Origin of the sequence: Paracoccus sp. (in: a-proteobacteria), assembly GCF_030538495.1 — a bacterium.
Lineage (GTDB): Bacteria > Pseudomonadota > Alphaproteobacteria > Rhodobacterales > Rhodobacteraceae > Paracoccus.
In genome coordinates, this window is the sequence record NZ_JAUNTW010000001.1 from 139,135 (window position 1) to 250,630 (window position 111,496).

General features: G+C 63.0%; 111 protein-coding genes, 4 tRNA genes and 1 other RNA gene (2 of these 116 running past the window's edge). 47 read left to right on the forward strand and 69 right to left on the reverse strand.

All coding sequences use genetic code 11. The annotated features are described in order from the left end of the window. A tRNA-Leu gene (locus Q4G20_RS00650) sits at positions 1-57 on the forward strand (it extends 28 nt beyond the left edge of the window). Positions 58-62: 5 nt separating this feature from the next. Here the strand turns inward: Q4G20_RS00650 and Q4G20_RS00655 are convergent. From Q4G20_RS00655 to Q4G20_RS00670, 4 genes are all read right to left on the reverse strand, one after another. Continuing rightward, positions 63-1,592, reverse strand: a complete 1,530-nt coding sequence (locus tag Q4G20_RS00655; protein WP_303341107.1) for a Ppx/GppA family phosphatase — start codon at positions 1,590-1,592, stop codon at positions 63-65. A gap of 64 nt (positions 1,593-1,656) precedes the next feature. Beyond that, positions 1,657-3,822 (reverse strand): RNA degradosome polyphosphate kinase, encoded by a 2,166-nt coding sequence (locus Q4G20_RS00660; protein ID WP_303341109.1) that lies wholly within the window; start codon positions 3,820-3,822, stop codon positions 1,657-1,659. Between the two features lie 29 nt (positions 3,823-3,851). Further along, positions 3,852-4,553, reverse strand: coding sequence for a chromosomal replication initiator DnaA (locus Q4G20_RS00665; protein WP_303341110.1), 702 nt, complete (start codon positions 4,551-4,553; stop codon positions 3,852-3,854). Continuing rightward, positions 4,550-5,734: an AI-2E family transporter gene (locus Q4G20_RS00670; RefSeq protein WP_303341111.1), complete on the reverse strand. Its 1,185-nt coding sequence runs from the start codon at positions 5,732-5,734 to the stop codon at positions 4,550-4,552. Before Q4G20_RS00670 ends, Q4G20_RS00665 begins: the two co-directional genes overlap by 4 nt. Positions 5,735-5,857: 123 nt before the next feature. Between Q4G20_RS00670 and proS the strand changes: the two genes are divergently transcribed. The 6 genes from proS to Q4G20_RS00700 all read left to right on the forward strand — a co-directional run bounded on the left by proS (position 5,858) and on the right by Q4G20_RS00700 (position 12,682). Next, a complete protein-coding gene (proS, locus tag Q4G20_RS00675; protein WP_303341112.1) occupies positions 5,858-7,210 on the forward strand; it encodes a proline--tRNA ligase in 1,353 nt (450 codons plus the stop codon). A gap of 209 nt (positions 7,211-7,419) precedes the next feature. Further along, on the forward strand, positions 7,420-8,604 hold the full coding sequence (locus Q4G20_RS00680) for an ABC transporter substrate-binding protein (RefSeq protein WP_303341113.1): 1,185 nt from the start codon (positions 7,420-7,422) through the stop codon (positions 8,602-8,604). Between the two features lie 112 nt (positions 8,605-8,716). Continuing rightward, the gene (locus Q4G20_RS00685; protein WP_303341116.1) at positions 8,717-9,499 is read left to right on the forward strand and encodes an ABC transporter ATP-binding protein; all 783 of its coding nucleotides are present in this window, start codon (positions 8,717-8,719) and stop codon (positions 9,497-9,499) included. Further along, positions 9,496-10,329, forward strand: coding sequence for an ABC transporter ATP-binding protein (locus tag Q4G20_RS00690; protein ID WP_303341118.1), 834 nt, complete (start codon positions 9,496-9,498; stop codon positions 10,327-10,329). Before Q4G20_RS00685 ends, Q4G20_RS00690 begins: the two co-directional genes overlap by 4 nt. Positions 10,330-10,332: 3 nt before the next feature. Beyond that, positions 10,333-11,340 carry a branched-chain amino acid ABC transporter permease gene (locus tag Q4G20_RS00695; RefSeq protein ID WP_303341122.1) on the forward strand — a complete coding sequence of 336 codons (1,008 nt, stop codon included), beginning with the start codon at positions 10,333-10,335 and terminating at the stop codon, positions 11,338-11,340. Positions 11,341-11,350: 10 nt separating this feature from the next. Further along, a complete protein-coding gene (locus Q4G20_RS00700; RefSeq protein ID WP_303341124.1) occupies positions 11,351-12,682 on the forward strand; it encodes a branched-chain amino acid ABC transporter permease in 1,332 nt (443 codons plus the stop codon). A gap of 36 nt (positions 12,683-12,718) precedes the next feature. Here Q4G20_RS00700 and Q4G20_RS00705 read toward each other — a convergent pair whose 3' ends face one another. Then, complete coding sequence (locus tag Q4G20_RS00705; protein ID WP_303341126.1) at positions 12,719-13,234, reverse strand: CAP domain-containing protein; 516 nt, start codon at positions 13,232-13,234, stop codon at positions 12,719-12,721. Between the two features lie 98 nt (positions 13,235-13,332). Between Q4G20_RS00705 and guaA the strand changes: the two genes are divergently transcribed. Genes guaA through Q4G20_RS00720 form a run of 3 tightly spaced genes read left to right on the forward strand, consistent with a single transcriptional unit; the run spans position 13,333 to position 16,238 of the window. Further along, positions 13,333-14,892, forward strand: coding sequence for a glutamine-hydrolyzing GMP synthase (gene guaA, locus Q4G20_RS00710; protein WP_303341127.1), 1,560 nt, complete (start codon positions 13,333-13,335; stop codon positions 14,890-14,892). 42 nt (positions 14,893-14,934) lie between these two features. Next, a complete protein-coding gene (locus tag Q4G20_RS00715) occupies positions 14,935-15,432 on the forward strand; it encodes a hypothetical protein (protein WP_303341129.1) in 498 nt (165 codons plus the stop codon). Beyond that, positions 15,429-16,238 (forward strand): GNAT family N-acetyltransferase, encoded by an 810-nt coding sequence (locus tag Q4G20_RS00720; RefSeq protein ID WP_303341131.1) that lies wholly within the window; start codon positions 15,429-15,431, stop codon positions 16,236-16,238. The genes Q4G20_RS00715 and Q4G20_RS00720 overlap by 4 nt, the downstream gene beginning before the upstream one ends. A 77-nt stretch (positions 16,239-16,315) precedes the next feature. Here the strand turns inward: Q4G20_RS00720 and Q4G20_RS00725 are convergent, their stop codons facing one another. The 13 genes from Q4G20_RS00725 to Q4G20_RS00785 all read right to left on the reverse strand — a co-directional run bounded on the left by Q4G20_RS00725 (position 16,316) and on the right by Q4G20_RS00785 (position 28,101). After that, positions 16,316-17,098, reverse strand: a complete 783-nt coding sequence (locus Q4G20_RS00725; RefSeq protein ID WP_303341133.1) for a crotonase/enoyl-CoA hydratase family protein — start codon at positions 17,096-17,098, stop codon at positions 16,316-16,318. Then, complete coding sequence (locus Q4G20_RS00730) at positions 17,091-17,951, reverse strand: hydroxymethylglutaryl-CoA lyase (RefSeq protein WP_303341134.1); 861 nt, start codon at positions 17,949-17,951, stop codon at positions 17,091-17,093. Before Q4G20_RS00730 ends, Q4G20_RS00725 begins: the two co-directional genes overlap by 8 nt. Before the next feature lie 12 nt (positions 17,952-17,963). After that, positions 17,964-18,611, reverse strand: coding sequence for a glutathione S-transferase family protein (locus Q4G20_RS00735; RefSeq protein ID WP_303341136.1), 648 nt, complete (start codon positions 18,609-18,611; stop codon positions 17,964-17,966). 2 nt (positions 18,612-18,613) lie between these two features. Further along, positions 18,614-20,539, reverse strand: coding sequence for an acetyl/propionyl/methylcrotonyl-CoA carboxylase subunit alpha (locus Q4G20_RS00740; RefSeq protein WP_303341138.1), 1,926 nt, complete (start codon positions 20,537-20,539; stop codon positions 18,614-18,616). A 70-nt stretch (positions 20,540-20,609) separates the two neighbouring features. Continuing rightward, complete coding sequence (locus tag Q4G20_RS00745; RefSeq protein ID WP_303341140.1) at positions 20,610-21,575, reverse strand: glycosyltransferase family 2 protein; 966 nt, start codon at positions 21,573-21,575, stop codon at positions 20,610-20,612. Then, complete coding sequence (locus Q4G20_RS00750; RefSeq protein ID WP_303341142.1) at positions 21,559-22,536, reverse strand: glycosyltransferase family 2 protein; 978 nt, start codon at positions 22,534-22,536, stop codon at positions 21,559-21,561. The genes Q4G20_RS00745 and Q4G20_RS00750 overlap by 17 nt, the downstream gene beginning before the upstream one ends. Continuing rightward, positions 22,533-22,910 (reverse strand): ASCH domain-containing protein, encoded by a 378-nt coding sequence (locus tag Q4G20_RS00755; RefSeq protein WP_303341144.1) that lies wholly within the window; start codon positions 22,908-22,910, stop codon positions 22,533-22,535. The genes Q4G20_RS00750 and Q4G20_RS00755 overlap by 4 nt, the downstream gene beginning before the upstream one ends. A 20-nt stretch (positions 22,911-22,930) precedes the next feature. After that, positions 22,931-24,535, reverse strand: a complete 1,605-nt coding sequence (locus tag Q4G20_RS00760; protein ID WP_303341146.1) for a carboxyl transferase domain-containing protein — start codon at positions 24,533-24,535, stop codon at positions 22,931-22,933. Further along, positions 24,532-25,317, reverse strand: a complete 786-nt coding sequence (locus tag Q4G20_RS00765; RefSeq protein ID WP_303341148.1) for a hypothetical protein — start codon at positions 25,315-25,317, stop codon at positions 24,532-24,534. Before Q4G20_RS00765 ends, Q4G20_RS00760 begins: the two co-directional genes overlap by 4 nt. Continuing rightward, positions 25,317-25,754 carry a lysozyme inhibitor LprI family protein gene (locus Q4G20_RS00770; protein WP_303341150.1) on the reverse strand — a complete coding sequence of 146 codons (438 nt, stop codon included), beginning with the start codon at positions 25,752-25,754 and terminating at the stop codon, positions 25,317-25,319. Before Q4G20_RS00770 ends, Q4G20_RS00765 begins: the two co-directional genes overlap by 1 nt. After that, on the reverse strand, positions 25,751-26,377 hold the full coding sequence (locus Q4G20_RS00775; protein ID WP_303341152.1) for a lysozyme inhibitor LprI family protein: 627 nt from the start codon (positions 26,375-26,377) through the stop codon (positions 25,751-25,753). The genes Q4G20_RS00770 and Q4G20_RS00775 overlap by 4 nt, the downstream gene beginning before the upstream one ends. Then, positions 26,374-26,844, reverse strand: a complete 471-nt coding sequence (locus tag Q4G20_RS00780) for a lysozyme inhibitor LprI family protein (RefSeq protein WP_303341153.1) — start codon at positions 26,842-26,844, stop codon at positions 26,374-26,376. Before Q4G20_RS00780 ends, Q4G20_RS00775 begins: the two co-directional genes overlap by 4 nt. Before the next feature lie 96 nt (positions 26,845-26,940). Then, positions 26,941-28,101 carry an isovaleryl-CoA dehydrogenase gene (locus Q4G20_RS00785; protein WP_303341154.1) on the reverse strand — a complete coding sequence of 387 codons (1,161 nt, stop codon included), beginning with the start codon at positions 28,099-28,101 and terminating at the stop codon, positions 26,941-26,943. 160 nt (positions 28,102-28,261) lie between these two features. Between Q4G20_RS00785 and Q4G20_RS00790 the strand changes: the two genes are divergently transcribed. Both Q4G20_RS00790 and cbiB read left to right on the forward strand, forming a co-directional pair. After that, a complete protein-coding gene (locus tag Q4G20_RS00790) occupies positions 28,262-28,807 on the forward strand; it encodes a histidine phosphatase family protein (protein ID WP_303341156.1) in 546 nt (181 codons plus the stop codon). Then, a complete protein-coding gene (cbiB, locus tag Q4G20_RS00795; protein WP_303341158.1) occupies positions 28,804-29,706 on the forward strand; it encodes an adenosylcobinamide-phosphate synthase CbiB in 903 nt (300 codons plus the stop codon). Before Q4G20_RS00790 ends, cbiB begins: the two co-directional genes overlap by 4 nt. Before the next feature lie 305 nt (positions 29,707-30,011). Here the strand turns inward: cbiB and Q4G20_RS00800 are convergent, their stop codons facing one another. The 6 genes from Q4G20_RS00800 to Q4G20_RS00825 all read right to left on the reverse strand — a co-directional run bounded on the left by Q4G20_RS00800 (position 30,012) and on the right by Q4G20_RS00825 (position 34,481). Beyond that, a complete protein-coding gene (locus Q4G20_RS00800) occupies positions 30,012-30,896 on the reverse strand; it encodes a YdiY family protein (RefSeq protein ID WP_303341160.1) in 885 nt (294 codons plus the stop codon). A gap of 409 nt (positions 30,897-31,305) precedes the next feature. Then, entirely contained in the window at positions 31,306-31,623 is a 318-nt protein-coding gene (locus Q4G20_RS00805; protein ID WP_303341162.1) for a hypothetical protein, read from the reverse strand. A 72-nt stretch (positions 31,624-31,695) separates the two neighbouring features. Continuing rightward, positions 31,696-32,175 carry a transcription antitermination factor NusB gene (gene nusB / locus Q4G20_RS00810; RefSeq protein WP_303341164.1) on the reverse strand — a complete coding sequence of 160 codons (480 nt, stop codon included), beginning with the start codon at positions 32,173-32,175 and terminating at the stop codon, positions 31,696-31,698. Further along, positions 32,172-32,717: a 6,7-dimethyl-8-ribityllumazine synthase gene (locus Q4G20_RS00815; protein ID WP_303341166.1), complete on the reverse strand. Its 546-nt coding sequence runs from the start codon at positions 32,715-32,717 to the stop codon at positions 32,172-32,174. The genes nusB and Q4G20_RS00815 overlap by 4 nt, the downstream gene beginning before the upstream one ends. Before the next feature lie 3 nt (positions 32,718-32,720). Next, positions 32,721-33,839, reverse strand: coding sequence for a 3,4-dihydroxy-2-butanone-4-phosphate synthase (gene ribB, locus Q4G20_RS00820; protein WP_303341167.1), 1,119 nt, complete (start codon positions 33,837-33,839; stop codon positions 32,721-32,723). 48 nt (positions 33,840-33,887) lie between these two features. Further along, complete coding sequence (locus tag Q4G20_RS00825; RefSeq protein ID WP_303341168.1) at positions 33,888-34,481, reverse strand: riboflavin synthase; 594 nt, start codon at positions 34,479-34,481, stop codon at positions 33,888-33,890. A 116-nt stretch (positions 34,482-34,597) separates the two neighbouring features. Here Q4G20_RS00825 and Q4G20_RS00830 point away from each other — a divergent pair, with 116 nt between their 5' ends. The 3 genes from Q4G20_RS00830 (at position 34,598) to Q4G20_RS00840 (ending at position 39,065) form a co-directional block, all read left to right on the forward strand. Then, complete coding sequence (locus tag Q4G20_RS00830) at positions 34,598-35,908, forward strand: capsule biosynthesis protein (RefSeq protein WP_303341170.1); 1,311 nt, start codon at positions 34,598-34,600, stop codon at positions 35,906-35,908. A 128-nt stretch (positions 35,909-36,036) separates the two neighbouring features. Next, positions 36,037-37,116 carry a polysaccharide biosynthesis/export family protein gene (locus Q4G20_RS00835; protein ID WP_303341420.1) on the forward strand — a complete coding sequence of 360 codons (1,080 nt, stop codon included), beginning with the start codon at positions 36,037-36,039 and terminating at the stop codon, positions 37,114-37,116. Between the two features lie 35 nt (positions 37,117-37,151). Next, positions 37,152-39,065, forward strand: a complete 1,914-nt coding sequence (locus Q4G20_RS00840) for a capsular polysaccharide biosynthesis protein (RefSeq protein WP_303341172.1) — start codon at positions 37,152-37,154, stop codon at positions 39,063-39,065. Here the strand turns inward: Q4G20_RS00840 and Q4G20_RS00845 are convergent. Genes Q4G20_RS00845 through Q4G20_RS00860 form a run of 4 tightly spaced genes read right to left on the reverse strand, consistent with a single transcriptional unit; the run spans position 39,062 to position 43,665 of the window. Further along, positions 39,062-39,808, reverse strand: a complete 747-nt coding sequence (locus Q4G20_RS00845) for an RlmE family RNA methyltransferase (RefSeq protein WP_303341422.1) — start codon at positions 39,806-39,808, stop codon at positions 39,062-39,064. The two genes, Q4G20_RS00840 and Q4G20_RS00845, sit on opposite strands and share 4 nt — an antisense overlap. Beyond that, the gene (locus tag Q4G20_RS00850; protein ID WP_303341174.1) at positions 39,808-40,929 is read right to left on the reverse strand and encodes a Ppx/GppA phosphatase family protein; all 1,122 of its coding nucleotides are present in this window, start codon (positions 40,927-40,929) and stop codon (positions 39,808-39,810) included. Before Q4G20_RS00850 ends, Q4G20_RS00845 begins: the two co-directional genes overlap by 1 nt. Before the next feature lie 57 nt (positions 40,930-40,986). Next, on the reverse strand, positions 40,987-42,756 hold the full coding sequence (locus tag Q4G20_RS00855) for a SulP family inorganic anion transporter (protein ID WP_303341176.1): 1,770 nt from the start codon (positions 42,754-42,756) through the stop codon (positions 40,987-40,989). A gap of 24 nt (positions 42,757-42,780) precedes the next feature. Next, complete coding sequence (locus tag Q4G20_RS00860) at positions 42,781-43,665, reverse strand: MBL fold metallo-hydrolase (protein WP_303341177.1); 885 nt, start codon at positions 43,663-43,665, stop codon at positions 42,781-42,783. 98 nt (positions 43,666-43,763) lie between these two features. Here Q4G20_RS00860 and Q4G20_RS00865 point away from each other — a divergent pair, with 98 nt between their 5' ends. Beyond that, a complete protein-coding gene (locus Q4G20_RS00865) occupies positions 43,764-45,215 on the forward strand; it encodes a TrkH family potassium uptake protein (RefSeq protein WP_303341179.1) in 1,452 nt (483 codons plus the stop codon). Here the strand turns inward: Q4G20_RS00865 and Q4G20_RS00870 are convergent. After that, positions 45,212-46,351, reverse strand: a complete 1,140-nt coding sequence (locus tag Q4G20_RS00870; RefSeq protein ID WP_303341181.1) for an MFS transporter — start codon at positions 46,349-46,351, stop codon at positions 45,212-45,214. The genes Q4G20_RS00865 and Q4G20_RS00870 overlap by 4 nt on opposite strands. Positions 46,352-46,361: 10 nt before the next feature. Next, entirely contained in the window at positions 46,362-47,366 is a 1,005-nt protein-coding gene (locus tag Q4G20_RS00875; protein ID WP_303341183.1) for a D-glycerate dehydrogenase, read from the reverse strand. A gap of 203 nt (positions 47,367-47,569) precedes the next feature. Between Q4G20_RS00875 and Q4G20_RS00880 the strand changes: the two genes are divergently transcribed. Beyond that, positions 47,570-48,046 (forward strand): SH3 domain-containing protein, encoded by a 477-nt coding sequence (locus Q4G20_RS00880; RefSeq protein ID WP_303341424.1) that lies wholly within the window; start codon positions 47,570-47,572, stop codon positions 48,044-48,046. Positions 48,047-48,066: 20 nt separating this feature from the next. On the opposite strand, the gene Q4G20_RS00885 is transcribed toward Q4G20_RS00880, so the two are convergent. The 4 genes from Q4G20_RS00885 to infC all read right to left on the reverse strand — a co-directional run bounded on the left by Q4G20_RS00885 (position 48,067) and on the right by infC (position 52,185). Next, complete coding sequence (locus tag Q4G20_RS00885) at positions 48,067-50,091, reverse strand: M3 family metallopeptidase (protein WP_303341185.1); 2,025 nt, start codon at positions 50,089-50,091, stop codon at positions 48,067-48,069. Beyond that, a complete protein-coding gene (locus Q4G20_RS00890) occupies positions 50,088-51,125 on the reverse strand; it encodes a HesA/MoeB/ThiF family protein (RefSeq protein ID WP_303341187.1) in 1,038 nt (345 codons plus the stop codon). The genes Q4G20_RS00885 and Q4G20_RS00890 overlap by 4 nt, the downstream gene beginning before the upstream one ends. Continuing rightward, complete coding sequence (dut, locus tag Q4G20_RS00895) at positions 51,125-51,580, reverse strand: dUTP diphosphatase (RefSeq protein ID WP_303341189.1); 456 nt, start codon at positions 51,578-51,580, stop codon at positions 51,125-51,127. The genes Q4G20_RS00890 and dut overlap by 1 nt, the downstream gene beginning before the upstream one ends. Before the next feature lie 65 nt (positions 51,581-51,645). Further along, a complete protein-coding gene (infC, locus tag Q4G20_RS00900; RefSeq protein WP_303341426.1) occupies positions 51,646-52,185 on the reverse strand; it encodes a translation initiation factor IF-3 in 540 nt (179 codons plus the stop codon). Positions 52,186-52,375: 190 nt separating this feature from the next. Between infC and Q4G20_RS00905 the strand changes: the two genes are divergently transcribed. The 6 genes from Q4G20_RS00905 to Q4G20_RS00930 all read left to right on the forward strand — a co-directional run bounded on the left by Q4G20_RS00905 (position 52,376) and on the right by Q4G20_RS00930 (position 56,870). Beyond that, positions 52,376-53,074, forward strand: coding sequence for a hypothetical protein (locus Q4G20_RS00905; protein WP_303341191.1), 699 nt, complete (start codon positions 52,376-52,378; stop codon positions 53,072-53,074). Beyond that, a complete protein-coding gene (locus tag Q4G20_RS00910) occupies positions 53,074-53,937 on the forward strand; it encodes a glycosyltransferase family 2 protein (RefSeq protein ID WP_303341193.1) in 864 nt (287 codons plus the stop codon). Before Q4G20_RS00905 ends, Q4G20_RS00910 begins: the two co-directional genes overlap by 1 nt. Positions 53,938-54,031: 94 nt before the next feature. Beyond that, positions 54,032-54,541 (forward strand): bifunctional 3-hydroxydecanoyl-ACP dehydratase/trans-2-decenoyl-ACP isomerase, encoded by a 510-nt coding sequence (fabA, locus tag Q4G20_RS00915; RefSeq protein WP_303341195.1) that lies wholly within the window; start codon positions 54,032-54,034, stop codon positions 54,539-54,541. Positions 54,542-54,544: 3 nt separating this feature from the next. Beyond that, positions 54,545-54,772, forward strand: a complete 228-nt coding sequence (locus Q4G20_RS00920; RefSeq protein ID WP_303341197.1) for a hypothetical protein — start codon at positions 54,545-54,547, stop codon at positions 54,770-54,772. A gap of 69 nt (positions 54,773-54,841) precedes the next feature. After that, positions 54,842-56,071, forward strand: coding sequence for a beta-ketoacyl-ACP synthase I (gene fabB / locus Q4G20_RS00925; protein WP_303341199.1), 1,230 nt, complete (start codon positions 54,842-54,844; stop codon positions 56,069-56,071). Between the two features lie 10 nt (positions 56,072-56,081). Next, complete coding sequence (locus tag Q4G20_RS00930; RefSeq protein ID WP_303341201.1) at positions 56,082-56,870, forward strand: enoyl-ACP reductase; 789 nt, start codon at positions 56,082-56,084, stop codon at positions 56,868-56,870. A gap of 13 nt (positions 56,871-56,883) precedes the next feature. On the opposite strand, the gene Q4G20_RS00935 is transcribed toward Q4G20_RS00930, so the two are convergent. The 4 genes from Q4G20_RS00935 to Q4G20_RS00950 are packed head-to-tail and all read right to left on the reverse strand — an operon-like array spanning position 56,884 to position 62,635. Then, a complete protein-coding gene (locus Q4G20_RS00935) occupies positions 56,884-57,525 on the reverse strand; it encodes an aminotransferase class IV family protein (protein ID WP_368660766.1) in 642 nt (213 codons plus the stop codon). Beyond that, positions 57,477-58,574: an aminodeoxychorismate synthase component I gene (locus tag Q4G20_RS00940; protein ID WP_368660767.1), complete on the reverse strand. Its 1,098-nt coding sequence runs from the start codon at positions 58,572-58,574 to the stop codon at positions 57,477-57,479. The genes Q4G20_RS00935 and Q4G20_RS00940 overlap by 49 nt, the downstream gene beginning before the upstream one ends. Next, the gene (gene mfd, locus Q4G20_RS00945) at positions 58,571-62,023 is read right to left on the reverse strand and encodes a transcription-repair coupling factor (protein ID WP_303341205.1); all 3,453 of its coding nucleotides are present in this window, start codon (positions 62,021-62,023) and stop codon (positions 58,571-58,573) included. Before mfd ends, Q4G20_RS00940 begins: the two co-directional genes overlap by 4 nt. Before the next feature lie 39 nt (positions 62,024-62,062). Then, on the reverse strand, positions 62,063-62,635 hold the full coding sequence (locus Q4G20_RS00950) for a hypothetical protein (RefSeq protein ID WP_303341208.1): 573 nt from the start codon (positions 62,633-62,635) through the stop codon (positions 62,063-62,065). Between the two features lie 71 nt (positions 62,636-62,706). On the opposite strand from Q4G20_RS00950, the gene hemB reads away from it, so the two are divergent. The 3 genes from hemB to Q4G20_RS00965 all read left to right on the forward strand — a co-directional run bounded on the left by hemB (position 62,707) and on the right by Q4G20_RS00965 (position 65,265). Beyond that, positions 62,707-63,708 (forward strand): porphobilinogen synthase, encoded by a 1,002-nt coding sequence (hemB, locus tag Q4G20_RS00955; protein ID WP_303341209.1) that lies wholly within the window; start codon positions 62,707-62,709, stop codon positions 63,706-63,708. Between the two features lie 87 nt (positions 63,709-63,795). Beyond that, positions 63,796-64,377, forward strand: coding sequence for a YSC84-related protein (locus tag Q4G20_RS00960; protein ID WP_303341210.1), 582 nt, complete (start codon positions 63,796-63,798; stop codon positions 64,375-64,377). 405 nt (positions 64,378-64,782) lie between these two features. Next, complete coding sequence (locus Q4G20_RS00965; protein WP_303341212.1) at positions 64,783-65,265, forward strand: hypothetical protein; 483 nt, start codon at positions 64,783-64,785, stop codon at positions 65,263-65,265. Positions 65,266-65,300: 35 nt separating this feature from the next. Here the strand turns inward: Q4G20_RS00965 and mltG are convergent, their stop codons facing one another. Beyond that, a complete protein-coding gene (gene mltG / locus Q4G20_RS00970) occupies positions 65,301-66,482 on the reverse strand; it encodes an endolytic transglycosylase MltG (protein WP_303341214.1) in 1,182 nt (393 codons plus the stop codon). Beyond that, positions 66,479-67,741: a beta-ketoacyl-ACP synthase II gene (gene fabF, locus Q4G20_RS00975; protein WP_303341217.1), complete on the reverse strand. Its 1,263-nt coding sequence runs from the start codon at positions 67,739-67,741 to the stop codon at positions 66,479-66,481. The genes mltG and fabF overlap by 4 nt, the downstream gene beginning before the upstream one ends. Positions 67,742-67,910: 169 nt before the next feature. On the opposite strand from fabF, the gene Q4G20_RS00980 reads away from it, so the two are divergent. The 3 genes from Q4G20_RS00980 to phnE are packed head-to-tail and all read left to right on the forward strand — an operon-like array spanning position 67,911 to position 70,307. Beyond that, the gene (locus Q4G20_RS00980; RefSeq protein ID WP_303341219.1) at positions 67,911-68,765 is read left to right on the forward strand and encodes a phosphate/phosphite/phosphonate ABC transporter substrate-binding protein; all 855 of its coding nucleotides are present in this window, start codon (positions 67,911-67,913) and stop codon (positions 68,763-68,765) included. 4 nt (positions 68,766-68,769) lie between these two features. After that, positions 68,770-69,531, forward strand: coding sequence for a phosphonate ABC transporter ATP-binding protein (gene phnC / locus Q4G20_RS00985; RefSeq protein ID WP_303341221.1), 762 nt, complete (start codon positions 68,770-68,772; stop codon positions 69,529-69,531). Continuing rightward, positions 69,528-70,307, forward strand: coding sequence for a phosphonate ABC transporter, permease protein PhnE (gene phnE, locus Q4G20_RS00990; protein ID WP_303341223.1), 780 nt, complete (start codon positions 69,528-69,530; stop codon positions 70,305-70,307). Before phnC ends, phnE begins: the two co-directional genes overlap by 4 nt. Positions 70,308-70,331: 24 nt before the next feature. Here phnE and Q4G20_RS00995 read toward each other — a convergent pair. Next, positions 70,332-70,415, reverse strand: a tRNA-Leu gene (locus Q4G20_RS00995). Between the two features lie 120 nt (positions 70,416-70,535). Continuing rightward, complete coding sequence (lipA, locus tag Q4G20_RS01000; RefSeq protein WP_303341225.1) at positions 70,536-71,486, reverse strand: lipoyl synthase; 951 nt, start codon at positions 71,484-71,486, stop codon at positions 70,536-70,538. A 146-nt stretch (positions 71,487-71,632) separates the two neighbouring features. Between lipA and Q4G20_RS01005 the strand changes: the two genes are divergently transcribed. Beyond that, complete coding sequence (locus tag Q4G20_RS01005) at positions 71,633-72,181, forward strand: peroxiredoxin (RefSeq protein WP_303341227.1); 549 nt, start codon at positions 71,633-71,635, stop codon at positions 72,179-72,181. On the opposite strand, the gene Q4G20_RS01010 is transcribed toward Q4G20_RS01005, so the two are convergent. Together Q4G20_RS01010 and Q4G20_RS01015 are read right to left on the reverse strand one after the other, a co-directional pair. Continuing rightward, positions 72,178-73,098, reverse strand: coding sequence for a hydrogen peroxide-inducible genes activator (locus tag Q4G20_RS01010; protein ID WP_303341229.1), 921 nt, complete (start codon positions 73,096-73,098; stop codon positions 72,178-72,180). The two genes, Q4G20_RS01005 and Q4G20_RS01010, sit on opposite strands and share 4 nt — an antisense overlap. A 57-nt stretch (positions 73,099-73,155) precedes the next feature. Next, positions 73,156-74,166, reverse strand: a complete 1,011-nt coding sequence (locus tag Q4G20_RS01015; RefSeq protein ID WP_303341430.1) for a DUF6456 domain-containing protein — start codon at positions 74,164-74,166, stop codon at positions 73,156-73,158. A 283-nt stretch (positions 74,167-74,449) separates the two neighbouring features. Here Q4G20_RS01015 and Q4G20_RS01020 point away from each other — a divergent pair, with 283 nt between their 5' ends. After that, positions 74,450-74,776, forward strand: a complete 327-nt coding sequence (locus tag Q4G20_RS01020) for a DUF6477 family protein (RefSeq protein WP_303341231.1) — start codon at positions 74,450-74,452, stop codon at positions 74,774-74,776. Here Q4G20_RS01020 and Q4G20_RS01025 read toward each other — a convergent pair. Then, positions 74,773-76,335, reverse strand: coding sequence for a helicase HerA-like domain-containing protein (locus Q4G20_RS01025; RefSeq protein WP_303341233.1), 1,563 nt, complete (start codon positions 76,333-76,335; stop codon positions 74,773-74,775). The two genes, Q4G20_RS01020 and Q4G20_RS01025, sit on opposite strands and share 4 nt — an antisense overlap. A 493-nt stretch (positions 76,336-76,828) precedes the next feature. Here Q4G20_RS01025 and Q4G20_RS01030 point away from each other — a divergent pair, with 493 nt between their 5' ends. Continuing rightward, a complete protein-coding gene (locus Q4G20_RS01030; protein WP_303341234.1) occupies positions 76,829-77,509 on the forward strand; it encodes an invasion associated locus B family protein in 681 nt (226 codons plus the stop codon). Positions 77,510-77,558: 49 nt separating this feature from the next. Here Q4G20_RS01030 and Q4G20_RS01035 read toward each other — a convergent pair whose 3' ends face one another. From Q4G20_RS01035 to Q4G20_RS01050, 4 genes are all read right to left on the reverse strand, one after another. After that, positions 77,559-78,767, reverse strand: a complete 1,209-nt coding sequence (locus Q4G20_RS01035) for a beta-ketoacyl synthase (RefSeq protein WP_303341433.1) — start codon at positions 78,765-78,767, stop codon at positions 77,559-77,561. 137 nt (positions 78,768-78,904) lie between these two features. Then, complete coding sequence (locus Q4G20_RS01040; protein WP_303341236.1) at positions 78,905-79,168, reverse strand: acyl carrier protein; 264 nt, start codon at positions 79,166-79,168, stop codon at positions 78,905-78,907. A gap of 13 nt (positions 79,169-79,181) precedes the next feature. Then, on the reverse strand, positions 79,182-80,282 hold the full coding sequence (locus tag Q4G20_RS01045; protein WP_303341238.1) for a UDP-3-O-(3-hydroxymyristoyl)glucosamine N-acyltransferase: 1,101 nt from the start codon (positions 80,280-80,282) through the stop codon (positions 79,182-79,184). Positions 80,283-80,344: 62 nt separating this feature from the next. After that, positions 80,345-81,910: a murein L,D-transpeptidase gene (locus tag Q4G20_RS01050; protein ID WP_303341240.1), complete on the reverse strand. Its 1,566-nt coding sequence runs from the start codon at positions 81,908-81,910 to the stop codon at positions 80,345-80,347. Between the two features lie 300 nt (positions 81,911-82,210). On the opposite strand from Q4G20_RS01050, the gene Q4G20_RS01055 reads away from it, so the two are divergent. The 3 genes from Q4G20_RS01055 (at position 82,211) to Q4G20_RS01065 (ending at position 84,862) form a co-directional block, all read left to right on the forward strand. Continuing rightward, complete coding sequence (locus Q4G20_RS01055) at positions 82,211-82,768, forward strand: DUF882 domain-containing protein (RefSeq protein WP_303341242.1); 558 nt, start codon at positions 82,211-82,213, stop codon at positions 82,766-82,768. 141 nt (positions 82,769-82,909) lie between these two features. Further along, positions 82,910-83,491: a TetR/AcrR family transcriptional regulator gene (locus Q4G20_RS01060; RefSeq protein ID WP_303341244.1), complete on the forward strand. Its 582-nt coding sequence runs from the start codon at positions 82,910-82,912 to the stop codon at positions 83,489-83,491. Positions 83,492-83,542: 51 nt separating this feature from the next. After that, positions 83,543-84,862 (forward strand): aspartate aminotransferase family protein, encoded by a 1,320-nt coding sequence (locus Q4G20_RS01065; protein WP_303341246.1) that lies wholly within the window; start codon positions 83,543-83,545, stop codon positions 84,860-84,862. Here Q4G20_RS01065 and Q4G20_RS01070 read toward each other — a convergent pair. The 7 genes from Q4G20_RS01070 to Q4G20_RS01100 form a co-directional block, all read right to left on the reverse strand. After that, positions 84,827-87,961, reverse strand: a complete 3,135-nt coding sequence (locus Q4G20_RS01070; protein WP_303341247.1) for an efflux RND transporter permease subunit — start codon at positions 87,959-87,961, stop codon at positions 84,827-84,829. The genes Q4G20_RS01065 and Q4G20_RS01070 overlap by 36 nt on opposite strands. Before the next feature lie 10 nt (positions 87,962-87,971). After that, positions 87,972-89,087, reverse strand: a complete 1,116-nt coding sequence (locus Q4G20_RS01075; protein WP_303341249.1) for an efflux RND transporter periplasmic adaptor subunit — start codon at positions 89,085-89,087, stop codon at positions 87,972-87,974. A 111-nt stretch (positions 89,088-89,198) separates the two neighbouring features. Beyond that, positions 89,199-89,273: transfer RNA gene (locus tag Q4G20_RS01080), tRNA-Val, on the reverse strand. Between the two features lie 52 nt (positions 89,274-89,325). Beyond that, a complete protein-coding gene (locus Q4G20_RS01085) occupies positions 89,326-89,877 on the reverse strand; it encodes a histidine phosphatase family protein (protein WP_303341250.1) in 552 nt (183 codons plus the stop codon). Between the two features lie 34 nt (positions 89,878-89,911). Continuing rightward, positions 89,912-89,986, reverse strand: a tRNA-Val gene (locus tag Q4G20_RS01090). Between the two features lie 66 nt (positions 89,987-90,052). Continuing rightward, positions 90,053-91,315, reverse strand: coding sequence for an ATP-dependent Clp protease ATP-binding subunit ClpX (gene clpX, locus Q4G20_RS01095; protein ID WP_303341251.1), 1,263 nt, complete (start codon positions 91,313-91,315; stop codon positions 90,053-90,055). A 112-nt stretch (positions 91,316-91,427) separates the two neighbouring features. Continuing rightward, positions 91,428-92,060 (reverse strand): ATP-dependent Clp protease proteolytic subunit, encoded by a 633-nt coding sequence (locus Q4G20_RS01100; protein ID WP_303341252.1) that lies wholly within the window; start codon positions 92,058-92,060, stop codon positions 91,428-91,430. A 147-nt stretch (positions 92,061-92,207) separates the two neighbouring features. Here Q4G20_RS01100 and pth point away from each other — a divergent pair, with 147 nt between their 5' ends. From pth to Q4G20_RS01115, 3 genes are all read left to right on the forward strand, one after another. Further along, on the forward strand, positions 92,208-92,897 hold the full coding sequence (gene pth, locus Q4G20_RS01105) for an aminoacyl-tRNA hydrolase (protein WP_303341253.1): 690 nt from the start codon (positions 92,208-92,210) through the stop codon (positions 92,895-92,897). A gap of 61 nt (positions 92,898-92,958) precedes the next feature. Further along, the gene (locus tag Q4G20_RS01110; RefSeq protein ID WP_303341254.1) at positions 92,959-93,330 is read left to right on the forward strand and encodes a DUF2237 family protein; all 372 of its coding nucleotides are present in this window, start codon (positions 92,959-92,961) and stop codon (positions 93,328-93,330) included. Next, entirely contained in the window at positions 93,317-93,928 is a 612-nt protein-coding gene (locus Q4G20_RS01115) for a DUF4893 domain-containing protein (RefSeq protein WP_303341255.1), read from the forward strand. The genes Q4G20_RS01110 and Q4G20_RS01115 overlap by 14 nt, the downstream gene beginning before the upstream one ends. Here the strand turns inward: Q4G20_RS01115 and trpB are convergent. From trpB to pdxH, 10 genes are all read right to left on the reverse strand, one after another. After that, complete coding sequence (gene trpB, locus Q4G20_RS01120; RefSeq protein WP_303341257.1) at positions 93,925-95,151, reverse strand: tryptophan synthase subunit beta; 1,227 nt, start codon at positions 95,149-95,151, stop codon at positions 93,925-93,927. The two genes, Q4G20_RS01115 and trpB, sit on opposite strands and share 4 nt — an antisense overlap. A gap of 69 nt (positions 95,152-95,220) precedes the next feature. After that, positions 95,221-95,871, reverse strand: a complete 651-nt coding sequence (locus Q4G20_RS01125) for a phosphoribosylanthranilate isomerase (RefSeq protein WP_303341259.1) — start codon at positions 95,869-95,871, stop codon at positions 95,221-95,223. A gap of 1 nt (position 95,872) precedes the next feature. Then, positions 95,873-96,271: a LapA family protein gene (locus Q4G20_RS01130; RefSeq protein ID WP_303341261.1), complete on the reverse strand. Its 399-nt coding sequence runs from the start codon at positions 96,269-96,271 to the stop codon at positions 95,873-95,875. Positions 96,272-96,280: 9 nt separating this feature from the next. Continuing rightward, a complete protein-coding gene (ihfB, locus tag Q4G20_RS01135) occupies positions 96,281-96,565 on the reverse strand; it encodes an integration host factor subunit beta (RefSeq protein WP_303341263.1) in 285 nt (94 codons plus the stop codon). A 208-nt stretch (positions 96,566-96,773) separates the two neighbouring features. Next, the gene (gene rpsA, locus Q4G20_RS01140; protein ID WP_303341266.1) at positions 96,774-98,453 is read right to left on the reverse strand and encodes a 30S ribosomal protein S1; all 1,680 of its coding nucleotides are present in this window, start codon (positions 98,451-98,453) and stop codon (positions 96,774-96,776) included. 250 nt (positions 98,454-98,703) lie between these two features. Continuing rightward, positions 98,704-98,871, reverse strand: coding sequence for a 50S ribosomal protein L33 (gene rpmG / locus Q4G20_RS01145; protein WP_022707377.1), 168 nt, complete (start codon positions 98,869-98,871; stop codon positions 98,704-98,706). A 110-nt stretch (positions 98,872-98,981) separates the two neighbouring features. Continuing rightward, positions 98,982-99,352: RNase P RNA component class A (gene rnpB / locus Q4G20_RS01150), an RNA gene on the reverse strand. 32 nt (positions 99,353-99,384) lie between these two features. Continuing rightward, on the reverse strand, positions 99,385-99,885 hold the full coding sequence (locus tag Q4G20_RS01155; protein WP_303341279.1) for a DUF192 domain-containing protein: 501 nt from the start codon (positions 99,883-99,885) through the stop codon (positions 99,385-99,387). After that, positions 99,866-100,444: a cold-shock protein gene (locus tag Q4G20_RS01160; protein WP_303341280.1), complete on the reverse strand. Its 579-nt coding sequence runs from the start codon at positions 100,442-100,444 to the stop codon at positions 99,866-99,868. Before Q4G20_RS01160 ends, Q4G20_RS01155 begins: the two co-directional genes overlap by 20 nt. Before the next feature lie 147 nt (positions 100,445-100,591). Next, entirely contained in the window at positions 100,592-101,206 is a 615-nt protein-coding gene (gene pdxH / locus Q4G20_RS01165) for a pyridoxamine 5'-phosphate oxidase (protein WP_303341281.1), read from the reverse strand. A gap of 74 nt (positions 101,207-101,280) precedes the next feature. On the opposite strand from pdxH, the gene fabI reads away from it, so the two are divergent. The 5 genes from fabI to Q4G20_RS01190 all read left to right on the forward strand — a co-directional run bounded on the left by fabI (position 101,281) and on the right by Q4G20_RS01190 (position 104,484). Beyond that, positions 101,281-102,108 (forward strand): enoyl-ACP reductase FabI, encoded by an 828-nt coding sequence (fabI, locus tag Q4G20_RS01170; RefSeq protein ID WP_303341282.1) that lies wholly within the window; start codon positions 101,281-101,283, stop codon positions 102,106-102,108. A gap of 43 nt (positions 102,109-102,151) precedes the next feature. Then, a complete protein-coding gene (locus Q4G20_RS01175; protein ID WP_303341283.1) occupies positions 102,152-102,766 on the forward strand; it encodes a LysE family translocator in 615 nt (204 codons plus the stop codon). 11 nt (positions 102,767-102,777) lie between these two features. Next, positions 102,778-103,278 (forward strand): xanthine phosphoribosyltransferase, encoded by a 501-nt coding sequence (gene gpt, locus Q4G20_RS01180; RefSeq protein WP_303341284.1) that lies wholly within the window; start codon positions 102,778-102,780, stop codon positions 103,276-103,278. Next, entirely contained in the window at positions 103,278-103,796 is a 519-nt protein-coding gene (locus Q4G20_RS01185; protein ID WP_303341285.1) for a DUF2127 domain-containing protein, read from the forward strand. Before gpt ends, Q4G20_RS01185 begins: the two co-directional genes overlap by 1 nt. A 64-nt stretch (positions 103,797-103,860) precedes the next feature. After that, positions 103,861-104,484 carry a PRC-barrel domain-containing protein gene (locus Q4G20_RS01190; RefSeq protein WP_303341287.1) on the forward strand — a complete coding sequence of 208 codons (624 nt, stop codon included), beginning with the start codon at positions 103,861-103,863 and terminating at the stop codon, positions 104,482-104,484. A gap of 35 nt (positions 104,485-104,519) precedes the next feature. Here the strand turns inward: Q4G20_RS01190 and trpE are convergent, their stop codons facing one another. The 3 genes from trpE to Q4G20_RS01205 all read right to left on the reverse strand — a co-directional run bounded on the left by trpE (position 104,520) and on the right by Q4G20_RS01205 (position 108,839). Beyond that, positions 104,520-106,022: an anthranilate synthase component I gene (trpE, locus tag Q4G20_RS01195; RefSeq protein ID WP_303341289.1), complete on the reverse strand. Its 1,503-nt coding sequence runs from the start codon at positions 106,020-106,022 to the stop codon at positions 104,520-104,522. After that, positions 106,022-107,905, reverse strand: coding sequence for a SurA N-terminal domain-containing protein (locus tag Q4G20_RS01200; protein ID WP_303341291.1), 1,884 nt, complete (start codon positions 107,903-107,905; stop codon positions 106,022-106,024). Before Q4G20_RS01200 ends, trpE begins: the two co-directional genes overlap by 1 nt. Positions 107,906-108,047: 142 nt before the next feature. Further along, positions 108,048-108,839: a hypothetical protein gene (locus tag Q4G20_RS01205; protein WP_303341293.1), complete on the reverse strand. Its 792-nt coding sequence runs from the start codon at positions 108,837-108,839 to the stop codon at positions 108,048-108,050. 111 nt (positions 108,840-108,950) lie between these two features. Between Q4G20_RS01205 and Q4G20_RS01210 the strand changes: the two genes are divergently transcribed. The 4 genes in view from Q4G20_RS01210 to trpC are tightly spaced (at most 9 nt apart) and all read left to right on the forward strand, a layout consistent with a single transcriptional unit that may run on beyond the window. Then, positions 108,951-109,547: an aminodeoxychorismate/anthranilate synthase component II gene (locus Q4G20_RS01210; protein WP_303341295.1), complete on the forward strand. Its 597-nt coding sequence runs from the start codon at positions 108,951-108,953 to the stop codon at positions 109,545-109,547. Then, positions 109,544-110,563 (forward strand): anthranilate phosphoribosyltransferase, encoded by a 1,020-nt coding sequence (trpD, locus tag Q4G20_RS01215; RefSeq protein WP_303341297.1) that lies wholly within the window; start codon positions 109,544-109,546, stop codon positions 110,561-110,563. The genes Q4G20_RS01210 and trpD overlap by 4 nt, the downstream gene beginning before the upstream one ends. Continuing rightward, positions 110,560-111,225, forward strand: coding sequence for a uracil-DNA glycosylase (locus Q4G20_RS01220; RefSeq protein WP_303341298.1), 666 nt, complete (start codon positions 110,560-110,562; stop codon positions 111,223-111,225). Before trpD ends, Q4G20_RS01220 begins: the two co-directional genes overlap by 4 nt. 9 nt (positions 111,226-111,234) lie before the next feature. Next, on the forward strand, positions 111,235-111,496 hold the 5' portion of the coding sequence (trpC, locus tag Q4G20_RS01225; RefSeq protein WP_303341299.1) for an indole-3-glycerol phosphate synthase TrpC. The gene runs 539 nt beyond the window's last position; only the first 262 of its 801 coding nucleotides appear in the window; the start codon lies at positions 111,235-111,237; its stop codon lies off the right edge, out of view.

The window sequence follows — 111,496 nt, forward strand, 5'->3', positions numbered from 1 at the left end:
CAGATTTAGGTTCTGGCGCCGCAAGGCGTGGGGGTTCAAGTCCCTCCACCCGCACCAATCCCTTAACTGACCTCGGGCGTGACGCTGAGCGAGCCGCACAGCGACCGGAACCGGTTCATCGCCACCTCACCCATCAGCGCGCGGCCGGTTGGGGTCAGGCGCAGTTCCAGACGTTTGCCGGGTTCATAGACCAGCTCGGCGGCGTCGGCGGGGTCTTCGATCGCGAACATGGCGCCGAACCGCATGGCTTTGCCCAGAATTTCCGCATCGCGAATCTCATCCGCGGTCAGCAGGTCGAACAGGGAGGCCATGGGCGAATTGGCGCGGCTGTTGCGGTAACGATGCAGCAGCGCCAGCCCCAGAAACACCCGTTCGGGATGCGACAGCGCGGCCATATTGGCGCGGGTGACCTTATCAAACACAGCCTCGGCGCGGTAATCGGGATGCGCGCGCCATGCGGTGTCGTGCAGCAGGCAGGCCGCTTCGATCAGGCGCTGACGTTCGGGACCGGTGCCGGGGAACAGAGGCGTCAGAAACTGACACAGCTTTTTGCCAAAACCCGGCATCCGCGACATCTGCCGTTCGGTGAAACGCGCGGCTTCGATCAGCGGGTCGCGTTTGCGCAGGCTGTGCGACATATGTTCATACAGCAGCCCTTCGCGGATGCCATAGCTGGACACCGACAAAAATTGTGGCGTGAATGTTTCGACCATCTGCGCCAGAACCTGCATCGCCAGCGGGATCAGGTCCATGCGCGACGACGACACGCCGCTGCGGCTGCGCAGATCGCTGGCGTCGTTTTTGCCAATCCATTCAACCGTCTGGCGAATATCGTCGGGCGTCATGCGGTATTCGTGCAGCACCGTCATGGGATAGCCGCGCCGTTCCATATCCAGCCGAGCAAAGGCCCGCCACGACCCGCCGACCAGATAGATCTGGTCATGCTTGGTCCCCATTTCGGCGGCCAGCCCTTCAACCGTTTTGCGGATGTGTTTCTTCAGCCCGCCTTTTTCATCGGCAACCATTTGCAGCCGGAACGGTCCCAATTGCGACGTGGTGCAGCGGCCCACGCGGCCATCGGCCAGCTCCGCCAGCTCCATCGAGTTGCCGCCAATGTCGCAGACCAGACCGCGCGCCTCGGGCCAGCCCAGCAGCACGCCTTGGGCGGACAGGCGCGCCTCTTCGGGGCCGTCGATGACCCACAGCTTTAGCCCGGTTTCGCGTTCGACACGGGCCTGAAATTCGGGGCCGTCTTCGGCGTCACGAACAGCCGCCGTCGCCACGCAGGTCAGCGGTTCAATATCCATCCCGCGCGCAAGGGCCGCGAATCGCGACAGCGCCGCAAAGCCGCGTTCAACGCCTGCGGGGTTCAGCCGACCGGTGCGGGCCATATCCTGCCCCAGACCGGCCATGACCTTTTCGTTATAAAAATAGGCGGGCGACCGCGCCGCGCCGTCAAACACCACCAACCGGATCGAGTTCGACCCCACATCCACAACCCCCACGCGCGACAGGGCGCGTTTGGGCAATTTGTGGAATTTGCTGCCGAAGGCTTCGACTTTTTTGCCGGTTGTTGTTGTCAGGCCCTTCATGGCGCCCCCCATTCTTCACGCTTGCGTGTTCTGACCCAAAGCTGCCCCGCAGGTCAACCGCGCTTTATTCCGTCTGATGCGTCAGGGCCGGAACGTCGCGCGCGCCTGCGGTTCCACGGCCCGATAACGACGGGTTATCCATGAAAAAGCGGTGACAGTTGAACAGGTCATCGCGGCCTTCGGGCAGGTAACGGACGAATCGGCCATCGGGTTGCAGCAGCCAGCTTTGCGCCTCATCGGCCATGTTGGCGGCCATGATCTGGCTGACGATCTGCGCCTTAACCGTGTCGTTCACACATTCGACCAGCGTTTCGACGCGGCGGTTCAGGTTGCGGTCCATCCAATCGGCCGAGCTGATAAACACCCGCGCCTTTTTCGACGGCAGGCCGTGGCCATTGCCGAAACACACGATTCGCGAATGTTCCAGATACCGCCCGACGATGGATTTCACGCGGATATTTTCCGACAGCCCCCGGATGCCGGGGCGGATGCCGCAGATGCCGCGCACAACCAGACTGATTTTCACGCCCGCCGCACTTGCGTCATAGAGGGCGTCAATCACCTCGCCTTCGATCAGCGAATTCATTTTTGCCCAAATCTCAGCGGGGCGACCCTGACGTGCGAATTCGGCTTCGCGGCGGATCATGTCGATCAGGCTGGATTTCATATTGATCGGGCTGATCGCCAGATTTTCCAAGCCCACCGGCTGCACATAGCCCGACAGATAATTGAACACCTTGGTCGCGTCGCGGCCCAGCGCGGCGTCACAGGTGAACAGCGACAAATCAGTGTAAATCCGCGCTGTGATCGGGTGATAATTGCCCGTGCCGTAATGGGTATAAGTGACCAGATTGTCGCCTTCGCGGCGCACCACGGTGCTGATTTTGGCGTGGGTTTTGTAATTGACGAACCCGTAAACCACATGCGCGCCCGACCGTTCCAGACGGCGGGACTGGCGGATATTCGCGGCCTCATCGAACCGCGCCTTCAGTTCGACAAGCGCGGTGACGGATTTCCCCGCCTCGGCCGCTTCGCACAGGGCGTCCACGATCGGGCTGTCGCGGCTGGTGCGATACAGCGTTTGTTTGATTGCCAGAACATCGGGATCACGCGCGGCCTGATGCAGGAATCGCACAACCATATCAAAGGTTTCATAGGGGTGGTGCAGCAGCATGTCTTTTTGCCGGATCGCGGCGAACATATCGCCGTGGTGATCCTGCACCCGTTCGGGAACGCGCGGCGTAAAGGACGGCCACAACAGTTCACGGCGGCTGTCCAGCACCAGTTCTTTCAGGTCGGCGACACCCAGCAGACCTTCGACCTCGATCACCTCATCGGGGCCGACATCCAGTTCGTCCATGATGACGCTGCGCAGGCGGTCGGGGGCGCCTGCGGTGATTTTCAACCGGATCACGCTGCCACGGCGGCGGCGTTTCAGCGCGGTTTCAAATTCGCGGACCAGATCTTCGGCCTCTTCCTCGACCTCCAGGTCGCTGTCGCGCAGAACGCGGAACGCGCAATGCCCGGTGCTGCGATAGCCGGGGAACAGGCTGGACAGATGCATCAGCAGCAAATCTTCCAGCCGCAGGAAACGGTCGCCTCCGGGCAGCGCGATGAATCGGTTCAACTGCGCCGGGATCGGCAACAGCGCCTGCATTTTCTGGGCATCGCTTTCGCGCGACAGTTCCAGTGCCAGACAGAAGCCCGTATTCGGGATGAACGGGAACGGATGCGCCGGGTCGATGGCCAGAGGCGACAGGACCGGAAACACCTTGGTTTCGAAATAATCGCGCAGATATTCTTCTTCGGCGCGGGTCAGGCGCTGACGGGACAGAATGACGATCCCCGCCTGTTCCATTTCGCGGCGGATGCGGTTCCACACGGCCTGTTGCGCGCCCATCAGACGGCGCGCATCGGCGTTGATCAGCGTCAGCTGTTCATCCGGGGCCAGCCCGTCGCCGGACGGAGCGGTCACGCCTTCGCGCACCAATTCACGCAGACCCGCCACGCGGACGGTATAAAATTCATCCAGATTGGTGGCGCTGATCGACACAAAGCGCAGCCGTTCCAGCAACGGCACGCGGGGGTTGCGCGCCTCGTCCAGAACGCGCCAGTTAAAGGACAGCCACGACAATTCACGGTTAAAATAGCGCGCCCCCCCGACCGGAGGACCATCCGGCAAATCTTTGGGTTCGGGGAACGGATGTTTAAGAAAGTCAGCCTGAGTCATGGTATCCAAGAAACGCAATTACGCGCGGATCATGCCAAATTTGGTTGCAGTTTGTCCAGCAGATCGGCGGCGATACGGCGTGTGATCGGGCTTTTGTCGGCCATGGCGGCGCGGTCCATGGCCGCCACCAGACGCCGCGCCAGCCCCAGATCGCGATCCATGCGCAGCACCAGCCAGTCGATCAGCCCCGCAGGCACCGTTAACTGACGGTCGGCAAACAGTTTCACCAGAACCGCCGCCAACAGCGTTTCATCGGGCGGCAACAGGCGCATCTGCGGCATGGCGTCCATGCGCGACCGCAGATCGGGCAGCACCAGCCCCCAATCGCGCGGCGCAGTGCGCGCGGTCAGCAGCAACAGACAGTCGCGCGGTCCGCACAGATTCCACAGGTGAAACAGCGCCTGTTCCGCACCGGCGGCGTGACCGGCATGGTCGGCATCTTCGACCACCACGGCGCCGCCTTGGGTCGCCAGATGATCGGCCATATCGGGACGCAGAGACGCCGCGCTGACCCGGCGCGCGCCGTTTTCAGCGGCCCAGAACGCGGCCAGATGGGTTTTGCCCGACCCTTCGGGACCGACCAGCAGCAACCGCCCCTGCGGCCAGTCCTGCGGACGGTCCAGCATCGCCAAGGCATCCACATTCGCCGCCGCGGGCAGGAAATCGGCGCGCGCATGGGCGGGCGGCGTGGTCAGGTCCAGCGTCAGTTGACGCGATAAGGGCAAGCTCATTCCCGGCCCTGCGCGATCTCTTGGGCCGCGCGCAGATTCTGGGCGTTGCGGCGCGCGCGTTCCAGATCGCGTTCCACGGTGCCGCGCGGCACCACCTCGACCAGCAGGGGCTGCGCGGGTTCCTGGGGTTCGCCCTGCCCGGTATAGAGCGCGCTCTGCCGATACCGCGCCATCAGGAACCGCACCAACACGCCCAAAGCCGCCGCCATCGGCACCGCCAGAACCAGACCCACAAACCCAAACAGCGACCCAAAGACCGACAGCGCCAGCAACAGCCAGACCGGATGCAGCCCGACATGCGCGCCCACGATTTTGGGTTGCAGATAATTGCCTTCGACCACCTGCCCGATGGCGAAAATGACGATGACCGCGCCAATCCAGATCGGCGCGCCCCAGAAACTGAACAGCGCCACACCGATCGCCGTCGCTCCGCCAATCAGCACCCCGACATAGGGGATGAACGACAGCACCGCCGCCATGATTCCGATAAAGAACCCGAAAGGCAGCCCCACCAGCATCAGCCCGAACGCATACCATGTTCCCAAAATCAAAATGACGACCGCCTGACCGCGCAGAAACCCCGACAGCGCGTCGTCAATTTCACCCGCGATAATGCGGATGGTGGGGGCGTGTTCGCGCGGCAAATGCTGATCCACGCTGGCGATCAGCTTGTCCCAATCCAAGAGCAGATAAAACGCCACCACCGGCACGATCACCAGCAGCGCGACCGCGGACACAACGCCGCGCACCGACCCCAGCACTTTGCCCGCCAGATTGCCCGCCTGATCGCGCAGGGCCGTGGTGATGTCGGTGATGGTCTGGCTGGCCACGACCTCATCCGGCAGCAGATCGGGAAAGCGGGTTTCGACAAACAACCGCGCCTGTTCAAACATCTGCGGCGCGGTTTCGATCAGCGCCGTGGCCTGCCGCACCAGCAGCGGCACCACCAGCAGCATCGCCGCGACAAAGGCCAGCACGACCACAAACGTAATCAGCACCACGGCCATGGTGCGCGACAGGCCCAGCCGTTCCAGCCGGTCGGCCACCGGGTCCAAGAGATAAGCGATGCCCGCGCCGATGATGAACGGCAACACCGCCTGACCCAACAGCCACAGCGTCAACAGAAACGCCGCCGCCGCAACGCCCCACCACACAGCCTGTTTGCGAATGGGAATACGCATCGCTTTGCCCCTTTGATCCTTGCCCGCTTTGTGGCGACGAACGCGCCCGGTTGCAAGCGCCAAGCCTTGCCCCGCCGCGCCGCCTGCCCTAAACCAAGGGCACATTAACAAAGGCCCTGCCCCATGCGTCTGTCACGCTATTTCCTGCCCGTTCTGAAAGAAAACCCCGCCGAGGCGCAGATCGTCAGCCACCGGCTGATGCTGCGCGCGGGGATGATGAAACAGCAATCCGCCGGGATTTATTCCTGGCTGCCGCTGGGCCTTAAGGTGCTGCGCCGGATCGAACAGATCGTTCACGAAGAACAGGCCCGCGCCGGTCACATCCCCGTTCTGATGCCCACGATGCAATCGGCCGATCTGTGGCGCGAAAGCGGGCGTTATGATGACTATGGTCAGGAAATGCTGCGCATCAAGGACCGTCACGACCGCGACATGCTGTTCGGCCCCACGAACGAAGAAATGATCACCGACATCTTCCGCGCGCATGTGAACAGCTACAAAGATTTGCCGCTGACGCTGTATCAAATCCAGTGGAAATTCCGCGATGAGGTGCGCCCCCGGTTCGGCGTCATGCGTGGCCGCGAATTTCTGATGAAAGACGGCTATAACTTTGACCTGACGATGGAGGACGCGCTGCACGCCTATAACCGGCATCTGGTCAGCTATCTGCGGACCTATGAACGCATGGGGTTGCAGGCGATTCCGATGCGCGCGGATGGTGGCCCGATTGGCGGCGACTACACCCACGAATTTCTGGTTCTGGCCGAAACCGGCGAATCCGAAGTGTTCTATGACAGCGACATCACCGATCTGAAATTCGGGGATCGCGCCATTGATTACGACAACGCCGCCGAATGTCAGGCCGTGCTGGAGGAGTTCACCAGCCGCTATGCCCGGACCGATGAAACGCATGATCCGGCGCTGTTTGACCAAATCCCCGAGGAACGCCGCCGGTCGGCCCGCGGGATCGAGGTTGGCCAGATTTTCTATTTCGGCACCAAATATTCCGAATCCATGGGTGCCACCGTTGTGACCCCGGACGGGTCGCGCGTGCCGGTCCATATGGGATCGCATGGCATCGGCGTGTCCCGCCTGCTTGGCGCGATCATCGAGGCCAGCCACGACGACAAAGGCATCATCTGGCCCGAAGGTGTCACCCCCTTCCACGCCGGAATCGTCAATCTGAAACAAGGCGATGCGTCCACCGACAGCGCGTGTCAGGCGCTTTATGACGAATTGCGGGCGCGCGGTCTGGACCCGCTCTATGATGACCGCGACGAACGCGCGGGCGCGAAATTCGCGACCATGGACCTGATCGGGTTGCCGTGGCGGATCACCGTTGGCCCGCGCGGGCTGGCCAATAACATGGTGGAACTGACCAACCGCCGCACCGGCCAATCCGACGAAATGTCGCCGACGGATGCCGTGGAACGTCTGGTGCAGATTTATCAGCCGGTTCTGGACGCGGGCAGATAACGCGCCTTTTGGCATGAACACTGAAACGCCGCAGGGGGGATTCCTGCGGCGTTTTTGATGGTCTGGCCGTCAAATTGCCGAAACTGCATAAATATTGCTGCAAATCTGACCTAAAACTTGGCAGATTCTTGCCGATTAAATGCTTCCCATTTGGGAATCAAACTTTTACCTTAGGGAACAGGACCAGGGTCCAATTGGGAGTGTAAATAATGAAAAAACTGCTTCTCGCGTCCGCAGTGGGCGCGCTGATGGCGGGTGCCGCCGGCGCCGAAGAAATCAAAATCGGTATCTCGCTGGGCTTTACCGGCCCGCTGGAATCCATGTCGCCGGCCATGGCGCAGGGTGCCGAACTGGCCATGAAAGAGGTCAGCGATTCGGGCCTGCTGCTGGGTGGCGCAACGATCACGCCGATCCGTGGCGATTCGACCTGTATTGACGCCGCCGCAGCGACCGCGACCGTCGAACGCCTGATCACCGCTGAACATGTCAAAGGCATCATCGGCGGCATGTGTTCGGGTGAAACCATTGCCTCGCTGGAAAACGTGGCCAAGGCGAACGGCGTTGTCATGATCTCGGCCTCGGCGACCGCACCGGCGCTGACCACGATCGAAGATGACGGCCTGTTCTTCCGCACCGCGCCGTCGGATGCCCGTCAGGGCGAAGTGATGGCCGACATCGTATCCGAAAACGGCATCACATCGGTGGCCATTTCCTATACCAACAACGATTATGGCAAAGGTCTGGCCGACAGCTTTGCCGAAGCGTTCCGCGCCAAGGGCGGCACCGTCACCACCAACAGCCCGCATGACGACGGCAAAGCCGACTATTCGGCCGAAGTCGCGGCTCTGGCCGCTGCGGGTGGTGACGCATTGGTCGTTGCCGGTTACGTCGATCAGGGCGGCTCGGGCATTGTGCGCGGCGCATTGGACACCGGCGCGTTTGAAACCTTTGTGTTCCCCGACGGCATGGTCGGGCAGCAGCTGGTTGACAATTTCGGCAGCGAAATCGACGGCAGCTTTGGCCAGAACCCGGCTGGCGAAGGTGACGGCAACGCCCGTTACGTCGAAATCGCGCAGGCCGCAGGCTTTGACGGCACCGGCGCATTCTCGGGCGAGGCATATGACGCCGCCGCTCTGATGCTGCTGGCCATGGCAAAAGCGGGGTCCAGCGACCCGGCGCAATACAAAAACTTTGTCATGGATGTGGCCAACGAACCCGGCGAAGTGATTCTGCCCGGCGAACTGGCCAAGGCTTTGGAAATCATCAATGCCGGTGGCGATGTTGACTATGCCGGCGCAACCAACGTCACCATGGTTGATCCCGGTGAATCGGCTGGCACCTTCCGCCACGTCAAATTCGACGGCGGCCAGATGGAGGTCGTCGGCTATCGCTGATCCGACCTGACACGACCCGCCCGGCGCCCCACGGCGCCGGGTTTTGTGTAACAATAACAACCGCTTTGCGGCCATACTTCACCCGAATTGTGAAGACAGGGATGACACAAAAATGATTAAGGTCGAAAACCTTCACCGGCATTTCGGCGGATTTCGCGCTGTTGACGGTGCCAGCCTGACGATCGAGAAAGGCTCGATCACCGGGCTGATCGGTCCCAACGGCGCCGGGAAATCAACGCTGTTCAACGTGATTGCGGGCGTTTTGCCGCCCACTTCGGGCAAGGTCACGATGGACGGCGAAGACATCACCGGCCTGCCCCCGCACGAATTATTCCACAAAGGATTGCTGCGCACATTCCAGTTGGCGCATGAATTTTCATCCATGACTGTGCGCGAAAACCTGATGATGGTTCCCGGCGGTCAGTCCGGCGAAACCATCTGGAAAACATGGTTCCAGCGTGGCCGCATCGACCGGGAAGAGGCCGAACTGCGCCGCAAAGCCGACGAGGTTCTGGATTTCCTGACCATCAGCCATGTGGCCGATGAAAAGGCCGGAAACCTGTCCGGCGGCCAGAAAAAGCTGCTGGAACTGGGCCGCACGATGATGGTTGACGCCAAAATCGTGTTCCTGGACGAAGTCGGCGCGGGCGTGAACCGCACGCTTTTGATGACCATTGCCGACGCGATCATCCGCCTGAACAAGGAACGCGGTTACACCTTCTGCGTCATCGAACATGACATGGATTTCATCGGCAAGCTGTGTGACCCGGTGATCGTGATGGCCGCTGGCAAAAAACTGGCCCAGGGCAGCGCCGCCGACATCATGCAGAACGAAGACGTGATCGAGGCTTACTTGGGCACCGGCCTGAAAAACAAAGACATGGTAGGCGCATGAGCGATATTAACAACACATTCGGCAATCGCGGCAATCGCGATGCGTCGATCGTCAACCCAAAAGGGATGGGGACGATTGACGGCGAACGCCGCAGCGGTCCGGTGGGTCCGGGCCATGCGGGCGATCCGTTCCTGATCGGGGAAAACATGACCGGCGGTTACGGCTCTGGCCCCGATATTCTGCACAATTGCACGATTTCCGTGGAAAAGGGCGAAATTGCCGTGATCGTCGGGCCGAATGGCGCGGGTAAATCCACGGCGATGAAGGCGATTTTCGGGATGCTGAATCTGCGTCAGGGCAGTGTCCGCCTGAACGGGCGCGACATTTCCGCCCTGAACCCGCAGGACCGGGTTAAGGCGGGCATGGGCTTTGTCCCGCAGGTCAACAACATCTTCCCGACCATGACGGTCGAAGAAAATCTGGAAATGGGTGCGTTCATCCGCGACGACGATTATCGCCAGACGATTGAACAGGTCTATACCCTGTTCCCGGCGGTTGCGGCGAAACGCAAACAGGCGGCGGGCGAATTGTCCGGCGGTCAGCGTCAGCAGGTGGCCGTGGGCCGTGCGCTGATGACGCAGCCGCAATTGCTGATGCTGGACGAACCGACCGCGGGCGTCAGCCCCATCGTGATGGACGAACTGTTTGACCGCATCATCGAGGTGGCGCGCACCGGCCTGCCCATCCTGATGGTGGAACAAAACGCGCGTCAGGCCATGGCGATCGCGGACAAAGCCTATGTTCTGGTGCAGGGCGCAAACGCGCATACCGGCACCGGCGCGGAACTGATGGCCAATGATGAGGTGCGCCGCACCTTCCTGGGGGGCTGATTTATGGATATTCTTAACGCCCTTGTGGTTTTTCTGAACTTTGTGTTCATTCCGGCCGCCGCTTATGGCGCGCAGCTGGCATTGGGTGCGCTTGGCGTGACCTTGGTTTACGGCATTTTGCGGTTTTCCAACTTTGCCCATGGCGACACGATGGCCTTTGGCACCGCCGTGGTGGTGATGCTGACATGGCTGTTCCAAAGCTGGGGGATCAGCATTTCGCCGCTGCCGACCGCGCTGCTGGCGCTGCCCTTGGCGATTGCGGCCACGTCGCTGTTGGTGCTGGCCACGGATCGCGGCGTGTATCGGTTCTATCGCCGGCAAAAGGCCGCGCCGATTATTCTGGTGATGGCCTCGGTCGGCGTGATGTTCGTGATGAACGGCCTGACCCGTGTGTTGATCGGCGTGGACGAACACCGTTTCGACGATGGCGGGCGGTTTATCGTGACCGTGCGTGAATTCCGGGAAATGACCGGCCTGACCGAAGGCTTGGCGTTGCGCAGCACGCAGGCGCTGACCGTGATTGTCGCGTTCGTCGTGATGGCGCTGCTGTTTTGGTTCCTGAACCGCACCAAATCGGGCAAGGCGATGCGCGCCTATTCCGATAACGAAGATCTGGCGCTGCTGTCGGGCATCGAACCTGAAAAGGTCGTGCGCATGACCTGGATCATCGCCGCCGCTTTGGCGACGATTGCCGGGACGCTGTATGGTCTGGATAAATCGTTCAAGGCGTTCAATTATTTTCAAATCCTGCTGCCGATCTTTGCGGCGGCGATTGTGGGCGGCCTTGGCAACCCGCTGGGCGCGATTGCGGGCGGTTTTCTGGTCGCCTTTTCCGAAGTCGCCGTCACCTATCCGTGGGTGCGCGTCGTCGGCTATCTGGCGCCGTGGTATGAACCGGGCAGCCTGCTGCAACTGTTGGGGACGGAATACAAATTCGCCGTCAGCTTTGTGATCTTGATCGTGGTTCTGCTGTTCCGCCCGACCGGGCTGTTCCGCGGCAAATCGGTGTAAGGGGGGTAATATGGCAAGCAATCGTCAAGCCGCTGCCGCAAATCCGTGGCGCGCACCGATTATCTTTGCAATTCTGGCCGTGCTGTTCGTGCTGGAAGGAACGGTTCGCAATTCGATGTTTTCCGGGTCGTGGAACACGTCGCTGGCGATCCTGAATATGGGGCTGATTTCGGCCATCACCGCCTTGGGCGTCAACATGCAGTGGGGCTATGCCGGGCTGTTCAATGTGGGCGTTGTGGGCTTTCTGGCGATTGGCGGGCTGGCTCCGGTTCTGGTGTCGCTGCCCCCGGTCGAAGGGGCGTGGGACGCGGGCGGGCCGCGTTTGCTGGCATCGCTGGGCATTGGTCTGGGAACGCTGGCACTGGCCAAAGTCGTCTGGGGGCGGCTGCGCAATGGCTGGGCCGTCGCGGGCATCCTGATTGTCGGATGGTTCGTGGCCCGCTGGCTGTTCACCCCCGCCACCGACGCGATCGAGGCGATCAACCCGTCCCGTTTCGGCAATATCGGCGGTCTGGGTATGCCGGTTCTGCTGTCGTGGATCGTGGGTGGCATGTTCGCCGCCGCCGCCGCTTGGGCGATTGGTAAAGTCGCTTTGGGGCTGCGGTCGGATTATCTGGCCATTGCGACGCTGGGGATTGGCGAAATCATCGTCGCCGTCATGCGCAACGAAGAATGGCTGGCGCGCGGCGTGAAAAACGTCACGTCGATCCCGCGCCCGGTCGCCTATGAAATCGAATTGCAGCGCAACCCCGAATTCGTCGATTTCGCGCAAAGCTGGGGCTTCAGCGCCGCCGAGGCGTCGGGCATCTGGGTGAAACTGTCCTATATGTCGATGTTCCTTGTGGTGCTGCTGGTGATCATCTTGCTGGCGGAACTGGCGCTGAAATCGCCTTGGGGGCGGATGATGCGCGCGATTCGCGACAACGAAACCGCGGCCGAGGCCATGGGCAAAGACGTCACCGCCCGCCATCTGCAAATCTTTGTCATTGGGTCCGCCGTGATCGGCATGGCGGGCGCGATGATGGTGACGCTGGACGGGTTGCTGGCGCCGACGGGGTATAACCCGCTGCGTTACACCTTTTTGATCTGGGTGATGGTGATTGTCGGCGGGTCGGGCAACAACTGGGGCGCGGTCATGTGCGCGGTCCTGATCTGGTTCCTGTGGATCAAGGCCGAGGTCTGGGGTCCGGTCGGCATGCAGATGCTGACCGCGATCATGCCCGATGGCAGCGTCAAAAGCCAGTTGCTGTCCAGTGCGCCGCATATGCGATTTATCGCCATGGGAACGGTGCTGTTGTTGGTGTTGCGGTTCTCTCCGCGCGGGTTGGTCCCCGAGAAATAAAACAAAGGGGCGCGGTCAACCCGCGCCCTTTTCGTTTCAGCGGCAGTTATTGCCCAAAACGACACTGTGCCAGACGCGCCCATCGCGCCCCCGCGCCGTGCCGCCGCCGATGTCATAGCTGAGCTGACCCAGCACCTGTTCGCGCGTGGCAGCGCGCCCCATCCATCCGGCAACCACACCGGACGGCGCGCCCCCCACGGCCACCAATTGCACGACGCCACAGGCCGGGTAATTCACCGCCCGCGCCCGGTCCACGACGCTGGACCCGTTCGACCCGGCGACATCTGCGCGCCCCCGCTGCGCCATATCGCAGGCATGGGATTGCGCGATACGGTCCAATGTATCGCTGCGCGTCAGGACGGTTTTTCCATCCGCGCGCCGCACGGCGTTGACCGCATCCGACAGCGCCGCCCCCTGCCCCGGATCCCCCACACATTCCGCGGCCAAGGCCTGTTCGGCAGGCGGTTCCGGGGTTGCCCCGGTCATCACGGGCGCGTCACAGGCCGCCAGCACGGACAGGCTGGCGATCACGGCAAAACGGGGCAGAGGCATGGCAAATCCTTTCGGTGTTTATCCCGAACGCCGTCCTGCGATAACGGTTCCGTGCGCGGCACCCCTTGCATGGCGCGCGGGCCGTGCTAAACGGAATTATGACCCAGCATCAGCGCCTTCTTATCATCGACTTTGGTTCTCAGGTGACGCAGCTTATTGCGCGCCGTCTGCGTGAACTGAACGTCTATTGCGAAATCCATCCGTTCAACAGCCTGACCGATGACAGCCTGCGCGCGCTTGCGCCTCAGGCGATTATCCTGTCGGGCGGACCGGCCAGCGTCACCGACGACAACAGCCCCCGCGCTCCGCAGGCGGTGTTTGAACTGGGCGTGCCGGTCTTTGGCATTTGCTATGGCCAGCAGGTCATGATGACCCAACTGGGCGGCGCGGTCGAGGCCGGGCATCACGCCGAATATGGCCGCGCCTTTATCACCCCCGCCGAAGGGCATCAGCGCGACGGCATCTTTACCGGCCTGTTTGCCGCCGACCGCGAAGAGGTGTGGATGAGCCATGGCGACCGCGTGACCGCGCTTGCCCCCGGTTTTCAGGTCATCGGCACGTCGCCGAACGCGCCCTTTGCCATGGTCGCGGACGAATCGCGCCGCTTCTATGCCGTGCAATTCCACCCCGAGGTGCATCACACCCCGAACGGTCGGAAAATGCTGGAAAACTTTGTGCGCATGGCGGGCTTTACCGGCGATTGGACCATGGCCGGTTACCGGGCCGAGGCGGTGCGCAAAATCCGCGAACAGGTGGGCGACCGCCGCGTGATCTGTGGCCTGTCGGGCGGGGTTGATTCGTCCGTCGCCGCCGTGCTGATCCACGAAGCGATTGGCGATCAACTGACCTGCGTGTTCGTGGATCACGGCCTGCTGCGTCAGAACGAAGCGGATGAGGTCGTGACCATGTTCCGCGACCATTACAACATCCCGCTGATCCACGCCGATGAAAGCGACCTGTTCCTGGGCGAATTGGAAGGCATTTCCGACCCCGAGGTGAAACGCAAAACCATCGGCCGCCTGTTCATCGACGTGTTCCAACGGGAAGCCTCGAAAATCGAGGGCGCGGAATTTCTGGCCCAAGGCACGCTGTATCCTGACGTGATCGAATCGGTCAGCTTCAGCGGCGGGCCGTCAGTCACGATCAAATCGCACCACAATGTCGGCGGTCTGCCCGAAAAGATGGGGCTGAAGCTGGTCGAACCCCTGCGCGAATTGTTCAAGGACGAAGTGCGCGCCTTGGGTCGCGAATTGGGATTGCCCGCCACCTTTATCGGGCGCCACCCCTTCCCCGGTCCCGGTCTGGCGATCCGCTGCCCCGGCGAAATCACGCGCGACAAACTGGACATTCTGCGCAAAGCCGACGCCGTGTTCATCGACCAGATCCGCAAACACGGGCTGTATGATGACATCTGGCAGGCATTCGTGGCGATCCTGCCAGTCCGCACGGTGGGCGTGATGGGCGACGGGCGCACCTATGATTACGCCTGTGCGCTGCGCGCGGTGACCAGCGTTGACGGCATGACGGCGGATTATTACCCCTTCAGCCACGAATTTTTGGGCGAAACCGCGACCCGCATCATTAATGAGGTCAAGGGCATCAACCGCTGCACCTATGACATCACCAGCAAACCGCCGGGAACGATTGAATGGGAATGATGGTCAGGCGCGCCTGATCCGCAGCTTGCATTGGGGGACATCATGCGCCTGCACCTGACCGCCGCCTGTATCGCAATCCCGGCCTGCACCTTGGCCGGGGATGTCACGACCTTTCAGGGGCGCTGCCATATGGACGGCTGTTGGTGGGTGGAACAATCCAGCCCCACCGAATTGCGCAACGTGACGGATGGCATCGCGGGGCGTCTGGTTGAGGTCACGCAGCGCGTCGCCGAAAGCCAGCATCCCGGCGCGGATTACCCCGACCAGCCGCCCGCCGATGTGGTCTGGTCCGACCCCGCGCAAACGCAGTTTTTCTGTTCGACCGCCCGGCCAGCCTTGGACAATGGCGACGGCAGTTGGACCACTCTGCCCCTGCCCGGCACCTTTGGCGCGACCGAAGGCGCAACGCGCATGTATCTGCACGCCTGCCATCCGGGCGTGACCGATCCCTATGCCATCCCGCCGGAGCTGGGCTATCAGCCGCACAACCCGGATGAACAGACGGATTACACCAGCTTTGACAGGTTGATCACACCATGACCGGATGTTCCTGCGGCCACCACCATCCGCACCACCATCACGATGATGACACGGGCGTTCCTGCGCCACTGACCCGCCCGATGGTGGGGCTGTCGGGGCGGCTGATCTGCGCCAATACGGCGGAATTGATGATTGCCATGGCCCTGCTGCCCGCGCATATCACCGCCAGTCGCGCCGAACCCGGCTGCCTGCGCTTCGATCTGTGGCAGGATGACGACCCCCATATCTGGCACCTGCGCGAAGTCTTTACCGACGACGCCGCCTTCGCCGCGCATCAGACCCGCACGGCCGCCAGCGAATGGGGCCAGGCCAGCACCGCGATACGCCGCGATTTCGACCGCCGCGCGATGAACCCCCTGATCCGCGCGGAAACCGCCGCCGATCATGACGCCATCGACGCGCTGCTGAACGCGGCCTTCGACACCGAAACCGAATCCGCATTGGTCCGCAATCTGCGCGCGGATGGCGATTTGCCCGTGTCGCTGATCGCCCATGCGGACGGCGTGGCGATTGGCCACGCCGCCCTGTCGCCATTGACGGCAGAACGCCCGGCCTTCGCCTTGGCCCCCGTCGCCGTTCATCCGGCAATGCAAACACGCGGCTTAGGCCTCGCCCTGACGCGCGCCGCGATCGCCGCCGCGAATGGCGCGCCGGTCGTCGTGCTGGGCGACCCGGCCTATTACGCCCGCGCCGGATTCCAACCGGCCGATCTGCAATCCCCCTATACCGGGGACGCGCTGCAAATCTATGGTGACTTACCCAAAGGCAGCGCCATCACCCACGCCCCGGCCTTTGCACGCCTCTGACCGCTTTCATCTTGGCGCAAATATCCTGCGGGGGGAATCGCGGAACGCGATGGGGGGCGCAAAGCCCCCCAGCACCCTCACAATTGCCAGGCCGGTTTGCGTTTTTCAAAAAACGCCGCGATGCCCTCGGGGGCCTCAGAGCCTTCCCAGACGGCGACCAGCCGGTCGATGCTTTCTTCGATCACGCGGTCGTCGATGACGGGGCCAAGCGCGCGGCATTGCGCCTTGGCGGCGGCGACCGCACCGGGGGCGGCCAGCAAGAAGGGCGCGATTTCCGCCTCAATCGCCGCATCCAGATCGTCGGGGGCCACGCTGCGGGTGACCAGATTCAGGGCCACAGCCTCATCCGTGCCGAACAGGCGCGCGGAAAAGAACACGCGCCGCGCCTTATCTTCACCCATACGCGCCATGACATAGGGGCCGATGGTGGCCGGGATCAGGCCCAGTTTCACCTCGGTTAAACCAAATTTCGCCGCATCCGAGGCGATCACGATGTCCGACACCGACATCATCCCCACTCCGCCGCCAAAGGCGTTGCCATGCACCCGCGCAATCACCGGTTTCGGCAGCAGGTTCAGCGCCGACAGCATATGCGCCAGCAATCGCGCGCCCGAACGCCGCGTTTCCGCATCCGCGCCCATTTGGTCGCGCATCCAGCCCAGATCGCCGCCCGCGCAGAAACTGGCGCCTTCGCCCGCCAGCACCACGACCCGAACCGCCGGGTCCGCGCCCAGATCGGCGGCGGCTTGGGTCAGTTCCTGCATCATCTGTTGCGACAATGCGTTATGTTTGTCGGCGCGCGTCAGCCACAGCGTTGCGACTCCGCGTTCGTCGGTGTCAATTCGGATTGTTTCAAACATCTTTTCCCCCTCGCAGCGACTGCGCGAATGCGGCCGCCTGTTCGATGATGGCCATATCCAGACCATGTTCATATCCCGCCGCCGCCAGATGGGCCGCGACCTTTTCCGTGGCGACGTTGCCCGCCGCGCCGGGGGCATAGGGGCAACCGCCCAAGCCCCCAACCGCCGCGTCAAAGACCCGGATTCCACGCCGCAAACTGGCGTCGATATTGTCCAAAGCGCGGCCCGCCGTGTCGTGGTAATGGCCTGCCAGTTTGTCGGCTGGCACTTCGTCCAGCACGGCGGCCAGCATGGCGTCGATGGTTTCGGGGCGGCCCTGCCCGATGGTGTCGCCAAGGCTGATTTCATAGCAGCCCATATCGCGCAGCGCGGCGGCGACGCGGGCGACGTTTTCGGGCGGCGTCGGGCCGTCGAAGGGGCAATCCGTCACCACCGAGACATAGCCGCGCACCCGGATTCCGTCGGACTTGGCCGCCTGCGCCACCGGGGCAAACCGTTCCAGGCTTTCGGCGATGGTGGCGTTGAGGTTGGCCCTGGAGAACCCCTCGGATGCGCTGGCGAAGATGGCCACCTCGTCGGCGCGGGCGGCGCGGGCGGCGTCATAGCCCTTGGTGTTCGGGGTCAGCACCGCATAGCTGACGCCGGGGGCGCGGGTGATGCCCGCCATCACCTGCGCCGCGTCGGCCATCTGCGGCACCCATTTCGGGCTGACAAAGCTGGTGACTTCGATGCGCCGGAACCCCGCCTGTGACAGCAGGTCCACCAGCGCGATCTTGTCTGCCGCCGGGATCAGCCGCTTTTCGTTTTGCAGCCCGTCGCGCGGACCCATTTCAAAGATTTCAACATGGTTCATCGCCTGCGCCCCCTATTCCTGTGGTATGTCATAAAAATCACGGTCGAACATGTCGCCGCCTTCGCGGGTCAGGGCGCGGGCGCAGGCGGGCCGCGCCTGCATCCGGTCCCACCATGCCGCAATCGCCGGGTAATCGGCACGGGGCAGGAAATGAAACAGCGCCCGCGCGTTGAACCCGAACATGCAATCAAGCGCGGAAAAACCGCTGTCCAGCATCGTGTCGCGCCCGATCAGCCGCGCGTTCAGCGCCCGCGCCGTCACCGCCAGCCGTTTCGTTTCCAGTTTGATGAACGGCACCGAACGCGCGGTTTCGGGGCGGATGAAATTATACTGAATATTCAGGTTTTGCAGACAGATCGCCTGCGTTTCCGCAAAATGCAGCCATTCCAGAAACGGGGCGCGGTCCGCATCACCGGGACGGGGCGCCAGACGCCCCGCCGTTTCGCACAGCACCTGAACAATCGCGCCGGATTCAAACACCGTCGCGCCGTCCATATCCAAGGCAGGCACCTTCCCCGCCGGGGACCGCGCCAGAAAATCCGGCGCGCGCATCCCCCCATCCGCAAAATCATAGGCGGTCAGACCGTAATCCAACCCCAATTCTTCCAGCAGCCAGATCACGCGGAAACTGCGTGATCCGGGGACGTGGTGCAGATGCATGGTCATTCCTCGGCGTAGTCCAGACGGATCAGCGGCGCGCCCGCCTCGACCTGATCGCCGGCGGCGGCCAGAACCTCGGCCACGGTGCCGGCGCGGGCGGCGGTCAGGCTGTGTTCCATCTTCATCGCCTCCAGCACGGCCAGACGGTCGCCCGCCTGCACCTGCTGCCCGGCGGTGACATGGACCGATTTCACCAGCCCCGGCATGGGCGAACGGGTCAGACCGTCGCCACCGTCATCCGCGCCCTGACGATCCAGCGGATCCAGCGGTGCCAGATGCACGGTGCGCCCGCCGAACACGCTGACCCCGGCGGGATGCGTCACGATGCGGTTGCGGCGCAGCGAATCGTCCACCCACCAGCGGTCACCCTGCCAGCGAACCTCGTGCGTGGAGCCGTCCAGCGTGACACGCGCCGCGCCGGGGCCAAGCACCTCAAGCACGGCGTCGCCGCCGTCCCACTGCATCGTGCGGCGCAGCGGATGCCACAGGGTCGCGCCGCCGATGGTGTCGGGGTTGTGCAGACCGGCCAGCCCGACCACGGCCAAGGCACGGGCGCGCGGATCGGGTTCGGCGGCCTCAACCAAAGCGTCGATGTCGCGCCCGATCAGGCCGGTATCGACATTGCCGTCACGGAACCCCTGATGCCGGGTCAGCGCGATCAGGAAATCGACGTTTGTCACCGACCCCGCGACCTCGGTATCGACCAAGGCGGCTTCAAGCGCGCGCAGCGCAATCGCGCGGGTCGCGCCATGGGTGATGACCTTGGCGATCATCGGGTCATACCACGGGCTGATCGTGTCGCCCTGACGCACGCCGGTTTCGATCCGGGCATCGGGGAAGTTCAGATGCGCCAGCGTGCCGGTGGCGGGCAAGAAACCTGCGGGGACATCTTCGGCATAAAGACGCGCCTCGAACGAATGGCCGCGAATCGACAGGTCGGATTGCTGGGCGGGCAGCGGCTCACCCGAGGCCACGCGCAATTGCCATTCGACCAGATCAACGCCGGTAATCGCCTCGGTCACGGGGTGTTCGACCTGCAAACGGGTGTTCATTTCCATGAACCAGAACCCATCGGGGCGCAGCCCGTCCGACCCGTCCACGATAAATTCAATGGTGCCAGCACCGGCGTAACCAATCGCCTCGGCCGCGCGCACGGCGGCGTCGCCCATGGCCTGACGCATCTCAGTCGTCATGCCGGGGGCCGGGGCTTCCTCGATCACCTTTTGATGGCGGCGTTGCAGCGAACAATCGCGTTCGAACAGATGCACCGCGCGGGTGCCGTCGCCGAACACCTGAACCTCGATATGGCGGGGCGAGGTGATGTATTTTTCAATCAGCACATTGGGGTTGCCGAATGCGGTCGCGGCCTCGCCCTGCGCGCTTTCCAATGCGGCGGCGAAATCGGCATCGCGTTCGACCAGCCGCATCCCCTTGCCGCCGCCGCCCGCCACGGCCTTGATCAGCACCGGATAGCCGATGCGCCCGGCCTGTTCGCGCAGGAAACCGGCATCCTGATTGTCGCCCTGATAGCCGGGAACAACCGGAACGCCCGCCTGTTCCATCAGCACCTTGGCCGCGTCTTTCAGACCCATGGCGCGAATGGCCGATGACGACGGCCCGATGAACACCAGCCCCGCCGCCTGCACCGCATCCACGAAATCGGGGTTTTCCGACAGGAAACCATAGCCCGGATGGATCGCCTGCGCGCCCGTTTCCAATGCCGCCGCAATGATCGCATCGCCGCGCAGATAGCTGTCTTTCGGCGCAGGACCGCCCAGATGCACGGCCTCATCCGCCATGGCGACATGGCGCGCGCCCCGGTCGGCGTCGGAATACACGGCGACGGTCGCCACGCCCATGCGGCGGCAACTGTCGATGACCCGGCAGGCGATTTCACCACGGTTGGCGATCAGAATTTTGCTGAACATGCGTTCCTCCGTTCATGCACCGGGTTTGGGTCCGGTATAAAGTCGTTCGGCTGGCCGGGCTGGCCCGCCGTCATTTGTATTCGATCAGGCCCTGATGACGCGATGTCACCCGACCCCAGTAATACCGCAGCGCCCCAAGGGCTTCGGGCAGTTTTGACAGTGTCTGAAACGCCGCGCAGAGCAGGCAGCCGCTGCGCCGCGCCAGCCGCGCGATTTGCGCCGGATAGGCCAGCAGCACCAGCAACGCCCACGGCGTCACAACCGCGCCCAGCACCGCGACGATGGGCAGCGCCAGCCCCCAGATCAGCGCCCGCCGCAGCCGCGCCCCGGCGGGCTGGTTCGGCCCGTGCATCGCGACCGCCTCGGCCGTGGCATGACCGCCGCGCCGCATCCGCCGCCACCATTGCCCGAACCGAGTCATCGCCGCGTCATGCCAGACCATTTCGTGATCCAGCCGCCAAATCTGCCAGCCCGCATGGCGCAGACGCAGGCACAGCTCCGGTTCTTCGCCCGCGATCAGGGCGGGGTTGAACCCGCCCGCGTCCCGAAACGCCCCGGCGCGCACGACGAAAATGCCGCCGACCGCATCGGTTTCCCCCGCCGGACGGTCCCATTCCGCATCGCACAACTGGTTATAGATCGACGCATCCGGGTGCCGTTCCCGCACCCGCCCCGCCACAATCGCGGCCTGCGCATGGTCGCGCAGAAAATCGCGCGCCGTCGCAACCCAACCATCACGCAATTCGCAATCGCCGTCGATGAACTGAACCAAAGCATCACCCGGCAGCCCGGCCAAAGCGTCAAACCCCGCATTCCGCGCCCGCGCGGCGGTAAAGGGCCGGTCGCTGTCCAGCATCACCACCTGCGCCCCCAGATCATGCGCGGCCAGCACGCTGTCATCCGTTGACCCGCTGTCAACATAAACGACCGGCGCCAAGCCCTGCGCCCGCGCGGATTCCAGACACCGCACCAGCCGCGCCCCTTCGTTGCGGCCAATGATCACGGCGGCAGTGGATAGGTTATTTTCCGGGTGCATGACGGTCCCCCATCGGATCACGGAAATTCAACCAAATGTCACGCATTTCACCGTCGCGCACCGCACGCGCCGGTTTGCCAAACAATCGACGACAAGCGGCAAACCCGCGCCCCATCAGCCAACCCATATTCGCCAGAAACGGCCCCGGCACGCCATAGGCTTTGCGCATGAACCGCGTGCGGGACGCGTAATAATAGGCCGGCAACCGCCGCAACATCCGACGATCTGCGACCAACGACCCGCTGCCGCCTTCGTCATGGGTGACAACGGCATTATGCACTGGCTGGATACGCCACCCCGCACGACCCGCGCGCAGGCAATAGTCAATATCCTCGAAATACATGAAGTAACCTTCATCCAGTCCGCCCAACTGGTCCACCATGTCACCGCGCAACATGATCGCGGCAAAGCTGGCCCAACCAATATCGGAAGCCGCCACGTCATTGGTCAGCGGCACATTCCATCGGCCAAGAAGCCGCGTCACAGGGCCGGATGCCGCGCCGCGGATCACCTCGCTGAATGGCGAGGGTTGACGGAACAGGCTGGTCTGCGGAACGCCCGCGCTGTCGGTGATACGCGGCGAAAACAGCCCCATATCCGGCGGCGCCGCATCCGCCGCCGACAGCATCGCCGCGCAAAACCCCGGCAACAGCAGCGCATCCGAGTTCAGCAACAGGTAATAATCCGCCGGCGCGGCCCCCATGCCCAGATTATGCCCCGCCGAAAAACCGCCATTATCGGGCGATTCGATTAGCCGAACCGGACTGCTGCCAGCGGGCAGCGCCGCGATCTGCGCCGTCAGGTCGCCCACCGACCTATCGCCCGAATTGTTATCTACAACTACGGTCAGCACATCGTCGCGTCCCGCCAGATCGTTCAGAACCGAACGCACACAGGCCCATGTCATCGCCGCCGTGCGGTAATTGATAACCGAAATTAGCAGCCGATATTTTTCCGTCACATCAGCACCTTTACCAATTTGAACCACTCGCAGACGATCAGCATATCGTCGTCAAAGCCGCCATTGCGTTCGAAAAAATCCTGATGCGCGGCGCGCCATTCGGGGGCGTTGCCTTCGCCCTCGGCAAGGGCGAAATCGGCGGGGATGTCGCGAAAGGGCAGCAGCTGAACATCGGTGATCTGATAGATCAGCGCGGGGCGGTCGTCCCAGTCATGGGCCACCATCAGATCACCCGGTTGCGGCACGGATTCGCCTTCGGCCTGATAATCACGCAAGGCGGCGCAGGTCGCGGTTTTGCGACCCTGGACGATCAGGTCCAAGAGGCGCGCCGATAATTCCGGGCTGTCCCCGAAATCCGTGCGCCGCGCCTGCATATGTGCCGCCCCGCCCGCCATTACATGCGGAACACGCCAAAGCGTGTCGGCTCAATCGGGGCGTTCAGCGATGCGCGCAGCGACAGGGCCAGAATGTCGCGGGTTTTGCGCGGGTCGATGATGCCGTCATCCCACAGCCGCGCCGAAGCATAGAGCGGGTGCGACTGATGGTCGAACATTTCGATCGTGGGGCGTTTGAATTCGGCTTCGTCCTCGGCGGACCATGTGCCGCCTTTGCGTTCGATCCCGTCGCGTTTCACGGTCGCCAACACGCCCGCCGCCTGTTCGCCGCCCATCACGGAAATGCGGCTGTTGGGCCATGTCCACAGGAAACGCGGGCTGTATGCGCGCCCCGACATGCCATAGTTTCCGGCCCCGAACGACCCGCCCACCAGCATGGTGATTTTCGGCACATTCGTGGTTGCCACGGCGGTCACCATTTTCGCGCCATGCCGCGCGATGCCTTCGTTTTCGTATTTGCGGCCCACCATGAACCCGGTGATGTTTTGCAGGAAAATCAACGGCGTGCCGCGCTGCGAACACAGTTCGATGAAATGCGCGCCCTTTTGCGCGGCTTCGGAAAACAGCACGCCGTTATTGGCGATGATGCCGACCGGGCAGCCCTGAATATGCGCAAAGCCGGTGACCAGCGTTTCGCCAAAGCGGGCCTTGAATTCGTCAAAGCGGCTGCCGTCCACGACGCGGGCAATCACCTCGCGGATGTCATAGGGGGTGCGCAGATCGCCGGGAACGACGCCCAGAATGTCTTCGGGGTCATAGGCCGGGTCTTCGGGCGATTGCCACGCGACGGTGCTGGGCAGACGGCGGTTCAGGTTGCTGATCGCGCGGCGGGCCTGTGCCAAGGCGTGCGCGTCATCTTCGGCCAGATAATCGGCCACGCCCGACAGGCGGGTGTGAACATCGCCGCCGCCCAGATCCTCGGCGCTGACAACTTCGCCGGTTGCGGCCTTGACCAAGGGCGGTCCGGCCAGGAAAATCGTGCCTTGGTTGCGCACGATGATCGTCACGTCCGACATGGCGGGAACATAGGCGCCGCCCGCCGTGCACGACCCCATCACAACGGCGATCTGCGGAATACCCTTGGCCGACATGCGCGCCTGATTGTAGAAAATCCGCCCGAAATGGTCGCGGTCGGGAAAGACCTCATCCTGATTGGGCAGGTTCGCCCCGCCGCTGTCCACCAGATAGACGCAAGGCAGGTTGCATTCTTCGGCGATTTCCTGGGCGCGCAGGTGCTTTTTCACCGTCATCGGGTAATAGGTGCCGCCCTTGACCGTGGCGTCGTTGGCCACGACCATCACGTCCTGCCCATGCACGCGGCCAATGCCCGCGATCACGCCTGCCGCCGGGGCCGCGCCGTCATACATGCCATGCGCCGCCGTCGCGCCGATTTCCAAAAACGGGCTGCCGGGATCCAGCAGATTGGCCACACGTTCGCGGGGCAGCATTTTCCCGCGCGAGGTGTGCCGTTCCATCGCGGCGGGGCCGCCACCGGCAAGGGCCGCCTCGGCCGCGCTGCGAGCCGTGGCCAACAGGTCCAGATGCGCCTGACGGTTCGCGCGGAACGCATCAGAAGAAGGGATCGCCGAAGTGGTCAGTTTCATAGGGTGGTCCTTGGGGCTTGGGTTTCGGTTGCGCCCGTATGGGGCGTGATAAGGGGGGACAGGCGCTGACCCGCAACGCACAGCGCCAGATCGCGCAGATCATCCTGCGGCAAATGGGAAAACACGGTCACGGCGCGGGGTTCGGTGCCATGCGGCCGCGCGGTCAGATTGGCGCGCATATGATCGCGGCAGGCGGCGGGGTCCGCCATCCATCGGCAATCCAGAGGGGCGAACTGCGCGCAGATCGCGCCCCGGGGATGCTGAAACGGCTGCGGCTGCGCGCACATCATCTGTTCGGTGTCATCAAGGCAGCGGTCAAAGTCGCGAACAGGCCGGTCCAGATCGTCCGGCACATCCGCCAGCACGGGCAGGCGGATCGGGACGCCTTCGACCGCCCCGGCATAGGTCAGCATGGCCAGATGTCGCGACTGGTTGCGCGTGGCGCAGTCATCGGCGCTGAACAGCGCGTCGCATGGTATGTCCTCATCATCCACCGTCATGGTCAGCAAATGATCCATCAGCGCCGCATCCATGCCGCCCGCCCGCGCCTGCGCCGTCACATCGGCCAGACGCGCGGCGATGCCAGTTGCATAACCAACCCGGCACGCATCGGGATCGGGCGCGTCGTCGCACCACATCAGCAACAGATCACAGGGCTGCGGTTCATCCGGTGCCGTGGCCATCTGCGCCAGACAACGATCATGCGCGGCCAGAGCCTGATCCGCAGGCCCCGCCCAAATGGGCCACGGCAACAGCGCCAGTATCAGGGCCGCGCCGCGCATCAGTTATACCTGTCCAGCCACAGCGCCTGACGCGCGGTCAGGACCATCTGGCAGTGCGCGGCGGATGGAACGCGCCCGCTGCCGCCTTCCCATGTCGTCCCGTCATAGGCACAGGCCGCATCGCGATAGGTGATCCAGGCCCGCTGCATGTCGCGCAGCGCCGTGGCCTGTTCGCTGCCCTTGCCCGCGCGGGTCATCACTTCGGCATAGGTCGCGTTCAGCCGCGCGTCCCAGATCGCCCATTCGTTGCTGAAACAGTCGGTCATGCCAGCGGTTGTCTGCCCCGCAGGCTGTTCCATGCAGGCATCCGCCGTGATGCCGATGCAGGCGTCACGCCCGCCATCCGCCAGACAGGCGTTCAGCGGCGCGGCGTCGAACGGCACCTGCGCCAGTGCGACGGCGGGCCATGCCGCCCATATCAGCGCCGCGCGGATCATTCCGGGAACCCCTCATAGCCCAGCACCTGTTCCAGACGCAGAGCCTCGGCCGCGGTCAGGCGCATCTCGCAGGCGAGCCGCGGGATGCGGTCGGCCCCCTCGACATCGGCGCCGCCTGCCTCATGCGCGCAAGCGGCGTCGCGCCATGCGGTCCATGCGGGGGCAAGCGCCAAGGCCAGCGGGTCGTCATCCGTTTGCCGCGCCAGAATATCGCGATAATCGGCCAGCAGCGCGGCCCATTGATCGCCCTCGGCCCCGATGCACAGCAGGTCGGTGGTGACCGCCGGTTCCGCCGCGCCTTCGATACAGATATGCGCGGCCAGCCCGATGCAGGTCGTCCGATCCGCGCCGGTGTGATGCGACAAACAGCCGGTCAGAATCGCCGGGTCATAGCCGCGATCATCCGGCGCGGCCTGCCACATCATTTCGGTGACGATGCAATTCTGCGCGCCCTGCGGCGTGGCCGGGTCCAGTTCCGCGATGCAGTCCAAGGCCATGACCCCCAGACAGTCAAACGCCCCCGGCTGGTCCTGACAGGCGCGCACCATCTGCGCATCCACCACCACACCCTGCCCCGCCGCAGGCAGCGCCATCAGCAGGATCAGGGCGGCGGCGCGGATCATTCAGCCGGCCCCTGGCCGCGCATGGCCAAAGCCTGCCGCGCGGTCATATCCATCACACAATTCTGCACCGCAGGCGCCGCCGCCGTGCCGCCCTGATACACCGCGCCCGCATAAGCACAGGTTGCATCGCGCCACGCCATCCACGCCCGCTGCGCATCACGCAGCAGCGGCGCGGTTTCCGGGGTGGTCATGCCTAACGCCTTAGCCTCGGCATCGGCGGCCTCGGATTCGGCCATGGCCACCTGATAGGCGTCGTTCAGCATGTTGTCCCATTGGTCGGTTTCCGCCGACAGGCAGGACACCATCCCAGCGGTTGAGCTGTCCGAACACCGCGCCGCCGCGATGCCGATGCAGGCGTCGGGGGTGTCCGCCCGCACATCCAGACACGACCACAGAATATCCGGGTCATACCCCCCGTGATCCTGCGCCATGGCAGGCGCGGCAAAGATCAGTGCGATTGCGGCCATGCGGATCATCATTTCCCCCCTGATGTCGCGGTGCAGATGGCCTGAGGCCCCGGCGGGGCAACAGGCGGTGTCATCGGGGCAGCGCCCCCCGGCCCGTCAGACCAGATTCATCAATTCGCGGCCAATCAGCATCCGGCGGATTTCGCTGGTGCCTGCGCCGATTTCCATCAGCTTGGCGTCACGGAACAGACGGCTGACGGTCGAATCGTTCAGGAAGCCCGCGCCACCCAGTGCCTGAACCGCCTGATGCGCCTGCACCATGGCCTGTTCCGACGCATAAAGAACCGCACCGGCCGCGTCCTGACGGGTCACTTTACCCGCATCGCAGGCCTTGGCGACCTCATAGACATAGGCGCGGGCGGTGTTCAGCGCGACATACATATCGGCGATCTTGCCCTGCATCAGTTGGAAATTGCCAATCGGCTGACCGAACTGTTTGCGTTCCTTCATATAGGGCATCACTTCGTCCAGACAGGCGGCCATGATGCCGGTGCCGATGCCCGACAGAACCAGACGTTCGTAATCCAAGCCCGACATCAGAACGCGCACGCCGCGCCCTTCTTCGCCCAGGATGTTTTCGAACGGGATTTCGCAATCTTCAAAGATCAGCTCACCCGTGTTCGACCCGCGCATCCCCAGCTTGTCGAAATGGGGGCTGGTGCTGAAACCCTTCATCCCGCGTTCGACGATGAATGCGGTGATGCCTTTGGACCCGGCTTCGGGGTCGGTTTTGGCATAAACGACCAGAGTGTGCGCGTCGGGCGCGTTCGTGATCCAGTATTTGTTGCCGTTCAGAACAAAGCGGTCATTTTTCTTTTCCGCGCGCAGCTTCATGCTGACAACATCGGACCCCGCGCCTTCTTCGGACATGGCAAGCGCGCCCACGGCCTTGCCGCTGCACAGATCGGGCAGGTATTTGCGGCGCTGTTCGTCGGTGCCGTTCAGCTTGATCTGGTTAACGCACAGATTCGAATGTGCGCCATAGGACAGGCTGATGCTGGCCGAGGCCCGCGCCAGTTCCTCGGTCGCGATCACATGCGCCAGATAGCCCATGCCCGACCCGCCGAATTCTTCGGACACGGTGATGCCCAACAGACCCAGCTCGCCCATTTCCGGCCACAATTCGTTCGGAAATTCATTGTCTTTATCGACCTGCGCCGCCATCGGCTTGACGCGATCCTGCGCCCAGCGATGCACCATATCACGAAGCGCGTTAACGTCTTCGCCCAGATCGAACTCCATCCCTTGCGTAAACATCGCCGCAACTCCCTCTGGCTTTATTGAACGCTTGTTCATTTATTACATCAGCCGCCACGCAGCCGTCAAGCACAGCCTGCGCGCGGATGCGGGTGGCGTCAACACCTGCTTGCGCGCGGACGCGCGGGGCGACATGGTGCGCGCGATAATGGGGGCAGATATGCGGCTGATGATGTTGCGCCACGCACCGGCAATGACGGGCGGGCGGCTGGCGGGGCGAACCGATGTGGACGCCGATTGCAGCGATGCGCGCGCCTTGGCGTGGGTGGGCGCGCATGTGCGGGGGCGCGTGCTGGCCAGCCCCGCGCGGCGCTGCGTGCAGACGGCGCAGGCGATTGGCCACCCGGCAGAGGCGACCGATGCGGCGCTGTGGGAACAAAACCATGGCATTTACGAAGGTGCCACGCCCGACGCGATTCCCGATCTTGGCCCCCTGCCCGCCGCCGAACTGGCGGCATGGCGCGCGCCGGGCGGCGAGAGTTTCACCGACATGGCCGCCCGCGTCATTCCGGTTCTGCGCGGGCTGAGCGGCGACACGCTGATCGTGGCCCATGCCGGAACCGTGCGGGCGGCGCTGTCGATGGTGGTTGGCCCTGCCGCGTTGTCCTTCTCGGTTGCGCCGCTGTCGTTAACCACGCTGCGGCGGGTCGGGGATGATTGGGCGGTTGATTATGTGAACCTGACCGCGCCTAAGGTGGCGACATGATGATTGCGGCGATTGCGCTGATTCTGGATGCGGCGATTGGCTGGCCGGATCGGGTCTATGCCCGGATCGGTCATCCGGTGACGTGGCTGGGGCGGCTGATCGCCACGCTGGACGCGCGCATGAACCAAGGTGGCGCGCGCGTGCTGCGCGGCACCATCACGGCGCTGATCGTGATTGCGGCGGCGGTGATCCCGGCGGTTGCGGTGCAGGCGTGGCTGGGGCCGTGGGTCGCGGCCGTGCTGGCCTGGCCGCTGGTCGCGGCGCGGTCGCTGCATGATCATGTGCGGGCCGTCGCGCGCCCGCTGATGGCGGGCGACCTGCCCGCCGCGCGGCACGCCACGTCGATGATCGTTGGCCGCGATGTGACCCGCGCCGATGACGCCGCGCTTGCCCGCGCCAGTATTGAAAGCCTTGCCGAAAACGCATCCGACGGCGTGATCGCGCCGCTGTTCTGGGCGGCAGTTGCCGGGCTGCCGGGGATCGCGGCGTATAAGGCGATCAACACGATGGATTCCATGATCGGCCACCGGACGCCCCGGCACAACGAATTTGGCCGCTTTGCCGCGCGGTTGGATGATGTCGTGAACCTGATCCCGGCGCGGCTGACTGCGCTGTTATTCGCGACTGCGGCCACGTCGCGCGCCGCCCTGCGCACGGCATGGCGGGACGCCCCGCGCCACCGTTCCCCCAATGCCGGCTGGCCCGAGGGCGCCATGGCCGGCGCGCTGAACATCCGCCTGTCGGGGCCGCGCGTCTATGCCGACCGGATCGCGCCGGAACCGTGGCTGAACGAAACCGCCCCCGATCCAACCGCCGCCAGCATCGACCGCGCTTTGCGCATCTATCGCCGTGGGGTTGCGCTGTTCGGGGCGGTGCTGGTGGTGCTGGCGGTTCTGTGACCCCCTCTTGAAACGCGGGGACGGCGGCCTTATCTGTGTGATCCGGCGGGTTTCTGCTCTGCTCGCGTGCGGCCTTTTTTCCACTGGCCTATACGTTTTCCGAGGGCGCTGGCTCTGACGTGATCCTGGTTACGTTACCTGGTGCCCACCTGATTAATCAGGCTTTCGGGAAATCTGTTGCCGCCGCGGCTGCTGCGGTTCCCGCCACTGATAAACGCCCTGCGCCCGTCGCAGCGGCGTTTTTTCACGCGCGCATGAAAAAGGGCGACCCAAAGGCCGCCCCCGTTCGTTTACCGATCCAAGGATCAGAAGCCGTAAACCACAGCCACGCCCAGCGTGTTGTTGGTGCGGGTTGCACGGTTTTCAACATATTCGGTTTTATAGCTGACGCGGGTGGCCAGCTGGTCCGACATGCGGAAGTTCACGCCGAATTCGTTGGTGTAACGGTTGTCGCTGTCTTTCGACGCCAACAGGTCGGTGTCGTTGGTCACGAACACGTTTTCGTTGAAGCGGTGATACAGACGCGACGACGCGATGTAAGCGATTTCGGTGTTCGAACGGTCACCGGTGGTCGCTGCATATTGCGCGCCGGTTTGCTGGTAGCGAACGCCGACACCGGCCTGAACGCGCCATGCGGTGTCTTCGGTGTTCACGATGCGGTAGCCCGGACCAAAGCCCAGGAAGCCGTCGCGACGCAGGTCGGTCGGGTTGTTGGTGCCGTCAACCAGACCGTTGACTTTCAGGCTGCCCAGACCAAACGCATAGAACTGGTCGTTGAAGTAATACTGCGCGTCATAGATCGCGGTGACTTCTTGCTTGTCGCGCTCACCGCTGTCGTTTTCGGTGAACTCGATCGACAGGCCAACGCTTTGCGCGAATTGACCTTGGTTATAGTTCACGCGGCCAGCCAGTGCGAAATCTTGGTTTTCGACGTTGCCGGTGCGGCCGGTATAGGACAGCGACATGGTGCCGAACAGGCCGGTGCGGCGGTCAGCCGGGCCGAAACGGTCACGGTCAACCGAACGGTCAAAGCTGTCGGTCACCGAATCTTCGATCCGCTTGATGTTGGTGTCCAGTGCCGAAATGCCGGTCGCGTCAGCGCCGGTCGAACGCTGAACTTGGGCCAGTGCGGGGGTGGACAGAACGGCCAGCAGGGCGGCGGTTCCGGTCAGCAGCGTAGCTTTTTTCATCTTGTATTCCTCACGAGCTGAGTTGTGTGTTCCGGGCCATCTGCCCGAAGCATCATCTGCATCGGGATAAGTAATCGGGACCGCGCCGGGTTCAAAGGGGCGCGCAAATTTCACCTGCGAACCGCCTGCTATCGAAAACGTGACCTGTGTGGAGATCTGGTGCAGACGGCGGTTCTTTGCCCATCTGCGCCGAGATCGCATTTTGATGGAACCGTCGCGCAATGCGGGCAAAATGCTGTTATTTAAGCGGTTTTTATCAACCTGACATCGTAAGGCGGTGATTTTCAATCGAAATATTGTGTGACACCGGCGCAATTGCCTATTTTTCAGGCAATCACACGATCCGGCACCAGACATCAAAATGTTGCAAAATCGACACGCAGATGGCGTTTTTTGGCCGCAATCTGCGTTACTGCGGGGAATGGTCGGCGCGCACAGGCTGGGGAATCGGGGCCGGTTGCGGTTGGGCAACCCATTGCCAGAACCGGCGACCGCCGCCGCCCGACCCGTCGGCAAGGCTCATGACCGCAATCGCGAATTGCACGCTGGCAAAGATAATGCTGTTGAAAAACACCAACATAAACACCGCCAGCCAGCCCATATCGCTGCTGGCGATCAGGTGACGCAGTCGCGCCACATCCAGCACAATCAGCAATGCGGTGAAGATCATCGCCAGCACAATTCCGATCAGAACGCTGACGATATACAGACGGACAAGCTTTGGCATGGCGGCACCCCTGACAGATGCCGCCAGCCTAATCATTCGCGCCGAAAAAGAAAGTGGCGAAAAAGAAAGCGGTCAGTTTGCCGCAAACGCATCCGGGCGCAGGTCGCGCGCGACGTGATCCAGAACCGCGTTCACGAATTTCGGTTCTTTCCCATCGGGGAAAAACGCCTGCGCCAGACGCACATATTCGGTAATCACGACCTTGACCGGGGCCTTTTCCGCCACCAATTCCGCGCCCGCCGCGCGGAACACCGCGCGCAGCACCGGATCAATGCGATCAATCGGCCAGCGGGCGACCAGCCCCCGGTCGGTCGCCTGGTCAATCCGCGACTGCCACGTCACCGCATCATCGACGATGCGGGCGAACATTTTGTGATCGGCCTCGGATGTGGGGCCGTCGCGGTCGTCGGCGTCGATGCGATACAGGTTGAATTCCTGCGTCACGCGGTCGGCGGTCTGGCCTGCGGCCTCCATCTGAAACAGAGCCTGAACGGCGTAATACCGCGCCGCGCTGCTGAGTTCGCGTTTGGTCGGTTGGGATGCGTCGGTCATGCGCGGGTCTGCCCTTCTAATTCGCCGGCCAGCCGGATCACGTCATCGGGGGTCGCGCGCAGGCTGGGCCGCGTTCCCCATTTGCGGGTCAGCGCGATCAGATGCAGCGCCGCAGCGGCCGCGCCGCCCCCTTTGTTCTGGCCGTTGGCGTCGGCGCGAACCGCCGCCTGTTCCATATTCTCCACCGTCAGGATGCCGTTGCCGATGCACACACCTTGCAGGCCCAGCAAGGTCAACCCCCGGCTGCTGTCGTTGCACACGGTGTCGTAATGCGTGGTTTCGCCGCGGATCACACAGCCCAAACCCACAAAGCCGTCATAATTCGCCTGACGCGCGGCAATGCCAATCGCGGTCGGGATTTCCAACGCGCCCGGCACCTCGATCACGTCCACGGTCGCCCCGGCCTGCTGGGCAACCCCCGTCGCGCCCGCAACCAGATTGTCGGCAATATCTTTGTAATAGGGGGCAACGACGATCAGCAACCGCACCGGCGCGTCAAAACGCGGCAAGGGCAATTCGTGATGCGCGGTGTTACTGGCCATGATTCAGTCCTTAGGGATAGGTCGCGTGGAATGGATCGAAAGCCCGTAGGCGTCAAGCCCCACCACCGTGACAGGTGCGGAATTGGTCAGCAAGATCAGTTCCGACAGCCCCAAGGCCGACAAAATCTGTGCGCCCAGCCCGTATTGCCGCAGTTTATGCGGGGTTGCGTCGTCGGGCATGGCCAGCCGGTTGGTCAGGTCCCGGATCAGGACAACGACGCCGCGCCCCTCATCCGCAATGGCGTGCATCGCAGCGGGCAGGTTTCCCGCCGTGTCACGCCCCACGCCCAGCACATCATGCAGCGGATCCAGCGCGTGCATCCGCACCAGCACAGGTTCCGGGGTCGAGATGTCGCCTTTGGTCAGCACGATATGTTCCGCGCCCTGCGTTTCGTCGGCAAAAATGCGCATATCCCATTCGCCCCCATGGACCGAGGTAACAGCCCCACGCCCCCGTTCCGCAATCAGGTTATCATGCCGGCGGCGATAGGCGATCAGGTCGCTGATGGTGCCGATCTTCAGCCCGTGTTTTTGCGCAAACTGCACCAGATCGGGCAGACGCGCCATGGTGCCGTCGTCATTCATAATCTCGCAGATCACGCCCGCCGGGTTCAGCCCGGCAAGGCGCGAAATATCGACTGCGGCCTCGGTATGGCCCGCGCGGACCAGAACGCCGCCGTCGCGCGCGCGCAGAGGAAAGACGTGGCCGGGCGTGGCAATATCGGCCGCCCCGCGCGTCGGATCAATCGCCACGCTGATGGTGCGGGCGCGGTCATGGGCGCTGATGCCGGTGGTGACGCCTTCGCGCGCCTCGATCGACATGGTAAAGGCGGTTTCATGGCGGCTGCTGTTTTTCGGCGACATCAGCGGCAGGCCCAGCGCATCGACCCGCGCCGCCGTCATTGACAGGCAGATCAGCCCCCGCCCATGCGTCGCCATAAAGTTAATCGCATCCGGCGTCGCCATCTGCGCCGGGATCACCAGATCGCCTTCGTTTTCGCGGTCTTCGTGATCGACCAGCACGAACATCCGCCCATTGCGGGCGTCGTCGATAATATCCTCGATCGGGGAAATGGTGCTGGCCAGATCACGCTCGACCGGACCGGGTTGTTCGTAGTGCATGGCGCGCCCCTTGTTTCCGGGTGGTGTAGCTGATGCGGGGGCCAAGGGCTAGGGGCGTTCCCATTCCGCCAACCGCGCCACATACCGCGCCAGCGTGTCGATTTCCAGGTTCACCGCGTCGCCCACGGCGGCATCGCCCCATGTTGTGACCTGTTGGGTGTGGGGGATCAGGTTCACGCCGAAGCGGGTGTCGGCCACGTCGTTTACGGTCAGGGATGTGCCGTTCAGCGCGACCGAGCCTTTGGGCGCGATAAAACGCGCCAGATCGGCAGGGGCGTCGAATGTCAGGCGCAGGCTGTCGCCTTCGGGGCGGGCGTCCACGATCTGCGCCACGCCGTCCACATGGCCGCTGACGATATGGCCGCCCAGTTCGTCGCCGACCCTCAGCGCGCGTTCCAGATTGACGCGCGACCCAACCGTCCAGCCGCCTAGGTTCGTTTTCGACAGGGTTTCGGCGGAAATATCCACGTCGAACCAATCGCCGCCCTTGGCGACGACGGTCAGGCACACCCCGTTGCAGGCGATGGACGCGCCCAAATCCACGCCGGCCATGTCATAGCCGCAACCGATCCGTGCGCGCAGATCGCCGCGCGATTCAATCAACTGCACCAGCCCGATGTCTGTGATAATTCCGGTGAACATGGCCGCCCCCTGTTAGCTGTGCGCGTTTGTCGCCCAGACCCGCACATGACGCAAGGGCATTGGCTTGCCCCGCGTTCTGTGCCAATGGGCGCGGAACGCAACCGCAAATGGCCCGCATGACCCCGCGCAATCAACACCTTACTGGCACCGGCCGCGTCTTTTTGATGCTGCAAGGTCCGCATGGCCCGTTCTTTGACGATCTGGCGGCGGCTTTGCGTGGAACGGGGGCTGTGGTCTGGCGCTGTGCGTTCAATGCCGGTGATGCGCATTTCTGGTCGGACGCGGCGCATCTGATCCCGGTGCAGGTGGGGCCTGCGGGCTGGCCTGCGGCTCTGAACGGGCTGCTGGATCAGCACGGCGTTACGGACATAGTTCTCTATGGCGATGCGCGCCCCATCCATGATGCCGCGCGGCAGGCGGCAGTGGCGCGGAACCTGACCCTGCATGTGCTGGAGGAAGGGTATCTGCGCCCTTATTGGATCACCTATGAACGTGGGGGGGCGAATGGACATTCGGCGTTGATGGATCTGGATCTGGGGCAGATGCAGGCGGCGCTGCGGTCGCACCGCGACGATCCGCCGCAGCCTCCGGCCAGTTGGGGCGATATGCGGCAGCACCGGTTCTATGGCGCGCTGTATCATCTGATCCTGCTGATGGGGCAACGCCGCTTTCCGCATTATCAGCGCCACCGGACCGCCCGCCTGACGACCGAGGCGTGGTTAAACCTCACCCGCCTGATTGCGGCCCCGTTTCTGTCGCTGTGGCGGCGGGTGAAATGGCTGCGAATGACAGCGCAGGCATGGCCCTATTCGCTGGTGTTGCTGCAATTGGAACATGACGCCAGCCTGCAATGCCATTCCCGTTTTGACACAAACGCCCAGCTGATTGCCGAGGTCATCGCCAGTTTCGCCCAAAACGCCCCCAGCGATCAGCACCTGATCCTGAAGGCCCACCCGCTTGAGGATGGCCGCGCCAAAAATGGCCGCGCGGTGCGCCACGCGGCGCAGGCGCATGGCGTGACAGGGCGCGTGCATTACCTGCCGGGGGGAAAACTGGCGGCGGTGCTGAAACGCGCGCTGTCGGTGGTGACGGCCAATTCGACGGGGGCGCAACAGGCGCTGTGGCGGGGGATTCCGGTGCTGGCTCTGGGTCGGGCAATTTATGTCAAACCCGGCGTGGTGTCGGATCAGACGCTGGATGCGTTTTTTGCCGCGCCCCAGCAACCCAACCGCGCGGCCTATCGTGTGCTGCGCGATTTTCTGTTGCGCAGCAGTCAGGTTCCGGGCGGGTTTTATTCCGCACAGGCCCGCGATGACGCGCTGTCGCACCTGCCGGCGCTGATGTTGGCGGCGCAGGATCCCTATACGGCCTTGCTGGCCGACCCGTTGCAAGAATGCGTCTCAGATCAACAGGAAAACATTTCGTGATGGAAACGGGCGGCGGTCGCGTTTATGGTCGCGACCAAACAAAAAGCCCGACCGACAGACAGGAGAATCCCAAGGTGAACGCTATCCTCTCGCGCCGTAATCTGACGCGTCTGGCCCTGTGTGGTGCCATGTCGCTGCTGGCCGCCTGCGCCCTGCCCCGGTCCGGCCCCAGCAAAGAGGAAATCTTTAGCGGCGCGGTCGAACGCGGCGGGAATGCGCATGTGATCTTTGTCAACGACCACGTCGCGCGGTCTACGAATTTCGTGCCGAGCTATGGGTTTTCAGCCAGCTTCCGCAATGCGGGACAGGTGGGCGCCGATGACATCCGCCCCGGCGACGTGCTGGGCCTGTCGATCTGGGAAAACGTCGATGACGGGCTGCTGACCTCGCTGGGGTCCAGCTCCAGCCAGCTGCAACAGATTCAGGTGGACAGTCAGGGCTATATCTTTGTTCCCTATGCGGGCCGTGTGCGCGCCGCGGGCAGCACGCCCGACCAGCTGCGCCAGACGATCACCACCCGTCTGTCGGAACAGACCCCCGACCCGCAGGTCACCGTGACCCGCGTGGCCGGTGACGGCGCCACGGTGTCGGTCATGGGCCGCGTCGGATCGCAGGGCGTGTATTCGATTGACCGCCCCACCCGCACCCTGTCGGCCATGCTGGCCCGCGCCGGTGGTGTGGCCATCCAGCCCGAAATCGCGGTTGTCACCGTCAAACGCGGGCGTGAAACCGGGCGCGTCTGGATGACTGATCTGTATGGCAGCACCGCCAACGACATCGCCGTTCGCCCCGGTGACCTGATCGTGGTCGAAGAAGACCGCCGCAGCTTTACCGCATTGGGCGCGCTTGGCGGGCAGACCCGCGTTCCGATGGGCAGCGAGATGATCAACGGGATCGAGGCGATTGCCTTGGTCGGCGGTCTCAACAGCAATCTGGCGGACCCGACCGGCGTGTTCATTCTGCGCGACGAACCGCAATCGGTGGCCAGCCGCGTTCTGGGCAAGCCGGTGAACGGCACGCAGCGCATGGCCTATGTTCTGGACCTGACCCGTCCGAACGGGCTGTTTCTGGCGCGCGATTTCACCATCCGCGACGGCGATACGGTCTATGTGACCGAGGCGCCCTATGTCCAATGGATGAAAACCTTGGGCGCGTTGACGGGCGGTGTGACCGCTATTGACCGCGCCGCGAATGTGGTTGACCGCTGATCACACGGCTGTTCGTTTTTAATGGCGGGTTCTGGATGCAGCCACGGCTGCGCCGGATCCTGCATCTGGCGGGCTGGCGGGTGACAACCGGCTGGCCCGGTGCTGGTGATCACATCGGCATCTGGGGGGCCAGCCCGACCGCATGGCGCGGGCGCGCCATGGCCGCCCGCACCGGCGCACAGGTGATCACGGTCGAAGATGCGTTTTTGCGGTCGGTCCTGCCGGGTCGAGCATCCGGGCGCATCGCACGACGCGGCCCGGTCGGCCTGCTGATCGACGATTGCGGCGTTCATTTCGACCCGCGCCAACCGTCCGGCATGGAAACCCTGATCACCAGCGGCGCGACCGCCGCGCATCAGGACGCCGCCGCCGCGGCGCTTGCCCGTCTGCGCGCCGCGGATCTGTCGAAATACAACGCCCATGACCCCGACTGTGCCGCGCCGGAACCGGACTATGTTCTGGTCATCGACCAGACCCGAGGTGACGCCGCGCTGATGGGGGCCGGACGTGCGCGCTTTGTGGAGATGCTGCACGCCGCGCGGGCCGAACATCCCGGCGCGCGAATTGTGATCCGCAGCCATCCCGAAACGGCGGCGGGGTTGCGTCCCGGCCATCTGACCCGCGACGACCTGCATCCGGGCGACCGCTTTTGCGACGGGCCGGTGTCGCCATGGCGGTTGGTGACGGGTGCGAGGGCGGTCTATGCCGTCAGTTCGCAACTGGGATACGAAGCGATGCTGGCGGGCCACCGTCCGCGTCTGTTCGGCCAGCCCTTTTATGCCGGCTGGGGGCTGTCGGATGACGAAACGCCCAATCCCCGCCGGGGCGATGCGGGGGTGCTGGACCTGTTCGCAGCCTCGCATCTGCTGGGGCCGGTCTGGTATGATCCCTGTCTGGATCGCCTGACCGATTTTGACGGCGCGTTAAACCAGATACAGGCCGAAACCCGCGCCTTTCGTCAGGACCGGGACGGCCATACGGCGTCGGGGATGCGACTGTGGAAACGCGGGTTTATCAACGCTCATTTCGGCGCGGTGCGGCCGGTGCGGTTTACCAAGCCCGGACCGGATGTGACGCTGGCATGGGGCGCGGACGCCCCCGCCACGGCGGCGCGGGTCGAAGACGGGTTTCTGCGCTCGCGCGGTTTGGGGGCGGCGCTGACGCCGCCGCTGTCGCTGGTCGCGGATGATCTGGGCATCTATTACGACCCCACCCGCGCCAGCCGTCTGGAACACCTGATCGCCGCCCAAACGCCGCCCGGAGGGGCCGCGCGCGCCGCCGCGCTGATGGACGCGATCCGCGCGGCGGGGGTGACGAAATACAACACAGGCCACGCCAGCCCCCTGCCCCCGCGCGACGGTCGCCCGGTGATTCTGGTGCCGGGGCAGGTCGAAAACGACGCGTCGATCCGGTTGGGCGCGGGGGCCGAACGCAGCAATCTGGCGCTGCTGGAACGGGTGCGGGCGGAAAACCCCGGCGCGATGATCGTTTACAAACCGCATCCCGATGTGGAATCGGGCCTGCGTCCCGGCATCATCGCGCCGGATGATCTGGCGCGTCTGGCCGATCACGTCGCCCGCGACGCCAACCCCGATGCGCTGCTGGCGCAGGTCGATGGCGTCTGGACCATCACATCGACGCTGGGGTTCGAGGCCCTGATGCGCGGCGTTCCCGTGGTGACTCTGGGCGCGCCGTTTTACGCGGGCTGGGGCCTGACGCGCGATCTGGGGCCGGTGCCGGTGCGGCGTCTGGCGCGGCCCGATCTGGCGGGGTTGGTTCACGCCTGCCTGATTGATTATCCGCGCTATCGCGACCCGATCAGTGGCCTGCCCTGCCCGGCTGAAACCGCCGTTGCGCGGCTGAGGGACGGAGTGCCAGCACGCCCCGGCCTGCGCCTGCTGGCCAAGGCGCAGGGGCTGCTGGCCGGTTACGCATGGTTGTGGCGTTAATCGTCAGTGTCCGGCGTCTGACGCCCCCGAAACCCCTGAGCGACAACGAATTTTTCCGATGAATCGCTGCGGCTTGCCGGGGGTTTGACATTCGCAACCTTATCAAAGTTGCGTTTCAACATCGCCTGCATTTCCGCCTCGGCCCCGCCCGCCAGAACCTTGGCCACAAAGGTGCCGCCCGGTTCCAGCACGTCAAAGGCCAGTTGCGCCGCCGCCTCGACCAAGGCCACGATGCGCAGGTGGTCGGTGCCTTTGTGACCCGACGACGCGGCGGCCATGTCGGACATCACCACATCGGCGGGACCGCCCAGCCATTCCTTGACCTGATCATCGGCGCCGTCGGCCAGAAAATCCAGCTGATGCACCTCGGCCCCGGCGATCGGCGCGACCTCTTGCAGGTCAACACCGACAACGCGGCCCACGGCCTTGCCGGATTTTTCGCCCAGCGCGTTGACGCGCGCCACGGCGACCTGACACCACCCCCCCGGCGCACAGCCCAGATCAACGACCCGCGCCCCCGGCACCAGAAAGCGGTATTTATCGTCCAATTCCAATATCTTATAGGCCGCGCGCCCGCGATAGCCTTCGCGTTTGGCGCGCGTGACATAGGGGTCGTTCAACTGCCGTTCCAGCCACAGCTTCGACGACAGCTTGCGCCCCTTGGCGGTTTTGACCCGCACGCGCAAATCGCGTTGCCCGCGCCCGCTGGTTTTGCCCGCGCGGCTGGTCGGTGCTTTGGTCATCATGCTACTCCGTTCATTCCGTCGGGGGTCAACACCCCGTCGCGCACCATCTGCGCATAGAGCAATCCTTCGCGCAGGCCGCGATCCGCCACCGATAACCGGCTGGTCGGCCAGATGCGCATTAATGTTTGCAAAATCGCCGCGCCCGACATGATCAGGGCGTGGCGTTCGCGCCCGATCCGGGGATCCGCGCGCCGCCCTTCGGGGCCAAGCGCCAGATAGGAATGGATCACACGGTCGATCTGATCGCTGGTCATTTGCAGCCCGTCAACCTTGGTCCGGTCGTAACGGCGCAGCCCCAGATAGCTGGCGGCAACGGTCGTCACCGTGCCGGACGTGCCGATGATCTGAAACCCGTCATCCGGCGCGCCATTGGCATAGGGGGTAAACCCGGCCAAGGCTTCTTCAAAAAACCAGCTCATCAGGGCGAAACGGCCCTGATCGTCTTCGACATCCGCGAATTGATCGCGCAGCGTGGCCACGCCCAGAGGCACGCTGATCCAGTCCACGACGCGCGCGCCGCCGGGGCGCGGATTGGCGAAGCCGTCCGACAGGCGCATAATCGCGCGCGGGCGTTCGCGGGGTTCGACATCTTCAAGGTCGATCCACACCAATTCGGTGGACCCGCCGCCAATATCGACGACCATCAGCGTATCGGTTTTGTGGCTGACCAGAGGCGCGCAGGAAATGACGGCCAGACGGGCTTCTTCCTCGGCGCCGATCACCTCGACCGGCAGGCCGGTTTCGCGGCGGATGGTGCGCATGAAATCGCGGCTGTTGCGGGCGCGGCGGCAGGCTTCGGTCGCGACCAGCCGCATCTGTCCGACGCCGTGCTGTTCCAGCTTGCGTCGGCACACCTGAAGGGCGTGAACGGTGCGCGCCATCGACCCGCGGGACAGCCGCCCCGAAGCCTCCAGCCCATGTCCAAGCTGAACCGGCTTGGAAAAGCTGTCGATGACCTGAAACTGATTGCCCGTCGGTCGCGCAATCAGCATCCGGCACGAATTTGTGCCAAGGTCCAGGGCGGCATACAGCCCCCCGTCCCTGGGTTGTCGGGTGCCTGACGGCTCGACCGTATTTATCGGGAACGCGTCTGCACCCGCAGGACGCTTGGGCGTCATAGGTCACGCCCTCCGAATACTAAGTTAAGGAAAACGTAACCTGCCCCGCGCCGACGATCAAGGGGCGGTTATCTTTTGTTTGGATGCACCGCAGAAATTGCACATATCCGGCGTCAGCGCGGCGATTGCGTCCCATTGCGACAAAAACACCTGTCCCGTCAGATCGTCCAGAAAATGCGACCGGCGCAGGCGGTCCATGACTGGGCCTTTCACCTCGGACAGGTGCAGGGTGACGTTCATGGATGCCAGTTGGTCATTCATCGCGGTCAGCGTCTCCAGTGCCGACAAATCAATGCTGTTGATCGCCGGACACATCAGCACCACATGCCGGATGTCAGGGCTGGCGGTCACGCGGTCCAGAACGGCATCCCCCAGCATCCGGGCATTGGCGAAATACAGGCTTTCGTCGATGCGGATGGTTAACAGGCAGGGATCGGTCTGCACCTGATGGCGCAGGATGTTGCGGAAATGCTGGGTTCCGGGGACGAGGCCCACCTCGGCCATATGCGGGCGGGATGTGTTCCACAGATGCAGCGCCACCGACAGGATCACCCCGGCCGACACGCCGGTTTCAACCCCCAGCACTAGCGTTAACAGGATCGTCACCGCCACGGCGGCAAAATCGGCGCGGCTGTAATCCCACGCATGGCGCAGCACCGACAGATTGACCAGCGACAGCACCGCAACAATGATCGTCGCGGCCAGCGTGGCGTTTGGCAGGTAATAAACCAGCGGCGTGAACGCGACCGCCGCCACGGCCAGCCCCACGGCGGTAAACGCCCCCGCCGCAGGTGTGCGCGCCCCCGCATCGTCATTGACCACCGACCGGGCAAAGCCGCCCGTCACCGGATAACCGCCGGTGAACGCCGCGCCCAGATTCGCAGCGCCCAGCCCGATCAGTTCCTGATCCGGGTTGATCCGCTGACGTTTCCGCGCGGCCAGCGTTTGCGCCACGCTGACCGATTCGACAAAGCCGATCACGGAAATCAGCAGCGCCGGCACCAGCAGCGCGCGAATCAGGTCCAGCGATGCGGCGGGTATGGTCAGGGGCGGCAGGCTGGCCGGGACTGGGCCGACCACGGCCACCCCTTGCGCGGTCAGCTGCAACCCCCACACCGCCAGAGTCGTCACCGCAACCACGGCCACGGGCGCGGCCCGCGCGATCATCCCCGCCGCCGTGTCGTTCAGGCCCAGCCGACGCAGCGCGGGCTTCATCCCCTGCCGCGCCCAAAACAAAAACGCCGCAGCAGCCCCGCCGATCAACAACGTGATCAGGTTGATCTGCCCAACCCCGCGCGCCAGCCCCGCCAGCATCTGCGGCAGGGTCTGACCGCCCGCATGGATGCCCAAGATATGCTGCATCTGCCCCACCGCGATCAAAATACCCGATGCGGTGATGAACCCGGCGATCACCGGATGCGACAGGAAATTCGCCAGAAAGCCCAGCCGGAACACCCCCATCAGCACCAAAATCCCGCCCGACATGGCGGCCAGAGTCAGCGCGGCAGCGGCATATCCCGCCGTTCCCTGTTGCGCGACCTGCCCAATCGCCGCCGCCGTCATCAGCGACACGACCGCCACCGGCCCCACGGCCAGCGACCCCGATGTGCCAAACACCGCATAAAGCATGATCGGCACGATCGAGGCATAGATCCCCGCCTGAGGCGGCAGCCCCGCCAGCATCGCATAGGCCAGCGACTGCGGAATCAGCATGATGGTGACGATCACCGCCGCCATCAGATCATCGCGCAGCATTTCGCGCGTGTAACGCCGCCCCCAGTCCAGAACCGGAAAGATTCGCGCCAGATGGGTTTTGTTCATATCCATAGCCCCGCTTTACCACGCATGACTTTACAGCCGGTTAACGGGAACCTTTAGCATCGGGGTGCCGTCATCATCGGTCGGCACCTCGCCCGCGCGCATATTGACCTGCAAAGATGGGATAATCAGGCGCGGCATGTCCAGAGTGGCGTCGCGGGCCTGACGCATCCGCACAAATTCCTGACGGCTGACGCCTCCGCCGACATGGATATTGTCGGCGCGCTGCTGAGCGACCGTGCTTTCCCAGCGGATCACCCGGCCGTCGGGGCCGTAATCATGGCACATGAACAGCCGCATATCGTCAGGCAGCGCCAGAACGCGCTGAATACTGTCATACAACACACCCGCATCGCCGCCGGGGAAATCGGCGCGGGCGGAACCTCCGTCCGGCATGAACAGCGTGTCGCCCACAAAGGCCGCATTGCCCACAACATGCGTCATGCAGGCCGGCGTATGCCCCGGCGTCAGCATCGCAAAGGCGGTCATGCCGCCGATCTGATAGGTGTCTCCGTCGCGGAACAGGCGGTCAAACTGGCTGCCGTCGCGCTGAAATTCGGTGCCTTCGTTAAAGATTTTGCCGAAGGTGTCCTGAACCACGCGGATATGTTCGCCAATCCCGATCTGCCCGCCCAGTTGATCCTGCACATACGGCGCGGCGGATAGGTGGTCGGCGTGAACATGGGTTTCGATGATCCATTCCAGCCGCAAACCATTGTCGCGGATATGGTTTATCAGCGCATCCGCGCCCTCATGCGTGATCCGCCCGGCGGCATAGTCAATGTCCATCACCGAATCAATAATCGCGCAAGCGTCGGATTCCGGATCCCGCACAACATAACTGATCGTGTTCGTCTGGTCGTCAAAGAACCCCGTCACTTGGGGAAGGATCGACATATCAACGGGATAGGTGGTCATGGGATCCTCTTATTGTTAAGGTCAATTTCATATTCACGAAAACATACGTCAAGCCCCGCACCATTGACGGCGCGCCAGCAACCCGGCAAGCAATCACTATGACAGACCTTCGCCCGGTGGCCCATCCGATTGGTAAAATCATCACAGCCATGGGGGCCACCATGCTGCTGCCGATGGCGGTTGATCTGTGGCATGGCGACGACCATGGCTGGGTGTTTCTGGAATCGGCGGTCATCACGGTGGTGCTGGGCCTGCTGATCGCCACGGCGACGCAGAACCATGACGGGCGGCTGACGGTGCGGCAGGCGTTTCTGTTAACGTCAGGGCTGTGGGCGGTGCTGCCGGTGGTGGGGGCGGTGCCGCTGATGCTGGGCCAGCCGGGGGCCAGCCTGACCGATGCCTATTTCGAAGCGATGTCGGGCTTTACCACCACCGGCACCACGGTGTTTCCCGAACTGAACGGACTGCCGCGCGGAACGCATCTGTGGCGCGCGATCCTGCAATGGCTGGGCGGATTGGGGATCGTCGTGGTCGCCATGATCTTTCTGCCCGCGATGAAGGTCGGGGGGATGCAGTTTTTCCGGTCCGAAGGCTTTGACACCGGCGGCAAATCTCTGCCCCGCGCCGGTGAAATCGCCTTGGAAATCACGCTGGTCTATGCGGCGATGACGGTGGCCTGCGCGTTGACCTATATCATGCTGGGGATGACGGGGTTTGACGCCATTATCCACGCGCTGACGACCTGTTCCACCGGCGGGTTTTCGAATTACGACGCCAGTTTCGGGGCTTATATCGGCGGGCCGGAATGGGCGGCTGTGGTGTTTATGCTGATGGCGTCGGTGCCGTTTATCCGCATGGTGCAACTGGCCCGAGGCGACGCCGCGCCCATCTGGCAGGATGTGCAAATCCGCGCCTATCTGCGGTGGGTCGCCTATGCCTGCGCGGCGATTATCCTGTTCCGGCTGGTGATGCCACCCGCGACCGACGCCCCCGGCGCGATGATCCGGGAAACGGTGTTTAACACGGTGTCCACCTTTTCGGGGACGGGCTATGCGTCGGCGAACCTGCCGGGCTGGGGGCATTTTCCGGTGGTCATTCTGGTGCTGGTCGGGCTGATAGGCGGCTGCACCGGGTCAACCACTTGTTCGGTTAAGGTGTTCCGCTATCTGGTGCTGCTGCAAGCCGTGCGGGCGCAAATCCGGCGGATGTATTCGCCGCATCGCGTCTATCCCCTGCGGTATGAGGGGCGCCCCTTGGACGGCGATGTGGTCAATTCGGTGATGGCGTTTTTCACGCTGTTTATGCTCAGCTTTGGCTTGTTGATCGTGGGGCTGTCGCTGACCGGGCTGCATCCGCGCACGGCGCTGACGGGGGCGTGGACCGCGATTGCGAATGTCGGCCATGTCTGGGGACCCGAGGTGACGGCGAACGGATCGGTCGCCAACCTGCCCCCTTCGGCCAAGTGGCTGATGATCATCGGCATGTATCTGGGGCGGCTGGAACTGGTCGCGGTTCTGGTGCTGTTTTTGCCGCGATTCTGGCGCGATTAACCGGCGTCAAAATCGGCCATACGCACCAGATGCGACAGAAATAACGGGATCAGCACCAATCCGGCCAATGCCAGATACACCACTGAAAAGCCCGTGCGTTCGGCCACAAACCCGATAGAGGCCGGGGCCAGCAGGATACCGGAATAACCCATCATGGTGACAACCGACAGCCCCATCCCGGCGGCCAGCCCCGGCACGTTTCCGGCGGCGGAAAACGCGATCGGCACCATATTCGCCACCCCCAGCCCCGTGATGGCAAAGCCCGCAATCGCCATACCCGGCACTGGCGCGGCCCCGGCGATGACCAGCCCGATCATCGCCACCACAGCACTGATCCGCAGCGTTTTCACCGCGCCGAACCGGCGGCGGATGTCGTCGCCCAGAAACCGCATCACCGCCATCGTCCCCGCACAGGCGGCAAAGCCCCAACCGGCGACGGCCAGCGACGCGCCCATCTCGCGTTCCAGATACACGGCGGCCCAGTCCAGAATCGCGCCCTCGGAAATCATGGAACACAGCGCGACCAGCCCCAACAGGTAAGGCAGAGGCGATGACGGCAGGCGCAGCGGCACCCGCGCGGCATCCGGTTCCGGCGCGTCCTGCAAGATACGCGGCAGCGCAAAGGCCAGAATCGCGGCGAACAGCGCGCTCATCAGAACGGAATGGGCAAACTCGCCCATCCGCAGGATCAGCCAGCCGCCCGCGCCAGACCCGACCAAAGCGCCAAGGCTCCAGAACCCATGACAGGATGACATGATCGCGCGGCGGCGGACCCGTTCGACCGCAACTGCATTGGCGTTCATCGGCACATCCATGCCGCCAATCAGACCGCCAAACAGCGCCACAGCAAGGGCGACCGAGACAAATCCCGGCGCAATCGAAATCCAGATCAGCGACGGGATCGTGAGCAGCGCCGCCAGACGCACGGCAAAGGCCGACCCCCGCCGCGCCGTCAACGCGCCAAAGACCGGCATCATGGCAATCGACCCCAGCCCAAGGCCCAGAACGATCAGCCCGGCCATGGCCTCATCAATCTGCAACCGCGCCATCAGCGTGGGGATTTTCGGCGCCCAACTGCCGACCAGCAGACCATTGCTGAAAAACAACGCCGATACGGCGACGCGCGCGGGATCCAATCGCGGCCCCTTACAACATCGACGGCACGACCAGATCCGGCGGACGGTGACCATCGGCAAAGGTCTTGATGTTGATGATCACCTTTTCGCCCATCTCGGCGCGGCCCTCGACCGTGGCGGACCCCATATGCGGCAGCAGTGCCACATTCGGCAATTCACGCAGACGCGGGTTGATGTCATGCCCGTGTTCAAACACATCCAGCCCCGCGCCCGCAATTTCGCCGGCGCGCAACATCCGGGTCAGGGCGTTTTCGTCGATCACCTCGCCGCGGGACGTGTTGACAATCACGGCGGACGGTTTCAGCAGCTTCAGCCGCCGCGCATTCAGCAGATGGAACGTGCTGGGCGTATGCGGGGCGTTGATGCTGATGATGTCCATGCGGGCCAGCATCTGATCCAGACTTTCCCAATAGGTCGCCTGCAAATCCTGTTCAATTTCAGGGCGCAACCGGCGGCGATTGTGGTAATGCACCTGCATCCCGAACACATTGGCGCGCCGCGCGACGGCCTGACCGATGCGGCCCATGCCCAAAATACCCAAACGCCGCCCGCCGACGCGCCCCCCCAGATGCAAGGTCGGCGCCCAGCCATGCCAGCGGCCTTGCTGCATTTCCGCCAGACCTTCGGGGATGCGCCGGGTGACGGCCAGAATCAGGGCCAGCGTCATGTCGGCGGTGTCCTCGGTCGTGACGCCGGGGGTGTTGGACACCAAAACGCCGCGCTGACGCGCCGACAGCACGTCGATATTGTCCACGCCCGCGCCATAATTTGCGATCAGCTTCAGCCGGTCCCCCGCCTGCGCCAGCATATTGGCGTCGATCTGGTCGGTGATGGTCGGCACCAGAACGTCGCAATTCTGCATCATCACGACCAGTTCATCGCGGCCCATCACGCGGTCATCATCGCGCAGAACGACGTCGAACAGTTCCTTCATCCGGGTTTCGACCGGCTCGGGCAGGCGGCGCGTGACCGCAACGCGCAGCTTTTGGCGAAGCGACGAGTGGCTGGCGGGCATAATAACCTCACTTTCTCGAAGTCGTGTCGGTGGCGCACTTCCCATCATGGGCGGCTGATGGCAAACTGCCCGCGTTGCGGGGCAGGCACAAGACCCCAAAGGGACAGGCACACCCAAAGGCGGGCAATCGCCACGGGCGCGGACAGAAAATGGACGATATGATGGGTTTTAAGGCATTCTTTTTCGGCACAGCGATTGCGGTGATGTTGGGCGTCACCGCCCCCCCGGTTGCCGCGCAAACATCCGAGCCACAACGCGGCGCCGTCACCAGCCTGCCCATCCCCCGTTATGTCAGCCTGAAAGGGTCCGAGGGCAACGTCCGCCGCGGCCCCAGCCTGTCGCATCGCATCGACTGGGTGTTCCGCCATTCCGGTATGCCCCTGCGCGTCGTGGCCGAGTTCGGCCATTGGCGCCGGGTCGAAGACAAAGACGGCGCGGGCGGTTGGATCCACTATGCCCTGCTGTCCGGCGTGCGCACGGCCTTGGTCACGCAAGACATGGTGGAATTGCGCAGCCGCCCCCACCCGGACGCCAATATCGTGGCGCGCGCGGAAAATGGCGCGATTTTGCGACTGAACGAATGCAACCCCGATTGGTGCCGTATTTCGGGCGGCGGGCAACGCGGCTGGGTGCCGAAAACAGCGATCTGGGGCGTCGATCCCGGCGAAATCCGCGACTGACGCCCCCCGGTCTGGGCTGGTCAGGCCAGCCCACGACCCTGCAACAACGCATCCACCCCCGGCATCCGCCCACGAAACGCCAGCCACAGATCATCCGCCGGCTGCGATCCGCCCCGCGACAGGATGTGCTGTTCCAGCTTGCGCGCGGTGTCGGCATCGAAAATATCGCCCGCCTCTTGGAACGCGGCGAAGGCGTCGGCGTCCATCACCTCGGACCACATATAGCTGTAATACCCGGCGGCGTAGCTGTCGCCGGAAAACACATGCGACAGATGCGGGGTGCCGTGGCGCATCGGGATCGCGGCGGGCGCGTCCAGTTCGGCCTGCACCTGCGCCTGACGGATCAGCGCATCATCCGCAGGCGCGCCCCGGTGGAACGCCAGATCAACCAAGGCCGTTTGCAGATATTCGCTGGTCGCAAACCCCGCATCGGCATGGCCCGCCGCCAGCAGCCGGTCGCGCAGATCGGCGGGCAGCGGTTCACCCGTTTCAAAATGGCGCGCATGGGCATCCAGAACGGCGGGCTGTTCCAGCCAATGTTCCAGCAACTGACTGGGCAATTCGACGAAATCCTGCGCTACGCTGGTTCCCGAAATCGACGGCCAATCCACATCCGACAGGATATGATGCAGCGCGTGGCCGAATTCGTGGAACAAGGTCCGCGCATCGTCCCATGACAAAAACGCCGGCGCGCCATCCGATTCGGGCGGGGTAAAGTTGCAGACATTCACCACAATCGGCCGCTGACCCGCGCCGATTTTATGCTGCATTTGCAGGGCCGAACACCACGCACCCGACCGTTTCGATGGCCGTGCAAAGTAATCACCCACAAACACCGCCATCAATTTGCCGTCGCGCGTGATCTGCCACGCCCGCGCATTTTTGGCCCATAAAGGCGCATCAAACGGTTCGGCCTTCAGCCCGAATAACCGATGCGCCACATCGAACACCGCGCCCAGCATGGCATCCAGCGTCAGATAGGGCGTGACCTCTTCGGCGTCGAAATCATGTTCCTGCCGCCGCAGACGCGCCGCATAGAGCCGCCAATCCCATGCCTGCAACGCGCCATTCACGCCGTCATCGCGCAACATCTGCGTCAGTTTTACCTGATCCTGCGCGACGCGGGTCTGCGCGGCGTCCCAGACCTGCCCCAGCAGATCGGCGACATTATCCGCCGTCCCCGCCATCTGCGTTTCCAGCTTATAGGCCGCGAAATCGGCATAGCCCAACAATTGCGCCCGTTCGTGGCGCAGGGCCAGAATGTCCCGGATCAGCGGCAGGTTGTTCGTTGCATCACCCCCCGCGCCATGGCCGGAACCGCGCGCGATCCACGCACTGAACGCCACTTCACGCAGGGCGCGGTCGGTCGAGTGTTCCAAAAACGGCACGATCAGCGACCGGTTCAGCGTCACGATCTGGCCGTCAAGCCCGCGTTCCCGCGCCGCCGCCCGCATCGACCGCAACAGCCAGTCGGGCACCCCCTCCAGCCGGTCATCGGCCACCGGCAGCACATAATCGCGTTCATCCGTCAGCACATTTTGCGAAAAATCGGTTGTCAGCACGGCCATGCGCGCGCGAATGGCGGCCATGCGGTCGCGGCTGGCCGGGTCCAGCCCCGCACCCGCCCGCGTCAGATCGCGCAGCGCCAGTTCCGTGATCCGCCGGTCCTGCGGGGCCAGCGTGTCCGCGTTATCTGCCACGGCCTTAACCCGTGCATAGAGCCGCGTATCCATGCTGGTTTTGCTGCCATATTCCGCCAGCCGGGGCGCAAATTCCCGTTGCAGCGCCTGCCGCGCGGGGTTCGAATCAACCGCCGCCAGCGTGTAAAACACCGCCAGCACGCGGTTCAGGCCCTCATCGGATTGCTCTAACGCGGCCAAGGTATTTTCAAACGTCGCGGGGTCCGGGTTGGACACGATCTGTTCAAACCGCTGTTCCGCCGCGGCCAGTTCCGCGTCAAAACCCGCCGCGAAATCGTCATCCGAAATCAGGTCAAACCGAGGCAAGCCATGCGGGCCGGTCCATTGCGTCAATTCGGGGTTCATGCCGTTTCCTTTCCTGTGCCACAGACCAAACACCCGGCGCGGGCTGTGGTTTCAATCATGCGCGTGTCGCCATAGAGACCGTCAAACATCATCATCCGCCCGCGCAGCCCCTGCCCCGCGCCGGTCAGATGCTTCACCGCCTCGAACGCCATCAGGCTGCCGATGACGCCGGGCAGCGGGCCGATAACGCCCGATTCCGCGCAGGGCGGCGCCAGCCCCGGCGCGGGCGCGTCGGGAAACAGGCAGGCCAGACACGGCCCCCCGCGCGCCGGGTCATACAGCGTCACCTGCCCGTCCCATTGCGCAATCGCGCCCGCGATCAGCGGCACTCCGGCGGCCACGCAGGCCCGGTTGATCGCGTCCCGCGCCGCGAAACGGTCGGTGCCGTCAATCACCAGATCATGCGCGGCGATCAGGTCCGCGTCATCGCCGGTCACGCGCCGGTTCAGCGGCGTGACCTGACAATGCGGGTTCAGCGCGGACATGGCGGCGGCGGCGGTGTCGGCCTTACCCTCGCCGCATTGATCCGTGCGGAAGATCACCTGACGTTGCAGATTGGACAGGGTGATGCGGTCGTCATCGGCAACCGTGATGCGCCCCACCCCCGCCGCCGCCAGATACAGACAGACCGGCGCGCCCAGACCGCCCGCCCCCACGATCAGCACCCGCGCATCGCGCAGGCGCATCTGGCCCGGACCGCCCACTTCGCGCAGGACAATGTGCCGGGCATAGCGGTCCAGTTCGGAATCCGTGATCCCGTCACGCGGCGCGGGGGTGTCAAGCGGAACCGCGCGCGCCCGCAACCGGCTCAGCGCCGCGCGATAGGCCAGAACGACCCCAACCACGCCGCCCAGCACCAGCCAACCGCGCGCCGATCCGCCAATGGCCTGAGCCGCGTCACTGGCGGGCACCAGCAGATGCAGCGCGACAAACCCGGCCCATGCCACCGCAATCATCGCCCCGCGCAACCGCCATGCCAGCCCGACCACCCAGCCAAAGACCAACAGCCCCGCGATCAGCCACAGCCCCAGCATCAGCCCGCCCCCGTCGATCCGAACCCGCCCGCGCCACGCTCGGTCGGGGTCAGTTCATCGGCCCATTCAAACCGCGCCTGCGGGGCCGGGGCAATGACCATCTGCGCGATCCGGTCGCCATGCGCGACGGTGAAATCCACATCCCCCAGATTGATCAGAATCACCCCCAACGGCCCGCGATAATCACAATCAATCGTGCCGGGCGCGTTCGCCACGGTGACGCCATGTTTCAGCGCCAGCCCGGATCGGGGGCGAATCTGCGCCTCATACCCGGTTGGGATGTGCAGGGCCAAACCCGTGGCGATCAGCGCCCGCCCGCCGGGGCGCAGGGTAACGGAACCGTCCGGCAACCACGCACGCAGATCAGCCCCCGCCGCGCCAGCCGTTTGATAACACGGCATGTCTGCGTCGGAACCGGGCAGGCGCATCAGGCGGATCAGGGGCGCGTCAGGCATGGCATATCCAAAGCAAAGGCCGCGCGGCGATGCCAGCGCGGCCTGTCAACATCACAAAACCGATCTTAGCGCGGCGAGATCATCATGACCATCTGCCGACCTTCCAGTTTCGGCATGGATTCGACCTTACCCGCCTCACCCACGTCATCTTTGACCCGGTTCAGCAGGTCCAGACCCAGATCCTGGTGCGCCATTTCGCGACCACGGAATCGCAGGGTCACTTTGACCTTATCCCCGCCTTCCAGGAATTTCATCACGCTGCGCATTTTGACGTCATAGTCATGCGTATCGGTGCCGGGGCGGAACTTGATTTCCTTCACCTCGATCACTTTTTGCTTTTTGCGTGCTTCGGCTTCGCGTTTTTGCTGTTCGTATTTGTATTTGCCAAGGTCCATGACCTTGCAAACCGGGGGCGTCGCATTGGGGGAAATTTCCACCAGATCCAGCCCAGCATCCATCGCCATTTGCAGCCCGACCGAGGGCGACACAACGCCGACATTCTCTCCGTCAGCGCCGATCAGGCGGATTTCTGCGACACGGATGCGTTCATTGACGCGGGGGCCGGTGTCGCGGGTGGGCGGTGCGTTGTGCGGACGACGGGCTATGGCGATACTCCTTTAATAGCCATTAAGAATGGACCGAAAATAAGGCCAGATGACGGCTTTTTCAACCGGATTTGATGCCCGAACCGGTCCGTTTTGCATAAGATTTGATGAAAACCCGCCGCATCTGCCTGTTGCGGGGGCGGGTCATGTGTCATAGGTGAACGCATTGTTGACCCAGCCGGAATCCCCAATGCGCAAAGTTCTTCCCGTCATCGTGATTCTGATTGCCATTTCTGCCGGGGGGCTGTGGTGGCAGACCAACCGCAATGCGGCGATTGTGCCGGACCAGACGGCTGCCGTGCCGGTTGATCCCACCGCAGACACGCCCGCCACCCCCGCAGGCCGCGCCGCCGAGGTGGCCGAACACACCGCCGAAGCCACGTCGGAAACCGCCGAAATCGCGCGCCAGCAGGCGGAAATGCCGGGCAGCGCCGACACCGCAATCGCCGCCGATGCCGCTGACGCCGCCGCAGATGCCGCGGCCGAAGCGTTGCGCGCATCCGTCAGCGCCGGCGTAACCGCCGCCAGCGACGCCGCCGCGCAGGCGGAAATCGCGGCCGAGGCTGCAATTGACGCCGCTGACCGCGCCGCATCCGCCGCCGCATCTGCCGCAGCGGGCGCTCCCGACGCCGCAGCCACCGCCGCCGAGGCCGCCAGCGACGCCGCCGCCGCAACCAGCGATGCCGCCGACGCCGCCGCGACCGCCGCCCGGATCGAAGCCCTGCTGACCCCCGAAGGTTTCGACGCGGACGCCGTGAACCGCATCATCGACACCGCCCAGATCCCCGACGAACAAAAGGCCACTTTGCGCAACCTGATCGCCACCACGGCGAACAACCCCGCTTTGTTGAAAGCTGCACTGGAACAGGTGCGCGCGGTGATGCGCTGATGCTGGCGGGGTTTGACGAACTGGCGTCAGTGCGTCCTGCGTGGCTGGCCAAGGGGCCGATTGCGCTGATCCTGATCGAGGATGACACCGCCATCGCCGAAACGCTGGCGCATCACGTGCGCATCGGGTTCCGGCATATTCTGGCGCTGTCGCCCGATAGGGTCGCGGTGCCGGATGATCTGGCCGCGCGGGTCACGGTCATGCGTTACGACACGCGCCGCCCCGATGCCCATGTCGATGCCGTGAACCAGTTCATCCCGCTGGTTCCCGAAGGAACCTGGCTGCATTACGGGTTCAACGCCGAATTTCTGTTCTTTCCGTTCTGCGAAACGCGGCGTGTGGGGGAAATGCTGGCCTTTCACACCGAAGAACGCCGCCCCGCGATGTTAACCTATGTCGTGGATCTGTATGCGCCGGATCTGTCGCGCGCGCCCAATGCCGTGGATATGGACGGCGCGATGTTCGATCGCACGGGATATTTCGCATTGGGCCGTCAGGACGACAACGGCGATTACTATGAACGGCAATTGGATTTCCACGGCGGCCTTCGCTGGCGGTTCGAGGAATATCTGCCCCCCGCCCGCCGCCGCATTGACCGCATCGCGCTGTTCCGCGCGCGTCGTGACCTGCGGCTGCTGCCCGATCACCGTTTTTCGGTCGAGGAATACAACACCTATTCCTGCCCGTGGCATCACAACCTGACCGCCGCGATTGCATCGTTTCGCGTGGCCAAGGCGTTGAAACGCAACCCCGGTTCGCGCGATCAGATCGACAGCTTTGTCTGGCAGAACTCGGTCCCGTTTGACTGGTCCAGCCAGCAATTGCTGAAATTGGGGCTTATGGAGCCGGGGCAGTGGTTCTGATCCCGCGCGCACCCTTGCGTCCGGCAAAGTCCCGATGCTAAACAAATCGGTGACTTATCTGCCCGAATGGGCGTAACAGACAGGGATAACGCGCATGGCCATGACCCAAACCAGCTTTAACCGCGACGATTTGTTGAAATGCGCGCGCGGCGAACTGTTTGGCCCCGGTAATGCGCAACTGCCCGAACCGCCCATGCTGATGATGGACCGCATCACCGAGATTTCCGAAGATGGCGGCCTGCATGGCAAAGGTCACGTTGTGGCGGAATTTGATATTCAACCCGATCTGTGGTTTTTCGGCTGTCACTTCCCCGGCAACCCGATCATGCCCGGCTGTCTGGGTCTGGACGGGCTGTGGCAGTTGACCGGCTTTAATCTGGGCTGGCGCGGTTGGCAGGGGCGCGGCTATGCCTTGGGCGTGGGCGAAGTCAAACTGACCGGCATGGTGCGCCCGGATCGTAAGATGCTGACCTATAAGGTGGATTTCACCAAGGCGATTCAGACCCGCCGCCTGACCATGGGCGTCGCCAACGGCATCGTCGAAGCGGATGGCGAGGTGATTTACCAAGTCACCGATATGAAGGTCGCCCTGTCCGAGGCCTGACCCATGTTCGCCCCGATTGATTGGGCCGAACTGGCGCCGTGGTTGGCGGTGCTGGCGGCGATCAATCTGGGGCTGGCGCTGATGGTGCCGGGCGGCATCGGGCGACGGTTGGGCTTTGCCGGTTTTGGGTTTGTGGGCGGCACGGCCTTTATTCTGGCGCTGCTGTGGAACATTTTGCCCCTGATCCTGTTGGTTGTCGCGGTCATCGGCCTGATCATGGCATTGCGCTGATGTGATCCGGGGCTTGCCCCGCCCCCGCGCCGCCTGTATTTTCGCAAAATCGCTAAGAAGGAGCCGCCAATGCGCCGCGTCGTCATCACAGGGCTGGGAATTGTTTCACCCATCGGCAACAACGCCGAAGAAGTCACCGAAAGCCTGCGCACAGGCCGTTCCGGTATCAGCGCCGCCCCCGAATATGCCGAACGCGGCTTCCGCAGTCAGGTTCACGGCATGCCCAGCATCGTGTTGGAAGATCACATCGACAAACGCAATCTGCGTTTCATGGGTCCGGGTGCGGCGTATAATTTCATCGCCATGGAACAGGCGATCAAGGACAGCGGCCTGGACGAATCCGACGTGTCGAACCCGCGCACCGGGCTGATCATGGGGTCCGGCGGACCGTCCACCTCGAACTTTTTCGACGCGCATCAGATCGTGATTGAAAAAGGCTCGCCCAAACGCATGGGGCCGTTCATGGTCACGCGCTGCATGTCGTCCACCAACAGCGCCTGTCTGGCAACGCCGTTTAAAATCAAGGGCGTGAACTATTCCATCACCTCGGCCTGTTCGACCAGTGCGCATTGCATCGGCAACGGCGTGGAACAGATTCAGATGGGCAAACAGGACATCGTATTTGCCGGCGGGGGCGAAGAATTGGACTGGACTCTGTCCTGCCTGTTCGACGCCATGGGCGCGATGTCGTCGAAATACAACGACACGCCCGAAACCGCATCGCGCCCCTATGACGCGACGCGCGACGGGTTTGTAATCGCGGGCGGCGGCGGGGTCGTGGTTCTGGAAGAACTGTCCCACGCATTGGCGCGCGGCGCAAAAATCTATGCCGAGGTGACGGGCTACGGCGCGACCAGCGACGGTTACGACATGGTGGCCCCGTCCGGCGAAGGCGGCGAACGGTCGATGCGGGTCGCATTGGCCACCCTGCCCGAAGGCCGCAAGATCAGCTATATCAACGCGCATGGCACATCGACTCCGGTCGGGGACATTGGCGAAATCAAGGCGATCCGCCGCATCTTTGGCGAAGGCAACACGCCCCCCGTCGCATCGACGAAATCGCTGACCGGCCACAGCCTTGGCGCGACCGGCGTTCACGAAGCGATCTATAGCCTGTTGATGTTGCAGCATGATTTCATCGCAGCATCGGCCAATGTCACCACGTTGGACCCCGAAATCAACGCGGGCGAAATCGCAACGCAGCGCGTGGATAACGCAGGGCTGGACACGGTTCTGTCCAACAGCTTTGGCTTTGGCGGGACCAATGCCACGCTGGTGATGTCGAAATATCAGGACTAAGGGGAACGTCATGGGCGATCTGCTAAAGGGCAAGCGCGGGCTTGTGATGGGGGTCGCCAATGACCGCTCGATCGCGTGGGGAATTGCGCGCGCGGCGGCGGCTGAGGGGGCCGAGCTGGCCTTTACCTATCAGGGCGAAGGTTTCGGCAAACGCGTGGCGCCGCTGGCGGAATCGGTTGGGTCCGATTTCATGGTCGATGTGGACGTGACCGATGACGCATCGCTGGACGCGGCCTTTGCGGCGATCAGTGAACGCTGGGGGCGGTTGGATTTCCTGATCCACGCAATCGCGTTTTCGAACAAAGACGAACTGACCGGCCGCTTCATGAACACCAGCCGCGACAATTTCAAGCACAGCCTTGAAATTTCGTGCTATTCCCTGATCGAGGTGGCGCGCCGCGCGCATCCTCTGATGGCGGCGGGCGGGTCGATTATCACGCTGACCTATGGCGGGTCGAACCGCGTGACGCCGTTCTATAACGTGATGGGCGTGGCCAAGGCGGCACTGGAAAGCAGCGTGCGCTATCTGGCGAACGACCTTGGCCCGGACGGGATCCGCGTCAACGCCATCAGCCCCGGCCCGATGAAAACGCTGGCCGGTGCGGCCATCGGCGGCGCGCGCAAAACCTTCCGCCACACCGAGGCGAACGCCCCCCTGCGCGCCAATGCCACGCTGGACGCGATCGGCGGCACGGCCTGTTGGCTGTTGTCCGATTGGGGTGCCTGCACCACGGGCGAGGTCGTGACCGTTGACGGCGGCTATCACGTTCTGGGCATGCCGCAGAGCGAGAATTTATAACACCGGCGGGGGCTTAGGCCCCCACCAACCGCGCCGGGATCAACCCGCGCAGCGCATTGCCGCAGAAAAACCGACCCGCCAGATCACCGGGCGTCAGCACCGTTTCGACCGCGCGCCCCGTGGCCAGCAATTCCGCCCGCAGCACCCCCGGCAACACTCCGCAAGACAGAGGCGGCGTTAACAACCGGTCGCCATCCGGGACAAAAACATTCGTAATGCTGCCTTCGCAGATCTGGCCGTGTTCGTTCAGCAAGACGGCTTCATCCACCCCATCCGGCAGCGACGCGCGCGCCGCGTCATAGGCGGGGCGATGCGTGGTTTTGATCCGCAACCACGGATCATCCGACCGCAACCGCTGATCCGCCACCATCACCCGCCATTCCGGCGGATTATCCGGCAAGGCCGCATGGGTCAGCGCCACCTGCCCCCCCCGGTCCACGGCCAGACGCGCGCGCAGAACGCCACCCGGCAGCGCGTCCATCACCGCCGCCACGCGCCCCGCATCCAGCGGAAATCCAACCGCCGCGCAGCCGCGTTCCAGCCGCGCAAGGTGGCGCGGCCACAGCGCCACCCGCCCGGCATCCGAACGCATGGTTTCAAAAACGGTTAATCCGTCAGGCGCAGAAAGGCGGCTTTGCACAGGGCTTCGTCCCATTCGGATGTGGTGGTGCTGTCATACACAATGCCGCCGCCGACATTCAGACGCAACCGCCCCGGTGCCGCGACCCAGGGCGAGCGGATCGCCACGCTGAACCGCATCGGCCCCGCCGGATCAACCCAGCCAATCGCGCCGCAATAAATGTCGCGCGGGGCCTGTTCCAGTTCGGCGATAATCTGCATCGCGCGGATTTTCGGCGCGCCGGTGATGGACCCGCACGGAAACAGCGCCGCCAGAATATCGGCCAGCCCCACCCCCGCCGCCAGTTGCCCGGTCACGGTCGAGGTCATCTGATGAACCGTCGCATAGGTTTCGACATGGAACAGTTGCGGCACGCGCACCGTTCCGGGCCGGCAAACCCGGCTGATATCGTTGCGCAGCAGGTCCACGATCATCAGATTTTCGGCGCGGTTTTTGTCCGACGCCTGCAACGCTGCGGCGGCCGCGCGGTCAGCGGCCGGGGTGGCACCGCGCGGGGCGGTTCCCTTCATCGGGCGGGTGTGGATGACGCCCCCTTTATCGACGGCAAAGAACAATTCCGGGCTGCGCGACAAAACCACCGGCCCGCCCAGATCGACAAACGCGCCATGCCCGACCGGCTGCCGCGCGACCAACCCGGCATAGAGCGCCAGCGGATCGCCCGCAAAATCGGCCTCCATCGGAAAGGTCAGGTTGATCTGATAGGTGTCGCCCGCGCGGATGTAATTCTGCACCGCCTGCAACGCCGCGTCATAGCGCGCACGATCCCATAGCGGACGCACCGGCCCGATCCAGCCACCGGGCGCGGGCAGAGGCGGGGCGGGCTGCGGTGCGTCAAACACCCCCATCAGGATCAAGGGCATATCGCCCGCCGGTCCCGGAACCCCCGTCAGCGCCTGCCCCAATTCATAGGACAGACACCCCGCCAGCCACGCGCCATCATCACGCGCAGCCTGCATATCGGCCAAGGCCCGCGCCACATCGCCCGCGCCATCCGCGCGGATCACCGAACGCGGCGCGTCAAACAGCGTGCCGCCCGGAATGGGGCCGTGGTCGAACCGGATCACCGCGCGGCCTTTGCCTTAACCGCCAGATCGCGGGCGATGCTGAATGCGCCCTTGATCCGGTCGGCATCGGTGGCCCAGTCGCGACGGACAAAGATTTTGTTATCCGTCACCTTGGCCTGCCCGCGCTGATCGGTCAAAAATTCAACCAGCCCCGCCGGGTTGGGGTATTTGTCGTTGTGGAACTGCACCGTCGCGCCCTTGGGTCCGGCATCCAGCCGCGCGATATTGGCGCGTTTCGCCATGGCCTTGATGCGGATGACCAACAGCAGCGTGTTCACTTCGCGCGGCAGAGGGCCGAAACGGTCGATCAGTTCGGCGGCGAAACCTTCCAGTTCGACCTTGGTCGTCAGTTCGGCCAGACGGCGATACAGACCCAGCCGCACATCCAGATCGGGGATATAGCTGTCGGGAATCGTCACCGGCACGCCCAGATTCAGTTGCGGCGCCCATTCGTCTTCGGGCGTGCCTTCGATTTCGCCGGATTTCAGCTTTGCAATCGTTTCTTCCAGCATGGCCTGATACAGTTCAAAGCCAACCTCTTTCATATGGCCCGACTGTTCTTCGCCCAAGAGATTGCCCGCGCCGCGCAGGTCCATATCCTGCGACGCCAGATTGAACCCCGCGCCCAACCCGTCGATGGACCCCAGAAATTTTAACCGCCGCATCGCCTGCGGAGTCAGCGGCTGGCGCGGTTTCGTGGTCAGGTAACAATAAGCGCGCGTTTTCGACCGCCCCACCCGTCCCCGGATCTGATACAGTTGCGCCAGCCCGAACATATCCGCGCGCCACACAATCATCGTGTTCGCGGTCGGAATATCCAGCCCGCTTTCCACAATCGTTGTGGCCAGCAAAATGTCATGGCTGCCGTCGTAAAACGCGTTCATCCGCGCATCCAGATCGCCCGCCGCCAACTGACCATGCGCGACGATAAAGTTCAGCTCTGGCACGTTTTCGGTCAGCCAATGTTCCAGATCGGGCAGATCGGACAGGCGCGGCACGACGATGAAACTCTGCCCGCCGCGATATTTTTCGCGCAGCAGTGCCTCGCGCACGGTCACGCTGTCAAATTCGCTGACATAGGTTCGGATCGCCAGACGGTCCACCGGCGGCGTGCCGATGATCGACAGATCGCGAACGCCGGTCAGCGACAGTTGCAGCGTGCGCGGAATGGGCGTGGCGGTCAGGGTCAGAACGTGGATGTCCGACCGCAATTCTTTCAGCCGTTCTTTGTGGCCGACGCCGAAATGCTGTTCTTCGTCGATGATCAGCAGGCCCAGTTGTTTGAACCGCACCGCCTTGGCCAGAACGGCATGGGTGCCAACCACAATATCCACCGTGCCATCGGCCAGCCCGGCGCGGGTCGCCGCCGCGTCTTTGGCGGTCACGAACCGCGACAAGGGACGCACATTGATCGCGGTGCCGCGGAACCGTTCGGCAAAGGTTTTGAAATGCTGACGCGCCAGCAGAGTCGTAGGGGCGACCACGGCCACTTGCATCCCCTGACTGGCCGCGACAAATGCGGCACGCATCGCGACCTCGGTCTTGCCGAAGCCGACATCGCCGACGATCAGGCGATCCATCGGGCGACCGGCGGCAAGATCGGTCAGAATGTCATCAATCGCCGCCGCCTGATCGTCCGTTTCGCTGTAGGGAAACCGCGCGGCAAAGGATTGCCAATCGTGATCAGCGGGTTCCAGAACCGGCGCAGGACGCAGCAGCCGTTCGGCGGCGACCCGCATCAGTTTATCCGCAATCAGGCGGATGCGTTCTTTCAGCCGGGCCTTGCGCGCCTGCCACGCGCCGCCGCCCAGACGGTCCAGCAGACCTTCTTCGTGGCCGTAACGCGACAGCAATTCGATGTTTTCGACCGGCAGGAACAGACGATCCCCGCCCGCATATTCCAAGGCGACACAATCATGCGGCACGCCCGCCGCCGTGATGGTTTCCAACCCCGTATAGCGCCCGATGCCGTGTTCCACATGCACGACCAGATCGCCGGGGGTCAGGCTGGTGGTGTCTTTCAGAAAGTTTTCCGCCTTGCGCCGTTTTTTCGCGCCCCGGATCAGGCGATCGCCCAGAACGTCCTGTTCCGAAATCACCGCGATTTTGCCAAGGGCCTGACCATCGGCGACAAAGCCTTCGTCCAGGGGCCAGACGGCCAACCCCACGGTTCCGGGGCTGGGCAGATCGCGCAGGTCAGTGATCGGGCGGGTGGCGGTCATGCCTTCGTCAGCCAACAACCCCGCCAGACGGTCGCGCGCACCATCGGAAAAGCTGGCCACGACCACGCGATGATCCCGCGACAAAGCCTTAACATGCTGCGACAGCGCGTTGAAGATATTGATGGATTCGTTCTGTCTTTCAGGGGCGAAATTGCGCCCCACGCGCCCGCCTGCATCCAGCACGCCCGGCCCCGGCGGCTGCGCCAGAACCGACAGACGCAGCACGCGATGCGGGGCCAGCCAGCCGCGCCATTCGGCATCGGTCGGGAACATCAGATCCGGCGGCACGGGTTTATAAACGCTGTCGCTGCGGCCCTTGGCGGCCATAGCGGCGCGGCGGGCGTCGAATTGTTCGGCGATCATCGCGCGGCGGGCATCGATCACCTGCCCCATATGGTCATCCAGCACCACCGACGCGCCGGGGACATAATCAAACAGCCCCACCATGCCGTCATGAAACCATGGCAACCAGTGTTCCATCCCGGCGGTTTTGCGACCGGCGCTGACGCTTTCATAGAGGGGGTCGTTCGTGCCGCCGCCATATTCGCTGCGGTAATTCTGGCGAAACCGCGTGATGGCGGGGTCGTCGAGGATCACCTCGGACATGGGGGCCAGCTCGACCCGGTCCAGATTTTCCGTGGTGCGCTGCGTCACCGGGTCAAAGCGGCGCGCGCCGTCCAGCACATCCCCGAACAGGTCCAGCCGGACGGGTCCCGATTCTCCGGGCGGGAAAATGTCGATGATGCCGCCGCGCAGGGCGTAATCGCCGGGTTCGGTCACCGTCGGCGCCTGAACAAAGCCCATCCGCACCAGAAAATCGCGCAAAGCGGCGTCGTTGATCCGGCTGCCCACGGTTGCCACGAAACTGGCCCCCGCGACCAGTTCCCGCCCCGGCACCCGTTGCAGCACCGCCGACAGTGTGGTCAGCACCACGAACGGCCCCCGGATCGCGCCCGATGCCAGCATCGCCAGCGTCGCCATCCGCGCGGCCTGAATTTCCGGCGCGGGCGACACGCGGTCATAGGGCGTCGTGTCCCATGCCGGGAAATCAATCACCGGCAGCGTGGGCGCCATAAACGCCAATGCCGCGCGCATCGCGGCCATGCGGCGATCGTCGCGCGCGATGTGAATCACGGGCGCGCCGTTGTTTTCGGGACGCGCAGCCTCGCGCGCGATCAGGGCGGCGTCATAGCCGTGCGGCGCGCCAGAAAGGATCAGGTCGGACATGATCGGTCAGCTAAGCCACCCCGCGCCAGAGTCAAGGTTTCACAACCCGTTCGGATGCATCAACGCCCAGATCGTCCCCCAAATCGCCGCGCCTGCCACCGACAGAATCGACAACAGCGACACCAACCGGCGATGCGTGACCATGCGGCGCACCACCTGCGGCCCCGCCTGATCCAACGGCAATGCGCCATTCTGCGCGGCGGACAGGATCGGCGACAGCCCGGCGGCCAGAACCGCGCGCATCCAGAACAGCACCCAGAACGGGAACAGCAGGATGAACACGGCCTGCGCCATTTCCAGCCGGAACATGAACCCAAACACGAACAGGCTGGTCAACGCAAAGCTGGTGAGGGCTAGGAAAATCGCCCCCTCGGACCGGCCCAATTGCCAGCGGGGCAGAATCAGCGACAGCCAATCCATCAGCGCCATCACCCCCGCGCCGTCGGGCGATCCGTCGCGCAGTTCTCGTTGCGCGCGGGCGACGACATCGGTCGGCACGCCCAACAGGCTGCGCCCGTTGACGGACCACATGCCGACCAAGACCAGCCAATACCACACCGTGACAAAGGACCGGCTGTCCAGAAATCCGATCAGGCTGTTAAACTGCGGCACGGGCGGTTCCTTGTTTCTGTCTGCGCGCGACCTTAGAACGGGACGCAGCCAAGGGAAAGCAGGAGAAAAACATGCCCACACCCATCATCGCCCCCTTTCCCGCATCCCGCCTGCGCCGGTTGCGCCGCAGCGCCAATATCCGCGCGATGGTGTCGGAAACCAACCTGACCGCTTCAAACCTGATCTGGCCGATCTTCGTGACCGAGGTTGCGGGCGCCGAAGGCGAAATCCCGTCCATGCCGGGTGTGGAACGGCTGACTCTGGACGGGGCGAAACGTGCGGCGGAACGCGCGGCGCGGCTGAATATCCCGGCGGTCTGTATTTTCCCCCATTCCGATGGCGATTTGAAAACCGAAAGCTGCGAACGCGCCTGGGATCCCGACAATATCGGCAATCTGGCGATTCGCGCGGTCAAAGACGCAGTGCCGGAATTGGCGGTGATGACGGATATTGCGCTCGATCCCTATAATATCAACGGCCATGATGGTTTTGTCGTGAATGGCGAAATCATGAATGACGAAACGATCGAGGCTTTGGTGCGCATGGCCTTGGTTCAGGCCGAATCGGGGGCCGATATTCTGGGACCGTCCGACATGATGGACGGCCGCATCGGCGCGCTGCGCGGCGCGCTTGAGGCCGCGGGACATAAACATGTCGCCATTCTGTCCTATGCCGCGAAATTCGCCAGTGCGTTTTACGGCCCGTTCCGTGATGCGGTCGGCGCGTCGGGGCGTCTGGTCGGAGACAAAAAAACCTATCAAATCAACCCCGCCAACCGGGGCGAGGCGATCCGCTGCGTCGCCCGCGATCTGGCCGAGGGCGCCGATATGGTCATGGTCAAACCCGGCCTGCCCTATCTGGACATCTGCCGCGCAGTCAAAGACGAATTCGGCGCGCCGACCTTTGCCTATCAGGTCAGCGGCGAATACGCGATGCTGGAAGGCGCGATTCGCAATGGCTGGCTGTCGCGCGATGCGATGATGGAAAGCCTGCTGTCGTTCCGCCGCGCGGGCTGTGACGGGGTGCTGACCTATTTCGCGCCGATGATTGCCGAAATGCTGCGCGGGGAATAAGGGGCGCTTTCAGGTGACAGGCGCGGCGTTTTGCCCTAACGTCGCGCCAAAAGGGCCGCCACGCGCCCGCCAGTCAAAGGTCTTGATATGCATAACCGTTTTCATCTGAACCGCCGTCATTTCATGCTGGCCGCTGCGGGCGCGGCGGTTGCGGGGTGCAGCAACGCCGTTGGCACCAATGCCGCCGCGCAACTGGATGGGCGCGTTGAACAAACGCATCAGTATCTGATGCAGACCTATCCATCCGCTGCGGCCTTGATCGGGCAATCGCGCGGCGTGCTGTATATGCCCCTGATGACCGAAGCGGCGGTCGGCTTTGGCGGGGCCTATGGTCAGGGCGCGCTGCGCATCGACGGGCAGACCGTCGATTATTATTCCGCCACGCGCGGCAGTTTTGGGTTCCAGCTGGGCGCGCAGCAATATGCGCATGTGTTGATTTTTCAGACCGAACCGGCCTTGGCGGCGTTTCGTGCCGCGCCGGGCTGGGTGGCCGGGGCGGGCGCGTTCTACGCCGTCCCGGATCGTGGCGCGGCCATCGGAGCCGACACGCTGGGCGCGCAAATCCCGGTGGTCGCCATGATCTTTGGCCAATCGGGCCTGATGGCCGGCGCCGCCATTGAAGGCACAAAATACACCCGCGTTATTCCGTCTGCTTTGGGTCGTTTTTGAAAAAAGGCGCCGGGATTCATCCGTGAATACCCGGCGCCAACCAATTAACCATGTTTCTGAACCGAGAAACACGCGCCGGTTGCTACATATAATAAAATATATATGTGATTTGTTTTTCAATGCGGCGATTTGCACGCCCGCACCATTTTGAAAGACGCCAATCGGGCGCAAGCACCCCATATATCCATTTGATTTTTCACAATACAATTAATGATTGTATTCTAGTCTCTATTTTCTAGATACAAAAAAACAACTAACCAGCTCGCGCCACACCGCTACACTCATAAGCGTTGTTTAGTGAGTGAGGTGCCCGGTGTTTTGGGCGGTTGTAAATTGGTTGGGCGCATTATGCGCCCTTGTGTTTCCATCGCAGGCGCAGCCTTGTTCTTTACAAGGGGGCCTGTGATGGATTGCACCCCCGGTCAGGATTGCATCAATTGGCAGGTTGGGGCGGGATTTCGTCCAGCAGTATGGGCAACGGATGATGACGCCCTGCAATGTCCGTTGCTGGCTGCTGGCGATGACACACCGCTGGCCGGAAAAATGGCGGCGGGCTGGCATGATACCGAACTGGTCTTTAACCTGTTTGACCCGACGCCGGGGGTGCTGTCGGCTGTGCCGGGGGGGCCGGTATGGCAGCCCGCAGGCGGTTCGCCAAATGGCGCCACGCCCGGACCTGGCGCGATCATCCCGCCGTCCCTGCCCCCGGCCACCTATCCCGGCGGCACGCCCGCAACGCCCGACGCACCGTTGATCCCGCTGATCCCCGTGCAGCCCCCCGAGGATATCCCGGACCTTCCGGCCCCGGTGCCGCTGCCCGATTCCGGCGCGTTGCTGATATCTGTGCTGGCAGCGTCATTTGTGCTGCGGCGCTTTCGGCGCGGCTGATATAACGCCCGCCACAGACATGGCGGGCGTTAACCTTAATCCGTTTGCACCGGCGTGTCGGCGGGCAAACCCTGCTGGCGTTCGATCTCGCGCCAGCGGGCGACGGCGGCGTTGTGTTCGGCCAAGGTGCGGCTGAACGCATGCCCCCCGGTCCCGTCCGCCACGAAGAAGATATAATCCGTCGTGTCCGGATTCAGCGCCGCGCGGATTGCCGCGCGTCCGGGATTGGCAATCGGCGTCGGCGGCAGCCCGTCGATCTGATAGGTGTTATAGGGCGTCCGCGCGTTCAGTTCCGACCGCCGAATCCCGCGATCCAGAATCCCCTGACCGCCGGTCACGCCATAAATCACCGTCGGGTCGGTTTGCAGCCGCATCCCTTGGCGCAGGCGATTAACGAACACGCTGGCCACCTGCGGGCGTTCCGCCGCAACGCCGGTTTCCTTTTCGACGATAGACGCCATAATCAACGCCTCGGCCGGGGTGGCATAGGGCAGCCCCAGTTGCCGGTTTTCCCATTCCGCCGTCAAAATCGCTTCCTGACGCCGCGCCATTTCCGCCAGCAGCGCCGCGCGGTCCCCGCCGCGATCCACGGCATAGGTATCGGGCGCCAGACTGCCCTCGGCCGGGATCGACGTCACGTCGCCCGACAGCCAGCTGGCGGCGTTCAGCGCCTGAACCACCTGCCAACTGGTCACGCCTTCGGCCATGACGACGCGCAGGCGGGCATCGGGCTGGTCCACAGCGGCCAGAATTTCCGGCAAGGGCTGGTCGCTGTCGGGGTTGTAACGGGCCAGTTCCTCATATGCGCCGGTTGCGGGGTTAATATCGCGCAGCAGCACCGTGTTTTCGCGGACACCGACGCGGGCGATCACTTCGGTTCCGCAGGTGGATGCGCCGCCGGTGGTGATGGTCGTGACGATGCTTTCCATGCTGGCGCCGGGTTGCACCAGATAGCTGCCGAATTTCAGATCCCGCGCCTTGCCCATATAATCGGCACCCGCGCGAAACACATAAGCGTTTGAAATCGCGCCCTGATCCGCCAATCGTTCGCTGACCGCATTCAGCGATGCGCCCGGCGCGACCTGCACGCATTGGGCGACCGCGCTTGGCCCCGGTCCGGTGAATTCGCGTTTGCCCCACGCAACCGCCCCGGCGACGGCGATCAATAACACAATCGCCAGCGTCAGGAAGTTCGACGCGATGTTGCGCCAGATCATGCGTCAACCTTTCCCAGCACCAGACTGGCATTGGTCCCGCCAAAGCCAAAGCTGTTGGACAGCGCCACATTCACCTGACGGCGCACGGCGGCGTTCGCGGCCAGATCCAGACGCGGCGCAACCGCCGGGTTATCAAGGTTAATCGTCGGCGGGCAAATCTGGTCGCGGATGGCCAGCACGCAGAAAATCGCCTCAACCGCGCCCGCGGCCCCCAGCAGGTGGCCGATGCTGGATTTCGTCGATGACATCACGGCATTGCCGGCGTGATCACCCAACAGCCGTTCAACCGCACCCAGTTCGATGGTGTCAGCCATCGTGCTGGTGCCATGCGCGTTGATATAGTCGATCTGATCCGGCGTGATCCCCGCCGAACGCAGCGCGTTTTGCATCGCGCGGAACCCACCGTCGCCATCCTCGGACGGGGCGGTGATGTGATAGGCGTCGCCAGAGAGGCCATAGCCCAACACCTCGGCATAGATTTTCGCGCCGCGCGCCTTGGCGTGTTCGTATTCTTCCAGCACGACGACACCCGCGCCTTCGCCCATCACGAACCCGTCGCGATCCGCGTCATAGGGGCGGCTGGCCGCCTGCGGATCATCGGCGCGTTTCGTTGACAGCGCCTTGCAGGCGTTGAAACCCGCAATCCCGATTTCGCTGATCGGCGATTCCGCGCCGCCCGCGATCATCACATCGGCATCGCCCAGCATGATCAGCCGCGCGGCGTCACCAATGGCGTGCGCGCCGGTCGAACAGGCGGTGACAACGGCGTGGTTCGGCCCCTTGAACCCGTAACGGATGCTGACCTGACCGGAAATCAGGTTAATCAGCGCGCCGGGGATAAAGAACGGGCTGACCCGTTTCGGGCCGCGCTCCTTAATCAGAACGGCGGTTTCGGCAATGCTGGTCAGCCCGCCAATGCCGGACCCGATCATCACGCCGGTGCGCAGGCGGCTTTCGTCATCTTCGGGCATCCAATTGGCGTCGCGCACGGCCTGTTCGGCGGCGGCAATGCCATAGAGGATAAAGTCATCGACCTTGCGTCGGTCCTTGGGTTCCATCCAGTCGTTGGGATTGAACGTGCCGTCGCTGCCATCCCCGAACGGGATTTCACAGGCATAGGTGGTCACAACATTGCTGGCATCAAATCGCGTGATCGGACCCGCGCCCGATTTTCCGGCCAAAATGCGTTCCCATGTCGCATCCACACCACAGGCCAGCGGCGTGACCATTCCCAGACCCGTGACAACAACCCTACGCATCCGCGTTCATCCTTTATCTGCTCAGTTGCCGCTGTGATACACGCCCGCCGGTTCCCGCGCAACGCCGCCGGGGTAACACCAAATCGTTAAGAAAAGATCACCAAACGGACACGCCCATGTCACAAAACCCCGCTTGATTGGCGGAAACCATGAAAAAGGCGGATTTATCATGCAAAAACTGTCCCTGATCGCGGCGCTTGCGCTGTCTGTTGCGGCCCCGGCCCTTGCGGCTGACACATCGTCATGCCCGGCCACGCTGCGTTACGCCGATACCGGCGTCGAAGGGCTTGAGGAACTGCGCCGTTCCTTTGGTCCCTTCGTCGAAACGGTTCAGAACATCACCGGGCTGGGCGTTGAATTTTTCCCGGTCGGCAACCGCACCGCCGCCGCAACGGCGCTTGAATTCGGGCAGGTTGACGTTGTGATGACCGGCCCGTCGGAATATGTCGCGATCCAGACCCGCATCAATGATGTAAAGCCGATCGTCAGCTTTGCGCGCCCGGCCTATGCGTCGATCTTTATTGTGCCGAAAGACAGCGGAATCAACGCGCTGACCGATCTGAAGGGCAAATCCATTTCGATGAAGGATGTGGGTTCGACCACCGGCCACATCATCCCCGCCTATATGCTGGTCGAAGCCGGTCTGGACATCGACCGCGATGTGCGCATCGTCAATCTGGGTGGCACCAGCCTGCAAGCGTTGATTTCGGGCGATGTGGACGCCGCCGCAACCGGCGTGCGCGATTGGGAACCGTTCGTCGAAATGGCCGGTGACGGTTACGAAATTCTGGAACAATCGCCGCAAATGCCGGACGATCTGATTCTGGCCGGTCCGCATATCAGCACCGAATGCGTCGATTACCTGCGCACGAAAATGATGGAAAACGGCCCTGCCCTGATCGACGCCACGCTGGCCCCCGAAGGCCGCGAACGCTATCGCGGTGCCGAATTGGTGGCCGTGGATGACGCGACCTATGACGTGGTGCGCAAAGCCTATGCCGCTCTGGGCCTGACCCCGGAATAAGCTGATGCGGGTTCAGGTTCAGAACGTCGCCAAAACCTATCCCGATGGCACGCAGGTGCTGCATGATGTCAGCTTTGACATTCCATCGGGACAGGGCGTGGCCTTGTTGGGCGCAAATGGCTGCGGCAAATCCACCCTGCTGCGCTGTATTCTGGGACTTGAACCCGTGACGCGCGGGGCGATCCTGCTGGATGGCACCGATATAACACAGGCACGCGGGCGCAAATTGCGCCTGCTGCGCACCGATATTGGTTCGGTTTTTCAACAGTTTAATCTGGTTGGCAATCTGTCCGTGCATCAAAATGTGCTGTTTGGCCGGATGGGCGCGCATGGGTTCTGGCGGTCTCTGTCCATCACGGCACCGGCGGATGCGCGCGACCGCGCCATGGCCTGTCTGGACCGCGTCGGTCTGGCGCATCTGGCGGCGCGGCGCACCGACACCCTGTCGGGCGGCCAGCAACAGCGCGTGGCCATTGCCCGCATGTTGATGCAGGACGCCAAGATCGTGTTCGCCGACGAACCCGTCGCCAGCCTTGACCCCAAAGCGGGCCGCGAGGTGATGGATCTGCTGTTCGAGATCGTTCAGGAACGCAACCTGACCGTCGTTTGCGTGCTGCACCAACTGGATCTGGCGCGGCATTATGCGGGCCGGATCATCGGGCTGAAACAGGGGCGCGTGGCCTTGGACGGCGCGCCCGACAGCCTGACCGACGACCAACTGGCCGACCTTTACCAAGGCGCGCCCACCACACAGGACGCCGCATGACGCCCCCCGTCCGATTCAACCGCCCGCCCGCGCTGATCTTTGTCATCATCCTGATTTTCGCGGCGTTTTTCATTCAGGGCCTGTCATCGGCGGGTATCTCGACCGACCGCCTGATTCGCGGATCGTCCAATCTGGGGCGGTTTTTGGGATCGGCCTTTCCGCCGTCCATGGCCCGCATTGATGTGATCGCAAAATCCATGTGGGAAACGCTGAATATGGCCGTGGTGGGCGTCACCTTTGGAGTGATTCTGTCGCTGCCGATGGCGTTGCTCTGCGCGCGCAACACATCGCCGCATTGGACGGTGCGGATCGTCGCGGTGAATATCGTATCCACGCTGCGCACGATCCCCGACCTGATCTGGGCGCTGATTTTCGTGGTCGCGGTTGGCCTGGGGCCTCTGGCCGGGATTTTGGCGATTGTCATGGACACCATCGGATTCTGCGCCCGCTTTTTCGCCGAACGGATCGAAGAAACGAACCCCCGCCCCGGCACCGCCCTGCGCGCGGCGGGTGCGTCCCGCGGCGCGGTTGTGGGCGCGGCGATACTGCCGGAATGTTTCCCGTCATTCGTCGCCACATCGCTGTTTTCCGTGGAAAAAGCCGTGCGATCCGCCGTGGTTCTGGGGCTGGTCGGCGCGGGCGGGATTGGGGTTGAACTGACCTCGGCGATGAACCTGTTCCGCTATAACGAGGCGCTGACCATCATTCTGGTCATCCTGATCGTGGTGATTGCAGTGGAACAAATCGCGCAGATGATCCGCCGCCGAATTATCTAAAGTCGGATCATCTAAAACGGACGCTGGTAGGGGTAGAGGGACTTGAACCCCCACGCCTTGCGGCGGGGCATTTTGAATGCCCTGCGTCTACCATTCCGCCATACCCCCACGGCGTCCGTTCGCGTCATCTAATGCGTTGCGAAGGGCTTGGCAAGCCCCCTTTCGTCACAGAATTGTCGGAAAAAGCAAACGCCCGCGCGGACCGCACGGGCGCATGAAATCAGCCGCTTAGGCGCGGCCCAGCTTTTCCAGCCGCGCATCCCGCAGACGCGCGAAATCATCGCCCGCATGGTATGACGAACGGGTCAGCGGCGTGGCCGACACCATCAGAAACCCTTTGCCATAGGCGGCCTTTTCATAACCCGCGAATTCGTCCGGGGTTACGAAACGATCCACACGGTGATGTTTCGGCGTCGGCTGCAAATATTGCCCGATGGTCATAAAGTCGATGTCGGCCGCGCGCATGTCGTCCATGACTTGCAGGACGGATTGGCGATCTTCGCCCAAGCCCACCATGATGCCGGATTTGGTGAACATGGTCGGGTCCAGTTCCTTGACCCGCTGCAACAGGCGCAGGCTGTGGAAATACCGCGCGCCGGGTCGGACGGTCGGATAGAGGCCCGGCACCGTTTCCAGATTGTGGTTAAACACGTCAGGCCGCGCCGCAACCACGGTTTCTAACGCATCGGGGCCGCATTTCAGGAAATCGGGGGTCAACACCTCGATCGTGCTGTCGGGGCTGCGGTGACGGATGGCGCGGATGGTTTGGGCGAAATGTTCGGCCCCGCCATCGGCCAGATCGTCGCGGTCAACGGATGTGATCACAACATGTTTCAGCCCCAGTTTCTGCACCGCATGGGCCACGCGCCCCGGTTCGAACGCGTCTAACGCATCCGGCCGGCCCGTCGCCACATTGCAGAATGTGCAACCCCGCGTGCAGATTTCGCCCATGATCATCATGGTGGCGTGACCCTGCGACCAACATTCGCCGACATTGGGGCAGCCTGCCTCTTCGCACACGGTGGACAGGCGGTTTTCGCGCAGCAGATCGCGGGTTTGCTTATACCCTTCGGATGTGGGCGCCTTGACGCGGATCCATGACGGCTTTTTCGGCTGCGCCTGATCGGGGCGGTGCGCCTTTTCCGGGTGACGCTGATCGGGAATGCGAAGGTCGCGCAAGGTCATATCCTTTCAACCGCAGGTTTGCCGAAGATAGGCGAAACCCCGCGCTTTTGCAATGTGACAACCGCTCCCCGTTGCCAATGCCGCAGCGCAGCGTTACCCAAGCCCCAACGGGAGGAACCCCAAAACCGAAAGGAAAAGCCATGAAAACCGGATCGAGATTGCCTGACGTGACCTTTCGCACCCGTGTGCGGGACGAATCGGTTGGCGGGCCGAACCCGTATCGTTGGCAGGATATGACGACCGCCGATTATTTCGCGGGCAAGCGCGTTGTTCTGTTTTCGCTGCCCGGTGCGTTCACGCCGACCTGTTCCACCTATCAGCTGCCCGGCTTTGAAAAAGCGTTCGGCCAGATGCGCGATCTGGGCGTGGATGCGATTTACTGCATGTCGGTGAATGACAGCTTTGTCATGAACCAATGGGCAAAATCGCAAAACCTGCAAAATGTTGGCGTGATTCCCGATGGTTCGGGCGAATTCACCGACAAAGTGGGGATGCTGGTGCGCAAAGATAATCTGGGCTTTGGCGCGCGGTCCTGGCGTTACGCCGCCGTGGTGAATGACGGCGTGGTCGAAGCCTGGTTCGAAGAAGAAGGCCGTTGCGACGATTGCGACACTGATCCGTATGGCGCGACCTCGCCGGAAACGGTGCTGACCTATCTGGAAACGGCCCGCGTGTCGGAACCCGCCTAAGACCGTTGCGGGGCGGCGTCCTGTGTCAGCGCGGTGCCGCCCCGGATCAACAATTCGGCCAATTCGTCGAACCACCCGCCCGCGGGCGTGGACGCGCGGCGCAGCAACATCACATCACGCGCGGGCGCAGGTTCAGGAAAGCGCATGACCGCCAGACCGGGCGCGGCAGCAATTTCCTGCGCGCGGGCGATTTCGGGCAAAAAGGTCAACCCCATCCCCTGCCCCGCCAGTCGGCACAACGTGGCCAGAGACGCCGCCCCCAAATCCAGCCGACCCGACCGGCGCGACAATCCGCAGACCTCTAACGCCTGGTCGCCCAGACAATGGCCTTCGTCCAACAGCAGCAACTGTCCCGGATCCAGATCGCGCGGATCGGGGGCCTGATCGCGCAGCGCCGCAATCCGCGCCGCACTGCCCGCCAGCAAAAACGCATCGCGGAACAGAGGCACCGCCGCGAAATCATCGGGCGCAGGCGTCGCAATCACAATTGCATCCAGCCGCCCCGCCGCCAATTCATCCAGCAGGCGTTCGGTCTGAGCCTCACGCAGATGCAGATCGCGGCCAATATCGCGGGCGCGCAGTTCGGGCAGGACCAGAGGCAACAGATAGGGCGCGACCGTCGGGATCATCCCCAGCATCAGCCGCCCGCCCTGCCCCGGCTGGCGCAATCCGCGTTCCAGCCCCGCCATGGCGGCCATCACCTGCCGCGCGTGATGTTCCAAGGCGCGCCCTTGCGGGGTCAGCACCACACCGGCACCCGTGCGTTCGACCAGTTGCGCGCCGGCCACATCCTCTAACGCTTTGATCTGCATAGATAAGGCAGGCTGGCTGATATGCGCGGATTCCGCTGCACGGGTGAAATGCCCGGTTTCGGTCAGCGCAAGGAAATAGCGCAACTGGCGCAGCGTGATGTTCATGCCCCCTTGATACAGGCCCCCGCGCCAAAGAAAAGGGGCATCGAAATGCCCCCCATCTCAGCCGATCAGCGGCGCGCCCTTGCCATAGGTTTCGTCGTAATGGCGTTGCAGCCGCATCAGCGCCAGCCGCAGCACGATTTTGCCCGACCGCGCGGACCAGCCAAGGCGGCGCTCGGTCATCTCGATCCCTTCCAGAAAACAACAGACGCGCAAGGCGATGTCACCCATCCCCGGCCCCAATTCGCGCAGGGCAAGCGCCACGCGGTTGCGCGCCTTATCCGACCCGCCGCCCGTGCCGCCCAAACCCCGCGACACATCCACGCCAGACGTTAGAAACCCGTCCCAGTTCTGCGTGACGCGTGGCCCCATCTGCGCCAGTTCAAAATCTTCGCGCAGGCGTTCGCCCGCCGTCACCATGTCCGGCGTCAGGAACGGGTTGCCGTCATGGTCCCGACGCCGCGCCAGAATCAGCATCGGGCTTTCGGCGATGTTGCAACGGGCGTGACGGCGGCGGCCATCCTCGGGGTCTTGGATCATGCGGTTTTCATAAACGCGATGCTGATCGGCAAAGGGCTGCGCGTCGGGCGTCACGGGTTCGGCTGTGTCGATCCCGTCGCCCAGAATCGCGTTGCGTTGCCGAGGCGACCGCAGCATCGCGCGCAACGCATCCCGCCCCGCATTCGAAATAATGTAACGATGCACCCGCCCCGTCGGCGCCTGCGCCACCAGCCACCCGCGCAGCGCCATCGTTTCGGCCAGCCTCCGGTCCAGAACGGCGGTGCGAATATCGTCGCGCGTCACGATGGCCTTTTCCATATTGTCCGCCGTCACCAACAGCGCGCCCGGTTCGGCCAGACGACGCAGCACCCGCATCGCATCGCGGGCGTCGTTTTCGGGTTTCGCCGCGCGCGGGGTCAGCGCGCCATCCACCAGCGGATCATCGCGGCGTTGTTCAAACCGGCGGATGCGGCGCAAGATCGTAGACGGGTGACACCCCGCCTGACGCGCCAGCGAACGGATCGTTTCCCCCTGTTCGACATGGCGCAGATACAGCTGCGCGTCGATCATCTCGGCATCCCCGCGATGCGGCACGGCGTTCGGGTCGCTGGTGAAGTCACCGCTTAACATCATCATGTTACGTCCTTTTTTATTTCCTGTGCGATTGGTCAAAATCGCGCTGAGTTGATTCTGCACCGCGCGTTGCGGATGCGTTCGGAACATGGACGCAACATTCCCTAACAATTCCTAAAGAAACCTTTCCGGCGCGCGCGATGCAACCACAGGTTGCGCAACACCCACCGGACCTGTGGCACAACCGGCGCGACATAAAAAACGCACGGGACATTCCGCCATGACCAACAATGACAATGTGATCGCCTTTCCGATGCGCCGCCCTGACGCGCCGCTGCGCCGCCCCGCGGTTCTGATCCGCGCCGCAAAGGCGGGGCAAAGCGGCTGGCGGCGGCTGCGCGATTTACCCCGACTGTTGCGCATGGGTGACTGTCCCGCGCCCGGTCAGGCACTGGCGCGGCTGCGCGCCGCCGAATCGCTGATGAATGACGCGCGGCTGGAACGGCGGGCCGATTACGACATGCAACAGCATGTGTTGCTGATGATCGCGATTCTGGCGGAAATGCGCGCCGTGGCCCAGATCACCCCACAGCGCGCCGCCAGTTAACGCCCGCGGCTGAGCGAGCCCAGAACGCCCCGGATCAAGGCCTGCCCGCTGCGCGTCCCCAATTGCCGCGCCATGCTTTTGCCAAAGGTTTCCAGAATACTGTCCGACCGCGACGCGCGGGTGGTTTTGGGTTTTGGCGTGGTTTTCGGGGTTGGTGCCTCATACCGGCGGGCGTTTTGGTATTCGCGCCCCTCGGGCATGGTAAACAGATCGTCGTTTTGCGCGGCCTGCTGCGCCGCCTGCTGCGCGCGACGGGCCAGCATTTCATGCGCGGAATCCGCGTCGATCCGGTCGTTGTATTTTTCGCCCATGGGCGACGCCGCCAGAATCGCCGCGCGTTCATCGCCCGTAATCGGCCCCAACTGGCTGAACGGAGGCCGAATCAGCGTGCGTTGCGCGATGCCCGGCACGCCTTTGTCTTGCAGAAATGACGTCACCGCCTCACCGGTGCCAACGGCCTGGATCGCCTCGGCAATGTCGAAATCGGGGTTTTGGCGGTAATTTTCCGCCGCCTGACGCAACGCGCGCTGATCCTTGGCGGTAAAGGCGCGCAGGGCGTGCTGCACGCGGTTGCCCAGCTGCCCCAGCACCGATTCGGGAATATCGGCGGGGCTTTGCGTGATAAACCAGATGCTGACGCCTTTGGACCGGATCAGCCGCGCGACTCGTTCAATCTTTTCAATCAGGGCCTTAGGCGCGTCGTTGAACAGCAGATGCGCCTCGTCAAAGAAAAACGCCATCACGGGGCGGTCGGGGTCGCCCACCTCGGGCAGTTGTTCAAACAGTTCGGACAGCAGCCATAACAGGAACGTCGCATAGAGACGCGGCGCGTTCATCAGCCGTTCGGCGGCCAGAATGTTGATCATCCCCCGCCCCTGATCGTCGCGCCGCATCAGGTCGGCCAGCGACAGCGCGGGTTCCCCGAACAACAAATCGCCGCCCTGATTTTCCAGCACCAGCAAAGCGCGCTGAATCGCGCCGACGCTGGCCGCGCTGACATTGCCGTAACGCAGCGACAGATCCTGCGCGTTCTGCCCGACCCAGACCAGCATCGCTTGCAGGTCTTTCATGTCCAGCAGGGGCAAACCTTCTTCGTCGGCCACGCGAAAGGCGATGTTCATCACGCCTTCCTGTGCCGGGGTCAGCGACATCAGACGCGACAGCAGCAGCGGCCCCATATCGGCGGGGGTGGTGCGCACGGGGTGGCCCAATTCGCCCCACACATCCCAGAACGTCACCGGGAATTGCTGATAATCCAGTTCCACCCCGATCTGCGCCGCGCGTTTCGTGAACGCATCATGCAGCCGCGCGTCCGGGCTGCCCGGTTGCGACAGGCCCGCCAGATCGCCCTTAATATCGGCCAAAAACACCGGCACGCCGGCCAATGACAGGCTTTCGGCCAGCGTCTGCAAGGTCACGGTTTTGCCGGTGCCGGTCGCGCCCGCAATCAGCCCGTGCCGATTCGCGTATTTCAGCAACACTGTTTCATGCCGCGCGTAATCCGGCCCGCAACCGCCCACAATCGCCCGATTTTCCGCGTTATCCAGCACCTGCGCCATACGAATCCCCATTAATCTGCGCAAATAGGGCAAAAAAGCGCCCCTGCGACCGTTGCGACAATACAAATTTAAGAATTTTGTGCCAGTATGAACCTGTCCGGGCATATGCCTGTGCGCCGGACCTTCCTCCCTGTTGGACTGGCCGCGCCTTTGGGCGCGGCTTTTTTTATTGCAAAACCACGTCGCTCCGCATCACAAACTAACTGAAAGGGCAGTTGACGTGACCTTATTTGCGAATTAGCGTGCGACCAATAACGACCGGCAAGTCCGGCAGGGAGAGACGCGAACGCGTCAAGGGCCGCAGTTCCGCTGCGGCCTTTTCATATGTTAACCCTGTCAGCCGATTGCGGCGAAATCAACCGATCCGCCCGGCACCGGCGAAAATACGCCGTCACGCAGGGGTCACATGATTGGGCGCGCACATCTTGCGGACTGACAACGACAAACAGACGTGGTATTGACCCCCAACGCTTTGAGCTAAGGGAAGAAAAACATGACCATGAAACGCTCGGCCGCGCTGTTGGCGGCGCTTGCCCTGATTGCCGCGCCCGCCTTGGCGCAGGATGCCTCCACCCCGGCGACCACCAGCGAACAACCCGCCGAGGCAACGGCAGCGGACACCCCCACGACCGAGGCCCCCGCAACCGAGGCCGCAACACCGGCAACCGACGCGTCCGCCGCGGCCCCGGAAACGCCCGCCGAAACTCCGGCGGAACCCGCCTTGGGGTCGTATTACGCCAAAGACCAGCATCAGGATTGGGTCATCCGCTGCATCAAAACCGATCAGGACAAAGACCCCTGCGAGATGTATAAACTGTTGCAGGACGGCGAAGGCACGGCGGTTGCCGAACTGACGCTGATCCCGCTGACCGGGGGCGATGTTGCCGCCGGGGCCACGCTGATCGCGCCTTTGGGAACCGACCTGATGGAGGGCGTGGGCATGCAGGTGGACAGCGGACAGGCCCGTGCCTATCCGTTCGGCTTCTGTGAACAGGCCGGTTGCGTCGCGCGCATGGGCTTTACCAATGCCGAGCTGACCCAGATGAAGCGCGGCAATCAGGCCACCCTGCGCCTGCTGCCCTTTGGTGGCGACCCGCAAAACCCGGTGCTGCTGCCGATGTCGCTGTCGGGCTTTACCGCCGCGTTCAATCAGCTGGAAGAATATGTGAAATAATCAAAAACCGCGCCGAAAGGCGCGGTTTTTTCGTTCCTGCGGGGGCGGATCAGGCGCGGCGCAGCGCGATCACCGCGTTCAGTCCGCCAAAGGCGAATGCGTTCGACAGCACCGCATCAACCTGCGCCTGCCGCGCCTCATTCGGGACCACATCCAGCGCACATTCCGGGTCGGGTTCCTGATAGCCGATCGTCGGCGCAATCACCCCATCACGCAGCGCCATGATGCAGGCCAGCAATTCCACCGCACCCGTGCCGCCGATCAAATGCCCGTGCATTGATTTTGTTGACGAAATCATCAGCCGATCCGCGTGATGGCCGAACGCATTGGCGACCGCCGCACATTCGGTTTTGTCATTCGCCGCTGTGCCGGTGCCATGCGCGTTGATATAGCCGATCTGATCCGGGCGCAGCCCCGCATCATGCAGCGCGCCGGTGATCGCGCGTTGCGCGCCATGCGCCGACGGCATCACAATATCCTGCGCGTCCGATGACATGGCAAAGCCCGCCACCTCGGCCAGAATGGTTGCGCCGCGCGCGCGGGCATGTTCGTATTCCTCGAACACAAAGACCCCGGCGCCTTCGCCCTGAACCATGCCGTTGCGATTGGCGCTGAAGGGGCGGCACGCGTCCTTGGACATAACGCGCAGACCTTCCCACGCTTTGACGCCGCCAAAGCACAGCATCGCTTCGGACCCGCCGGTCAGCATCACCTCGGCCGCACCGGCGCGCACCATCTGGAAGGCCAGCCCCATGGCGTGATTCGAACTGGCGCAGGCGGTTGCCACGGTAAAGGCCGGGCCACGCAACCCGAATTCCATGCTGACATGGCTGGCGGCGGCGTTATTCATCAGTTTCGGCACGACAAAGGGGTGAACGCGGTTTTTCCCCTCTTCATACACGGCGCGATAATTTTCGTCCCAGGTGTTCAGACCGCCGCCCGCCGTTCCCAGCACCACACCGGATCGCAGACCTAACGCACCTTCGAAATGCAGGCCCGATTCCTCGACCGCCTGTTTCGCCGCCAACAGGGTGAATTGTGTGAACTTATCGTAAAGCAAAATTTGCTGGCGGTTAAAGTAATCCTCGGGCTGCCAGTTATGCACCTGCGCGCCAATCTGGATCGACAGGCGTTCGACATCGCGGAAATCCAGTTGCGAAATCCCGTTGCGGCCTTCGCGGAACGCGGCCAGCGTGGTGGCAACGTCATGGCCCAGCGCGTTGATTGTCCCCGCCCCGGTAATCACCACGCGCCGCAACCCCGCCCGCACCGAATCAGGCAAAGGCCGCGTCATCGGAGCCGCGACGCCCTGATCAATGCGGGCTTCGCGTTTGGTGGCCTTGATCGCCTCGGCCTTAACGGCGTCGGCTTTTTTCTTGTCGGTTTTCTTACCGCTCATGATTTTTCCGCGACAAGGCGTTCGACGGCCGCGATGATGGATCCCATGCTGGAAATGTCGAAATCGGACTTTTCCGGTTCATTGGCGTTGAACGGGATGGTGATGTCGAATTCCTCTTCGATAGCAAAGATGGATTCGACCAGACCCAAGCTGTCGATGCCCAGATCTTCGGGCGTCGCGTCGTCGGTGATTTGGTCCGGTTCCAACATCGCCTGTTCGGCAATGATGGCGCGGATGCGGGAACGGGTGTCGTCAGTCATAATGCTCTCCTGTTCAGCCCTTTTCCAACAACTTTGTAACAGTTTCTTGAAGTTTGGCGACCTGTTCGGCCAAACGCGGCAAACGGCGCGTGGCTTTTTGAATATCCATCTGGGTTTCCATCTTAACCGCCGGATTGCCCAGAATCACGCGCCCCGCCGGAACGCGGCTGAAAATTTTCGTAGCCCCCCCGGCGATCACATCATCGCCGATCTGGATGTTGTCCGACACGCCGCATTGACCGGCCAGAACAACCCGGTTTCCGATGCGGGATGTCCCGGCAACGCCCACCTGCCCGCACAGCAGACAATCATCGCCCACCGTCACATTGTGGCCCAGATGCACCAGATTGTCGATTTTTGTGCCATGCCCGATCCGAGTCGCCCGGATTGTGCCGCGGTCAATCGTGGCATTCGCGCCGATTTCGACATCATCGCCGATGTCGACCCCGCCCAGCGAATGAATCCGCGTCCAGTGCTGTTCAGTAATATCGTCGCGCGCGCCAAGTGTCCGGCGGATCTGTTCGATCCCCGATTCCTGCGGCGTGACGAATGAAAACCCGTCGCCGCCAATCACCGCGCCGGGCTGCACGATCAGACGGTCGCCCGCCGTCACGCCATGCCCGATCCGAACGCCGGGATGGATCAGCGCATCCGCGCCGATGCGGCTGCCGCGACCGATGCTGACATGCGCGCCGATGCGGGCGTTCGGGCCAATGACCACACCCGCGCCAATCACAACAAAGGGCGCAATCCGCGCGCCGTCCCCAATCTGCGCGGTCGGATCAATCACGGCGGACGGATGCACACCGTCGCCAATATCGGGGCCGGGGTCAAAGGCGCGGGTTAACCCCGCCATCACCAGACGCGGGCGCGGGGCAAAGATCGCCGCGCGCAGCCCGTATTCCGCCGGGTCCATCCCCTGCGCCAGAATCGCGATGCTGCCGGGCTTCAGCGCGGCGGCGTATTTCGGCGACATGGCCAAAGCAATCTGACCGCCCGAGCCGCCCACCGGATCGGTCTGCGCCGGTTCGCCCGCGCCCGTGACATGCAGAGACAGATCGCCCCAGCTGTCGGCATCCAATGCGCGCGCCAAATCGCCAACTGTTACAGCCATTGCGGCCCCCTTTCGGCCTTTGGTTTATCGGGTTTCAGACAGCGGTGCCAGCGTGAACCGCCCTAACCACCAATGCCCGCGCGCTGCATGGCGGCCCAGACGCGCCCGTCGCGCCCGTAAACATCGGGAAAGGTTTGCAACCGCCCCGACGCATCAGGCCAGGTGGTGAAATAGACCAGATGCACCGGCACGCCGGGATTCAGCTTTAGCCAGGTTTCGCGTTTGCTGTCCAAGGCGCGGCGGAACATCGCTTGCGGGTTATCGGTCTGTTGCGACAGCAACGCATAGGCCAGATCGAACGGATCGCCAATGCGGATGCAGCCGTTGGAATGGGCGCGCATCTGTTGCCCGAACAGCCGTTTCGTCGGCGTGTCATGCAGATAGATGTTCCAGCGGTTCGGAAAGATGAACTTAACCAGCCCCAGCGCGTTATCATCGCTGGGCTGCTGACGCAGACGATAGGGGAAATTCTGCGCCGTGAACCGGCTGAAATCAATTTGATCGCGCGGGACAACGCGGCCGCGATTATCCACGACCTCAAGATGCGGGACGGCGTTTCGGTTGGCCTGCAAGCGGGGCAGATAATCGCGCACCGTCATAGAACGCGGCACATTCCATTGCGGATTCACCACGACATGGGCCATCACGTCGGAAAATTCGGGCGTGCGCATGTCGGGATCATCCTTGCCCACAACGCTGCGGGTGCGAAACACCTCGACCCCGTTATCTATGATGGTGGTAGAGTATTCGGGGATGTTCACCCAGACCTGCCGCGCCATCGGGTCGGCATCCGGCATCCAGCGCAACCGCTCCATCGCGATCAGGATGCCGCGCGTGTTGCGGCCCTGCGCCATGTCGCCATTCAGCCGCGCAATCGTCTGAGGCCCCGCCACGCCATCCACGGGCAACCCCGCCGCACGCTGATACAGCATCACCGATTGCAGCAACCCGTCATCGTAAACGCGCGGATCATCCGCCGGGCTGTCAAACCCGATCGAGGCCAGACGCACCCGCATCGCGGTTACGTCATCGCCCTCCATCCCGTGCCGCCACAGCCCCGACGGCACGCGCGGCAGATGCGCCGGAACCGCCAGCCGTTCATCGCCCACCAAGGCGCGCTGCAACGCGAGATAGGCCGGATGGCGCGGCTGCACCCCGTCCAACGCCGCCGGATCGGCCACAATATCGTTCATCAGGCCGGGAATCGACGGGCGGTTCGGTTGGAATTTGATGTCAGGATCCGCGGCACCGGGGCGGATCACGCCGCCGGTCATGTCGCGCAGATACAGCGCCAATGCGCGGGCATAGCTCAGTTCGCTGTCGTCCAGATCATAGCGCGCGGACGGAATCCCATGACGCGCCGACGCGTTGATCGCGCCCCGCACCGCATCCCGCAAAACCGCCGATTCGGGCGCGGTGAACACCGGCACCAGCCCGCGCGAACCATAAAACGCCGCCAAATCAGGGTTTGGCGCAATCTGGCGGGCAAACGCCATTTCCCCGGGGGTAAAGTTCAGCCGTGGCGCTGCCGCCACAGGGGCCGCCCCCACCGGCGCCGTCTGAGCCACCGCAAAAACCGGCACCAGACAGGATACCGCCAAAATCACACCATGAATCGCGCCGCGCATGACCATCCATTTCAAAAACCCGGCGAATATCGCATAAAGCTGCGTTTTTGAACAGCCCCGCCCCCACTGCGGCACAGCGGCAACAGGGCGCGGCGTTTGCATCACAGCAGGCATCAGACCGGTTCCATCAAAGGTTTATTTAGGCGGACTATTGCCGAAAAGTGTTAATTTCCGGTTGATGCGCGTATTCCTGTTTCGCCAATGCGCTTTTTTTGACATAATTTTAACCAATCAGGCGGTAAGCCTTATGCACTGCGCAAAGCCGTGCGGGACGAACGAAACAGGACAGGCGATTCTGACATGACCAACCTTATCTCGCGCCGTGGCGTTTTGGGTGTGTTTGCAGCAACCACCGTGGCCGCCGCGCCGGTAATGGCAAACGCGTTCGGATTTTTGCGCGGGGCCGGCGATATGCGCCGCGTGCGCATGTATTCAGGCCGGACGGGCGAAAGCATCGATACCGTATATTGGGTTGACGGGCGTTACGTCCGCGAAGCCCTGAACGAAATCAACAAATTCATGCGCGACTGGCGCACGGGCGAAGTGATCGGCATTGACCCGCGCACCATCGACATCGCGTCGGCCTCGGCCCGGCTGATGCAGACGAACGAACCCTATATGATGCTGTCGGGCTATCGCTCGCCGCGCACAAACGCGATGCTGCGCCGCCAGTCGGGGGGCGTTGCGCAGAATTCGCTGCACATGACCGGCAAAGCCGCCGATCTGCGTCTGAAATCGCGGTCGGTGAACCAGATGTATCAGGCCGCCGTGTCCTGCCGCGCGGGCGGCGTGGGGCGCTACAACCGGTCAAACTTTGTTCATATGGATTGCGGCCCGGTTCGCAATTGGGGCAGCTAAGCCCGGATCAGACGCCGCCCCTTGGGGCGGCGTTTTTCGTTGGTGGTGTGTGGTTTACGCGACGGCGGGGTTGACGTTGTAAACATATGGCTGCATGGCCATGAGATTGATTAAACGATTTCCATCATAACGATTTGTAGCATGCAGACCATTAACCCAAGGCGTTACCGCATATCCAAAACCATTCAGGCCGCTGCAATCGAACTGGCCATGCGCGACGGTTTGTCGAACGTCACCACCGAATCCATTGCGCGCCATGCCGGGATCAGCACGCGGACGTTTTTCAACTACTATCCCTATAAAGAAGCCGCGCTGATGGGGCCGGGTTTGGCCTATCCTGCGGATGCGGCGGCTGAATTTGTGGCAGGTGCGGGACCGTTAATGGACGATGTGCAGCACCTGATCCGCGCGCATCTGCGGCGGTTTTTGGACGAACGCACCATGCTGGGCAATCTGCTGAAGCTGTCGGAAACCGACCCCAAGCTGAGCGCGCTGATGAACAGCGGAACCATCGCGCTGCGCACGCAGATGCGCAACCTCTTGGCGCTGCGTCTGCCGGGCCAGCCCGCCCCGGTCATCGAGATTCTGGCCGCCGCGATTGTCGCCGCAACGACGGATGCCACACGCAGCTGGACGCGCGGCGAGACCAACGACTTTATCGCCGAGGCCGAAGCGAATCTGGCCATGATCCTGCCCGCCGCCGAACTGCTGGCGCGGGATTGACTGCGCCCCGCCGGGTGTTAGCCTGACGGCAGATTTGCCAAAGGGAACCCCATGACGCCGAACCACCGCCCTGCCCCGAACGATCTGAACGCGTTCTGGATGCCCTTCACCGCGAACCGCCAATTTAAATCCGCGCCTCGGATGTTGGTTGCGTCGCAGGACATGCATTATACATCCGCCGATGGGCGGCAGGTGCTGGACGGCACGGCGGGGCTGTGGTGTTGCAATGCCGGACATTGCCGCCCGCGCATCACGCAGGCGGTGCAGGATCAGATCGGCACGCTGGATTACGCGCCCGCATTCCAGATGGGGCATCCGCTGGCCTTTGAACTGGCGAACCGCATCGTGGACATCGCACCCGACGGGATGGAGCATGTGTTTTACTGTAACTCCGGTTCCGAGGCCGTTGATACGGCGCTGAAAATCGCGCTTGCCTATCACCGCGCGCGGGGCGAGGCGACGCGCACCCGGCTGATTGGCCGCGAACGGGGCTATCACGGGGTTGGGTTCGGCGGGATCTCGGTCGGGGGGATCGTGAACAACCGGCGCCATTTCGGCACGATGCTGGCCGGGGTGGATCACCTGCCGCACACGCATCTGCCCGAAAACGTCTTTACCAAAGGTCAGCCCGAACATGGCGCGCATCTGGCCGATGATCTGGAACGGATCATCGCGCTGCATGGTGCGGAAACGATTGCCGCCGTGGTCGTGGAACCGATGGCCGGATCGACCGGCGTCTTGATGCCGCCGAAAGGGTATCTGGACCGCCTGCGCCAGATCACGCAGAAACACGGTATCCTGTTGATTTTCGACGAAGTTATCACGGGCTTTGGCCGCTTGGGCAGCCCCTTTGCCGCACAGCATTTCGGCGTGATCCCGGACATGATCACCTGCGCCAAAGGGTTAACGAATGGCGTGATCCCGATGGGGGCGGTGCTGACCTCGGCCGCGATTCATGACGCGTTCATGCAGGGGCCGGATCATGTGATCGAATTGTTCCACGGCTATACCTATTCCGGGAATCCGGTGGCCTGCGCTGCGGCCATCGCCACGCTGGACACCTATGCCGACGAAGGTTTGCTGACCCGCGCCGCCGAATTGGAAATCTATTGGCAGGATGCGTTGCACAGCCTGCGCGATGCGCCGCATGTCGTGGATATTCGCAATATGGGCCTGATCGGCGCGGTCGAGCTGGCCCCGATCCCCGACCAGCCCGGCAAGCGCGCCTTTGACGTGTTCCTGCGCGCGTTCGAAGCCGGCATCCTGATCCGCACCACCGGCGACATCATCGCGATGTCGCCGCCGCTGATTATCAGCACGGCGCAGATTGACGACTTAATCGGCACCTTGGGGCAGGTTCTGCGCGGCTAAGCGCCGTTTCGCGCGGCGTTCATCGCGCCGCGCGGACGCCCGTTCGCGCCGCCGCCCGTCCCACGCCAGCAGCGTCGGCGTCAACAACAGTGTGACCACCGTCGCCACGGCCAGACCGCCCGCGATCCCGGTTGCCAGCTGAATCCACATCTGCCCCGACGGCGCGCCCAGAAACATATCGCGCCCCACGAAATCGACGGTCAGACCCATCACCATCGGCATCAGCCCGACAACCGTGGTTAACGCGGTCAGCATCACCGGGCGGAACCGTTCTGACGCGGCACGCAGCGCCGCCGCATCCGGGCTGTCCCCCTGCCCGCGATATTCGTTATAGGCGTCGATCAGAACGATGTTGTTGTTTACCACAACCCCGGCCAGAGCCATGATTCCGATCCCACTCATCACGATGGAAAACGGTTCCTGCCGGATGATCAGCCCCAGAAACACCCCGGCGATCGAGAATATGATCGCGGTCAGGATCAGGAAGGTTTGATAAAAGCTGTTCATTTGCAACAGCAAAATCATAAAGGTCAGGAAAATCGCCGCGACAAAGGCTCCCATCAGGAAGGTCATCGCCTCTTGCTGGTCCTCAATCTCGCCGCCGAAACGGATGGTGACGCTGTCGGGCAGGTCTGCCGCGTCAATCGCGGCACTGATCCGCGCCAGTTCCGCGTCCAGCGTGCTGCCGGGGGCCAGATCCGCCGACAAGGTTTGCGTTTCACGGCCCGCCACGCGCGTAATCGCCGCAGGCGCGGGCGCGGGGATGATCTGCACGACATTCGAAATCGGCACCTGACCGATCGGGACATTCACCCGCATCGTCGCCAGATTTTCGAAATTGCGCTGTTCGGGCGGGTAGCGCAGGGCGATGTCCACCTCATCATCGGCGAAATCCGGCAGATAGGTGCCCAGATTAACCCCCGTCGTCAGCAGCCGCACTGCGGTGCCGATGGTGTCCATATCGACACCGAAACGAGCCGATTCCTCACGATCCACGACCAGACGGATTTCGGGATTGGGGCGCGGCGTGTCGTTGCCGATATCAACGAATGTCCCCTGTTCCAGCATCAGACGTTCGACCGTCGCGGATGCCTGTTGCAGCGTGGCGCGGTCGGATGCCGACACCTCGATCTGGACGGGACGCGACGCGCCGGGGCCAGAGGCCGCCGCCTCGACCTGAATGGTCAGGCCGGGAACCTGTTCCGCAAATGTCCGCATCTGCGCGATCAGCGCATCCGACCGGGAACGCAGCTTCCAATCCACAAACTCGACCTGAATTTGCCCGATCACATCGCTGGACACATTCGCGCGCACCCGCTGTTCCACCGAACCGATGGTGCGGGCATAGACGCGCTCGATCCCGTCCAACCCCACCAGCTGGTGTTCGACCAGCTGGACCAGCCGGTCAGCCTCATGCACGGACAGGTTGCCATCGGCCTGAATCTGAACCTGCGCGCGTTCGGCATCGGTTGACGGGAAAAAATCCACCCCGCGCCCCAGCTGGCCATAGGCGTAAAACACCACAAGCAACGACAAAATCGACAGGCCAAGCGTCGTCGCGGGGCGCGCAATCGTCCATGCCGCCACGCCGTCGATCAGCGATCCACGCGGAGCGGTCGGCGGCGCATCGGCACCTCCGCCCAGAATCCCGCCCAAAACTGGCACAAAAATCAGCGCCATAATCAATGACATAGACAAAGTGGCGATCATCGTCGCCGGGAAGTAAAACATAAACTGGCCAGCCATGCCCGGCCAGAACAGCAGCGGGAAAAACACCGCGACCGTGGTGGCAATGGACGCGGTGATCGGCCATGCCATCCGTTGCGCCGCCTGCCGGAACGCGTCAAAGCGGCTGTGACCCTGCGCGATCAGGCGCTCGGCCATTTCGACCACGACCATGGCGCCATCAACCAGCATCCCCACGACCAGAATCAGCGCGAACAGCACCACCACATTCAGCGTAAAGCCCAGCAGCCAGACAATCAGGATGCCGCCCAGAAACGACCCCGGAATCGCCATGCCCACCAGCATGGATGCCCGCACGCCCAGAAACAGCACGGTAATCAGCATGACCAGCACAACCGCCGCGATGACGTTGTTTTGCAGATCCGACAGCAGATCGCGCATTTCGACCGACTGATCGTTCATGAAATCAACCGCGACCTGTTCGGGCCAGTCCGCCGTGCGCTGCGCCACAAGCTCACGCACCGCCGCGACCGTATCAATCACATTCGCGCCCGAGGTTTTGCGCACGTCGATAACAAGCGCGGGCTGCCCGTCGATGCGGGCGAAACTGATCGGGTCTTTGAAGGTCTGGCGCACCTCGGCCACGTCTTGCACGCGCAGAACGGTGGGGCCATTGACCAGCACCGGAATGGACATGATTTCATCCATCCGCACAACCGTGCCGGGGATCGAGACCCCCAGACGCCCCGCCCCCGTGTCAAACGACCCCACCGCAATCAATTGGTTATTCGCGCGCACCGCCTGCGCCAGTTGCCCCGGCGAGATGCCATAGGTTTCCATGGCCAAGGGGTCGATCAGCACCTCTAACTGGTCGTCGCGTTCGCCGGTCAGGTCGGCCTGCAACACGCCGCTGACGGTTTCGATGGCGTCCGACAATTGCCGCCCCAGCCGGATCAGTTCGCGTTCCGGCACCTGCCCCGACAGCGCCACCGTCAGAATCGGGAACATCGCCATGTCGATTTCGCGCACAAACGGCCCATCCGCGCCCGGCGGCAGGTCAGGGCTGGCGTCGTCCACGGCGTCTTTGACCGACTGCAACGCCTCATCCTGGTCAAAGCCGGGGCGAAATTCCAGCGTGACCGAGGCGAACCCCTCGGCCGCCTTGGTTTCCATCCGGCGCAAACCCTTTAGCGAATTGACTTTGCGTTCAATGGGTTCGGCCAGCAACTGCGCCGCGTCCTGCGCCGACACCCCGGAATAGGTGGTGTTGACGATGAATGTCGGAATGTCGATTTCCGGCATCGATTCCTTAGGGATCGTGATATAGGCCAGCGATCCCGACAAAAGCAGCGCAATCAGCATCAAAATCATGGTGCGCGCGCGCGAAAACGCGCCAGAAATCAGGCTGTTCATCACCGCCCCCTTAATTCGCGGCAATCGCTGCGGGCGCTTCACCGCCCACAACGGAACGGTATTCGTCGGGCGTTTCCGACACCTGCACCTTTTGGCCGTCATTCAGCGCGCCTTGCGAAATCGTCACGATCCGCAGCTGATCCGGCACCCCGGTGATCCAGATGCCATCCGCGCGCGCCTGCACAATGTTCACCTGCTGAAAACGCAGCGTTTCGCCGTCCTCATCAATCGCCATCACGCCGATGCGCCCGCCATCATCCAGCCGGATCAGCGCGGGCGAAATCCGATGCGCCCGCTGGTCCTGCAAAGCCAGCGAAATTTCCGCGCTCAGCCCGGCGGGAACGGCGTTGTCGGGGTTCGGCACCTCTAATTCCACGCGGAAGGTGCGGGTTTCGGCCGTGGCCACGGGCGCGATAAAGCTGATGACACCTTCGGCCTGAATCCCGCCCTGAAACGTCACATTTGCCACCTGCCCCAGCCGGATCGAGGTGATTTCGTTCTGGCGCACCTCGATCTGCGCCAGCAAGGGATCGTTGTTGACGACCTCCAGCACCTCGGCCCCGGCTTGGACAAAGCTGCCGGTTTCCGCCATCACGCGACTGATCGTGCCGGAAATCGGCGCGCGCAGGGTCGTATTTTCCAGTTCGAATTCGGCGGCGCGCAGGCTGGCACGGGCTGATTCCAGCTGAGCGAACCGGGTCAGAACCTCTGATTCGGCCATCACACCGCGGCTGCGCAGCTGTTCAGCGGTGTTGTAGTCACGCTCGGCCGAGGCCAAAGCCGCCGTTGCCTGCGCCACACCCGCGCCGCGATTATCGGTGGACAGCTGGCCCAGATCATCCCCGACCGTCACGGATTCCCCTTGCCGCGCCACGGTTTCCACAATCCCGCCCGTGCGCGCACGCAGCACAGAAACTTGATTCGGAACGATATTTCCAAAAAGCGACACGCGCGGCGTGATCGTTTCGGCATGGCTGATGCTGGCGGCCACGCGCGGCGTAGCCGGTGCCGCCCGCACCGTTTCGACCGCCGGTTCACGGTTCAGCATGCCGCCACCGATCCAGAACACAAGAAAGCCGATGATCGCCAGAAAAACCAAATGCGCAGACGAAAAATAGCGGGTCATGCCTGTTCCTGATCGGGTAACGTCAAAATCCCGCCCTAAATGGTGGTTGCGCCACCCTAGGTCAACAGCAAGCATCCGCAAAACGCCGCGTCATTTGCAATTAAGTGGAAATGGTAGCCCGTGACAGATTCGAACTGCCGACCGGCCCGGTGTAAACGGGACGCTCTACCACTGAGCTAACGGGCCATTCCAGAACCCGTTCTATGCCCCGACGCGCGCGCGGGTTCAAGCCCAAATCTTAGCGCCAGGTTTCCGAACGCCCGCCCCGAATAACATGCAGCGCGCCCTGGATAACACGCGGCTGATCCAGCGGTTCGCCGGTCGTCAGGTGCCAGATCATGCGCAGCGTGACGCCATGCGTCACGATCATCGCGGGCGCGGTCAGGTCGGCCAGAAAATCAGCGACCCGCGCGCGCAACCCGCTGAAATGTTCGCCGCCGGGAACGCGATCATACCAATCCAGCCAGCCGCCGGTAAACAGATCGGGATGATCGCGGCGCAGATCATCGGCGCGCTGCCCGGCGGCGATGCCGACATCAATTTCCATCAACCGGGGATCGGTGCGAAAGGGTGCGTTAAACACGATCCGCGCGGTGTCCTGCGCCCGGCCCTGCGGGCTGCTGATGCGGTCGGCGGTGAGGCCTGCGAATAACGCGGCCTGCTGTGCGGCCTGCCGTCGGCCCAGATCGGTTAACGGCGAATCCAAACGCCCCTGCATCCGGCGTTCTCGGTTCCAGAGTGTTTCACCATGACGCATCAGATACAGGTCAGGAATCATCTGGGCGTCCATGAAAAAGCCCCGCCAATTCAGGCGGGGCGAATAATGGTGGGCGATAACGGATTTGAACCGCTGACATCTTCGATGTGAACGAAGCGCTCTACCGCTGAGCTAATCGCCCGGTTCGCGTCGTCTATCTGTTACGATCCGCCTTGGCAAGAGGTGTGCGGCATTTTTTCCGCGCCAATCACCCCGCCGAGGCATTTTCCTTTTTGCTGTCGGAATGGATCAGCAACGGTTTCGACGCGGCGTTTTCGACGGCCTCTTCGTTGACGACAACTTCGTCCACGCTGTCCAGACCGGGCAGATCGAACATGGTGTCCAGCAAAATGTCTTCCATGATGGACCGCAGGCCGCGCGCGCCGGTTTTGCGTTTGATCGCGCGTTTGGCAATCGCGGTCAGGGCGTCGTCGGTAAAGGTCAGCTTGACGCCTTCCAGATCGAACAGGCGCTGATATTGTTTGACCAATGCGTTTTTCGGCTTGGTCAGAATGATGATCAGCGCGTCTTCGTCCAGATCGGTCAGCGTTGCGATGACGGGCAGGCGACCCACAAATTCGGGGATCAGGCCGAATTTCAGCAGGTCTTCGGGTTCCATCACCTTGAACAATTCGCCCACGCCGCGATCGTCGTTTTCTTTGACATTCGCGCCAAAGCCCATCGCCGTGCCTTTGTTCCGCTGGGCGATAATGCGATCCAGCCCGGCAAAGGCGCCGCCACAGATGAACAGAATGTTCGTCGTATCCACCTGCAAGAATTCCTGCTGGGGATGTTTGCGGCCACCCTGCGGAGGAACGCTGGCAACGGTGCCTTCCATGATTTTCAGCAAGGCTTGCTGAACGCCTTCGCCCGACACGTCGCGGGTGATCGACGGGTTGTCGGATTTGCGCGTGATTTTATCCACTTCGTCGATATAGACGATGCCACGTTGCGCGCGTTCGACGTTATATTCAGACGCCTGCAACAGCTTAAGGATAATGTTTTCAACGTCTTCGCCGACATAACCGGCTTCGGTCAGCGTCGTGGCGTCGGCCATGGTGAACGGCACATCCAAAATCCGCGCCAGCGTCTGCGCCAGCAGGGTTTTCCCGCAGCCGGTCGGACCGATCAGCAGGATGTTCGATTTCGCCAGCTCAATATCGGTTTTTGACCCATGGTTCAGGCGTTTATAGTGGTTGTGGACCGCCACCGACAACACGCGTTTCGCATGTTCCTGCCCGATGACATAATCATCCAGCACGCCACAGATTTCGCGCGGCGTCGGAACGCCCTCGCCCGATTTCAGGCCGCTGGATTTCGTTTCCTCGCGGATGATGTCCATGCACAATTCGACGCATTCATCGCAGATGAACACGGTCGGGCCTGCGATCAGCTTGCGCACCTCATGCTGGCTCTTGCCGCAAAAGCTGCAATAAAGCGTGTTTTTACTGTCGCCGGACTGGTTCGCCATCGTCCACTTTCCCTATCGTCGCGGCCATTGCGCCGCACCCGGCGCGCGTCAGACGCGCACCATCCAATTTGCCTATGTTACGGATGTGAACGTCCCGTCACAATCCCATAACTTATTTTTGGTCCGCATCCGCTTTGCCGCGCGGTGCCAGCACTTCGTCGATCAGACCCCAGTCTTTCGCCTCTTCGGGCGACATAAAGCGGTCGCGTTCCAGGGCCTGTTCCACCTCGTCCAGGGTGCGGCCGGTGTGCTGAACATAGATTTCGTTCAGGCGACGCTTCAGCTTTTCGGTTTCGCGGGCGTGGATCAGAATATCGGTCGCCTGCCCCTGATACCCGCCCGATGGCTGATGCACCATCACGCGGCTGTTGGGCAGCGAATACCGCTGACCCTTTTCGCCCGCACACAGCAGCAGCGACCCCATCGAGGCCGCCTGCCCCACCACCAGCGTCGACACCCGCGGGCGGATATATTGCATCGTGTCGTAAATCGACAGCCCCGAGGTCACAACCCCGCCGGGGCTGTTGATATACATGCTGATTTCCTTGGACGGGTTTTCCGCCTCGAGGAACAGCAGCTGCGCACAGATCAGGGTGGACATGCCGTCATGCACCGGCCCCGACACGAAAATAATCCGTTCCTTCAGCAAGCGCGAGAAGATGTCATAGGCCCGTTCCCCGCGGCTGGTCTGTTCAACCACCATCGGAACAAGCGTGTTCATATAGAATTCTGCCGGATCGCTCATCTTCTGTCCTTGCTTTGGGTCACGCGATGATTCGCACCATCCCGCACCCCTGTTTTACCGCTCAAAGGTTGACAGAGTCTTAGTAACCGGCAAGGTCCACCGCAAGGGATGGAACACACCAGAACGCCCCAAACGCAGGAAATGCTGATGAAACTGATTGTTGGCCTTGGGAATCCGGGGCAAAAATATAATGAAAATCGTCACAATATTGGTTTCATGGCACTGGATCGGGTCGCTGATGACCACAATCTGGGTCCGTGGAAGTCGCGTTTTCAGGCCCATGTGATCGAAGGGCGGCTGGGTGATACCCGCGTGATGTTGCTGAAACCGCAGACCTTTATGAACCTGTCCGGGCAATCCGTGGGCGAGGCGATGCGGTATCTGAAACTGACGCCCGCCGATGTGATCGTGCTGCATGACGAATTGGATCTGGCGCCGGGAAAGGTGCGGGTCAAACAGGGCGGCGGCCATGCCGGGCACAACGGGCTGCGGTCGATTCACCAACATATCGGGGCGGAATATGGCCGGGTCCGGCTGGGCATCGGCCATCCCGGACACAAAGATCGCGTGGCGGGCTACGTCCTGTCGGATTTCGCCAAGGCCGATCAGGATTGGCTGGATGACGTGTTGCGTGGGCTTTCGGACGGCGCGGCGGCACTGGCTGCGGGCGACGGCGGGCGGTTTCAAAACGCCGTCGCCGCGCGCGTAGCCCCCGCCCGCAACAGCGGCACTGCCCCGGAAAAACCCGCAAAACCAGCAAAACCGGCACTTGAACCCGCGCCAGAACCCGCCAGCTTTGCCGACCGGCTGCGCGCGCTGACGGATCGGTTCAAATGATCGCGCAACCGCTTGGCCTGCGCGCCGCACCACGTTAGCCTGCCCAAAAAGGGAGGCACGCATGGAACCATCCGTTAACGTCCTGGGCGGGCCGTTGCAGCCCTGTTCACGTGATCCGATGACCGGGTTTTACCGCAATGGCTGCTGCGATACTGGCCCTGATGATCGAGGCAGTCACACGGTTTGCGTGGTGGTCACGGATGAATTTCTGGCCATGTCGCGCTATCTGGGCAACGACCTGTCCACGCCGCGCCCGGAATTTCAGTTCCCCGGCCTGAAACCCGGTGATCGCTGGTGCCTGTGCGCGTCGCGGTTTTTGCAGGCGGCGCAGGAATATGCCGCGCCGCGCGTCGTTTTGGAATCCACGCATCGCCGCGCCTTGGATATTGTGCCGATCGAGTTACTGAGGAACCACGCCTATGAGCCTGAATAAATTCGCAATTATCGTCGCTCTTGCGGCATTTCCAGCATGGGCGCAGACCGATCACTCCCGCGCCCTGCCCGATGGCACCAGCCTGCGCGCCGATGACCTGAACCGTCTGACCAATCTGAATGGCAGTCTGGGCGGAGCCTTGCGGCAGTCCTTTGCCAGTGGCGATCCGGCGGCGGTTGGGTTGCTGACCTATGCGTTATCGGGCAAGGCCGTGCCACCGGCGCAGGCGCAGGGCTGGCTGTCCGGCGAATGGAATTGCCAGATGATGAAGCTGGGCGGCGGCATCGGGCTGACGGTTTATCAGCCGTTCCGATGCCACGCAGGCATGAACAGCTTTGAAAAACTGACAGGTTCCCAACGGACTGTGGGAAAAACCTATATCTGGAAAGATCAGTTGATCTATGTCGGGACAGGCTTTATCGCAGGCGACACGCCGCCGCCCTATGCCCATTTGCCCGAGGCCTTCGACCACCGCATCAGCCCGCAACGCGCGCCCGAAGTCGGCGTGATCGAGATGATCAGCCCAAATCAGGGGCGGATCATCTTTCCCGCCCCCTATCTGGAATCGCACACAAATGTGCTGTTTCTGACCCGTTAGGTGGCGATATCCACGCCCAGATGTTTTGCGACGGTAAAGATGTCTTTGTCGCCGCGCCCGCACATATTCATGACGATGATATGATCGCGCGGCAAATCCGGGGCGATTTTGATGACATGGGCCAGTGCGTGGCTGGGTTCCAAGGCGGGGATGATGCCTTCTTGCGCGCAGCACAGTTGGAACGCGGCTAACGCCTCGGCGTCGGTAATGCTGACATATTCGGCGCGGCCCACATCTTTCAGCCACGCATGTTCGGGACCAATGCCGGGGTAATCCAGACCGGCGCTGATGGAATGGCCTTCCAGAATCTGGCCGTCATCATCCTGCAACAGATAGGTGCGGTTGCCGTGCAGCACGCCCGGACGCCCGCCGATCAGGCTGGCGCAATGCTGCATGGCGTCGTCCACGCCTTTGCCACCGGCCTCGACCCCGATAATGCGGACCTGCGGGTCGTCAAGGAACGGATAGAACAGGCCCATGGCGTTCGACCCGCCGCCAATTGCGGCGATGATGGTGTCGGGCAAACGGCCTTCGCGCGGCATGATCTGTTCGCGCACCTCTTTGCCGATGATCGACTGAAAATCCCGGACCATGGCCGGATAGGGATGCGGCCCCGCAACCGTGCCGATGCAATAAAACGTGTCGCGCACATTCGTGACCCAATCACGCAGCGCGTCGTTCATCGCGTCCTTCAACGTGCCGCGACCGCTGGTCACCGGCACGACCTGCGCGCCCAGAAGCCGCATCCGAAACACATTCGGCGCCTGACGTTCCACATCATGCGCGCCCATATAAACAACGCATTGCAGCCCGAACCGCGCGCAGACGGTGGCGGTCGCAACGCCGTGCTGCCCCGCGCCGGTTTCCGCGATGATCCGCGTTTTCCCCATGCGCCGCGCCAACAGGATCTGACCCAGCACATTGTTGATTTTATGCGCGCCGGTGTGGTTCAGCTCGTCCCGCTTCATGTAAATCTTGGCGCCGCCCAGATGTTCGGTCAGGCGTTCAGCGTAATAGAGCGGGCTGGGTCGGCCAACATAATGCGTCCACAGATCGTCCATTTCCGCCCAAAATTCAGGATCGGTCTTGGCCTTTTCGTATTCCGCCTCCAGATCCAAAATCAGCGGCATCAGGGTTTCGCTGACAAAGCGCCCGCCATAAATGCCAAAGCGGCCCTGCTGGTCGGGTCCGTTCATAAAGCTGTTCAGCAGATCATCGGCCATGTCGCGCGCCCTTGCGGTTGGGATATGAGTATTTTTGCACAGAAGAAACCGGCCCGTTGTTCTTAGCCGCTAAGCCGAGGCGGTAAAACCCCCGGCGGCGTTAACAAAAGCGCGGATCAGGGCGGGGTCCTTAACCCCCGGCGCGGTTTCAACGCCGGATGACACATCGACCATCGGCGCGCCGGTCAGGCGGATGGCCTCGGCCACGTTGTCGGGGGTCAGACCGCCCGCCAGCATCCACGGACGCAGCCACCTGCGCCCGGTCAGCAGCCGCCAGTCAAAGGCCAGCCCATTGCCACCCGGCAAATCGGCGTTTTTCGGCGGTTTTGCGTCCACCAGCAGCAGATCGGCCACGACGCCGTAATCGGTCAGTTGCGGCAGATCGGCGGGGTCGCGTATGCCGATGGCCTTCATCACCGGCAGGCCGGTGCGGGATTTCACCTCGGCCACGCGGGCGGGGGATTCGGCACCGTGCAGTTGGATGATGTCCAGCGGCACCTGCGCCAGCGTGGTTTCCAGTTCCGCGTCATCGGGGTTCACGAACAGCCCCACCCGCGCCACGCCAAATGGCACATCGACCGACAGCGCCGCTGCCTGTTCCACCGTCACCGCGCGCGGGGATTTCGGGAAAAAGACCAGCCCAACGAAACGCGCCCCTGCATCGGCGGCGGCGCGTATGTGGTCAGCGCGGGTCAGGCCGCAAATCTTGGCCTGCGCCATGTCAGCGGATGGCAGGCAGGGCCGCGCCGGTTTCCGGGGCGGCGGGGGCCGTTTCCGGTGCGTCCAGAATCGCCACGACCTCATCTTTGGGGGCGGCGTGGCGAGTGCGCAGCAGGCCCAGTTCGTTTTCCAGCTGATGCACGCGTTCGCCGCGGATGCGGGCCTGATGGCGGATGCCCGCTTCGCGCAGCCATTCCCAGATCAGACCGGACAGCATCCCCGCGGCAAAGGCCACGAACACGACCAGAAACAGCGGCAGGGTGACCGCCCATGTGCCGCCCAGAAAGCGCCCGAAATCAGCCGGGAACAGCGACAGCGTGACCGCCCCGCGATTGGCCAAGGCAATGCCGACCAGCAACAGTGCCAGAACGGCCACGAAAATCAGACGGATAAAGCGCATCAGTCCCCCTTACGCCTCGCCGTTCAGGCGGTCGCGCAGCAATTTACCGGTTTTGAAGAAGGGAACGTGCTTTTCGTCCACCTCGACCGATTCGCCGGTGCGGGGGTTGCGGCCGGTGCGGGCGTCGCGTTGTTTGACCGAAAACGCGCCAAAGCCGCGCAGTTCGACCCGATCACCCCGCGCCATGGCATCAATGATTTCGTCGAATACGGTGTTCACAATCCGTTCGACATCGCGCCGGAACAGATGCGGGTTTTCGTCAGAAATTAACTGGATCAATTCGGAACGGATCATCTTTCCCCACTTCGCCGCGTATCGGTGATGTTGATTGTGGCATGATGCCATATTTCAACGCAACTTAGAAGCCGCTGGTTTCATAGGGTTGCCAGCTTTGCCCCTGAGGCGCAAGCGGTTTGCGGTCTTTTGCGCATCTTTCGTCCGGCGCCACGCAAAAGCCCGCCCCGGCACGAACCGGGGCGGGCCAAAATCAGTCAAAGCGCAATCAGTTGCCGCGGTTCAGCGCAGCGCCCAAGATGTCGCCCAGCGACGCGCCCGAATCCGAGCTGCCGTATTGGTCGATGGCTTCTTTTTCTTCGGCGATTTCGCGGGCTTTGATCGACAGGCCCAGACGGCGGGTTTTGGTGTCCACGTTGGTCACGCGGGCGTCCACTTTGTCGCCGACCTGGAAACGCTCGGGGCGTTGATCCTGACGGTCGCGGGCCAGATCGCTGCGGCGGATGAAGGATTTCACGCCGTTGAATTCAACCTCGATCCCGCCGTCTTCGATGGCGGTGACTTCGGCGGTGACAACCGAACCACGTTTCACGCCGTCAACAGCTTCGGCCATGCCTTCATTTTCCAAGGCTTTGATCGACAGGCTGATGCGTTCTTTTTCAACGTCAACGTCTTGGACGACGGCCTTAACCATGTCGCCTTTGCGGAAGTCCTGAATCGCGTCTTCGCCGCGCGCATCCCACGAGATGTCCGACAGGTGAACCATGCCGTCGATGTCGCCGTCCAGACCGATGAACAAACCGAATTCGGTGATGTTCTTGACTTCGCCTTCGATATTGGTGCCGGTCGGGTGCGTTTCGGCAAACACTTCCCACGGGTTGCGCTGCGTCTGTTTCAGGCCCAGCGACACGCGGCGTTTGGCTTCGTCGATCTCCAGAACCATCACTTCGACTTCTTGGCTGGTCGAAACGATTTTGCCCGGATGGACGTTTTTCTTGGTCCACGACATTTCGGAAACGTGAACCAGACCTTCGACGCCAGCTTCCAGTTCGACGAACGCGCCGTAGTCGGTGATGTTGGTCACGCGGCCCTGATGGACGGTGCCGATGGCGAATTTTTCGCCCACGGTATCCCACGGATCGGCCTGCAATTGTTTCATGCCCAGGCTGATACGGTGGCTGTCTTTGTTGATCTTGATGACCTGAACCTGAACCGATTCACCGATCGTCAGGATTTCCGACGGGTGGTTGACGCGGCGCCATGCCATGTCGGTGACGTGCAGCAGGCCGTCAACGCCGCCCAGATCCACGAACGCACCGTATTCGGTGATGTTTTTCACAACACCCTGCACCGACTGACCTTCGGTCAGGTTGGCGATGACCTCGGCGCGCTGTTCGGCGCGGCTTTCTTCCAGAATGGCGCGGCGCGACACAACGATGTTGCCACGGCGGCGGTCCATTTTCAGGATTTGGAACGGCTGTTTCAGACCCATCAGCGGGCCGGCGTCGCGCACGGGGCGCACGTCAACCTGGCTGCCCGGCAGGAACGCAACAGCGCCGCCCAGATCAACGGTAAAGCCGCCTTTGACGCGGCCAAAGATGGCGCCGTCAACGCGCTCTTCTTCGGCATAGGCTTTTTCCAGACGATCCCAAGCTTCTTCGCGGCGGGCTTTTTCGCGGCTGATGCTGGCTTCACCGCGGGCGTTTTCCACGCGGTCCAGATACACCTCGACCTCATCGCCAACGGACAGCTGGGCTTCTTCGCCGGGATTTGCGAATTCTTTCAGATCAACGCGGCCTTCCATTTTATAGCCGACGTCGATGATGGCCTGACCTGCCTCGATGGCGATCACGCGGCCTTTGACAACGCTGCCCTCATCGGGGGTGTCAATTTCGAAGCTTTCGTTCAAGAGTGCTTCAAACTCTTCCATCGTCGCTTTAGCGCACATGCGTATTCAGTTTCCTTTGTGTCTGTTACTGGCCTGACGGTTGGCTCCGCCGGTCTTTATGGGGTCGTTCGGGATATGCGAAAGGGTCGCGGCAAACGCCGGACCCGTGACATAAGCGGCCTGTTCTGACCTTATCACCCAAAGACTGCGGCCCCTCTACACCAACACCGCAGGAATTTCAAGGCCGTTCACAACGCAAAAAGGCCGCAACCTTACGGCGCGGCCCTTTTGGAATCCGTCACAGGCGATCTTACTTGATCTTGCCTTCTTTATATTCGACGTGCTGACGAACGACCGGGTCATATTTGCGAACGGTCATTTTTTCGGTCATCGTGCGGGCGTTTTTCTTGGTCACATAGAAGTGGCCGGTCCCGGCGGTCGAGTTCAGCCGGATCTTGATGGTGGTCGGCTTCGCCATGTTATTGCTCCTGCTTCGGGGCAATCGCGCGCCGCAGCCCCCATAGAATTCGTTGAAAGCCGCTTTCTAGCCAGAATCGCGTCAAAGTCAACGCCAAATTGCCGAAATTTCTGTGCAGGGGGCCTGTAAGCCGGATTTTGTCCCCCGCCCAAGGCGGTTGGATGACCATTCATCTTGTCCGGCGGTTGCCCGACGGATCGTGCTGCCTACCCGGATCTGCTGGGGCAAGGTGGCCCTGCGGGTGTCCCGCGCGCGATCCCTATTCGGCATTGCTCCCGGTGGGGCTTGCCATGCGGCGTCTGTTGCCAGCCGCCCGGTGGGCTTTTACCCCACCGTTTCACCCTTACCTGCGCGGACGCAGGCGGTTTGTTTTCTGTGGCGCTTTCCCTGGGGTTGCCCCCGCCGGGCGTTACCCGGCACCGTCACCTTATGGAGTCCGGACTTTCCTCAGCATTGCTGCCGCGGCCATCCAGCCCCCTGCATGGGGGGATATGGCGGCTGTCGTCCGCGGCGTCAAGCCGGGGCGCAGGGCAACGCGGCGCGGGTCTGGTTCAAACGAGGATGCGCCATGGCCTGACCGGGGGCCAACCCGTGTTCCGCCGCCAGCCCGCCGCCGATTTCCAGAACCATCAACCGATTCGGGTCGGCATCACCGGGCGCCGCGCCGGGGATCGGCGTTTCATCCAGAGGCCGCGCATTGGCGTGAATGTGACGGATCACACCGCGATCATCCAGAAAGATCAGATCCAGCGGGATCAGCGTGTTGCGCATCCAGAACGACGCCGGTTGCGGCCGGTCATAGATGAACAGCATCCCCTGATCGGCGGGCAATTCCCGCCGATACATCAGCCCACGCGCGCGGGTTTCAGGGGTATCGGCCAGCTCAACGGAAAAGCTGGTGCCGCCCTGCCCCGAAAATTGCACCCTATCGTCGCGGCACACCGGATCGGCCGCCGCTGCCCCGCTGAACGCGAGCAACAGCCCCGCGGCGATATTACAGCGCAGCGTTTTCATCGGAACCGTTGCAATAACCAGCATCCTGCGCGGCGGCGTCGCCGGTGATGGCCGCGTCCCAGGCCAGAACCTGCGCCGCGATCAAGCCGCGCGCGCCCTGGAACAGGCGCAGGGCGACAGCCTCGCCGATGGTCAGGTCCGAAAACCCCGACTGGCGCAGCACCTCGATATGGATGAACACATCGTCGCTTTGGCCAAAAACATTGGCGAAACCAAAGCCTTTTTGCTTATCGAACCATTTCACGCGCGCGGCATGCAGTGGCAACTGATCCAAGTTTTCGATCACGTCCTGTCCCAAATCCGCGATAGGGGGCGTGCCGTCACCTTCTGGCGCCCATATTTCGACAACTTCGGTTGCCTGAATGCCGCGTGCCGTGACATGAGCCCGCACCACCATGCGCGCATTATCCGCAACCGAGCTGCGACCAAAATTCCGCAGCACATTCGCGTGCAGCAAAACATCCGCGCCGCCGTCGCTGTCCAGAATGAAGCCGTACCCCTTGGCAGGATCAAACCACTTGACCAAGCCAGTAATCAGCTTTGCATGGTCATCATTCATCCAAGCAACCTCGCTTTGCTCAATAAGAGGCCAGAGTTATGCGTGATTTTTTCACACAATGCAAATCGGCCTTATCTATCGCGCATCGCAAACACACAAATCAACCGTGAAAGGCACAAAAAACCATTCTTTACCTAACGTCAATAGTCACGGTGACAGCCGGACGACATTCCAGGCTTGATTATTGTTCAGGCTCCACCGAAACCGGTCATGCAACCGAAAGGCGCCATCGGCCCAGAACTCGATCTGCACCGGTGTGATTCGGAACCCACCCCAAAACGGCGGGCGCGGCGGGTTCAGGCCGTGGATCACGCCCTGACGCGCGGCTTCGGCCATCAGGGTGGTGCGGCTGTCCAAGGGCTGCGACTGGTGCGACGCCCACGCCCCCACCCGGCTTTGCAAGGCCCGGCTGGCGAAATAGGCGTCGGCGTCCGGACCATCTTCGCGCATCACCGTTCCACGCACGCGAATCTGACGGCGCAGCGATTTCCAATGCATCACAAACGCCGCCTTGCCGGTCCCCGCGATCTGCTGGCCCTTGGCGCTGTTATAATTGGTGTAAAAGACAAATGACCCGGCGGTCCCCTGCCCTTCGATGTCCTTTAACAGCACCATCCGCACATCGGGCAATCCGTCGGCGTCCACTGTGGACAGCGCCATGGCGTTCGGATCATTGGGTTCGGTTTTTTCAGCCTCGGCCAGCCAGTTACGGGCAATGTCGAACGGATCATTGCCTGCAAAAATCCCGCTTCTGTCGGTCATGTGTGCGATCTTTCTTGATGCCTTGCGTGACTTACCATAATCACAGCAAAAAGTTGAGCCGTAGGGGGTCATGAATGTCAACAAGCGAAAAAACGGGCCTGATGGCTGGCAAACGTGGCCTGATTATGGGGCTGGCAAACGATAAATCCATCGCATGGGGCATTGCCAAAGCACTGGGCGATCAGGGCGCGGAACTGGCCTTCAGCTATCAGGGCGATGCCCTGAAAAAGCGGGTCGAGCCGCTGGCCGCGCAACTGGGATCGTCGCTGGTCCTGCCCTGCGATGTGGCCGATGAAGCGTCGATCGACGATCTGTTCGCGGCTTTGCAACAGGAATGGGGAACGCTGGATTTCATCGTTCACGCGATTGGTTTTTCCGACAAAGAACAGCTGCGCGGCCGTTACGCCGAAACCACGCGCGACAATTTCATGATGACGATGGATATTTCCGTCTATTCCTTCACCGCCGTTGCGCGCCGCGCCGCCGCGATGATGCCGAATGGCGGGTCGATGCTGACCCTGACCTATTACGGGGCCGAGCGCGTCATGCCGCATTACAATGTGATGGGCGTCGCCAAAGCCGCGCTTGAGGCCTCGGTCCGTTATCTGGCCGAAGATTTCGGCAAAGACGGTATCCGCGTCAATTCCATCAGCGCCGGTCCCATCAAAACGCTGGCCGCGTCGGGGATTGGTGATTTCCGTTACATCATGAAATGGAATGAACTGAACTCGCCCCTGCGCCGCAATGTGACGCAAGAAGACGTGGGCAAATCCGCGCTGTATCTGCTGTCCGATCTGGGATCGGGTGTTACGGGCGAAACGCATCACGTTGATGCGGGTTACCACGTTGTCGGCATGAAGGCTGTGGACGCGCCCGACATCGCCACCGTGGTCAAAGGCTGAGATTTCGGTTCTTTGAGTATTTAGACACAGAAGAAGCCGGGCGATGCTGTCGATTACCGCCGATCAGCTTGCGGCTTTTGTCGCGACCCTGACCGTGGCGATTCTGTCGCCCGGTCCCGGCGTGATCGCGGTGTCGCAAAGCGCGTTTGCGTTAGGGTCGCGGCGGGCCTTGGTCTATGGCTGGGGGCTCGCGTTTGGGGCGTCGTTATGGTGCCTGTTTTCGCTGCTGGGGCTGACGGTGCTGTTCCGGGTGGTGCCGTGGACCTATGCCCTGCTAAAGCTGGCGGGCGGGGCCTATCTGATCTGGATTGCGTGGAATATGTGGCGTCATGCGCGTGATCCCCTGCCCGACCCGGCGCAAGGGGCGGCGGGAATCAGCCTGTGGGGCGGTATGATTCTGAACCTGTCGAACCCGAAACCCGCGCTGTTTTATTCCGCCGTTCTGTTGTCGCTGTTCCCTGTGATGCTTACGGTTGCCGATAAGGCCGCGATTTACGCAACGGCATTGTCGGTCGAGCTGTTCTTTTACACCGCTTTGGCGCATCTGATGGCTTTGCCATGGCTGCGGCGTCGGTATTATGGCGCGAAATTCTGGATCGACCGGGGGGCGGGGCTGGCCATTGGCCTGTTGGGCCTGTCCCTGATCATCCCCAACTAAAGGAACCTGCAATGACCGAGCGTTTACCCCACGAAAAGGGCTTTCACGTCAGTTGGGACCAGCTGCACCGCGATGCGCGCGCCTTGGCCTGGCGTCTGGATGGCAATGACTGGCGCGCCGTAGTGGCCGTGACGCGCGGCGGCTTGGTTCCGGCGATGATCGTGGCGCGCGAATTGGACATCCGCACGATCGACACGATCAGCATCCGTTCGTATAAAGGTCAGGGCGCTGCTGCCGGTCAGGGCGAATTGCAGGTGCTGAACCAGCCCGACCCCGCGCTGATGGGCGACGGCACCGGGATTCTGGTCGTCGATGATCTGGTTGATTCGGGGCGCACGCTGGAACTGATCCATCAGATGTATCCCAAGGCGCATTTTGCGACCGTCTATGCCAAACCCAAGGGCAAACCGATGGTGCAAAGCTATGTCACCGAGGTGTCGCAGGATACCTGGATTTTCTTCCCGTGGGATATGGCGCTGCAATATGTCCAGCCCTTCCGCGGCGAGGATTGATGCACCATCGGCGCGGGCGGTATGGCGTTCTGCATGGGCTGTTTCAGGCCAGCATCGCCATGAAAGCCGCCTTTGCCACGCTGGAAACGCTGTCCGGCGCGGCGTTGTTATGGGCCAGCAATGACGCCCTGATCGGGTTGGTGGACTGGCTGACCCACGCCGAATTGATCGAGGATCCGACCGCCCCCGTCGCAGGCTGGCTGGTGGCGCAGGCGGCGCGGTTCGACGCCAGCAGCCAGCATTTTTATGCGCTTTACCTGCTGGGCCATGGCGCGATTAAGCTGGTCGTTCTGGCGCTGTTGGCGCGGCGGATTTCCTTTGCCTATCCGTTGGCTATGGTCGCGTTTGCGGGGTTTGTTGTGTATCAACTGCACCGCTGGACGCTGACCGGGTCGCCGGTGATGCTGGCGCTGTCGGCCTTTGACGGGTTGGTGATCTGGCTGACATGGCGGGAATGGCGGTCCGGCCCTGCGCGCGATATTCCGCCGGTCGCGGGAACCGCCACGGAACCGAAGTAACGCCCGCGCATTATCCTGACAGTCGCACGCAACAATGTGTCGCGAACAAACAGGAGATCAGAATATGCGTAAGCTTCTTTTGACCACCATCATTGCCCTGCCGCTGTCGATGGGCGCGGCACTGGCTCAGGACACGGCCGCCCCGAACGCCCAACAGGCCGCCGAGGCGCAGGCCGCCGCTGACAAAGCTGCCGCCGAGGCATCCGCCGCCACCAAGGTCGAGGTGCAGCAAGCCGCAGGTGAATTGCGGATCGACTGGATCACCGGCACCACCGTTCACGCGCCCGACGGCACCAGCATCGGGTCGATCAACGACCTGATCATCAGCGAAGATGGCCAGATGAAGGCCGCTATCGTTGGCGTCGGTGGTTTTCTGGGCATCGGCCAGAAACAAATCGCGCTGCCGTGGTCGGATTTGACGATCAACTTTGACGCGCGCGAAATCACCAGCACCCTGACGAAGGAAGAGGCCGACGCCGCGCCGGAATATGTGTTCCGCGATCAGGCGCAGGCCCCGGCGGCAACGGCTGGCACCGCGCCCGCTCCGGCGGCCACGGACATGCCGCCCGCAGCGCCGGTCGAAACGGCACCGCCCGTTGAACCGACGCCCGCGCCTTTGGAACCTGCGCCCGCCCCGGCGGAAACGGCCCCGGTGGATGGCACCACCACCCCGGCACCGACCAACTGATCATACAAAAATGGCGGCCACCCGGCCGCCATTTTTTATCCGTTCCCGCGAACAAACCGGGCCGCGCCCTCGGCCGCGCGTTGCAGGGCGCGGCTTTTGTTGACGGTTTCCATAAACTCAGCCTCGGGGTCGCTGTCGTAAACAACGCCGCCGCCCGCCTGAATATACAGCGCGCCATCCTTAATCACGCCGGTGCGCAGGGCGATGCACATATCCATTTCGCCATTGGCCGCGAAATAGCCGACCCCGCCGCCGTAAACGCCGCGCTTTTCGGGTTCCAGTTCGTCGATGATTTCCATGGCCCGCACCTTGGGCGCGCCGCTGACCGTTCCCGCAGGCAGCCCCGCCAGCAGCGCCGACAACGCATCCTGATCATCGCGCAATTCGCCCACCACATTCGACACAATATGCATCACATGGCTGTAGCGTTCGATGACGAATTGTTCGGTCGGGCGCACCGTGCCGGGACGCGCCACGCGACCCACATCATTGCGGCCCAGATCCAGCAGCATCAGATGTTCGGCCAGTTCCTTATGATCGCCCAGCAGATCGGCTTCGAGCGCGCGATCCTCGGCCTCGTCCGCGCCACGGTGGCGGGTGCCGGCAATGGGGCGGATGGTGACCTGATTGTCGCGCAGACGCACCAGAATTTCCGGGCTGGCCCCCGCAATCTGAAAATCGCCCATATTCAGGAAAAACATAAAGGGCGACGGATTCGTGCGGCGCAGGCTGCGATACAGCGCAAAGGGCGGCAGCGGGAAATCCATCCGCCAGCGTTGCGACGGCACCACCTGAAAGATGTCCCCGGCGCGGATGTAATCCTTGGCGCGTTCAACGGCGGCCAGATAATCGGGTTTGGTGAAGTTCGACACCGGTTCGCCGATCCGCGCATCCTGACCCAAGGCGCGGGGTTCGGACGGTTGCCGGTCCAGCGACCGCAGCGCGTCCATCACCCGTTCCGCCGCACGGGCATAGGCCGCGCGCGCATCGCCGCCGTCATGCCAGGCGGGGGCGCAGAGGGTGACTTCGCCCTTCACCCCGTCCAGAACGGCGACGACGGACGGGCGCATCAGGATCGCATCGGGCAAGTGCAGCGGGTCGGGATTCACATCGGGCAGATGTTCGACCAGCCGGATCATGTCATAGCCCAGATAACCAAACAGCCCCGCCGCCACCGGCGGCACGCCTTCCGGCATCGTGTCGATCCGCGTTTCCGAAATCAGCGCCCGCAGGCTGTCCAGCGGGTGACGGTCATCATCCTGAAAATCCTGCGAAAACCGCGCGTTGCGATTGATCCGGGCGCGGCCATCATGGCATTGCCAGATCAGGTCAGGCTTCATCCCCACCACGGAATAACGCCCGCGCACCTCGCCCCCGGTGACGGATTCCAGAACAAAGCTCTGCGGGGCGGCTTCGGCCAGTTTCAGCATCAGGCTGACCGGCGTGTCCAGATCGGCGGCAAGGCGGGTCGTCACCAGCTGGTTCCGGCCCGCATCCCATTCGCGCTGAAAATCAGCAAAATCAGGCGAAAGCTGCATCAATAAACCTGCGCATTGATCGCGTTGATGGCGGACTGGTTCACCTCGATCCGGGTGCCGCGCTGAATAGAACGGGCATAGAATTCAAACACATCGGCCTGCAAGGACTGACCCAGACGGCCCGCCACAACCGACTGAATCCGCTGCGCGTCATCGCCGGTCAGATCGGCGGCATGGGTCTGATCCAGACGGACCAGAAACACCCGGTCGCCCGCATCGACCAGTTCCACCTCACCCGGTTCGGACAGGGTAAACGCCTGTTCCAAAGCCTGCGCGGGCAGCGCGGCCATCCAACTGTCGCGGGTCAGGCCGGTTTCGACGGTCCATTCCGGCGCGGGGTCAGCTTCGGGCGCGGCCCCGTTCAGCGGCGCAGTCGTTTCGGCAAGCGCGGCCACCTGCTGATCGGCGCCCAGTTTCAGCAATTGACGGTGCAGTTCGCCCGCCCGCCAATCGGCCAGCACATCCGCGCGCACATCGTCAAACGGAATCAGAGCGGGCGGAACCACCTCGTCCAGACGCAGGGCGAACAGCCCACCATCGGCCAGCGTCAACAGTTCGGGGAAGTCATTCACGCTGATCGCTGCGGCGCGGTCGCGGAACGCCTGATACCCGGCAATGCTGCCTTCGGCGGCGGGGGTGGTTTCCGACCAGTCGATCTGGCCCAGCTCCATTTCCGTATCCGCCGCGATTTGTTCCAGCGTGTCACCACCCGCCAGACGGTCTTCCAGATCAAGCATCCGGTCGCGGATCACGCGGGCGGCGCGGTCCAGTGCCGCTTCGGCCCGCAGGCTGTCGCGGGCCTGATCAAAGCTGACATCGACCGGATCCAGAATCGCGTTCACCGCAAACAGCGCGGGGCCAAGATCGGTCTGCACCGGCCCAACCACACCCGGTTGTTGCAGCGCGAACACCGCGTCACCGGCGGCACCCAGCGACGCCTGCGTCACCTCGCCCATGTCGATCGCGTCCAGCGTCAGCCCGCGTTGCAGCACGAAAAATTCAAACGGCGCTTCGTTCGCGTCGATCTGAGCCTTGGCGGCGGTTGCCTCGGGTTCGGACGGGAACACCAGACGGCTGACCAGACGGCGTTCGGGTTGCTGAAATTCGGCCAGATGCGCGTCATAGGTCTGACGCAGCGACGCCTCATCCAGATCAACGGTCGGGGCCAGCATTGCGGGCGTCACCCAGACATAGCTGATGCGGCGGATTTCCGGCGCGGTAAAGCGGGCGGCATTGGCGCTGTGCCATGCCTGCAAGGTCGCTTCGTCCGGTTCGGCAATCGCGGCGGGCAGGTCCGATTCCACCAATTCGCGCCAGCTGATGTCGCGGGTTTCCAGAACCCAGCCGGTCGTTTGATTGACCATGGCCTGCGGCGCCACCACGCCCCCGGCAATCGCGCGCTGCAACAGCATCCGCGATTCATCCACGCGCACGGTTTCCTCTAACTCATTGGCCGACATGCGTTCGCGGCGCAGAAAATCGTCATAGGCGGCGCGGCTGAACTGACCCGTAATCCCTTGAAATCCGGGAATACTGGCGATGACATTGGCGACATGCTGATCGCCCACCGACACGCCCATCAGGCGCGCCTGTTCGGCCAGCGATGCGGCGGTGAACAATTGCGCCTGCACCTGCTGGGTCAGGCCGATCTGCTGCGCCTCGGTCGCGGAAATATGGCGGCCGGTCTGCTGCGACAGGGCGTTCATCTGACTTTGCAGCGCGCGGGCGTATTGATCGGCGGTGATTTTCGTGTCGCCAACCGCCCCCACCCCGGACGAGCCGCCGGAAAAGCTGGTGATCCCGAAACCGCCCAAACCCACGACCATCAGACCCATCAGGATCCACACAATCGTTGACTTGCCCGTTCTGCGCAGATTCGACATGATGCGCCGCCCCTTTATTTTATCTTGCACGCTGTCTTAGGACGACGCGCCGCGCGCGACAACCCTGTGGCCCACATGGCGAAGGGCCGGGCGGCAAAAAAAGCCGGGGCGGATGCTGCGTGGTGTTTTCGGCGCATGAAGGTTAATCGCGACCCAGATTGAGCGCGGGCAGCCGCAAATCCGGCGCGGCCTGTGACGCGCCCGCGGGCCGCGTGGATCGTTCCGCCGTCTGGTTCGGCGCGGCATCGCGGCTGGGCAAGGCTGCGGGCAAAGCGGGCGTGTGGGGCCGCGCCACATCCCCGACCGAAGGCGCGGCAACCACATCCCCATCCCCGACCAGAGCCGGATCAACACGGCTTGGCCCGGACAGAATTGCGGGCGGAGCCACAGGATCGGCCAGAATATCCGGCGGCGCGCCCGCCCCCGCCACCTGCGGCAAGGGCGCGGCGGTATCGCGGTCCAGTGCGGTTTCCGACGCGTCGGGCGTGATCGGCGCAAAATCTCCGCCGCGACCGAATTCAGACCCAACCGGCAGCGTCACATCATCAACTGCGACCGGCACAGGCGGTTGCGGGTCGGTATCCGTCGGCGGGGTTGGGGTTGGGGTTGGATCGGGCTGAACGGCGCTGTCGGTCGTCGCAACCGCAGTGACGGGCGCGTCGTCGTTCGGCGTCGGCGCAACGTCGGGCAACGCTGCGCTGTCGTCCGTGACATCAACCACAGGGGCCGCCGCAGCGTTGTCGGCAGGCTCAGCATTAACCACAACTGCGCTTTCCGGGGCTGGCTCAGCGGCAGGCACCACAGCCGCGCCTGCCTCGGCCTCAGCCACAGCCGAATCCGGCACCACAACCGGCACCGCCAGCGATAACGCAGCCAGAGCCAGCACGCCCAACAACGTGCCGTGACACAATCCGATAAAAAACCGGCCTGCCATTGTTGCGTCACCTTTCGGTTTGGGCGGGCTTGACCCCGCCGCGTGGTTCAGCACATCTATAGCCTATGGATTTTCCGGGGGAAACCATTCCCCTAAAACTTGAGCTAATGAATGGCCTCGATCCTTCTGATTGATAACTACGACAGTTTTACCTGGAACCTTGTGCATTATATGGGCGAGGCGGGGGCGGATGTGACCGTTCGCCGCAACGATCAGATCACCGTGGCACAGGCGCTTGATCTGAACCCGGACGGCATCGTTCTATCGCCGGGGCCGTGCGACCCCGATCAGGCGGGCATCTGTCTGGACCTGATCGCGGCGGCGGCTGAACGCGGTTTGCCTCTGTTCGGGGTCTGTCTGGGGCATCAATCCATCGGGCAGGCCTTTGGCGGGCGGATCGTGCGCGCAAACCGCATTTTGCATGGCAAAGTGGACAATATCGACCATGACGGCACCGGCGTGTTCACCGGCCTGCCCAACCCGATGCGGGCCACGCGGTATCATTCGCTGACGGTGGAACCCGAAACCCTGCCCGCCTGTCTGCGCGTCACGGCGACATCCGATGACGGCACGATCATGGGCCTGATCCACCGTGACCTGCCGATCGAGGGCGTGCAATTCCACCCCGAATCCATTGCGTCCGAACATGGCCATGACATGATCCGCAATTTCCTGGACCGCTGCACCCCGCGAAAGGCCGTCGCATGACCGACATTCGCCCCCTGATCGGCATCGCCGCCACCCGCCCCCTGACCGGACCCGAGGCCGAAGCCGCCTTTTCCGCCCTGTTCGACGGCGCGGCGACTCCGGCGCAGATCGGCGGGTTGCTGATGGCGTTGCGGGTGCGGGGCGAAACCGTGGGCGAAATCGCCGCCGCCGCGCGGGCGATGCGCGCGCGGATGAACCGCATCACCGCCCCCGATGGCGCCATGGATATTGTCGGCACCGGCGGCGACGGCAAAGGCACGCTGAACATTTCCACGGCGACCGCCTTTGTGGTCGCAGGCGCGGGCGTGCCGGTCGCCAAGCACGGCAACCGCAACCTGTCGTCGAAATCGGGCGCGGCGGATGCCTTGGGGCAGATGGGCATTAACGTGATGGCCGGCCCTGCCGCCGCGCAGGACGCCATCCGCAGCGCCGGGATTTGCTTTATGATGGCCCCGATGCACCACCCCGCCATGCGCCATGTCGGCCCGCCGCGCGCGGAACTGGGAACGCGGACGGTCTTTAACCTGTTGGGTCCGCTGACAAATCCGGCATCCGTCCGGCGTCAGTTGACCGGCGCGTTCAGCGCGGATTGGATCGGCCCAATGGCGCAGGTGCTGCGCGATCTGGGGTCAGACGCCGCGTGGCTGGTCCATGGCAGCGACGGCACCGACGAAATCAGCATTGCGGGCGAAACCTCTGTGGCCGCGTTGCAGGATGGGCAGATCACCGAATTCACCATCACGCCCGCCGATGCGGGCCTGCCGACGCACCCGTTCGAATCCATCATCGGCGGCGATCCCGCCCATAACGCCGCCGCGTTTCGCGCGCTGTTGCAGGGTCAGGGCGGGGCCTATCGCGATGCGGTGTTGCCGAACGCGGCGGCGGCGTTGCTGGTCGCGGGGCGCGTGGACAATCTGCCCGATGGGGCCGAGCTGGCCGCCCAATCCATCGACAGCGGGGCCGCGCGCGCGAAGCTGGCCGCCTTGGCCGAAGTCACCGGCCCGCCCGAGGCATGATCCCCCCCGCGCCTTGGGCCGATCTGCCCTTTTTCCGCGATGACTGGCCCGCGATCCGCGACCGGCTGGCGGGGGGGGATTTTCTGCCCGGTCCTGACCGCCTGTTCGCCGCACTGGACGCCGTGGCCCCCGATCAGGTGCGGGTCGTGCTGCTGGGCCAAGACCCCTATCCGACGCCGGGTCACGCCAACGGGCTGGCTTTTTCGGTGACGCGGAAAACCCAGCCGCCGCGATCTTTGGTCAATATCTTCAAGGAATTACGCGATGATGTTGGACATGCGCCGGAATACGGCGACCTGTCCCATTGGGCGGCGCAGGGGGTGCTGTTGCTGAACACCGCGCTGTCGGTTCTGCCCGGTCAGGCCGGGATTCATGCCGGTTGGGGCTGGGACCGGCTGGCGCGTCAGGCCGTCGCCCGCGCCCAAACGCATGGCCCGCTGGCGTTCGTTTTGTGGGGCAATCACGCGCAAAAGGCGCTGTCGGGCCTGCCCCGCCCGCAGGATTTGGTCATCGCCACGGCGCATCCCTCGCCCCTGTCCGCGCGACGGGGGTTTTTCGGCAGCCGCCCCTTTGGCCGCGTCAATGAATGGTTAACAACACAGGGCCACGCGCCGATTGATTGGGTGGGATCGCCCCTTTCGCCGCCGCCCGGCCACGATTAAGGTTTGATTATGGATATTCTGGATAAAATTCGCGCCTATAAGCTGGACGAAATCGCCGCCGCCAAGGCCGCCCGCCCCCTGTCTCAGGTCGAGGCGCAGGCCCGCGCCGCATCCGCCCCGCGCGGCTTTGCCCGCGCGCTGACGGAACGGGCGGCACATGGCCCCGCGCTGATCGCTGAAATCAAAAAGGCCAGCCCGTCCAAGGGCTTGATCCGTGCTGATTTCAACCCGCCCGCCTTGGCGCGCGCCTATCAGGACGGTGGCGCGGCCT

Excerpts from the sequence above, each read along its gene's own strand:
- Q4G20_RS00655 (WP_303341107.1), bottom strand. The coding sequence starts at position 1,592 with ATGAAGGGCCTGACAACAACAACCGGCAAAAAAGTCGAAGCCTTCGGC.
- Q4G20_RS00660 (WP_303341109.1), bottom strand. The coding sequence starts at position 3,822 with ATGACTCAGGCTGACTTTCTTAAACATCCGTTCCCCGAACCCAAAGAT.
- Q4G20_RS00665 (WP_303341110.1), bottom strand. The coding sequence starts at position 4,553 with ATGAGCTTGCCCTTATCGCGTCAACTGACGCTGGACCTGACCACGCCG.
- Q4G20_RS00670 (WP_303341111.1), bottom strand. The coding sequence starts at position 5,734 with ATGCGTATTCCCATTCGCAAACAGGCTGTGTGGTGGGGCGTTGCGGCG.
- proS (WP_303341112.1), top strand. The coding sequence starts at position 5,858 with ATGCGTCTGTCACGCTATTTCCTGCCCGTTCTGAAAGAAAACCCCGCC.
- Q4G20_RS00680 (WP_303341113.1), top strand. The coding sequence starts at position 7,420 with ATGAAAAAACTGCTTCTCGCGTCCGCAGTGGGCGCGCTGATGGCGGGT.
- Q4G20_RS00685 (WP_303341116.1), top strand. The coding sequence starts at position 8,717 with ATGATTAAGGTCGAAAACCTTCACCGGCATTTCGGCGGATTTCGCGCT.
- Q4G20_RS00690 (WP_303341118.1), top strand. The coding sequence starts at position 9,496 with ATGAGCGATATTAACAACACATTCGGCAATCGCGGCAATCGCGATGCG.
- Q4G20_RS00695 (WP_303341122.1), top strand. The coding sequence starts at position 10,333 with ATGGATATTCTTAACGCCCTTGTGGTTTTTCTGAACTTTGTGTTCATT.
- Q4G20_RS00700 (WP_303341124.1), top strand. The coding sequence starts at position 11,351 with ATGGCAAGCAATCGTCAAGCCGCTGCCGCAAATCCGTGGCGCGCACCG.
- Q4G20_RS00705 (WP_303341126.1), bottom strand. The coding sequence starts at position 13,234 with ATGCCTCTGCCCCGTTTTGCCGTGATCGCCAGCCTGTCCGTGCTGGCG.
- guaA (WP_303341127.1), top strand. The coding sequence starts at position 13,333 with ATGACCCAGCATCAGCGCCTTCTTATCATCGACTTTGGTTCTCAGGTG.
- Q4G20_RS00715 (WP_303341129.1), top strand. The coding sequence starts at position 14,935 with ATGCGCCTGCACCTGACCGCCGCCTGTATCGCAATCCCGGCCTGCACC.
- Q4G20_RS00720 (WP_303341131.1), top strand. The coding sequence starts at position 15,429 with ATGACCGGATGTTCCTGCGGCCACCACCATCCGCACCACCATCACGAT.
- Q4G20_RS00725 (WP_303341133.1), bottom strand. The coding sequence starts at position 17,098 with ATGTTTGAAACAATCCGAATTGACACCGACGAACGCGGAGTCGCAACG.
- Q4G20_RS00730 (WP_303341134.1), bottom strand. The coding sequence starts at position 17,951 with ATGAACCATGTTGAAATCTTTGAAATGGGTCCGCGCGACGGGCTGCAA.
- Q4G20_RS00735 (WP_303341136.1), bottom strand. The coding sequence starts at position 18,611 with ATGCATCTGCACCACGTCCCCGGATCACGCAGTTTCCGCGTGATCTGG.
- Q4G20_RS00740 (WP_303341138.1), bottom strand. The coding sequence starts at position 20,539 with ATGTTCAGCAAAATTCTGATCGCCAACCGTGGTGAAATCGCCTGCCGG.
- Q4G20_RS00745 (WP_303341140.1), bottom strand. The coding sequence starts at position 21,575 with ATGCACCCGGAAAATAACCTATCCACTGCCGCCGTGATCATTGGCCGC.
- Q4G20_RS00755 (WP_303341144.1), bottom strand. The coding sequence starts at position 22,910 with ATGCAGGCGCGGCGCACGGATTTCGGGGACAGCCCGGAATTATCGGCG.
- Q4G20_RS00760 (WP_303341146.1), bottom strand. The coding sequence starts at position 24,535 with ATGAAACTGACCACTTCGGCGATCCCTTCTTCTGATGCGTTCCGCGCG.
- Q4G20_RS00765 (WP_303341148.1), bottom strand. The coding sequence starts at position 25,317 with ATGCGCGGCGCGGCCCTGATACTGGCGCTGTTGCCGTGGCCCATTTGG.
- Q4G20_RS00770 (WP_303341150.1), bottom strand. The coding sequence starts at position 25,754 with ATGATCCGCGCGGCGCTGATATGGGCGGCATGGCCCGCCGTCGCACTG.
- Q4G20_RS00775 (WP_303341152.1), bottom strand. The coding sequence starts at position 26,377 with ATGATCCGCGCCGCCGCCCTGATCCTGCTGATGGCGCTGCCTGCGGCG.
- Q4G20_RS00780 (WP_303341153.1), bottom strand. The coding sequence starts at position 26,844 with ATGGCCGCAATCGCACTGATCTTTGCCGCGCCTGCCATGGCGCAGGAT.
- Q4G20_RS00785 (WP_303341154.1), bottom strand. The coding sequence starts at position 28,101 with ATGTTTACGCAAGGGATGGAGTTCGATCTGGGCGAAGACGTTAACGCG.
- Q4G20_RS00790 (WP_303341156.1), top strand. The coding sequence starts at position 28,262 with ATGCGGCTGATGATGTTGCGCCACGCACCGGCAATGACGGGCGGGCGG.
- cbiB (WP_303341158.1), top strand. The coding sequence starts at position 28,804 with ATGATGATTGCGGCGATTGCGCTGATTCTGGATGCGGCGATTGGCTGG.
- Q4G20_RS00800 (WP_303341160.1), bottom strand. The coding sequence starts at position 30,896 with ATGAAAAAAGCTACGCTGCTGACCGGAACCGCCGCCCTGCTGGCCGTT.
- Q4G20_RS00805 (WP_303341162.1), bottom strand. The coding sequence starts at position 31,623 with ATGCCAAAGCTTGTCCGTCTGTATATCGTCAGCGTTCTGATCGGAATT.
- nusB (WP_303341164.1), bottom strand. The coding sequence starts at position 32,175 with ATGACCGACGCATCCCAACCGACCAAACGCGAACTCAGCAGCGCGGCG.
- Q4G20_RS00815 (WP_303341166.1), bottom strand. The coding sequence starts at position 32,717 with ATGGCCAGTAACACCGCGCATCACGAATTGCCCTTGCCGCGTTTTGAC.
- ribB (WP_303341167.1), bottom strand. The coding sequence starts at position 33,839 with ATGCACTACGAACAACCCGGTCCGGTCGAGCGTGATCTGGCCAGCACC.
- Q4G20_RS00825 (WP_303341168.1), bottom strand. The coding sequence starts at position 34,481 with ATGTTCACCGGAATTATCACAGACATCGGGCTGGTGCAGTTGATTGAA.
- Q4G20_RS00830 (WP_303341170.1), top strand. The coding sequence starts at position 34,598 with ATGACCCCGCGCAATCAACACCTTACTGGCACCGGCCGCGTCTTTTTG.
- Q4G20_RS00835 (WP_303341420.1), top strand. The coding sequence starts at position 36,037 with ATGTCGCTGCTGGCCGCCTGCGCCCTGCCCCGGTCCGGCCCCAGCAAA.
- Q4G20_RS00840 (WP_303341172.1), top strand. The coding sequence starts at position 37,152 with ATGCAGCCACGGCTGCGCCGGATCCTGCATCTGGCGGGCTGGCGGGTG.
- Q4G20_RS00845 (WP_303341422.1), bottom strand. The coding sequence starts at position 39,808 with ATGACCAAAGCACCGACCAGCCGCGCGGGCAAAACCAGCGGGCGCGGG.
- Q4G20_RS00850 (WP_303341174.1), bottom strand. The coding sequence starts at position 40,929 with ATGACGCCCAAGCGTCCTGCGGGTGCAGACGCGTTCCCGATAAATACG.
- Q4G20_RS00855 (WP_303341176.1), bottom strand. The coding sequence starts at position 42,756 with ATGGATATGAACAAAACCCATCTGGCGCGAATCTTTCCGGTTCTGGAC.
- Q4G20_RS00860 (WP_303341177.1), bottom strand. The coding sequence starts at position 43,665 with ATGACCACCTATCCCGTTGATATGTCGATCCTTCCCCAAGTGACGGGG.
- Q4G20_RS00865 (WP_303341179.1), top strand. The coding sequence starts at position 43,764 with ATGACAGACCTTCGCCCGGTGGCCCATCCGATTGGTAAAATCATCACA.
- Q4G20_RS00875 (WP_303341183.1), bottom strand. The coding sequence starts at position 47,366 with ATGCCCGCCAGCCACTCGTCGCTTCGCCAAAAGCTGCGCGTTGCGGTC.
- Q4G20_RS00880 (WP_303341424.1), top strand. The coding sequence starts at position 47,570 with ATGTTGGGCGTCACCGCCCCCCCGGTTGCCGCGCAAACATCCGAGCCA.
- Q4G20_RS00885 (WP_303341185.1), bottom strand. The coding sequence starts at position 50,091 with ATGAACCCCGAATTGACGCAATGGACCGGCCCGCATGGCTTGCCTCGG.
- Q4G20_RS00890 (WP_303341187.1), bottom strand. The coding sequence starts at position 51,125 with ATGCTGGGGCTGTGGCTGATCGCGGGGCTGTTGGTCTTTGGCTGGGTG.
- dut (WP_303341189.1), bottom strand. The coding sequence starts at position 51,580 with ATGCCTGACGCGCCCCTGATCCGCCTGATGCGCCTGCCCGGTTCCGAC.
- Q4G20_RS00905 (WP_303341191.1), top strand. The coding sequence starts at position 52,376 with ATGCGCAAAGTTCTTCCCGTCATCGTGATTCTGATTGCCATTTCTGCC.
- Q4G20_RS00910 (WP_303341193.1), top strand. The coding sequence starts at position 53,074 with ATGCTGGCGGGGTTTGACGAACTGGCGTCAGTGCGTCCTGCGTGGCTG.
- fabA (WP_303341195.1), top strand. The coding sequence starts at position 54,032 with ATGGCCATGACCCAAACCAGCTTTAACCGCGACGATTTGTTGAAATGC.
- Q4G20_RS00920 (WP_303341197.1), top strand. The coding sequence starts at position 54,545 with ATGTTCGCCCCGATTGATTGGGCCGAACTGGCGCCGTGGTTGGCGGTG.
- fabB (WP_303341199.1), top strand. The coding sequence starts at position 54,842 with ATGCGCCGCGTCGTCATCACAGGGCTGGGAATTGTTTCACCCATCGGC.
- Q4G20_RS00930 (WP_303341201.1), top strand. The coding sequence starts at position 56,082 with ATGGGCGATCTGCTAAAGGGCAAGCGCGGGCTTGTGATGGGGGTCGCC.
- Q4G20_RS00935 (WP_368660766.1), bottom strand. The coding sequence starts at position 57,525 with ATGGGACGAAGCCCTGTGCAAAGCCGCCTTTCTGCGCCTGACGGATTA.
- mfd (WP_303341205.1), bottom strand. The coding sequence starts at position 62,023 with ATGTCCGACCTGATCCTTTCTGGCGCGCCGCACGGCTATGACGCCGCC.
- hemB (WP_303341209.1), top strand. The coding sequence starts at position 62,707 with ATGCCCACACCCATCATCGCCCCCTTTCCCGCATCCCGCCTGCGCCGG.
- Q4G20_RS00960 (WP_303341210.1), top strand. The coding sequence starts at position 63,796 with ATGCATAACCGTTTTCATCTGAACCGCCGTCATTTCATGCTGGCCGCT.
- Q4G20_RS00965 (WP_303341212.1), top strand. The coding sequence starts at position 64,783 with ATGGATTGCACCCCCGGTCAGGATTGCATCAATTGGCAGGTTGGGGCG.
- mltG (WP_303341214.1), bottom strand. The coding sequence starts at position 66,482 with ATGATCTGGCGCAACATCGCGTCGAACTTCCTGACGCTGGCGATTGTG.
- fabF (WP_303341217.1), bottom strand. The coding sequence starts at position 67,741 with ATGCGTAGGGTTGTTGTCACGGGTCTGGGAATGGTCACGCCGCTGGCC.
- Q4G20_RS00980 (WP_303341219.1), top strand. The coding sequence starts at position 67,911 with ATGCAAAAACTGTCCCTGATCGCGGCGCTTGCGCTGTCTGTTGCGGCC.
- phnC (WP_303341221.1), top strand. The coding sequence starts at position 68,770 with ATGCGGGTTCAGGTTCAGAACGTCGCCAAAACCTATCCCGATGGCACG.
- phnE (WP_303341223.1), top strand. The coding sequence starts at position 69,528 with ATGACGCCCCCCGTCCGATTCAACCGCCCGCCCGCGCTGATCTTTGTC.
- Q4G20_RS01005 (WP_303341227.1), top strand. The coding sequence starts at position 71,633 with ATGAAAACCGGATCGAGATTGCCTGACGTGACCTTTCGCACCCGTGTG.
- Q4G20_RS01010 (WP_303341229.1), bottom strand. The coding sequence starts at position 73,098 with ATGAACATCACGCTGCGCCAGTTGCGCTATTTCCTTGCGCTGACCGAA.
- Q4G20_RS01015 (WP_303341430.1), bottom strand. The coding sequence starts at position 74,166 with ATGATCGACGCGCAGCTGTATCTGCGCCATGTCGAACAGGGGGAAACG.
- Q4G20_RS01020 (WP_303341231.1), top strand. The coding sequence starts at position 74,450 with ATGACCAACAATGACAATGTGATCGCCTTTCCGATGCGCCGCCCTGAC.
- Q4G20_RS01025 (WP_303341233.1), bottom strand. The coding sequence starts at position 76,335 with ATGGCGCAGGTGCTGGATAACGCGGAAAATCGGGCGATTGTGGGCGGT.
- Q4G20_RS01030 (WP_303341234.1), top strand. The coding sequence starts at position 76,829 with ATGACCATGAAACGCTCGGCCGCGCTGTTGGCGGCGCTTGCCCTGATT.
- Q4G20_RS01040 (WP_303341236.1), bottom strand. The coding sequence starts at position 79,168 with ATGACTGACGACACCCGTTCCCGCATCCGCGCCATCATTGCCGAACAG.
- Q4G20_RS01045 (WP_303341238.1), bottom strand. The coding sequence starts at position 80,282 with ATGGCTGTAACAGTTGGCGATTTGGCGCGCGCATTGGATGCCGACAGC.
- Q4G20_RS01050 (WP_303341240.1), bottom strand. The coding sequence starts at position 81,910 with ATGCGCGGCGCGATTCATGGTGTGATTTTGGCGGTATCCTGTCTGGTG.
- Q4G20_RS01055 (WP_303341242.1), top strand. The coding sequence starts at position 82,211 with ATGACCAACCTTATCTCGCGCCGTGGCGTTTTGGGTGTGTTTGCAGCA.
- Q4G20_RS01060 (WP_303341244.1), top strand. The coding sequence starts at position 82,910 with ATGCAGACCATTAACCCAAGGCGTTACCGCATATCCAAAACCATTCAG.
- Q4G20_RS01065 (WP_303341246.1), top strand. The coding sequence starts at position 83,543 with ATGACGCCGAACCACCGCCCTGCCCCGAACGATCTGAACGCGTTCTGG.
- Q4G20_RS01070 (WP_303341247.1), bottom strand. The coding sequence starts at position 87,961 with ATGAACAGCCTGATTTCTGGCGCGTTTTCGCGCGCGCGCACCATGATT.
- Q4G20_RS01075 (WP_303341249.1), bottom strand. The coding sequence starts at position 89,087 with ATGACCCGCTATTTTTCGTCTGCGCATTTGGTTTTTCTGGCGATCATC.
- Q4G20_RS01085 (WP_303341250.1), bottom strand. The coding sequence starts at position 89,877 with ATGGACGCCCAGATGATTCCTGACCTGTATCTGATGCGTCATGGTGAA.
- clpX (WP_303341251.1), bottom strand. The coding sequence starts at position 91,315 with ATGGCGAACCAGTCCGGCGACAGTAAAAACACGCTTTATTGCAGCTTT.
- Q4G20_RS01100 (WP_303341252.1), bottom strand. The coding sequence starts at position 92,060 with ATGAGCGATCCGGCAGAATTCTATATGAACACGCTTGTTCCGATGGTG.
- pth (WP_303341253.1), top strand. The coding sequence starts at position 92,208 with ATGAAACTGATTGTTGGCCTTGGGAATCCGGGGCAAAAATATAATGAA.
- Q4G20_RS01110 (WP_303341254.1), top strand. The coding sequence starts at position 92,959 with ATGGAACCATCCGTTAACGTCCTGGGCGGGCCGTTGCAGCCCTGTTCA.
- Q4G20_RS01115 (WP_303341255.1), top strand. The coding sequence starts at position 93,317 with ATGAGCCTGAATAAATTCGCAATTATCGTCGCTCTTGCGGCATTTCCA.
- trpB (WP_303341257.1), bottom strand. The coding sequence starts at position 95,151 with ATGGCCGATGATCTGCTGAACAGCTTTATGAACGGACCCGACCAGCAG.
- Q4G20_RS01125 (WP_303341259.1), bottom strand. The coding sequence starts at position 95,871 with ATGGCGCAGGCCAAGATTTGCGGCCTGACCCGCGCTGACCACATACGC.
- Q4G20_RS01130 (WP_303341261.1), bottom strand. The coding sequence starts at position 96,271 with ATGCGCTTTATCCGTCTGATTTTCGTGGCCGTTCTGGCACTGTTGCTG.
- ihfB (WP_303341263.1), bottom strand. The coding sequence starts at position 96,565 with ATGATCCGTTCCGAATTGATCCAGTTAATTTCTGACGAAAACCCGCAT.
- rpsA (WP_303341266.1), bottom strand. The coding sequence starts at position 98,453 with ATGTGCGCTAAAGCGACGATGGAAGAGTTTGAAGCACTCTTGAACGAA.
- rpmG (WP_022707377.1), bottom strand. The coding sequence starts at position 98,871 with ATGGCGAAGCCGACCACCATCAAGATCCGGCTGAACTCGACCGCCGGG.
- Q4G20_RS01155 (WP_303341279.1), bottom strand. The coding sequence starts at position 99,885 with ATGAAAACGCTGCGCTGTAATATCGCCGCGGGGCTGTTGCTCGCGTTC.
- Q4G20_RS01160 (WP_303341280.1), bottom strand. The coding sequence starts at position 100,444 with ATGAATGATGACCATGCAAAGCTGATTACTGGCTTGGTCAAGTGGTTT.
- pdxH (WP_303341281.1), bottom strand. The coding sequence starts at position 101,206 with ATGACCGACAGAAGCGGGATTTTTGCAGGCAATGATCCGTTCGACATT.
- fabI (WP_303341282.1), top strand. The coding sequence starts at position 101,281 with ATGTCAACAAGCGAAAAAACGGGCCTGATGGCTGGCAAACGTGGCCTG.
- Q4G20_RS01175 (WP_303341283.1), top strand. The coding sequence starts at position 102,152 with ATGCTGTCGATTACCGCCGATCAGCTTGCGGCTTTTGTCGCGACCCTG.
- gpt (WP_303341284.1), top strand. The coding sequence starts at position 102,778 with ATGACCGAGCGTTTACCCCACGAAAAGGGCTTTCACGTCAGTTGGGAC.
- Q4G20_RS01185 (WP_303341285.1), top strand. The coding sequence starts at position 103,278 with ATGCACCATCGGCGCGGGCGGTATGGCGTTCTGCATGGGCTGTTTCAG.
- Q4G20_RS01190 (WP_303341287.1), top strand. The coding sequence starts at position 103,861 with ATGCGTAAGCTTCTTTTGACCACCATCATTGCCCTGCCGCTGTCGATG.
- trpE (WP_303341289.1), bottom strand. The coding sequence starts at position 106,022 with ATGCAGCTTTCGCCTGATTTTGCTGATTTTCAGCGCGAATGGGATGCG.
- Q4G20_RS01200 (WP_303341291.1), bottom strand. The coding sequence starts at position 107,905 with ATGTCGAATCTGCGCAGAACGGGCAAGTCAACGATTGTGTGGATCCTG.
- Q4G20_RS01205 (WP_303341293.1), bottom strand. The coding sequence starts at position 108,839 with ATGGCAGGCCGGTTTTTTATCGGATTGTGTCACGGCACGTTGTTGGGC.
- Q4G20_RS01210 (WP_303341295.1), top strand. The coding sequence starts at position 108,951 with ATGGCCTCGATCCTTCTGATTGATAACTACGACAGTTTTACCTGGAAC.
- trpD (WP_303341297.1), top strand. The coding sequence starts at position 109,544 with ATGACCGACATTCGCCCCCTGATCGGCATCGCCGCCACCCGCCCCCTG.
- Q4G20_RS01220 (WP_303341298.1), top strand. The coding sequence starts at position 110,560 with ATGATCCCCCCCGCGCCTTGGGCCGATCTGCCCTTTTTCCGCGATGAC.